This is a genomic window from Streptomyces sp. NPDC031132 (assembly GCF_055570595.1).
Window position 1 is genome coordinate 1 of record NZ_JBVIGX010000027.1, and the last position, 105,740, is coordinate 105,740.

Here is a 105,740-nt window from a genome sequence, read left to right on the forward strand (position 1 = left end):
CGCCCCGGGCCGTGCGTGCCGGGACGGGGTTCTTTCCCACCAGCCCCTGCGGGGGGCTGGACGGGCTTGGGGTGCGGCGCCGCCGCGCAAGCGGCCCCGGCTGCGCCGGGCTTCCGGGGGCTCTGCCCCCGCGCCCCCGCGCCTCAAACGCCGACGGGGCTGAGTTTGCCCCGCCGGGCCTTCGGGGCTCCGCCCCGGACCCCGCGGCTCAGACTCCGGCGGGGGCGGAGTTGCCGGCCCCGTTGGGTTGCCCGGCGGCGGTGAGCTCGGTCGGAGGCAAGGCCGTCTGCAGGCGGGTGCGTTCCGCTCGCAGGGCCTGGGGGCGGAGGCGGAGGATCTGGGTCAGGCCCAGGAGCTGTACCGCGAAGACCGACGAGAAGGCGATCCGGTAGTCGTCGGCGGTGGCGTCGAGCAGCAGGCCGACCGCCAGCAGGGTCGTCATCGACGCCAGGAAGCCGCCCATGTTGGTGATGCCCGACGCGGTGCCCTGGCGTTCCGCCGGGTTCGCCGGGCGGGCGAAGTCGAAGCCGATCATCGACGCCGGGCCGCACGTGCCCAGGACCACGCACAGCGTGACCAGGAGCCACATCGGGGCGCGGGGGGCGGGGTAGGCCAAGACCGAGGTCCACAGCACCGCCGTGAGAGCCACCGTGCCCAGCGCCAGGGGGATCCTGGCCGACTGGCGGCGGCCGATCAGCTGGCCGTAGAGGAGCCCGAAGCACATGTTCGAGGCCACCACCAGCGTCAGCAGCCCGGCCGCGGTGGTCCGCGCCAGCCCCTGGTCCTCGACCAGGAACGGCATCCCCCACAGCAGCAGGAACACCATCGCCGGGAACTGCGTCGTGAAGTGCACCCACAGGCCCAGCCGGGTCCCGGGTTCCTGCCAGGAGTCCCGGATCTGGCGGCGTACGAAGCCCCCGTCCCCGGACGGTGCCGACGGCGGCTCGTGGCCTTCCGGGTGGTCCTTGAGGAAGAGGACCAGAGGGATCAGGACCGCCACGCCCGCCACCGCACTGCCCGCGAACGCCGGGACCCAGCCGACCCCGTGCAGGACGGGCGCCAGCACCAGCGTGGAGACCAGGTTTCCGGCCATGCCGACCAGGCCCGCCAGCTGCGCCATCAGCGGGCCGCGCCGGGCCGGGAACCACCGGGTGCCCAGCCGCAGCACGGAGATGAAGGTCATCGCGTCGCCGCAGCCCAGCAGGGCGCGCGCCGCGAGGGCCATCCCGTACGAGGGGGCGAGCGCGAAGCCGATCTGGCCGGCCGTGAAGAGGACCGCGCCCAGTGTCAGCACCTTCTTGGTGCCGAGCCGGTCCACCAGCAGGCCGACGGGGATCTGCATGCCGGCGTAGACCAGGAGCTGGAGGAGGGAGAAGGTCGAGAGGGCGGAGGCGTTGACGTGGAAGCGGTCCGCCGCCTCCAGGCCGGCCACGCCCAGGCTGGTACGGAAGATCACCGCGACGAAGTAGACCGCGACGCCGATGGACCAGACCGCCACCGCAGTGCGGCCGCCCCGCGGATCACCGGTCATGACGGCCCGCCCCCGCGCCCCGCACCAGCGCCTCGACCCGGCCCACGTGGCCCCGTACGGCGGCGGCCGCGGTCTCCGCGTCCCCGGCGCGCAGCGCGGCCAGGATCTCCGCGTGCTCGGCCAGCGTCCGCTCCACGCGCTCGGGGTGCGCGTGCAGCAGGGCCACGCCCATCCGTAGCTGGCGGTCGCGGAGCTGGTCGTAGAGGCGGGAGAGGATCGCGTTCCCGGCGCTCTGCACGATCTCGGCGTGGAAGCCCCGGTCGGCTGCCATCATCGCGGCGAGGTCGCCCTCGGCGGCGTGCCGGCGCTGTTCGTCGAGCAGTTCGGCGAGCCGCTCCAGCAGGCCGGGCGGCGTCGGCACGGCCCGGCGGACGGTGAACTCCTCGACCAGCAGCCGGGTTTCGATCACGTCGGTGATCTCCTGCGCGGAAACCGGCAGCACCAGCGCGCCCTTCTTCGGGTACAGCTTCAGCAGCCCCTCGGTCTCCAGCCGCAGCAGCGCCTCGCGGACCGGCGTACGGGACACCCCGACGGCGTCGGCGAGTTCGCCCTCGGTGAGGAGGGTGCCGCCCTCGTAGCGGCGGTCCATCAGCACGGCCTGCTTGACGTGTCGGTAGACGCGTTCTGCGGCAGTGGCGGTGGGCGGGGCGGGGGGTGCGGCCGGCGACATGCGCACAGGATAGATACATGCGGAATGCACCGGTCGCCCCGTCCGGGATGTGGACCGCCGACCCGCCCGGCTGCATCGAAGGATGTACCCGGGCTTCGTCCACCCGCAGGACGTAAGGGGTCCCGCGCGCCGGGACGCTGAAGTCATGGCCCACACGACCCTCCTCGCCCCCACGGCGACCTCGACCCGGCTCCCGCTCCTCGACGTCCTGCGCGGCGCCGCCATCCTCGGCACGCTCATGACCAACGTCTGGATCTTCGCCTCCCCCGGTTCCGAGTGGGGCGTGCTCCAGGGCGGCCTGGACCTGCCCGATCTGGTCGCCGACCCGTCCGCCGCCCACATCGCCGAGAGCGTGTTCCGGTTCCTCGCCGACGGGAAGTTCCTGTCCCTCCTGACGATCCTCTTCGGGGTGGGCCTGGCCATCCAGTACGACTCCGCCGCGCGGCGCGGCGAGCCCTGGCCCGGGCGCTACCCGCGGCGGGCCGCGTTCCTCTTCCTGGAGGGGACCGTCCACTTCGTCCTGATCTTCGCCTGGGACGTGCTGATGGGGTACGCCGTCACCGCCCTGCTGGTGGCCTGGCTGCTGGCCCGCTCGGAGAGGGTGCGGCGGGTGGCGATGTGGACCGCGGGCGGGCTGCACCTGACCCTGATCGGCCTCGTGACGCTCGGGAACCTGGCGAAGCCGGAATCCGGGCCGCCGAAGTCCCCTGACCCGGCCGCGGTCCGGCTGTACGCCCACGGCGGCTACCTCGAGCAGATCGCGTTCCGGCTCGACCACGCCCTCGCGCTGCGCATCGAGCCCGTGTTCTCCTTCGGGCTGCTCGTCTTCCTCTTCCTCCTCGGAGTCCGGCTGCACCGCGCGGGCGCCTTCGCAGCGAGCGTCGAGGGACGCCGGATCCGGGTCCGGATGGCCGCCTGGGGCCTCGGGCTCGGGCTGCCGCTGGGCGCCGCCGCCGCGCTCGGGGGCCACGACTTCTTCGCCCTGGGCCGGTACGGCATCGCCCCGCTGATCGCCGTCGGGTACATCGGCCTGATCGGTTGCGCCCTCGACCGGTTCCGGGTCCCCGGGGCCGGCGCCCTCGGCTCCGTCGGGCGGACCGCCCTGTCCTGCTACGTCGGCCAGAACCTGCTCTGCATGCTGCTCTGCTACGGCATCGGGGTGGGCCTCGCCGACCGGCTGGGCGGGAGCGGGCCCTGGTGGGTGATGGGCCTGTGGGCGGCGGTGAGCCTCGTCCTGCTCGCCGGATCCCGGCTCTGGCTGCGCCGCTTCGACCGGGGCCCGCTGGAGGCCATGCAGCACTGGGCGCTCAGCTCCCGTGGGCCGCGCGGCTCCCGCCCGTGACCTCGACCTCCAGGACGAACTCGTCGTACGGGGCCTCCTGCGGGTAGGGCGGCCGGATCTGCGCGAAGCGGATCCGGGCCCGCCCGCCCGGGCAGCGGCCCTGGACGACGTACGTGCGCTCCAGCGGGGCGCCGGGGAGGACCTCCGCGGGCGGCGGCGGGGCCTCGCTCACCTCGCTCACGTCGCTCACGGAGACGGCGTCCGCATCCCCCGTGACCTGCCAGGTCCACACGTACCCGCGCGCCCCGCGTCCGGTGAGCCGCAGCTCGTACGACTCACCGGCGCCGAGGGCGACCCTGCGTACCTCCACCCGCGACGACCTCCCGGCTCAGGTGGGGCCGATCACCGGCCCCTCGTGCCAGCCCGCGCCGTCCCGCCAGTAGTGCTGCAGCTGCCGGTCCGTGCGCAGGACGATGACCTCCAGGTTGAACCCGAAACTGCCCTGGAGCATCCCGGTGACGGCGAGCGCGTCGTGGCCGAAGACGGCGCTTCGGGTCCAGGCGGAGCCGGAGGCGTTGCCGCGCCACCAGTGCTCGATGCGGCCGCCCGCCACGACCGCGCACAGCTCGTAGTTCCCGGCGGTGTCCTCGTCGGCCGCCCCGTATTGCGCCTCGATCAGGCAGGGCGCGGAGGTGGTCCCGCTGCCGAAGACCTCCCCGGGGCGCCAGGCGAACCCGTTCGGGTCGTCGCGCCACCACAGCTGCATGCGGCCGTCCGTACGGGTGGCGACGAGGTCGAGGTGGCGGCTGCGGGTCTGGACGAGGGCGGGCCCGAAGTGGGCGATGCCGGAGGCGAAGCGGCCGCCGTCGTTCCAGGTCCAGGGGGCGCCGTTGATCCGCCACCAGTGGCCCAGTCGTCCGTCGGCGGTACGGACGACCACCTCGAAGTTGCCCGGCTTGCCGTAGTCGCTCTGGATGAACGCCGGGGTCGAGCCGATCGCCGCGTCGCCCGGCCCGAAGGCGCCGCCGTCGCGCCACACGCCGGCGGACTGCTCGTAGTACCAGTGGCGCAGCCGGCCGCCGGTGGTCACGTGCAGGGATTCCATGTTCCGGTTGTAGGTGGTGCCGGTGAAGGCGGGCTGCCCGGAGGCGTCGTTCGCGTACGACTTGGCGCGGGCCCACGCGAAGGGGGCGTCCCCCTCGCGCCACCAGTGCTGGAGGCGGCCGCCGCCGGCGGTGGCGAGCATCTCGAAGTTGCGGTGGGCGCGGCCGTTGCCGCTCTCGTAGACGTTGCCGGTGTGCAGGCGGCGCTTGCTCCACGGGTCGATGTTGGTGCCGCGCAGGCCGCACTTGGCCCAGTGGTCGATCTTGACCTCGCCGTAGGCGATCCGCCCGTACCCGCCGACGTGGTAGCCCGGCCCCCAGGAGTTCTTGAACAGCCAGCAGCCGGCGGCGTCGTCGTAGCCGACGATCAGGACGCAGTGGCCGCCCGCGAGGCGGTCGCTGGTGCGGTGGTAGACGCCGGAGCCCAGGCCGAAGAAGTCGTCGTACACGTCGAAGCAGGCGGTCAGCGGGCCGACGGTGTCGAGCCAGACCTTCTGCTGCTCGACGTCGCCGAGGCGGACGTAGTCGGTGATCCGGACGGTGCGGCCGGACCGGTCCCAGCTGGGCGTGTACTCGGCCCGCCAGGCGTCGCGGCGGTCGGCGGGGACGGTGGAGGGGGGCGGGGAGTAGGGCCAGCAGTCCGGATCGGCGAGGCCGCCGTTGGTCTTGACCCAGTCGAGGGCGGTCTCGGGGTTGGAGCCCTGGCCGCAGGTGGACTTCAGACCGTCGTGGACGTCCCCCTCGGACCGCTCCGCCCAGACGTCGTGCTCGATGCGGGCCATGGACTCGACGAGGCCCGCGGCCCCGAAGGCCCAGCAGGAGCCGCACGGGTTCTGGTCCTTGACCTTGGTGATCCAGGGCCAGCCCCAGCGGGTCCGCCAGTCCACGGCGGCGGGGCGGGCTCCGGCGACGGGCCCGCCGTGCGTGTCGGGCAGCAGCCCGTGGGCGGCGCGGCGCCGGGTGAGGTGCGGATTGCCGCTCTCGTGCCCGACGAGCCCCCGCAGATCGACGGCACCCGCCTCCTCGGCGGGCGTGAGGTTCGTCCCGGGATCCAGGCCGAGGGAGGGCCGGGGCACGGCCTCCTCGTCGGCGAGGTGCTCGATGACGGACCAGCGCGCTCCGTGCTCCCTGAGCTGCGCGCGCAGCTCCCCCACCGTCTGTACGGAATCGGAATCGGAATCGGACTCGGGCTCGACAGACTGCTCCGGCATACCGGCCCCCCAGCTGCAACCGTTCGGATGCGAGGTCCGGGAGCGTCCATCCGGGCACGGGGCGCGTCAAGGGTGTCTGCAAGGTCGCGCAGTCGCACAGGGGGTCGTACGAGGTACGCGCGTCCGCCCCCGGTGTCGCAGGGACACCGGGGGCGGACGGGGGCGCGGCGCGGAGCTACTCGGCCGGGTCCGGGGCGGGGGCCGGGGCGGCCGCCTGCATGCCGGGCAGGCCCAGACCGGTGAACAGGGCGACCACGGTGGTGCCGAGGTCGTTCACGACGTCCGTGGCCTTGTCCTTGGCGTTGGTGGTGCAGCCGCAGGGGCCGGCCGCCTTGGCGACTTCGTCGACGGACGCCTTGAGGTGGTCGACCGCGGCGGCGACTTGGTCGAGGGGGGCACCGGCCTTGGCAGCCCGCGCGGAGACGGGGGCGACGGCGGGCAGGGGCGCCGGGAGCGCGGCCGGGAGGGTGACGGGCTTGGCGACCTGGGCGGGCGGCTTGGCGGCCTCGACGGGCTTCACGGCCTCGGCCGGGGGCTTCGCGGCCTCGACGGGCTTCACGGCCTGGGCGGGCGGCTTGGCGGCCTCGGCCGGGGGCTTGGCCGCCTCCACCGGCTTCATTGCGTCGGCCGGGGGCTTCGCGGCCTCGACCGGCTTGGCGGCCTCGACCGGAGGCTTCGCCGCCTCGACCGGCTTGGCGGCCTCGACCGGAGGCTTCGCGGCCTCCACCGGCTTGGCAGCCTCGACCGGGGGCTTCGCCGCCTCGGCGGGCGGCTTGGCGGCTTCCGCCGGAGGCTTCGCGGCCTCGGCCGGGGGCTTGGCCACCGCTGCCGGGGGCTTCGCCGCCTCGACCGGGGGCTTCGCCACCTCCGCCGGCGGCTTGGGCAGGACCGCCGGCTCCGCCGGGGTGTCGGCCGGAGGCTTGGCCGCGGCAGCCGGGGCGGCCGCCGCGAACGTCTGCTTCAGGCCCGCGAGCGCCGCGTCGATCTTCTGCTTGTGCGCGGCCAGGGTCGCCTCCGGGAGCTTCCCGTCCGGCGACTTCAGGACCTCCCCGAGGAAGTTGGTGACGGGCGTGATGAGCACGCCCGCGGAGCCCAGGGCCTGCACCTGCGCGCTCAGCGCCTCGGTACCCGGGATGGACTTCTTCGCCACGGGTGCCGACGGCTTGGCGGGGGCGTTGGCCGCCCCGGCCAGGCCGGGGGACGCGGACAGCAGCGTCACGCAGAGGGCGGCGGGGAGGGTGTAGCGGGTGATGCGGTGCAAGATTTCTCTCCTGTTCAGAGGCAGAGCGGTGACATGGGACGTGGGACACGGGACATGTCGGGGGCACGGGACTTGCCCCTGTCCACTCACGGCCACTCCGTCACATCCGGCAACCGGAGACCGGCGCACACACCCCGGTCAAACGCCCTGAATTCGGCGCGACCACGCCTGCGACCTGCACGGATCGCTTCACTCTTCAGCTGTGCTGCACCCTCGTGACACCCTCACCCTGAGTGATCACCACGGCTGTCCGACCCCCACCCCGGCCTGCCCCCTTGGTCAGGCCGGAGTGGAGGAGTGCACTGCCTGCCGGTCGGCGGCCCTCGGGCCGGGCTGACCGGTCCGGCCGGTCCGGTCGCCCCCGCGGGGTGGGCGGGCGGGCGCCAGCCCGTACAGCGCCAGGCCGATGGCCAGCAGGAACACCGCGCAGGCGGCCTCGAAGGCGAACGCGTACCCGCCCGTCGCGGCCGCGGGGTCCCCGGCGGCCAGCAGGGAGGCCGTCCGGGCGTCGGCGGCCGAGGTGATCAGGGCCAGGCTGATGGTCGGCCCGGCCAGGATGGCCGTGTTGACCACCGCCCCGGCCAGGGCGGACTGCTCCTCCGGGACCCCGCTGACGGCCCCCGGCACCGCGGCGGACATCAGCGTGCCGATACCGGCCGACAGGATGACCAGGCCCACGAGGACGCACGGCGTCGAGCCCGTACGCAGCCCCACGCCGCCGATCAGGAAGAGGCCGGCGGCGATGACCGCCAGTCCCCCCACCGCCACCGCGCGGATGCCGAGGCGGGCGACGATCCGGCCCGCGACGAAGCCGACGCCGAGCAGCATCGCGCTGTACGGGATGAAGGCCAGCGCGTTCTGCAGCGCCGAATAGCCGCGTACCTGCTGGAAGTAGAGGGCCAGCAGGAAGGCGGTGCTCGCGCCGATCGCCGGGCCGAGCAACGCGCAGACCAGCGCGGTGGCGCGGTAGCGCGAGGCCAGGAAGCCGGGCGGCAGCAGGGGTGCGCGGACGCGCTGCTGGGCGGCGGCGAACACGGCGAGCAGGACCGTGCCGAGCGCGAGCGGGGCGAGGACCTGCGGCGCGGCCCAGCCGTGCGGGCCGACCATCACGAAGCCGTAGCCGAGGGTGGAGAGCGCGAGGGTGCCGAGCACCGCGCCGAGGAGGTCCACGGGGACCCGTACGGGCGGGGGCCCGGCCGGCAGCGACCGGGGGGTGAGGGCCAGTACGGCCGCGGCCGCGGCGGCGAGCAGTCCGAAGCTCCACCGCCAGTTCAGCCAGGCGACGAGGGCCCCGCTGAGCACGATGCCGACGGCGGCGCCGAGGCTGGCCAGCAGACCCCAGCGGGCCAGCGCGGTGGCCCTGGCCCTGCCCTCGGCGAAGACGACCCGCAGCAGGGCCATGGCGGCGGGGGCGGCGAGGGCGGCGCCGCAGCCCTGGAGGAAGCGGGCGCCGAGGACGGTGTGCGAGCTCGGGGCCAGCGCCGCGGCGAGGGAGGCGACGGCGAACAGGGCCGTGCCCCGGGTGAACAGGCGGCGCTGCCCGATCCGGTCGGTGAGGCGCCCGCCGAGCAGCAGCAGCCCGCTGAAGGCCAGGCCGTACGCGGCGCTGTCGATGATGAGGTCGACACGGCTCAGGCCCAGTTCCCGCTGCATGGCCGGACCGGCGGCGAACGTCACCGACACCGACGCGTTGAGCATCAGCTGCAGGGCGCCGAGGATCGCGAACCGCGCCCAGGTGTTCCGCGGAGGCGGGGCGGCCAGGGTCCCGCCGTGGGCCTGGGCATCGGCACGGGCCTTCACCCGGGCCTGCGCCTGGGCCTCTGGGGAGTCGTCCATGCCGCGAGTCTGGCAGCCGCCGTCAGCAGCGGGAGGCGCCGTAGGGCCAGTCCGTCAGGTCTGCCGTCGCCTCCGCCGTCGGGTGCCACCAGGTCTGCCGTCAGGACTCCTTGGGCAGCAACACCACGCGGCTGCCGTGCAGTTCGCCGTCCTCGATGCGCCGGTGCGTACGGGCCGCCTCCGACAGCGGGACCCGCTCGACGGAGCGGGCGCGCAGCTTGCCGCTCGCCAGCAGCCGGTTGATCGAACCGGCGGCCTCGGCGAGTTCGGCCGAAGTGGCGTGCGAGATCACGAAGCCGACGACGGAGCCGTCCTTCATGTAGAGCGGCCCGGCGGGCAGTACGGGCTGGGAGCGGGCGCCGGCGAGGAGCACGATCCGCCCGCGGGGGGCCAGGAGTTCGACGGCGGCGGCCAGGTCGTTCGTACCCGAGGTGTCGATGTGGACGTCGATGCCCTGTGGGCTGAACTCGCGTATGCGGGCGGGGAGTTCGGGGTCCTTGTAGTCGAGGACGGTCTCGGCGCCGAGCGCCCGGCAGTGCGCGGCGTCGCGCGCGGCGGCGGTGGCGACGACCCGGGCGCCGGCCTCGACGGCCATGACGATCAGGGCGCTGCCCACGTTCCCGGCGGCGCCGGCGACGAGGACGGTCTCGCCGGGGCGGACCCGGCCGTGGGTGAACAGGGCCAGGTACGCGGTGCCCGCGGGGTGCACGACCGCGACGGCCTCGGCTGCGTCCGTGGCGGCGGGCAGCCGGTAGAGGCGGTCGGCGGGGACCACGGCCTGTTCGGCGGCGGCGCCCTGGCGGCCGCCGTGGCCGAGGCTGTTGCACCAGACGCGGTCGCCGGGGGCGAAGCCCGCCGCGCCGGGGCCGGCCGAGACGACCGTACCCACCAGGTCGCGGCCGATCACGAAGGGGAACTCGACGGGGGTGCGGAACAGCCCGGACCGTACGAAGGTGTCCACCGGGTTGACGGACACCGCCTCCACCTCGACCAGGACGTCCGTCGGGCCGGGGGTCGGAGGGGCCACCTCGCCGTAGCGGATGTTCTCGGCGGGGCCCAGTTCTTCGATGAAAGCTGCACGCATGAGGCGATCCTCGCAAGGGCCCGCGGGGTTCGCGCACTGTGCCGCGAAGGCTTCGTCAACTCCCGGTGGCGGAGCCGGGAAAGGCCGAAGGGCCGCTACGGGGGGTGTGAGCGGCCCTTCGGAGAGGGGGGATCGAGCAGGAGCTGGCGACTCCGGCCGGTGGGGCGGATCAGCGTACGCAGGGGATCGGCGTACGGAGCGGATCGGCGTACGGATCAGAGGTGGGCGGCAGCTCAGAGGTTGGCGGCGGCGTTCGCGCGGGTCTCGCGGATCTTCGTGCCGAGCGCGGAGAGCAGCCCCTGGAGGATCTCGATGGTGGTCTCGTCGGCCAGGTTGCCGCCGTCGTCGAAGCGCTCCTGGGCGCGGAAGATCATGAGCTCGGGCTTGCCGACGACCTTGGAGTCCGTCCACAGGAACATCTGGCGCAGCGCGAGCTGGGCGCGCACGGTGCCGAAGTTGGTCTGCGCGGCGCCGGCGATCGCGATGGGCTTGCCGGTCAGGGAGGAGTTGAGGGCCGGGCGGCTCGCCCAGTCCAGGGCGTTCTTCAGGACACCGGGGATCCCGTAGTTGTACTCGGGGGTGGCGATGAAGATGCCGTCCGCCTCGGCGATGCGGCGCCGCAGGTCGGCCACGGCGACCGGGGCGGGCTCCACGTCGTGGTCGGTGTCGTAGGGCGGGATGTCGCGCAGGCCCTCGTAGATCTCGATCGCCAGATCACCGGGGGCGAACTTCTGGGCGGCGCGCACGAGGGCGCTGTTGTAGGAGGCGCCGCGCAGGCTGCCGGAGATGGCCAGGATCTTGAGCTCGGGCATGAACTGTCCTTCCGCAAAGGTGACATGCGCAGCGAATGCCGTATCCGGCATGCCCCTGCGAGTGAACGTCGGTGAATGAGCAGGAGTCTGTCCGCGCACGGGATGCACCGACAACGGCGGTGGGCGGTATCTGTCAGTTATCCGAGGGCGGGTCTCTCCGCAGGACTTGATCGGGGACGGGCCCTCCCGTATAACTGACCTCGAACTGAACTGAACTGTATGGTTCATTCACGAGGGAGAGAAGGCATCATGACCACGCACGTTTCCGCTGTCGAGACCACCGCCGTGACCACGTCGGCGACCCGCTCGGTGATCGACGTACTGCAGCCGGTCCACACCCTGGAGGGCGAGGGCTTTCCGGTCCGCCGACCCTTCCCCACGCCGCAGATCCCGCAGCTGGACCCCTTCCTGATGGTCGACCAGGTCGGCCCGGTGGACCTCGGTCCGGGCGAGCCCAAGGGCGCCCCCGACCACCCGCACCGCGGCTTCGAGACGATCGCGTACGTGATGGAGGGCGACATCGAGTACGCGGACTCCACCGGCAACCGCGGGGTCGTCCCGCCCGGGGCCGTGCAGTGGCTGACGGCGGGCGCGGGCGTGGTGCACTCCGCCCAGCCGACCGACGCCTTCCGCACGGCCGGGGGCATGCAGCACAACCTGCAGATCTGGGTGAACCTGCCGGCCGCCCGCAAGGGGCTGCGCCCGCGCACCCAGAACCACGGCGCTGCGCAGATCCCGGTGGTCCGGAACCTGGACGGCTCCTGGTTCAAGGTCATCGCGGGCTCGGCGCTCGGCGTGACCGGGCCCTTCGACACCCAGGTCCCGGTGACGGTCGTGCACGCGTCCATCGCCCCGGGCGCGAGCGCGGAACTCCCGGCGCCGGCGGGCCGCAACGCGGCGGTGTACGTCCTGTCCGGCAGCGGCAAGGTCGCCTCGAGCGAGGTGGCCGACGGCGAACTGGCCGTCCTCGGGGACGACGGCGACACGGTGCGCGTCGAAGGCGGCCCGGTCGGCGCCGACCTCCTCTTCCTGACGGGCGAGCCGATCGGCGAACCGGTCTTCCGTGCCGGCCCGTTCGTGATGAACACCCCGGAGGAGATCGACCAGGCCTTCGACGACTACGCGGCGGACCGGCTGGGCCGCTACGAGGACTGACCACCACGGGGGCGCCACCGATCCCGGGCGCCCCCGGTCGCCCGCCGCCCTCACCGCCCTGCCCTCGCCTACATCCTCCGCCGCCACACACCGGCCGCCCCGGCCACAGCCGCAGCAACCGCCACCGCCGGCATCACGTGGCTGGCCCTGCACTGAAGCAGCGCAGCCGGCGCAGTTGCCGGGTTCTCTCTGCCCGCTCGCCGTATGTCATGCGCGTCAGGTCCCGGTTGACCGTGCGCTCCAGGAAGACGATGTGGAGCAGCCCCCGGCGCTCCTCGAGCGTGCCCGCGCTTCGGACCGGACCCGAGCGGCCGTCGGCTCCGGCAGGTACTCGGTCCTGCCCGCGCCCGGACCACGCAGCCACCGGTCGCAGCGCTAGCCCGCGAAGAACGCCGTGATCGAGGCCAGTATGGCCAGAGCGGGCTGGGCGATGTCGGCCCCGGCGGAGAGCAGGGTGCGGAGTCGGTCAAGGCGGGTCAGGGCCGCCGGAGCGTCCGGTTCCGGGTCCGCGGCCTGGCGGGCCAGGGCATGGATGGCGGCCGCCGCCTCCTCCCGGTCGGGGTCGGGCACGTCGCGGCTCGTCAGGACGAGCTCGAGGAGCCGGGTGAGGTCGTCGCCTGCGGGCGTCGTGGCGTAGTTGTTCTGGAAGTCCCTGACGACGGTGTCCTGGGGACGGTTGATGAACGTGGTGTTCTCGCCCTGGAAATAGAAGTTCTCCGACATTCCTGCTCCTGAGATGACGACGACGTTGCCGGTCGCGGGGACGGCCGGGCGCAGGGCGGCCTTGATCGCGCCCTCGGCCCGCCGGACAGCGGCGAAGGCAGCCGCATCGGTCGCGCGCGGGGACAGGCCGTCCGCGGCCTCGACGGAACTCAGGACCCGGTTGATGCCGCCGAAGAGGTGCCGGAAGTAGGCCGTCGAGATCTGCTCGATCGAAAAGACGATCTTCTCGCCCTCGTGGACCGGGCCGTCGAGCGCGTGGAAGAACACCAGGCAGGGGAGGCGTTCGGGTTCGATACCGAGCTGGGAAGCAATCTCGTACGCACCCTGCGGATCGTACGGAGTCCACCGGAGCCAGCGGACCGCGTTCATGACCCTGTACAGCTCGGGCTCCATGTGGCGTCGCCAGAACTTCTTGGCCGCCGCCCGGCCGGCACGCCGCTCCACGGCGAAGACCCGGGTAGCGGGGCCGGACAGGACGTTCAGGTCGTCGAAGTGGGTCCGGACGTACGTGGCCAGCTCTGCGTCGGCCTCGGTGTAGAGCAGAACACCCCACAGGCGAGGGCCGCCGGCGGGCGCCACCGCCCGTTCCGCCAGCGGCAGCCAGCTGAGCAGCTCGTCCGCATTGGAAGGCGCGGCCAGGCTGTAGGCACCTTCGGCCGGATGCTCGATGGAGAGCACGATCAGGTCCCCGTCGGTCAGCTCCGCATTCCGCAGGGGTAGTGCGTCCGGCAGGCGTTCGTCCGTCGCCGCGTCGGTGAGCCAGGTGCCCAGGACCACGTTCCGGTCCGGCGACCGATCACCGTCGGAAGCGGTCTCCGGACGGGCGATCCCCGCGCGCCGAGCCTCGTCCAGGCAGCGGACCTTCAGGGTGCGGACGTCGATCGAGTCGGCGTCGGGAACGTCGATCGCCAGGACCTCCCCGTGGATGCGCCGGTCGAGCGCACGCCAGCGGTCAAGTCCCGCGTCGGCCTCGAAGTTCCGGAGTCTCACCCCCCACTCCAGAGTCCCCGCGGCCCCGCCGCTGTACGTCCCGTAGTCGACCGCCACCCAGTCCCCTTCGACGACCGCGACGTACAGCTGCATGCGACCCCACCCTCGCTCGGCGTCAATTCCCCACGGAAGGCTACGTGTTGGCCGCGTAGTGGTGGAGGAACATGTCCACTCCGCCCTGGATGAGGCGTTCCGCCAGGTCCTCGTCCAGGGCCGTGCCGTACGCGCCGTAGACCAGGTGGGGGGACAGGACCAGGCCGGAGAGCTGGAGGACGGCCAGTTCCATGTCCGGGATGCGCAGCAGGCCGCGGGCGTCGAGGCGGCCCAGGGCCGTGGCCAGGGCGGCGTGCTGACGGCCGGGGCCCTCCTCCTGCCAGGTGGTGCCGAGCTCCGGGAAGCGGTGGCGTTCGCCCGCGATCACGTTGCGCAGCGCCAGCACCTCCGGGGTGGTGAGGCCCGCGACCCAGGTGCGGCAGGCCTCCAGCAGATCGGTGCGGACGTCGTCCGACTCGGCCAGCCGGGCCTGGATCACCGACTGGGCCACCTCCAGCGCCTCGTCGAGCGTCTGCCCGATCACGGCGTTGAACAGGTTCTCCTTGCTGCCGAAGTGGTTGTAGATGGTGACCTTCGAGACGCCGGCCTCGGCGGCGAGCTGGTCCACCCCGGCTCCGAAGCCCTCGCGCAGGAACACCGTGCGGGCCGCCTCCAGGATGGCCTCGCGCTTGCGCGCTGCGCGCGCGCCGGTGGGAACGGGCTGCTGCTGGGCTTCGGTGGCGCTGATCCTTGCGGTCATGTCGGTCCCTATTCCTCGAAGGTGCGGGTCCAGTCTAGGACCCAACTGAACTGTACCGTTGCGTTCAGTTGAACTGAACTGTATGGTTCATCTAGCTGAGAGCGCCAAACACGGCGCCCGGCACCGCAGTTACTCACGACGGTTCGGCACAGGAGGCCACCCATGAGCGACACCCAGACCCCCCTCTTCCGGTCCCGGGCCCAGGTCCACGTCTCCGCCGCTCCGGCCGAGGTCTACGCCGTCGTCAGCGACCTGGCCCGGAGCGGCGAGTGGAGCCCGGAGTGCCTCGGCGGGGAGTGGACCGCCGGCGCCCCCGGCGCGGCCGGCTCGGTGTTCCGCGGCGAGAACGAGCGGAGCGAGGACGTCGTCTCCTGGGCGCCGGTGGTGCGCGGCAAGTGGACGACGTACGCCGAGGTCGTCGCCGCCGAGCCCGGCCGGACCTTCCAGTGGGCCATGCACAACAGCTCCGGCGAGAAGCAGGACAGCGTCTGGGGCTTCTCCATCGAGGCGGACGGCAAGGAGAGCCTCCTGGTCCACCACTTCCGGATGGGCTCCGCCACCGAGGGGATCCGCGGCATCACCGCCGAGATGGACGAGGAGCAGAAGCAGCAGTTCTTCGCCGAGTGGGGCGAGAAGGTGGCCGGCGACCTCGCCGCGACCCTCGAGCGCATCAAGGTCGTCATCGAGACGGAACTGCGCGCGACCGGCTCCTGAGCTTTCTCCCTCTTCCTCTCCTCGTCCGTAACTGATCGTCATTGCAACTTACTTGGGAAAGGTCAAGGCGATGATTCTGCAGCGCATCGGGAACAAGGGAATCCGGCTCGGAACGCTCTTCGAGCGGGCCGCGAGAAAGCACCCGTCGAACGTCGTGATCCTCGATCACGACCTGGACATAGCCCCGGCCCTGGGGCGCCGGGCGACCGTGGCCGAGGTCGCGGACCTGATCGACGACATGGCCTCGAGGCTCTGGGCCGCCGACGTACGGCCCGGCCGCCGGGTCGTCGTCTACAAGTCCGACGGCTTCGACATCACCCTGCTGGCCTGCGCCGTGGCCCGCATCGGCGCCGTCCCGGTGCTGCTGTCGCCGAAGCTCGACGGCGAGACCGTCGCCGAACTCGTACGCCGCACCGACCAGCCCTACCTGCTCACCGACCAGAAGAAGCTGGAGACGGAGCTGCCCGGCTCGGTCTTCCAGGAGGCCGGGCAGGTCCTGCTCACCTCCGGCAGCTACCGGAACGCCACCGAGCTCGCCTCGCTCGCCGGGGTCCCCCGGGTCCCCGCCGTGACGATGCCGCCCGAGCACCCCACCCTGATCACGCACACCTCCGGCACCACCGGCACCCCCAAGCTCGCCGTCCACACCGGCGCCACCCTCGAGGCGCGCTACCGCCCGCAGGCCGCGATCACCAAGCCCCTCATACCGGGCCGCGAGACCATCGCCATGCACGTCTCCTTCGTCCACTCGCGGCTCATCACCGCCCTCGCCATCTCCCTCTTCCGCGGCTTCCCGATCCTCGTCCTCGCCGACTCCGACCCCAAGCAGGCCGCCGACCTCTTCGCCCAGTTGCGCCCCGGCATCCTGGAGGCCCACCCCAACTCCTTCATGGAGTGGGAGGAGATGGCCGACGACCCCCGCCGGCCGCTGGCCAACGTCAAGCTCTTCAGCAGCACCTTCGACGCCATCCACCCGCGCACCGTGCAGCGGCTGCTGGGGGCGACGAAGCGCAAGGCCCCGGTCTTCGGCCAGCTGTACGGGCAGAGCGAGATCGGCCCGGCCGTCGCCCGCTCCTTCTCCAAGCGCCGCGGGCTCGACGCCGACGGCCGCTGCGTGGGCATGCCCTTCCCCGGCATGACGGACGTCCGCGTCGTCAGCCGCAACGGACTGCCGCCCTCCGAGACCAACCCGGGCTTCATCGAGGTCAAGAGCGACGGCCGGATCGTCACCTACCTCGGCGAGCAGGAACGTTACGACAAGCAGGTCAACGACGGCTGGTGGCGGATGGGCGACGTCGGCTACCGCACCAAGTGGGGCTGCGTGCACCTGCTCGACCGCGAGGTCGACCTGATCGAAGGCTTCGGCTCCACCCTCGCCGCCGAGGACACCCTCTTCACCCGGCTGGACGAGCTCGCCGAGGTCATCATCATCCCCGACGAGAGCGGCCGCGCCGTCCCCGTCGTCTGCACCAAGGACGACAAGCCCCTCGACTCCGAGGCCTGGAAGGCCGCCGTCGCCGGACTGCCCCCGATGGCCGAGCCCGTCCAGTGGCGCCAGTCCGAACTGCCGCAGACCGCCACCACCAAGATCAAGCGGCTGGAGCTCGCCCGGCTGCTCACCGCCGGCGCCACCGCCGTCACCGCCGGCGCCACCGCCGTCACCGCAGGAGCCGCCGCCGGCGCCACCGCCGACCGCACCGAGGAGAACGTCTGATGTCGAAGCTCATCATCGTCGGCGGCGGAATCGGCGGGCTGGCCACCGCCCTCGCCACGGCCCGCCAAGGACACCGCGTCCTCGTCCTGGAACGCGCCCCCGAGTTCGCCGAGATCGGCGCCGGAATCCAGCTCGCGCCCAACGGCCTGCACGCCCTCGACCGCCTCGGCCTCGGAGACGCCGTCCGCGCCACCGCCGTACAGATGGACGAGCTCCGGTTCATGGACGGGGTCACCGGCCGGCACGTGGTCAGCATGGATCTGACCGAGCGCTACCGCGCACGGTTCGGCAACCCGTACGCCGTCGTCCACCGCGCCGAACTGCACACCAAGCTGCTCGAGGCCTGCCAGGCCGAGGACTCCATCGAACTGCGCAGCGCCGTCACCGCCATCGGGTACGAGCAGGACGAGACCGGCGCCTCCGTCCTCCTGGCGGACGGCGAGCGGATCACCGGCGACGCCCTGATCGGCGCCGACGGCATCCACTCCGCGATCCGCGCCCAGCTCGTCGGCGACGGCGCGCCCCGCAACTCCGGGATCACCGTCTACCGGGCGATCATCCCGATGGAGCAGGTCCCCGAGGAGCTGCGCCACCTCACCTCGGTGACCTGGTGGACCGGGCCCCACTGCCACTTCGTGCACTACCCGATCGCCGGCGGCAAGTACCTCAACCTCGCGGCCAGCAGCGACAACAACGCGGCCGAGACGCTCGCCGGGGTCCCCGCCTCCCCGGGCGACATCCGCCGCGAGTTCGCCGCCCTCGGCGAGGACGCACAGCGCCTGCTCGCCCTCGGCGAGGGCTGGAAGTCCTGGGTGCTGGTCGACCGGGACCCGGTCGACACCTGGACCGACGGCCGGGTCGCCCTGCTCGGCGACGCCGCCCACCCGATGCTCCACTACGTGGCGCAGGGTGCCTGCCAGGGCCTCGAGGACGCCGTGATCCTGGGCGACCTGCTCGACTGCGGAGCCGACGAACTCCCCGAGCGCTTCAAGAAGTTCAATGCCGAGCGGCGCGAGCGCACCGCCCGGATCCAGCTCCTCGCCCGGGAGAGCATCAAGCTCTGGCACACCTCCGGAGCCGCCGCCACGGCCCGCAACGACCAGCTGTCCTCGTACACCCCCGAGGAGCTCCACGACTACGTGGCCTGGATGCACGGCGCCCGCACCGTCGACGAGAACACCGCCCCGAACGGAGACCAGCGATGAACCGGAACCAGGGACAGCAGGGACAGAAGCAGGAGCAGGGGCGGGGGCGGCACCAGGTCGCCATCATCGGCGCCGGGCCGCGCGGCCTCTCCGTCCTGGAGCGCCTGTGCGCCAACGAGCGCAGGAACCCCCGGCACTCCGCGGTCACCGTCCACGTGGTCGACCCGTCGGCGCCGGGCGCCGGCCAGGTCTGGCGCTCCGACCAGTCCCAGCACCTGCTGATGAACACGGTCGCCTCCCAGATCACCATCTACACCGACGACAGCGTCCGCACCGAGGGCCCGATCGAGCCGGGCCCGAGCCTGTACGAGTGGGCCCAGGGCATCGCCGAGGCCGGCGCCGCAGACGGAGCCGCAGACGCCGACGCCGACCCCGACGGGGCGACCCTCGCCGAGGCCCGCCGGTTGGGCCCGAACACCTACCCCACCCGCGCCTTCTACGGGAGCTACCTGCGCGCCACCTTCGAGCGCGTCGTACGCAGCGCCCCCGCCCACGTCACCGTCGAGGTCCACCGCTCCCGGGCCGTGGCCATGGCCGACACGCACGGCACCACCGGCGGTCAGCAGGGCGTCCGCCTCGAGAACGGCACCCGGCTCAACGACTTGGACGCGATCGTGATGGCGCAGGGCCACGTACCGGCCCGGCTGACCCCCCGCGAGGCGAAGACCGCGAGCCTCGCCCGGATCCACCACCTCACGTACGTCACGCCCGCCAACCCGGCCGACCTGGACCTGAACGTCGTGGCGCCCGGTGAAAACGTCCTGCTGCGCGGCCTCGGCCTGAACTTCTTCGACCACATGGCGCTCTTCACCGCCGGCCGCGGCGGCACCTTCGTCCGCGCCGAGGACGGCCGCCTGGTCTACCGGCCCTCCGGCAACGAGCCCGTCCTGTACGCCAGTTCGCGGCGCGGCATCCCGTACCACGCCCGCGGCGAGAACGAGAAGGGCGCGTACGGCCGCTACCTGCCCCGCCTGCTGACCCCGCAGAAGATCGCCGAGATGCGCCGCCGCTCCGAGGACGGCGAGGGCATCAGCTTCTCCGCGGACCTGTGGCCGCTCATCTCCCGCGAGACGGAGAGCGTCTACTACGGCACGCTCCTGGAGAGCCGCGGCCGCGGCGCCGAACGCGAGGGCTTCACGAAGCGCTACCTCTCGCTGGAGTCGGCGCGGGACCGGGGCTCGCTGCTGGACGTCTACGACATCGAGGACGAGCAGCGCTGGGACTGGGAGAAGCTCTCCCGCCCCTACGGCGACCGCGAGTTCACCAGCCGCGAGGAGTTCCGGGACTGGCTGGTGGCGTACCTGGCCAAGGACGTCGCGGAGGCGAGGGCCGGAAACCTGAGCGGCCCGCTCAAGGCGGCCCTGGACGTGATGCGCGACCTGCGCAACGAGATCCGCCTCGCCGTCGACCACGGCGGCCTGGACGGCGACTCGCACCGCGACGACCTCGAAGGCTGGTACACGCCGCTCAACGCCTTCCTCTCCATCGGCCCGCCGGCCTCCCGCATCGAGGAGATGATCGCCCTCATCGACGCCGGGGTGCTCGTCCTGACCGGTCCGGGGACCGAGATCCGCGTCGACACCGCCGCCGGCGCCGGCGCGACGTTCATCGCCCAGTCGCGCACCGTCCCCGGCCCCGCGGTCCGCGCCACCGTCCTGATCGAGGCCCGGCTGCCCGAGCCCGACCTGCGGCGCACCGACGACCCGCTGCTGCGCCACCTGCTCGACACCGAGCAGTGCACCACGTACCGGATCGCCGGCGCCGACGGCAGCAGCTACGAGTCCGGCGGCCTCGCCGTCACCGAGCGCCCGTACCGGCTGCTCGACGCCCGCGGCCGGGCCCACCCGCGCCGGTTCGCGTACGGGGTGCCCACCGAGTCCGTGCACTGGGTCACCGCGGCCGGCATCCGCCCGGGCGTCGACTCGGTCACCCTCGGCGACTCCGACGCCATCGCCCGCTCCGTCCTGGCCCTCCCTGCGGGAAGCGTCGTCCCCAGCGGTGTCGCGCCGCTGCCGACCGAGACCGACCTGACCGGAGTCCTCGTATGAGCGCGACCGGTACGAGCACGGCCGGTACGAGCCGGGCAGCGCAGGACGCACTCACCGACGCGGGCCTGCTGTCGCCGGTACGGGCCGGCACCCCCGCCGAAGAGGCCGTGTCCGACCTGGCCTGGCTCCAGGCCATGCTCGACGCCGAGGCCGCCCTGGCCCGCGCCCAGGCCGGACTCGGCACCCTGCCCGGGGCCGCGGCCGAGGCCATCACGCGGGCGGCCCGGGCCGAGCACCTCGACCTGCGGGCCCTGGCCCTGGCCGCCCGGGAGACCGCGAACCCGGTGGTCGGGCTGGTGCAGGCGCTGACCCGGGTGGTCGCGGAGCAGGACACGCAGGGCATCGGAGCCGCCGAGTACGTGCACCGCGGCTCCACCAGCCAGGACATCTTCGACACCGGCGCCATGCTGGTGGCCGCCCGCACCCTCGAGCTGGTCCGGGCCGACCTGGCCCGCACCGCCGAGGCCCTCGGCCGGCTGGCCGGCGAGCACCGGGACACGGCGATGGCGGGCCGCACGCTGGCCTTGCAGGCCGTGCCCACCACCTTCGGGCTGAAGGCGGCCGGCTGGCGGCAGCTGGTCCTGGACGCCGACCGGCGCCTGGCCCGGGTGCAGGACGACGGGCTGCCGGTGTCGCTCGGCGGCGCGGCGGGCACGCTGGCCGGCTACCTCGAATACGCCCGGATCGACGGCGCGGACGGCGCGCTCGAGCCCGGCGCGTACCTGGACGACCTGGTCGGGGCCTTCGCCGCCGAGACCGGACTCGCCCGCCCCGCGCTTCCCTGGCACGTACTGCGCACCCCGGTCGCCGACCTCGCCGCCGCGCTCGCCTTCACCGCCGGAGCCCTCGGGAAGATCGCGATCGACGTGCAGAACCTGGCCCGGACCGAGGTCGCCGAGGTCGCCGAGCCCGCCGTGGCCGGCCGCGGCGGCTCCTCGGCCATGCCCCACAAGCGCAATCCGGTCCTGAGCACGCTGCTGCGCAGCGCCGCCCTCCAGGTCCCTGTCCTCGCCACCGGGCTCGTGCAGTGCCTGGTCTCGGAGGACGAGCGCTCGGCCGGGGCGTGGCACGCCGAATGGCAGCTGCTGCGCGAGTCCCTGCGGCTGGTCGGCGGCGCCGCCCACACCGCGGTGGAGCTCGCCGAGGGGCTGACCGCCCGGCCGGAGCGGATGCGGGCCAATCTGCTGCTGACCGGCAGTCAGGTCGTCTCCGAGCGGATCGCGGCCGTGCTCGCACCGGAGTTGGGCAAGGCGGCGGCGAAGCAGCTGCTGACCCGGGTCTCGGCCGCGGCCGAGGAGAGCGGTCGGCCCCTGTACGAACTGCTCGCCGAGGAGCCGGTGTTCAAGGGGAGCCGGAGCGCGGAGGAGCTGGCGCGGCTGTGCGATCCCGGTACGTACACCGGGGGCGCGGGACCGTTGGTGGACCGCGCGCTGGCCCGGCCGAACTGAAATCCGAAATCCCCGGATGGGCCATGGCGGTTAACTGAACTGAACTGTATAGTTCAAAGAGTCAGCCGCCGAACAGAAAGCCGAGAAGCCATGACGCCGCCCGCACGGCCCGCACGGCCGGCAACCCGACGCTGGATCGAGGACTGGGACCCCGAGAACGAGGAGTTCTGGCAGCGCTCCGGCATGCGGACCGCCCGCCGCAACCTGATCCTCTCCGTCCTCTCCGAGCACATCGGCTTCTCGGTGTGGAGCATGTGGTCCGTCCTGGTGCTCTTCATGTCACCCGCGATCGGCCTGGGCTTCACCCCCGCCCAGAAGTTCCTGCTCGTCGTCGTCCCCACGCTCGTCGGCGCCGCCCTCCGGCTCCCCTACAGCTACGCCGTGACCCGCTTCGGCGGCCGCAACTGGACCGTCTTCGCCTCGGGCGTCCTGCTCGTCCCCACCCTCGCCGCCCTGTACTTCGTGCAGCGCCCCGGCACCCCGCTGTGGGTGTTCCTGCTGATCGGCGCCGCCGGCGGGCTCGGCGGCGGCAACTTCGCCTCCTCGATGACCAACATCACCGCCCTCTTCCCGCAGCGCCTGCAGGGCTGGGCCCTCGGCATCAACGCGGGCGGCGGGAACCTCGGGGTCGCCGCGATCCAGCTGATCGGCCTGCTCGTCATCGCCACCGCGGGCAGCACCCACCCCGCGTACGTCATCGCCGTCTACCTCCCCCTCATCGTGGCGGCCTCGCTGCTCGCCGCCCTGAAGATGGACAACTTCGCGGCCGTGCGCAGCGCCCCCGGCGCCCAGCGCGAGGCCGCCCGCAACCCGCACACCTGGTGGATCTCGCTCCTCTACGTCGGCACCTTCGGCTCGTTCATCGGCTACGGCTTCGCCTTCGGGCTGGTGCTGCAGAGCCAGTTCGGTGCCACCCCGCTCGAGTCCGCCTCGTACACCTTCCTCGGGCCCCTGCTCGGCTCGCTGTTCCGGCCGGTGGGCGGGCTGCTGTCCGACCGGTGGGGCGGGGCCCGGGTCACGCTGCTGACGTTCTGCGCGATGGCGGCGGGCACCACGGTGCTGCTGCTGGCCTCGGCGCAGGGCTCGTACGGGCTGTTCGTCGCCGGCTTCACCGTCCTGTTCGTACTGACCGGCACGGGCAACGGCTCGACGTACAAGATGATCCCGGCCGTCTTCGCCCGGCAGGCGGAGGAGGAGGTCACCTCCGGCCACGACGCGAGCGCCGCCTTCGCCCGGGCCCGCAGGCTGTCGGGTGCGGTCATCTGCATCGCGGGCGCGGTGGGCGCGCTCGGCGGGGTCGGGGTCAACCTGGTCTTCCGCAGCGCGTACAGCGGCCCCGGCGGGTCCGGCGAGCCCGCCTTCGTCGCCTTCCTCGGCTTCTACCTGGTGTGCATCCTGGTCACCTGGGCGGTCTACCTGCGCAGGCGGCCGGCCGGCGAGAGCGCGCCGGAGCGCGTGCGGAGCGGGGCCTCCCGTGTCTGAGACGACCGTGTCCTCCGAAACCACCGCATCCTCCGAAGCCGTCACGCACTGCCCGTACTGCGCACTGCAGTGCGGTACGCGGCTCACGCGCGCGGCAGGCCGTACGACCGTCGAGCCGACGCAGTTCCCGGTGAACCAGGGCGGGTTGTGCCAGAAGGGCTGGACGGCCCCCGCGCTGCTGGACACCCCGGGGCGGCTCACGCGGCCCCTGGTGCGCGGCGCGGACGGCGTGCTCGCCCCCGCCACCTGGGAGGCCGCGCTCGACACGATCGCCGCCCGGCTGGGCGAGATCCGCGCCGCACACGGGCCCGACGCGGTCGGCGTGTTCGGCGGAGGCGGGCTCACCAACGAAAAGGCCTACCAGCTGGGCAAGTTCGCCCGGGTCGCGCTGGGCACCAGCCAGATCGACTACAACGGCCGGTTCTGCATGTCCTCGGCGGCGGCCGCCGGCTCCGCGGCCTTCGGACTGGACCGCGGCCTGCCGTTCCCCGTCACCGACCTCGGCGGCGCGGACGTGATCCTGCTCGCCGGGGCCAACCCGGCCGAGACCATGCCGCCGCTGATGCGCCACCTGAACCGGGCGGCGCTGATCGTCATCGACCCGCGCCGCACCCCGACCGCCGAGGGCGCGGCCCTGCACCTCCAGCCGACGCCCGGCACCGATCTCGCGCTCGCCCTGGGCCTGTTCCACCTCGCCGTCGTCGAGGGGCACGCCGACCGGGGCTACCTGAACAAGCGGACCACCGGCTTCGACGCCGCCTGGGCGCGGGCCGCCGCGTGGTGGCCCGAGCGGGTGGAGCGGGTCACCGGGGTCCCGGTCGCCGACATGCACGAGGCGGTCCGGCTGCTGGCCGGCGCGGAGCGGGCGTACGTACTGACCGGGCGCGGCGCCGAGCAGCACAGCAAGGGCACCGACACGGTCGCCGCGTTCATCAACCTCGCCCTCACCCTCGGCCTGCCCGGCCGCGAGGGCAGCGGCTACGGCTGCCTGACCGGCCAGGGCAACGGCCAGGGCGGGCGCGAGCACGGCCAGAAGGCCGACCAGCTGCCCGGCTCCCGCATGCTGACCGACCCCGCCGCGCGCGCCCACGTCGCCGCGGTGTGGGGAGTGGAACCCGACGCGCTGCCGGGCCCCGGGCGCAGTGCGTACGAACTCCTCGACGCGCTCGGCACGGAGGGCGGGCCGCGCGCCCTGCTCGTCTTCGGTTCGAACCCGGTGGTCTCCGCGCCGCACGCGGCCCGGATCGGGGAGCGGCTGAAGTCCCTGGACCTGCTGGTCGTGGCCGACTTCGTACCGTCCGAGACCGCGCAGCTGGCGGACGTCGTCCTCCCCGTGACCCAATGGGCCGAGGAGGAGGGCACGATGACCAACCTCGAGGGCCGGGTGCTGCGCAGGCGGCGGCTGCTGTCCCCGCCCGGCGAGGCACGCAGCGACCTGGACGTGCTGCACGGCCTCGCGGTCCGGCTCGGCCAGCCCGCGGACCGCTTCGCGACCGCGCCGCGCGAGGTGTTCGAGGAGCTGCGGCGGGCCTCGCAGGGCGGGCGCGCCGACTACTCGGGCATCAGCTACGAGCGGCTCGACGCGGGCGAGGCGCTGTACTGGCCGTGCCCGCAGACCCCCGAGGGCGCGGCGGCGCACCCCGGCACCCCGCGCCTGTTCCTCGACGCCTTCGCCCACCCGGACGGGCTGGCCCGCTTCGCCGAGGTCGAGCACCGCGACGGCGCCGAGACGCCCGACGCCGCGTTCCCGCTGTACGCCACGACCGGGCGGGTGCTCGCCCAGTACCAGTCGGGTGCGCAGACCCGCCGGGTCCCGGAGCTGGCCGCGGCCGCGCCGGAGGCGTTCGTGGAGGTGCACCCCGACACGGCCGGGCGCTGCGGGCTGGCCGACGGCGGCTGGGCCCGGGTGAGTTCGGCGCGCGGCAGCACGCTGGCCCGGGTCCGGCTGGTCCCCTCGCTGCGGACGGACACGGTGTTCCTGCCGTTCCACTTCGCCGGGGCGGGCCGGGCCAACCTGATCACCAGTGCGGCGCTCGACCCGCGCAGCAAGATGCCGGAGTTCAAGGTGTGCGCCGTACGGATCGAGCCGGCCGGGGCGGGGTCGTGAACGCGGGCGAGGTGCTGGTGGTCGGCGGCGGCCCGGCCGCGCAGCGGTTCGCGGAGCGGCTGCACCACCACGGGCACCGGGGCGGCGTGACCGTGCTCGGCGCCGAGCCGCAGGCCCCGTACCAGCGGGCGCTGCTGGGCTCCGTCCTGGACGGGACGCTGCCGACCCCCGCCCTCGCCCTGCCCGCCCTGCCCGCGGGCATCCGCCTGCACACCGGGGTCACCGTGACCCGGATCGACCGCGCGCGCCGGCTCGCGCATGCCGACGACGGCTCCGTGCACCGCTACGACACGCTGGTCCTGGCGACCGGGTCCCGCCCCGCCGTCCCCCGGATCCCCGGGCTGCCGGCCGAGGGTGCGACGGCCCTGCGGACCCTCGCCGATGCCGAGCGGTGCGCCGCGGCGCCCCCGGGGGCCGCCGTCGTCCTCGGCGGCGGGCTGCTCGGGGTCGAGGCCGCCGCCGCGCTGCGCCGGGCCGGGCACGAGGTGGCCCTCGTCCACCGCGGGCCGCACCCCCTGCACCGGCAGCTGGACGCCGCCGCGGGCGCGCTGCTCACCCGGCGCCTGGAGGACCTCGGGGTCGACGTCCATGCGGGCCGCACGGCGGCCGCGTACTGCCCCGGCAAGCTCACCCTCGACGACGGTCTGGTGCTCGCGGCCGACACCCTGCTGCTGTGCACCGGCACGGTCCCCGAGACCGGGCTCGCCCGCCGGGCCGGACTGACCGTCCGCACCGGCGTGGTCGTCGACGGGCTGCTGCGCACCGACGACCCGCGCATCCACGCCATCGGCGACTGCGCCGAGCACCCGGAGGACATCGCCGGGCACCTCGAACCCGCGTGGGCGCAGGCGGAGTCGCTGGCCCGGCAGCTCACCGGCGCCGCCCCGGCGTACGGCGGCACCCGGCAGATCACCCGGCTGCGGGTGCCCGGCGCCGACCTGGTCGCCCTGGGCCGGGGCGGGCCGGACGCCGAGGGCGCGGAGGTGGTCGCGTTCAGCGATCCGGCGCGCGGCCGGTACGCCCGCCTCACCCTGCACGGGCAGCGGATCACCGGGGCGGTCCTGCTGGGGCTGCCGCGGGCCATCGCCGCCGTGAGCCGGCTGTACGAGCTCGACCTGCCGGTGCCGGCCGGGCGGCTGGAGCTCCTGCTCGGCATCGCACCGGCCGCGCCGGGGGCGGACGAGCTCCCCGGCGACGCGGTGGTCTGCCGCTGTAACAACGTCACGAAGCACACCGTCACCGAGGCCTGCCGGGCCGGCGCCGCCGACCTGGCGCAGATCGCCGCGACCACCCGCGCCACCACCGGCTGCGGAGGCTGCACGGACGTCGTCCGCGCCCTGTGTGCAGCCGTACGGCCCGAAGGGGGCAGCACGTCATGACCCGTGCCGCTCGAACCCTCGTAGTCGCCGGGCACGGCATGGCCGGGCACCGGCTCGTCGCCGAGCTGCGGGACCTCGACACCGCCGGGGCCTGGCGGGTCGTGGTGCTCGGAGAGGAGCCGCATCCCGCCTACGACCGGGTCGCGCTGTCCTCGTACCTCGACGGCCGCAGCGCGGCGGACCTCGCGCTGGCCGGGCCCGGGTTCCTGGACGACCCGCTGCTGGAGCTGCGGCTGAGCACCGGCGTGGCCGCCGTGGACCGGGCGGCGCGCACCGTGACCACCACCGCCGGCGACGTGGTCCCGTACGACGCGCTCGTCCTGGCCACCGGCTCGCGGCCGTTCGTGCCGCCCGTGCCGGGCCGCGACCTGCCCGGGTGCTTCGGCTACCGCTCGCTCGGCGACCTCGACGCGATCCGCGCCGCCGCCGTACCGGGCCGCCCCGGCCTGGTGATCGGCGGCGGGCTGCTCGGCCTGGAGGCCGCGAACGCGCTGCGGCTGCTCGGCATGGAGCCGCACGTGGTGGAACTCGCCCCGCGGCTGATGCCGTTGCAGGTGGACGCGGCAGGCGGCGGTGTCCTCGGGCGGCGCGTGGCGCAGCGCGGGCTGCGGATCCACTGCGGTGTGGCGACGGCGGCGCTCGAGGCGGGCCCGGTCGGCCGGGTGGCCTCGGTGGTGCTGGCCGACGGAAGCTCCCTCGAGGCGGACGTCGTGGTGTTCTCGGCGGGGGTGCGGCCGCGGGACGAGCTCGCGGGCCCGGCGGGTCTGGCCACGGGCGAGCGCGGCGGGTTCCTGGTCGACGAGCTGTGCCGGACGCGGGACGAGCGGATCTGGGCGATCGGCGAGTGCGCGGCCGTGTCGGGCCGCTGCCACGGGCTGGCCGCACCGGGCTACCGGATGGCGGCCTCCGTCGCCCGGCAGCTGCTGGGCCTGGGCGGGGAGCCGTTCGGCGAGGCGGACCTGTCCACCCGGCTGAAGCTGCTCGGCGTGGACGTGGCGAGCTTCGGCGACGCCCATGCGGCCGCCGAGGGCGCGGTGGAGCTGAGCCGGCTGGACGAGGCGGCGGGTACGTACGCGAAGCTCGTGCTGGACGCGGACTGCCGGACCCTGCTCGGAGGCATCCTCGTCGGTGACGCCCGCGCGTACGGCGAGCTGCGCCCGTACGTGGGCCTGGGCCTGCCCGCGGCCGGCCACCGGCTGCTGGCCGGGGCCGCCTGAGGACGGCGGGACCCCGTACGCAGGACGCCGCCCTTCGGGGCCCGGGGACCCGAAGGGCGGCGCAGGGCACGGCCGGTGGGGGCGCCGGTGGGGACGGCGCGGCCGTGCGGTGGAGCGGAACCGCGGTCAGGCGGTCAGGCGGTCGGAGGTCGGGGGCACGACGGCCAGAGGTCAGACCGTCTCGAGGGTGCGACCCTCGGAGTCCGACGGGCCGGTGTCCCGGACGGCGGCCTCGGCCGCCGCGGCCTTCGCCGCCTTCGCCTTCCGGGAACTGGAGAAGCGGCGCGTGATCGGCGCCTCCACCCAGGCGTACAGCGCCCAGGACAGCAGCACCGCGGCGACGATCTGGGCGGCGATCAGGGCGATGCCGACGGGCGTCGAGTAGAGCTGGTCGCCGAGCAGTTCCCGGGAGTACGCGAGGACGATGTAGTGGAGCAGGTAGAAGGCGAAGGAGATCTCGCCGAGCCAGATCATGAACCGGTTGTTGAACGGCGTCGGCTTGTTCTCCGCGTCGCGCGTGGCGACGGCCGCGATCAGCAGCACGATCGGGACGAGGGTGACCGAGCGCTGCGCGTACAGGTGCTCCACGTTCATGGCGACCGCGTAGCTCACGGCCAGCAGCAGCGCCGACCAGGTCGTGCCGATGTTGTGCCAGCGGCCCGCCATCACGGCGCGGGCGACCAGGATGCCGAGGGCGAAGTCGAGCAGCCGGACGGGCGGCAGGACGTACGCGAACCAGTACTGCACGGTCGAGGTGCCGTCGGCGCCGGGCATCTGCATGCCGCCGCCCGGGATGACCGCGTAGGTCAGCGTCGGGGTGAGGCAGATGGCGGCGACGACGCCGGCTATCCACCACTTCAGGCGCGCGGGGTCGATCTTCCTGATCAGCAGGAACAGCAGCGGGAAGGCGAGGTAGAAGATCGCCTCGGCGCCGAGCGACCAGCTGGGCGGGTCCACGCTGAAGTTGGTGGCGAAGTCCGGCACCCACACCTGCACCATGAGCAGGTTGACCACGGCCTGCCAGGGCTTCGTCATGACCGCCGCGAACGTGAGCAGCGCGAGCGCCCAGGTGATCACGTAGTTCGGGTAGATCTTGACGAAGCGGCGGCGCCAGAAGGCCCGCATCGTGTCCCGGTCGCGGGCCGACCAGGTCAGGACGAAGCCGCTGAGCACGAAGAAGAAGGTGACGCCGAGCGCTCCGGCCTGCGAGGCGTACTTGGCGAAGGCGTCGTTCGCCGCGTCGTCCTCGAAGAGCCGGATCCACGGCACCCCGAGGGAGGCGTGGAAGAAGAAGACCAGGAGGGCCGCGGGGAAGCGGAGTCCGGTCAGCGAGGGGAGCCGTGGCGGTCTCACAGGTCTGGAACCGACCGTTCCATTCATGGACATGACAAATACGCTCCTTCGTGGGTGACGGGATGGCTGGGTGACGGGAAGAGAGGGAAGGCGGGAGACCTGTACCTGCGCGGCGGTGTGCCGTGCGTGAACGGGTCCGGGCCGAGGCCCGGACCCGTCAGGTGCGTCAGTCGCGGATGACGGTCTTGGTCCGCATCAGGAACTCGCCGAGGTAGCCGTCGTGCGGAACGCCCGGCCGGATCCAGTACGTCGGGTGGTCGCCCAGGTAGACGTTGCTGATGGTGGGCTCCTGGAGCAGCGCGTCGATCAGCGCCTCGTCCTCGGTGAACGCGGTCAGCACCAGCGAGTTGCGCAGCGGCCCGATCCCGTCGGCGGGCGACCACGGGGCCACCCACACGCAGGGGAAGGGCAGTTCGATGCCGGCCTGCTCGGCGTCCGGCCGCTCCAGCTGGTGCACGGCCGGGCGCAGTACGGCGCTTCCGTCGCCGAGCTCCTCCACGATGCCGTCGCCGCCGAGGTGCGCGGTGGTCCCGGCCGCCTTGGCGAGCAGGAACTTCTCGATGGCGCGCGCCCCCTCCACCGGCTGCACCGCGAGGACGGCCTTCGCGTCCTCCGGGGGCAGGCTGGGGATCGTGGCGAGGCGCTCGGCGATGGCCTGAGCGAGCGGCGCCGGGTCGCCGTCGACCAGCACGGTGGTGGCGTTGATGCAGGCCACACCGCCCTGGTGGCTGATGGAGTCCACGATGGTGTCGAGGTGGTCGCGCCAGTCGACACCGGCCGGGACCAGCATCTTGGAGCGGCCGGGGCCCTGCGGCAGCACGTTGGTGCCCGCGTACTTGCGCACGACGTCGTCGCCGCCGTACACGAGGCCGTAGTCGGCGCTGCGCAGGATCTCGTCCGCCGCCTCGTAGTCCGTGGGCAGCAGCACGACCTGGTCGTTGCCGAAGCCCGCGGCCCGCAGCGCCGAGATCAGCCGGTGCGGGGTGAACGGCTCGCGGCGCGAGGGCCGTACGGCCACGCGGTAGCCGAGGGCGAGGGCCTCGACCCACAGCGAGTGCGGGCCGGGGTGGTTGCCGGCGGCGTGCACGGCGAACACGTCGCCGCGCCGGGTCCACACGGCGCTGCCCGTACGGGTCTCCCCGGCGCGCCAGTCGTCCACCGCGCCGGTGGGCCGGGCCTGGTACGCGGCGAACCGGGACTGCTCGGTCGCCTCGATGATGGCGGCGGTCGCGGCCTGCACGACGCCGATGGGCACGCCGGAGACCCGGGCGACCGTGTGCTCGTACTCGGCGAACGACAGCCCGTCGATCGTCTCCTCGGCGAAGATCTTGCCGGCGCGGGCCAGCGCCGCCGTCCGCTCGTCGGCCGGCAGCGAGTCGGCCTTGCGCAGGGCGTCCATCGCACGGGTCACGAACAGCTTCGGGACCAGGCTGAGTTCGGCGACCGGAGCCCCCGTCACATCGGTGACGGTCATGCGCTTGCGGGCGCGGAAGGGTCCGGCGGGCCCGAGCGCGTCCAGCGTGATCGGACCGGCGCTCCCGGCGCTCATTAATAGACCCCTTCGATGACGGTCTCGTTGTCGAACTCCTGGACCGGCGCGATGTCCGCCACGGAGTCCCCGAGCTGCCAGATGCCCTCGGGGCCGGGCACGCGGGTCGCGTAGTCGCGCTCGAGGTTGTTCGGCATGAACAGGCTCTTGCTGATGTGGTGCATGACGACCTGGCCGCGCTCGCCGTACGGGACGGTCGCGCGGGTCTCGGGGTCGACCACGTCGAAGATCATGTGGGGGGAGAACGGGTCGTAGATGCACGGGTCGTCGTCGGAAAGGCCCGGGCGCTCGCTGGCGTTGCCGAGGATCATCGTCGAGCCGTAGCCGCTGTACAGGTGGGCCTTGGGGAAGACCTCGGTGCGGTACAGGTAGCGGGTGTCGGCGTCCATCTGGGTGCCGACCCAGTTGATCGCCTTGACCTTCTCGTCGATCAGCTTGGCCAGGTCGTCTCGGCGGGCGAGGCGCTCCAGGACCGGGGGCGTGCACATCAGGACGCCGATGTCCTGGGTCTGCAGCAGGAACGCGACCTGGTCGACGATGTGCTCGGCGTACGCGCCCGCCTCGGCGCCCTTGCCGTCGGATATCAGCTTCTTGACCCAGCGCGGGTCGAGGTCGACCGTGAAGGCGAGGCCGCCGCGGAAGGCGGTCTGCCGCTTGATCACGTCACCGACCATGTGGGGCCCGGTCGGGGCCACGACCAGCCAGTTCACGTCCTGGGGGACGCCGTGGCGGTCCAGCTGGGCGCTGCTCCAGGCGAGCAGCCGGTCCAGCCACTCGCGGAGCAGGACGATGCGCTTGGGGGCGCCGGTGGTGCCGCCGCTCTCGTAGACGCCCACGACCTCGGGCTTCTCGCCGTAACCGCGGGGTATCAGGTCCTCGGCCCGTACGTGGCGCAGTTCGTTGGCGAGGTTGGGGAACTTGCCGAGGTCGGCGAATCCGCCGATGTCGGTCAGCGGATCGAATCCGAGAGTTCCTGCGCGTTCCAGCCAGAACGGCGAACCCGTTTCCGGGGAGAAATGCCACCGCAGGGCGGCGCGCAGGAATTCGTCGGGGTCCGGCTGGGTGTCGAGTGGAAATTCCAGCAAGGGATCAACGATGGACACAATGCTCCTTCCGGATACGGAGTAACGCCGTACTCTTCGCATCGTGCTCCCCGCCGCGGCAGCCGGTCCACGGCATTCGGATGAGTCCGTCAACTGTCTGTGTCAGGTCAGCTGGATCCCGACGGTCCGGTTCACGCCACCGACTTCGGGAGTTCGTCGAGCAGCATTCCGAAGTGGGTGCGGTAGGCGGCCAGGATCTGCTCGTCGCCCTCCAGCTGCTCGGTCGTGCGCTCCCCGCCCTCGACCCTGACCAGGCGCTTCCCCTTGAGCGTGACCCGGCCGTCCACGAGCGGCAGCGAGCAGAACAGCTCCTGGAGGAACGGCGAGTCGGGGCTGGTGCGCCACCACCACAGGGTGGGCCCGAAGTCCTCGAGGCGGCAGGGGCGGTCGTCGATCCGGTAGAGCGGGTTGCCCTCCAGGGAGACGTCGAAGCCGCCGGCCCCGGCGGGCGCGACCCGGTACTCCCCGTTCGGGTCCCGCTGCACGTCAGTGGTGGCGAAGCGGAGCGGGTGGCGGCTGTTGCGGCCGAACCCGGCGTCGACCAGCCAGGGCTCGTCCAGGGTCACCCGCAGCGCGAGATGGCACATCGCCGGCCCCAGCCCGTCCGGCCGGTAGACCCGGCCCGGCAGGACCTCGACCTGGTACCCGAGGGCGTCGAGCAGGACCGCGAAGGCCGTGTTCACCTCGTAGCAGCCGCCGCCGCGGCGCTGCCGCACGATCTTGTCGACGACCTGCTCGCCGAGGTGGATCTCGCGGTCGAGGTGGTAGTCGATGTTTTCGAAGGGCACCGAGAGGACATGCCGCTCCTGAAGGTGGCGCAGCCCCTCGAGATCGGCTTTCTCCGGCCTTTTCGCGCCGATCCGCCCGAGGTATTCGGCCACTCCTGCGTCGTCCAGCATCGCATTCTCCTTGACGATTCGAACCCGGCAGCGTACGCCGAATGAAAATACACGGCCACCCGTCGTTGCCGAATCGATCTGACGGACAACCCGGTACCTGACACAGTGCCGTTCCGCTTGTTGCGGGGTTCTCGCGCGGTTACCAGCATCGGATGGTCCGGAGTCATCCGACGCGGCACATTCGGTTCGAATGGGCACCGTGGAGTCGGCGTGACTGACCGCCCGCCGATGACGATGGAGAACCCACGGCAATGGCCACCTCAGCCGCCCACCGCCCTTCGCCAGAAAACGATGCCGAAGCCGGATCCGTGCTCGCGCACACCAGCGCCGGCATGATCGCCGGGGAGCGCTGCGGACGGCTGTCCGTCTTCCGCGGCATCCCGTACGCCGCGCCGCCGGTCGGTGGCCTGCGTTTCGCCTCGCCGCGGCCGGCCGTCCCGTGGAGCGGGGTGCGCGACGCCACGGCGTTCGCCCCCGAGTCGCTCCAGCCGATCATCCCCGGCAGCGCCGAGGACTCCCTGTACGCCAACGTCTGGACGCCGGCCGCGCCCCCGGCGGTTGCCCCGGGCGGCGCCACCGCCTCCGCAGAGGACGCCGACGCCGAGGGCGCCAGACCCGTGCTGGTCTACATCCACGGCGGTGGCTGGATGGTCGGCGGCGGGAGCCTGCCCGTCTACGACGGCGCCCGCCTGGCCGACCGCGGCGACCTCGTCGTCGTCACCTTCAACTACCGCCTCGGCGCGCTCGGCTTCGGCCTGCACGAGGAGTTCACCGACCCGGACACCGGCGACTTCGCCAACTGGGGCCTGCAGGACCAGGTGGCGCTGCTGCGCTGGGTCCACGAGAACGCGGCGGCCTTCGGCGGCGACCCCTCCAACATCACCGTCGCCGGCACCTCCGCCGGCGGGGCGAGCACCTGGCAGCTCGCGCTCCTGCCGGAGCTGCGCGGCATCATCCGCCGCATCGTCCCGATCAGCGCCTGCCACGTGTGGGAGCCGTCCACCTCGCTGTCCCCCGCCGACTCCCGCCGGGCGTACGAGGCGGTCGCGCGCCGGCTCGGCACGACGGTGCCGGGCCTGCGGGAGGTCCCCGCGGCCGCCCTGATGGGCGCCTGGGAGGAGGTGTTCGGCGGGCTGCCCGGCGAGCGCGAGGTCGGCAGCGGCCGCGAGTTCCGCGGCCCGGTCGTCGACGGCCGCTGGATGAGCGCCTTCGACTACGAGCTGCCCACCCCCGACGTGCCGGTCCTGGCGGTCCACGCCCGGACCGAGGGCTCGTTCTACACCGGCCCCTGCCCCCCGCAGCCCACGCCCACCCCGCCGCCCGCCGACGCGGCCGAGCTCCGCGAAGCCGTGCGCGGCGTTCTGGAGAAGGGGATGGACAAGGCCCCGTACGAGCTGGCCGACGCCTGCATAGCCGCCTACCGCGAGGCCGCCGAGGCCGACGGGCTCCCGCTGGACCCGCTGTCGCTGTGGACGGAGATCTGGGGCGACGCGCTGTTCCGCTACCAGATCATGCGGCTGTCCGAGCGGCACGCCCGGCACGGCCGGTCGCCGCAGTACGTCATGGAGTTCGCCCACCCCGTACGGCCGCCGCACCGCGGCACCCCGCACGAGGCGACCTCGCCGTTCCTGTTCGGCACGTACGGCGACCCGGCGGCCGTCTCCGCCACCTATCCGGTGCCGGAGACCATGCCGCTGTTCCACGACGGACCGCACGAGCGCGCCGTCTCCGAGACCTTCATGGACCTGGTGGCCGCGTTCGCCCGCGACGGCGTGCCCACCGGCCCCGGCAGCCCCGCATGGCCGGTCTTCGATCCCGAGCAGCCCAGCACGCTGGTCCTCGGCGGTGAGCAGGTCGCGGAGATCGCCACCACGTCGAAGCTGCGGCAGCTGCGCTTCTGGGACGAGTCCGGCTGGGTCCCGCGCACCTGACCTGCCCCGAGGCCGACCTGCCGGCATCCGGCGGCGCGGCCCCCGCCCCCAGAGACACGAAAAATGAGGTTCTTGTCATGGCAACACTCGAAACACCCGCCGAGACCGCCGCACCGGCGCAGGCGCCGGAACCCACCTCCCTGAAGAGCTGGCTGGCCGTCGTCTCCGTCGCCGTCGGCATCTTCACCCTCGTCACCGCCGAGCAGCTGCCCATCGGCCTGCTCACCTCGGTCGGCGGCGCCCTGCACGTCTCCGAGGGCACGGCCGGCCTCATGGTGACCGTGCCCGGCCTCGTCGCCGCGCTGTCCGCGCCGCTGATCCCGGTGATCGTCGGCCGCATGGACCGCCGCTTCCTGCTCGTCGGCCTGATGACCGTGATGGCGGCCGCCAACCTGGTCACCGTCCTCGCGCCCAACTTCGGGATCCTGCTCGCCTCGCGCGTCCTCGTCGGCATCACGATCGGCGGTTTCTGGGCCGTCGCCGGCGGTCTCGCCTTCCGGCTGGTGCAGCCGGCGGCGATCCCCCGGGCCACCGCGCTCATCTTCGGCGGCGTCGCCGCCGCCAACGTCCTCGGCGTGCCGACCGGCACCCTGATCGGCGGTCTCGCCGGCTGGCGCACCGCGTTCGCCACGCTCGGCGTCCTCGCCTTCGTGGTGCTCGTCGCCCTGCTGGTCCTGCTGCCCTCGCTGCCCGCCACCAAGCCCGTCAGCGTGGGCGAGCTGATCGGCCAGTTCGCCAACCGCGGCGTCCGCTCGGGCATCATCGCCACCGCCCTCATCGTCACCGGGCACCTCGCCGCGTACACGTACGTCAGCCCGATGCTCCAGCAGGTCTCCGGCATCGACGAGGACCTGATCAGCGTCCTGCTCCTGGGCTTCGGCGTCGCCGGCATCATCGGCAACTTCGTCGCCGGCGCGGCCGTCGCGAAGAACCTGGGCCGCACGATGGCCGTCATCATCGTCGCGCTGGCCGCCGCGATGCTCCTCTTCCCGCTGCTCGGCAAGAGCCAGGGCGGCGGCATCGCCCTGCTGGTCCTGTGGGGCCTGGCCTTCGGCGGGGTCTCCGTCAGCCTGCAGACCTGGATGCTCAAGTCCGCGCCCGACGCCATGGAGGCCGCCTCGGCCCTGTGGGTGTCGGTCTTCAACCTGGCCATCGCGCTCGGCGCGCTCGTCGGCGGTCTGATCGTCGACCAGGTAGAGCTGATCACCGTGGCCTGGCTGGGCGGCGTCGTGGTGCTGCTCACCGCGCTCACCCTCCCGAGCCTGCGCACCGCCGGCAAGGCCGCCGAGTGAGCACCCCGCCCGCGAAAGGAACGACCTCAGTGACCACCACCGCCGTGACCACCGACGACCTCGCCGCCCTCGCGTCCGAGCTGCGCGGGCCGCTGCTGCTGCCCGGCACCGACGCGTACCAGGACGAGGCGCTCGGCTTCAACCGGATCCTGCCGGACGCCCGGCCCGCCGCAGTGGTCCTCGCCGACGGCACCGCCGACATCCTCGCCTCGGTGCGCTTCGCCGCGCGCCACGGCATCGCGGTCGCGGTCCAGGCCACCGGGCACGGCGTCGCGCTGCCCGCCGACGGCGCCCTGCTGATCAACACCCGCAACCTGGACGGCGTACGGATCGACCCGCGCACCCGCACCGCCCGCATCGAGCCCGGCGTCCAGTGGAGCCGGGTCATCGAGGAGGCCGCCGCCTTCGGCCTGGCCCCGCTCAACGGCGCCTCCCCGGGCGTCGGCGTCGTCTCGTACACGCTCGGCGGCGGCCTCGGCCCGCTCGGCCGCTCGTACGGCTACTCCGCCGACCACGTGAAGAACATCGACCTGGTCACCGCGGACGGCGAGCTGCGGTTCGTGTCCCCCGAGGAGCACCCGGACCTGTTCTGGGCGCTGCGCGGCGGCAAGGGCAACTTCGGCGTGGTCACCTCCATCGAGATCGGCCTCTTCCCCGTCGCCCGGCTCTACGGCGGCGGACTGTTCCTCCCCGGCGAGCACATCGACGAGATCCTGCGCACCTGGCGCGACTGGACGCGCACCGTCCCCGACGCGATGCAGTCCTCGATCGCCGTGATGCGCTTCCCCGACATCGACGTACTCCCCGAGCCGGTCCGCGGCCGCTTCCTCGCGCACATCCGGATCGCCTACAACGGGCCCGTCGCGGAGGGCGAGGAACTGGTGCGCCCGCTGCGGGAGATCGCGCCGGCCGTCCTCGACACCGTCGCGGACATGCCGTACACCCGGGTCGCCGAGATCAACATGGACCCGACCGTCCCGTTCGTCTACTACGAACGCTCCACCCGGATCCGGGAGCTCGACGACGCGGCGGTCGACACCCTGCTGCCGCTGATCAAGGAGGGGGTGGACGCGGTCCGCCCCGGCATCGAACTGCGCCACCTCGGCGGGGCCCTGGGCCGGCAGCCCGAGCACCCCAACGCGCTGCCGCACCGCGAGACCGCGTACACGCTGTTCGCGGGCGCCCCCGTCTGGCCCGAACACATCCAGGACGTACGGGAGTTCCAGGAGCGGCTGATCGAGACGATGGAGCCCTGGCGCATCGGCGGCCCGTTCCTGAGCTTCATCAGCGCCCTGGAGAGTACGCCCGAGCACCTGCGCTCGGCGTACGACGAGGCGACGTACGCCCGGCTCGTCGCGGTCAAGGACGCGTACGACCCGCAGAACGTGTTCCGCGTGAACCACAACATCCCGCCGACCGGCTGGTCCCGATGACCGAGGAAAGGACGAAGACCATGCTCAGCGATGCGATGGTGGACGCGTACCTGGAGCGCATCGGCGCCCGACGGCCGGAGAAGGCCGACATCCACGCCCTGCGGCACCTCCAGGAGCGCCACGTGCTGTCGGTGCCCTTCGAGAACATCGACTACCACGTCGAAGGCGCCGAGCTCAGCCTCGAGCGGGAGTTCCTGTACGAGAAGATCGTCACCCGCCGCCGCGGCGGCGGCTGCTACGAGCTGAACCCGGCCTTCGGGCACCTCCTGGAGGCGCTCGGCTTCTCCGTGGAGATCCTCGCCGGCCAGGTCTTCCTCGGCGGGGAGTTCGGCGCCCCGCTGTGCCACCTGGCGCTGCGCGTGCGCCTGGAGGACCGGGACTGGCTGATCGACGTGGGCTTCGGCAAGAACAGCAGGTTCCCGCTGGACGCCGCCTCGGCGGAGGTCCAGAAGGACCCGCACGGCGATTACCAGGTGACCCGGCCCGAGGAGGGCTTCCTCCAGGTCCACTTGAACGGGGAGATCCAGTACCGGCTCGACGAGCGCCCGGTGCGGATCGAGGACTTCTACCCGACCCTGTGGTGGTACCGCACGGCGCCCGATTCGGTGTTCCTGCACAACCTCATCTGCTCGATCCAGAACGAGGCCGGCCGGGTCACCGTCAACGGCCGCGAGCTGACGCGTACGGACGAGAACGGCACCGTGAGGGTGGAGCTGGCGGACGACGCCGCCCTGCGCGCCGTGTACGAGGAGGACTTCGGCCTGGTCGTCGACCCGGCCACCATGCCCCGGCAGCCGGACGTCGACCCGGCCGTCCGCATCGTCATGCAGATCGACTGATTTCCCCTTTTCCGTTATCAGACCCCTGCGCCGCACGTTTTCGCGTGCGGCGCAGGGGCTTTTGCGTCGACCTGACGGATCGGCAGCTGGTCCATACCTCCCAGGAATTCGGCGGGCCATCATAGGAATTGCAGGAATACTCATCCATTCCATGGGAGACAATCACATGCGCAAGAGCACCCGTATCAAGGTCGCCGTTTTCGCGGGCGTCGCCGCGCTCGCCACCGCGACGGCCGTCACGGGCTCCGCGAACGCCGCGGTCGAGGGCGGCAGCGGCTGCTACACCCTGCCGGGCAGCTGGAAGGTCGTCGACGACAACACCCACGAGATCTTCCTCGGCAGCTACTACGGCAGCGCCACCGCCACCTCCGGCGTCGTCAACTTCACCTCGCCGAACAACACCACGACCGCCTCGCACGGCGAGTGGCGCCAGACCGGTTGCGGCACCTACTCCGACACCGACGTCGCCTTCCTGATCGGCGCGGACGGCAAGGCCGCCTCCACCATCACCTTCAAGGCCAACATCTCGGTGACGGGCAAGAACACCGCGAACTTCGACTTCGCCTTCACGATCAACAACCTGGACGGCTCGTTCGTCACCAGCGGCGCCTCCACCGGCAAGGCCACCCGCATCGCCGTCCAGCCCCGCTGACCCCGCACATCCCCCGCACACCCCCCTTGCACCGTGTTCCACCCCCCTCGGCGCCCCCCTCAGGCGTCCGCCGTACGGGCCCGGCTCCCCCCGCCGGGCCCGTACGGCTTTGTCGCGTACGGGCGCCTGCCCGGGCAACGGAACGGGGCCCGCGGTGCGCACGGCCGGGGTGCGCGCCACGGGCCCCGCAGGGTCCGTACAGGGGCTCAGGAAGACTCGGGGGCCGGCAGGGCGGCGACGACCACCGCGGCCTCCTCCTCGGTCAGCTCGATCCCGAACTGCTTGGCCAGCAGTTCGCGCACCTCCCCGTCCGCCACGTGCCGGACCTCGACGCTGCCGTCGGCCCGGGTGAGGGTGAGCTTGCGGTGGTTGAGGTTCAGCCGCCAGTCCTCCGCGATCCGCTCCAGGAAGACGCGGCCGGTGAACGGCGAGCTCGAGTGCGTGGAGATGAAGTAGTTCGCCACCACGCAGTCGATGTGGTGGTGCGCCTCGGTGGCGTACCAGTACAGGGGGAACCAGCCGTCCTCCCGCTTCAGCGAGAGCACCCACTCCTTGTCGGTGCCCTCCTCGCGGGCCAGCCGGTACACCCAGCCGCCCTGGTCGGAGACGATCCCGTCGGAGACGAGGATCGGCTCCAGCGGGCCCTCGTCGCCGAAGCCCACGTCGGCGAGGTACGTCTCGTCGCCCACGGCCACGCTCAGCATCAGGTGGGTCCGGGGCAGCGGCTTGGGCGCGTCCAGGAGCGGGCGCGCGTACAGCCGCGTGACCTCGTACCCGAGCCGCTCCAGCAGCACCGCGAAGAGCATGTTGTGCTCGTAGCAGTACCCGCCGCGCCGGCTGCGCAGGAGCTTGGACTGCATGACGTCCACGTCGAGGTCGATGCCCCGCCCCAGCAGGATGTCGAGGTTCTCGAACGGGATGGTCAGGGCGTGCGCCCGGTGCAGCCGGCGCAGGGTCTGCGCATCCGGCTCCAGCGGCCCGCTGATGCCCAGGCGGTCGAGGTACGCCTCGACGTCGAGGAGTTCGGCCTGCCACTGGGCGGCGCTGCAGAACGGCCTCATGCTCAGCCCTTCTTCTCGCTGTCGAGCATGGCCATGCCCTCGGCGTCGAAGCGCGTCCCGGCGACGTCCTCGGCGGGGACGGCCCGCTCGATCTCGGCGACGTCCTCGGCGGTCAGCTCGAGGGAGAGCGCGCCGAGCGCCTCGGTGAGCTGGTCGCGGCGGCGCGAACCGACGACGGGGACGATGTCGACGCCCTGTGCCATGGCCCAGCCGATCGCCAGCTGCGAGGTGGTGACGCCCTTCGCCTCGGCCACCTTGCCCAGGGCCGCGACCAGCTGCAGGTTGCGGTCGAGGTTCTCGCCGCTGAAGCGCGGGAAGTTGCTGCGGCCGTCGTCGGAGGCCGCGGCGCGCTGGTGGTTCCAGCGGCCGGACAGCAGACCGCGGGCGAGCACCCCGTACGCGGTGATCGCGGTGCCGAGCTCGCGCGCGGTCGGCAGGATCTCGTCCTCGATGGAGCGTGAGAGCAGCGAGTACTCGATCTGGAGGTCAGAGATGGGGTGCACGGCGGAGGCCCGGCGCAGGGTCTCCGCGCCGATCTCGGACAGGCCGATGTGCCGGACGTGGCCGGCCTCCACCATCTCCTTGATGGCGCCGATGGTCTCCTCGATCGGCACCGCCGGGTCGAGGCGCGCCGGGCGGTAGACGTCCACGTAGTCCGTGCCGAGCCGCTGCAGGGTCTGCGCGAGGGAGTTCTTCACGGCCTCGGGACGGCAGTCGACGCCGAGGATGCCGCCGGACGGGTCGCGCAGGACGCCGAACTTGACGCTGAGGGTGAGCTGCTCGCGGTCGTGGCTCTGCAGCACCTCGCGCAGGAGGAGCTCGTTGTGGCCGCTGCCGTAGAAGTCGCCGGTGTCGAGGAGGGTGATCCCGGCGTCGATGGCGGCGTGCGCGGTGGCGACTCCCTCGGCCCGGTCGGCAGGGCCGTAGAAGTCGGACATGGACATCAGGCCGAGGCCGAGAGCGGAAACCTCAGGGCCGGCCGAACCAAGTGATCGCAGCTGAGTCATATACCCCAGCATTGAGCAGGCGCCTTCGGCGCAAAAACCATTACGGGCCGGTCTGTCAGGTCGTGAATGGCCGAATATCGACGGGGATTCGGCTTTGCCAGTTGCGATCATTGAATGCATGACAGAAACGATGCGCACGGTCCGCCAGGACGTCCTGGGCGGCACCGAAGTACTGAACCTGACGGATTCCCCTCTCCCCATTCCCGGCCCTGCGGGAATTCTGGTAAAGACCCACGCCGCCGGCGTCAATCCGATCGACTGGAAGATCCGTGCATTCGGATTGTGGATGACCCCGCCCTTCGGCGTCGGCTGGGACGTCTCCGGCACCGTCGTGGCGGTCGCGGCGGGCGAGAACCGGTTCAAGGTCGGCGACGAGGTCTTCGGCCTCCCCTCCTTCCCCGACGAGGCCGCCGGGTACTCGGAGTACGTCGCCGCGCCCGCACGCCACTTCGCGCGCAAGCCGGGCAGCCTCGACCACGTCTCCTCGGCCGCCCTGCCGCTCGCCGGCTCGACCGCCTGGCAGGCCCTGGTCGACGGCGCGGACCTGCAGGCGGGCCAGCGGGTGCTGATCCACGCGGCGGCCGGCGGCGTCGGCCACCTGGCCGTCCAGATCGCCAAGTCCCGCGGTGCGTACGTCATCGGCACGGCCAGCGCGGCCAAGCACGAGCTGCTGCGCGAGCTGGGCGCCGACGAGCTGATCGACTACACGGCGCAGGACTTCACCGAGGCCGTCCAGGACGTGGACGTCGTACTCGACCTGGTCGGCGGCGAGTACGAGGACCGCTCCCTGCGCACCCTGCGCCCCGGCGGGCTCTACATCGGCGTGACGAACCCCCTCGGGATCGAGGAGATCACCGCGAAGGCGACCGCGGCGGGCGTCCGCGCCATCACGGTCAACGTGGCCCCCGACCACATGGTCCTGCAGGAACTGGCCACCCTCGTGGACACGGGCCGGCTGCGCCCCCTGATCGCGGAGACCTTCCCCCTCCAGGACGTGCGCAAGGCCCACGAGCTCGGCGAGTCCCGCCACACCACGGGCAAGATCGTCCTCAAGGTCTGACCCGGCCCGGACGGCGCCGCCGCACCGCCCCTGGCCGGCGGTGCGGCGGCAGCGGGGGCGGCGGTGACGAAAACAATCCGTCCGGCCACTTAAAGTGATCATGTGTTGTGGCTGACGATGGTCGGCATGACGGGATCTCCCTCGGCGGACTCCGGCGGCACGGACGACGACGCCAAGGCGCAACGGGCAGGCGTGCGGCAGGAGGCCACCGCCTCGGGCGACGCCCGGGTCTACCAGGCCGGCCGCGACCTGCGCATCCTCAGCATCCGCATCCCGCGCGCCATCCGGAACACGTTCCTCGTCCTCGTGGTCCTGGCGCTGCTCGGCGGCGGGTCGTGGGCGGTGGTGCGCTGGGTGCTGCCGGCCTACGCGCCGACCTACAAGACGCAGTTCCTCATGGACACGACCGCCGTCGCGGATTCCGGGGACGCGGACGCCGTGGCCGCCTCCCTCAGGACCGTGGTGGGCAACGCGGGCGACTCCGACGCCCTGGCCCTGCGCCGGTTCGGGGGCGAATGCGGTGCGGACGGCAACACGGCGCAGCTGGTGGACTTCGGCACCGACAACCGGCAGGACATCGTCCGGGCCGCACAGCAGGCCCCGGTGGGCGGCCGGGCCACCCTGCTGCGGGGCATCGTCCAGGCCGTGGACGACTTCTCCGGCACGTTCGCGTTCGGCGCGGGCCAGCGCGCCAAGCAGGTGAACCGCATCGTCGTCGTCACCCGGAACGGAAAGGACGCGTGCGACGAGGACACCGACTTCGTACGGCGGGAGATCGCGGACCGGATCCGCGCGGCCGGTCTGAAGATCGAGTTCCGGCTGATCGGCTACCAGGTCCCCGAGAACCAGAGCGAGAGCCTGAAGTCGATCGCCACCGCCGGCTCCAACCCGGCCGAGCCGGTCTTCGCGCACACCCGGGCCGACCTCGACGCGGCCTTGGCATGGTCGACCAACACCGAACCGCTCCTGCGCAACGCCACGAAGATCCTGGACGTCCTCAACCCGGCCGTGACCCGCATCAACACCGCCGTACAGGAGATCACCGACGGCCGGCTCGACGAGGCGGGGAAGAACCTCGACCGGGCCAGGGAACCGCACATCGGCACCGAGTTCGAAGACCTCGCCGGCCGGACGAAGACCCCCGAAGGGCGTGACATCAACGACCGGGCGGCAAAGGTGCGCGAGCAGCAGAAGACCGTGCTGGAGGCCGCCGACCGGCTACTGGAGGCCGCGCGCTCCAAGGCGCCGCTCGGCCCCCGCCACGAGGCCTTCGAGAAGGCCGCCACCGACTACAACACCCAGGCGGACGCGATGAACAAGGCACTCGCCACCCTGCGCGCCAAGGCCCCGGCGGCCCGGTGACGGCCCCGGCAGCGGCGCGGCCGCGCAGACGCTGGTCACGGGTCGTCCTGGTGGTTCTCACGGTGGCCGTGGTGGCCGTCGGGGCGGCCGTCGTGTACGTCGTACGGTCCACCCCGCAGTACCGCACCGCGTTCCTCCTCGACACCTCCGACCCCGGATCCCCGGCCGCGGGGCGGGACTTCGGCGCGCTCGCCGACGCGGTCGGCGCCGCGGGCGAGAACAGCGGGGACCGCGATGCGCTGTCCCTGCGCCGGTTCGGCGGCGCCTGCGGAGAACCGGGCAACACCCGGGAGCTGGTGGGCAGCGGGACCGGCAACGCGCAGCGGATCAGCGCGGCGGCGCACGCAGTGACCCCGGGCGGCCGGGCGACGCTGAACAGCGGGCTCCTGGCCGCGATCGACGACTTCTCGGGGCGCTTTCCGCCGCGCGGCAGCAAACGCAACCGGATCGTCGTCGTCACCACGCAGGGCACCGACGGCTGCGGCGGCGACCCGGCCGCGATGAACAAAGAGGTCCGCGACCGCATGGACGCCCTCGGCCTGCAGCTGGAGTTCCGGTTCGTCGGCTACCGCGTGCCGGCCGCGGAGCAGGAGGCCCTGACCCGGCTCGCCTCGGCGGTCAAGGCCGCCGTACCGCAGTTCCCGCAGGACGCCCCCGAGCTGAACGCCGTGCTCGAGAAACTCGTGATCCCCACGCTGCCCGAGGCGAAGCCGGTGGAGGTGCCCGCCCAGCAGGTCCCCGTCACCGCCTGCTCGCGGACCGGGCCGACCCCGGACCCGGCACCCGCGCTCCCGCCGACTTCGGTCCGTCTGCCGGGCCGGCTCACCGTGCCGACGGGCGCCCAGGTGTACGCGGTGGATCCGAAGACCTATCTGATGGCGCCGGCGGGCAGGACGTGCACGCTCGTCTTCTACGACTCCTCGGTGTACCGGCAGGTACACGTGGGTGACACCCCGCTCGACTTCGAGGGTTTCGGGGTGGGTCTGATGGAAGACGTGGTGACCGGGGTGGCCCTGGACTGCTCCGACTTCGGCAAGACCGCGCCCGAGTTGCTGAAGTACCTGGACGGGGACCCGGACGCCACGGAAAGCACGTGCAAGGCACAGGACACGGGAAAGACGGTGAACATCCCCACCGGCGTCCCCGGTCTCTACGCCGGAACCATCCGAGAGTCCGTGGGGACCGGCGTCAAGGGATACCTTCGCCTCCTGAATTTCCGCGGCGAACGCCCCATCACGAGCCGGCTCATCTGCCTGCTCCCCAAGGAGCAGGCAGACATCTGCACTGCCTCCCTCGTCTACTACTTCCTCCAGCAGACGGCCGGGACCGACATCTCCACCGCCGACCGCGACCGCGTCACCGCAGCCATCGAGGCCTACGTCAAGAGCCTGCCGTGAGGCGGTCGAAGTCGTACGCGCCGTGCAGCCAGGCCACCTTGTCGTACATGTCGTCGTCCGACAGGGAGGCCAGCATCGCGTTGCGCTCCACCCGCGCCTCACCCGCCGCGTGGTACAGCCGGCGCCCCATCTCCCGGGCCACCAGCTGCACCTGCGCGGTCCGCTCGCGCCGCGCCGCGTTGTACTTCTCCAGCCGCTGCTCGAAGTCGGCCGGGCAGCCGTCCAGCAGCCCGCTCAGCAGCACCGCGTCCTCGACGGCCTGGCAGGCGCCCTGCGCGGCGTACTGGAGCATCGGGTGCGCGGCGTCGCCCAGCAGCGCCACCCGGCCTTCGGTCCAGCGGTCGACCGGGTCGCGGTCGCACAGCACCCAGGACTTCCAGTCCCGGCCGAGCTCCAGCAGCCGCCGCGCGGCACCGGACAGTTCGGGGAAGGAGTTCACGACGTGGTCGTGCGCGGCCGGCAGGCCCGCCACGGCCTCCGTGGCGCCGTCGTCGCGGGTCGCGGCCAGGTTGAAGTGCTCGCCGCCCGCGATCGGGTAGTGGACGAAGTGCCACTTCGGGCCCGCCCACAGGGTGACGGTGTTCCACCGCAGCTCCTCGGGGACCTCCTCCATCGGGATCACCGAGCGGTAGATGGTGTGCCCGGAGACCCGCGGGGACCCGTCGCCGACCATCTGCTGCCGGATCGCGGAGTGCAGTCCGTCCGCGCCGATCAGCGCGTCGCCGGTGATGCGCCGGCCGTCGGCGAGGACGGCCGAGACCGCGCCCGCCTTCTGCTCGTACGCGACGACGTGGTGGCGGCCCAGCAGCTCGATGCCGGGGTGGCGGCGGGCGGCCTCCAGCAGCGGCAGGTACAGGTCGACGCGGTGGACGACGGCGTACGGGTTGCCGAACCGGCCCCGGTACTTCTCCTTGACCGGCATCGCGGCGACCTTCTCGCCGGTCGTGCCGTCCATGAAGCGCAGCTCGTCGATGAAGACGGCACGGTCGCGGACCTCCTGGCCCACGCCCAGCAGGTCGAGCGCGTGGAAGGCGTTCGGGCCGAGCTGGATGCCTGCACCGACCTCCGTGAAGACGTCCCTGCGCTCCAGGACCGTGACCTGGTGTCCGCGCTTCGCGAGTCCGAGCGCCGCGGCGAGGCCACCGATGCCACCGCCGGCGATGAGTATGTCGGCCATGGGGGTTCTCACATCCCTTTCGTTGTCAGTGACTTTGGGTGCCCGAGCGGTGGGCCGGGAAGAGCCGTCCCAGTTCGGCGTGGAAGCCGGGGAAGGTCTTGCCGACACAGGACGGGTCGTCGAGCGTGATGCCGGGGACGCGCAGGCCCAGTACCGAGAACGCCATGGCGATCCGGTGGTCCCGGCGGCAGGCGATCCGGGCGGCCGTGGGGCTGCCCGGGTGGACGGTGAGCCGGTCCGGTCCTGACTCGGTACGGATCCCGAGGGCCCGCAGGTTCTCCTCGACGGCGGCGATCCGGTCGGACTCCTTGAGCCGTGCGTGGCCGATGCCGTGGACGGTGATCGGCGCGTCCGCGAGCGGGGCCACTGCCGCCAGGGTCATGAAGGTGTCGGAGATGTCGCCCATGTCGACGGCGAACCCGCCGCGCAGTCGCCCGGTGCCGGTGACGGTGGTCGCCCCGTCGGCGATCTCCACCCGGGCGCCCGCCCGGCGCAGCACCTCCACGAAGCCCAGGTCGCCCTGGACGCTGCCGCGGCCGAGGCCGGGCACGGTGACGGTGGTGCCGGTGACGGCGGCCGCCGCGAAGAAGTACGAGGCGGTGGAGGCGTCGGGTTCGATGTCGAGCTCGGCGGCCCGGTAGCCGCCGGGCAGCACCTGGATCGCGCCGCCCTCGAACTCGTCGACGTACGCGCCGAAGTGGCGCATCAGCTCCTGGGTCATGGTGATGTACGGGCGGCTGACCAGCCCCTCGCCCCGTACGGTCAGCGGCTGCCGCATCAGCGGTCCCGCCATCAGCAGTCCGGTGAGGTACTGGCTGCTGAGCGAGGCGTCCACGGTCAACTCGCCGCCGGTCAGGCCCCGGGCGGCGACGGTCAGCGGCAGTCCGCCGACGGGCTCGGTGACCCGGGCGTCCGCGCCGAGCCGGCCCAGCGCCTCGGCGAGGGGCCGCAGCGGCCGGGCGCGCAGCTGGCCGGTGCCGTCGAAGGTGAACGTGCCGGCGCCGGTCGCCGCGAACGGCGGCAGGAACCGGGCCGCGGTGCCGGCGTCCTCGCACCACACCGCGCCGCCGCCGGCCGGGGCGCGCCCGCTGCCGGTGACCTTCCAGCCGTCGCCGCCCTCCACGACGGGGACGCCGAGGCCGGCGAGGGCCTCCCGGAAGGCCACCGTGTCCGCGCTGACCAGCGGGGCCCGCAGCAGCGAGACCCCGTCGGCCGCGGCGGCCAGCAGCAGCGCCCGGTTGGTGATGCTCTTCGAGCCCGGGACACGGGCGGTCAGCACGGCCGTGTTCACGCGCCCTCCCGGTGTCCGGCGCGGGCCAGCCCGGCCCGGGCGGTGGCGGCGACCCGGGCGGCGCTGAAGCCGTGCTGCCCGTGGAGCGCGGTGTACGGGCCCCGCGCGCCGCACTGGTCGAGCCGGACCGGGACGCCGGCCTCGCCGAGCAGCTCGTAGCAGCCGAGCGCGGAGCCGGCCGCCACGGACACCCGGGCCCGAACGCCGTCCGGCGGCTGGGGGCAGGGCATCGGCACCACGCGGGCGGCGATGCCCTGGCGGTGCAGGATGTCGCGGGCGTCGAGGGCGATGCCCATCTCGCTGCCGGTGGCGATCAGCACCACGTCGGGCGCGGCGCCCTCGGCGCAGGCCTCGGCCTCGGCCTCGGCCTCGACGCCGGCTTCGGCGACGACGCCCTCCCGCTTGGACCAGCCCGGCTCGCCCGGATCGTCGTAGGGACGGGGGAATCTCTGCATGCGACGGGCCACCGCTCTACTCGCTCGTCTTGCGGTCGAGCACGAGGTCGTGCCCGACGATGTACGCGGCCGCGTCGGAGCAGAGCCAGACCACGGTGTCGGCGATCTCCTCGACGCTGGCCCCCCGGCCCAGCGGGCAGGGGCTGATGGCGTTGATGCGGATCGACTGGGCGACGTACTCGCGGGCCGCGGTCCGGGTCAGGGCGCTGACGGCGGCCGTGGACGCGGCGTACGCGCCGAGGCCGGGGAGCATGCCCTGCGCGCCGATGTTGCTGGCCGTGTTGACGATGACCCCGCCGCCGGCGGTCCCCATGTGGGCGATCTCGTGCTTCATGGACAGCCAGACGCCGGTGAGGTTGGCCGTCAGGGTGTGGGCCCAGACCGTCTCGTCGATGTCCGCGACGGACTGGTGCGGGCCCAGTTCGGTGGTGTTGTTGAAGGCCACGTCCAGGGCGCCGTGCCGGCGCACGGTCTCGGCGACGACGTACGCGGCGCCGGCGTCCGCGCCGGCCGTCGTGTCCGACACGTCGGCGACCACGCTGTCGGCCTGCCCTCCCGCGTCGCGGATCAGCTTGACCGTTCCTTCGAGCGTCTCCGGATGGCGGCCCGAGACCACCACCAGTGCGCCGAGCCGGGCGAAGGCAACCGCCGCTGCCCGGCCGATGCCTTCGCCTCCTCCGGTGACGAGGACGACCTGGCCGTCGAACCGTTCAGACATCAGCGTTCTCCTGATTCTCCGCTTCGGATTTAACGGGAAGGCGCTCTGCGGAACGCCACCGACCAACCGTCACCCTGCAAGAAAGAACAGCCGGTGAGGCAGTGGACTTCTCTCATTCCGTCAGGTCCCGGGGGCAGGTGACGTAATGCTCCGCCCGGCTTTGACACCACTGTTCGCCGGACCGATGCTGCACGCCGACTGGCTTGCGGAAAGGAGAGAACAATGCTGACGCTTTCGTGGACCCGTCCGGTCGTCGGCGCAGCTCAGGGGGGGTGTCCGACCCCTACGCGGGAGAGTCTTTGGCAGGCGCTGCTGCACAAGGCGGAGTTTCCCACCGGCTATGTTCCGGCCATTACGGATTGCCGGATCAACGAACGGTACGCCGATGGATTTCTCCGGGAAATCCGGCGCGGGGGGCTGACCTTCCTGCAACGCGTCACTCCGCAGGAGAGCGCCGGGCGCATTACCTACCGGCATCTGGACGACACCGACATCGCCGAGATCCGCAATGAGATCGGAGAGGACGAGGACGGCCGGCTCACGCTCACCCTCAGCATCACCCTGACCGACCGCCCGGCGGCCGCGATCCTCGCGCAGAACACCTATCTGCGGGACCTGGACTGCGATTTCCACGGCACGCTGGACGCCATGACGGAGGTCCTGCGCCAGGTGATGACCGAGAGGGCGGACCAGCGGGCGTGACACCCACGCGTACGGCCCCTCACGCCCCCGGAGGGCCGTGAGGGGCCGTGCGCGCTCTCGTGCCTCACACCGTCCCGGGCAGCGTGTGGACGCCCTCGACCGTCGCCTCCACGTCGAACACCGTGTACTGCACCGGTGCCCGCCCGATCAGCTCGGCCGCCCGCGGGGCCAGCGGCTGCGCCGCCGCCTCCGCGGACTCCCACAGCAGCACCGCGCCCCAGCGCTCCGTCGCCGGGTCCGCGATCCAGAACTTCAGCCGCAGTCCCTCGACCGCGGCGAACCGGTCGACCGCCTCATCGCGCAGGTACTCCCGGAGCGACTCGATGCCGTGCCCCGAGCCCTTCAGGTCCCACCAGGCCACCGTCGCCTTCATGCTCATACGGACTGCTCCTGGAGCAGTCCGGACAGGGCCTCGCCGACGATGCGGATGCCGTCCTCCGTGAGCACCGACTCGGCGTGGAACTGCATCGAGCGGAAGCCGGGCCCGCGCAGCGCGTGCACCTCCCGGGTCCCCGGCTCCCGGCACACCTCGACCATGCCGATCCCGGGCACCTCGACGGTGTCCGAGGCGCTCTGCGCGGCGAAGGTGTTGTAGAAGCCGACCCGCTCGCGCCGCCCGAACAGCTCGATCTCCCGCTGCACGCCCTGGTTGGGCTGCTCCCGGCGCTTCAGCGCGAAGCCCAGCTTCGTGCTGAGCACCTGGTGGCTGAGGCAGACCGCGAGGAACGGCCGCCCCTCCGTGAGGAGGGTGTCCACCGCGGACCGCAGGTGCGCGATCTTCGGGTCGTCCACCTCCCGCGGGTCGCCCGGCCCCGGCCCCATCACGACCAGGTCGTACGGGGAGAAGCTGTACGGCTCGTCGAAGCGGCGGACCGTGACGTCGGCCTCCATGGCCCGCAGCTGGTGTTCGATCATCGCGGTGAAGGTGTCCTCCGCGTCGACCACCAGCACCTTGCGGCCCATGAGCAGCGGGACCGGCCGGGCCCGGGAGGCGTCGTCGTCCAGCCAGAACCCGGCGATCGTCGCATTGCGCCGACTCAGGGCCGCCCGTACCTCCGGGTGGTCGCCGAAGCGGCGCGGTCCCGCCGGCTCGAACATCGCGAGCAGGCCGGCCGCCTTCGCGCGGGTCTCGGCGACCTCGGACAGCGGATCCGAGTGGCGCACGAGGGTGGCGCCGACGCCGATGCGCATCCGGCCGGCGCCGTCGATGTCGGCGGTGCGGATCAGGATCGCCGAGTCCAGCGTCCGCTCGCTGTTCTCGTCCTGGCCCATCAGGGCCAGGACGCCGCTGTAGTAGCCGCGGCCCTGGGGCTCGTACTTCTTGATGACCCGGCCCGCGCTCTCCAGCGGGGACCCGGTGACCGTCGGCGCGAAGAGGGTCTCGTGGAGGATCTCGCGGGGGTCGCGGGAGGTGCGGCCCTCGATGAAGTACTCGGTGTGGGCGAGGCGGGCCATCTCCTTGAGGTACGGACCGACGACCCGGCCGCCCGAGGCGCAGATCCGGGCCATCATCTTGAGTTCCTCGTCGACGACCATGTACAGCTCGTCGGCCTCCTTGCGGTCGGCGAGGAAGTCCATGACGCCGGGCAGTTCGGGTCCCGACTCGGGGAACCGGTACGTGCCGCTGATCGGGTTCATCACGGCCCGGCCGCCGGAGAGGCTGACGTGCCGCTCGGGCGAGGCACCGATGAGGGTGCGCTCGCCGGTGTGCACGATGAACGTCCAGTACGCGCCGGTCTCCCGCTCCAGCAGGCGGCGGAAGAAGCGCAGCGCCGCGCCGGTGGAGTACTCGCTGATGTCGGCCACGAAGGACCGCTTCATCACGAAGTTGGCGCCCGCGCCGGTGCCGATCTCGTCCGCGATGACGCGGCGAACCGTTTCGGCGTACGTGTCGTCGTCGATGTCGAAGTCGCCGCCCGTGGCGAGGTGGACGGGGGCGTCGGGGATCCCCGCCAGGACGGCGGCGAGCGGTACCTGCGCCTGCTCCTCGATCACCATGGCGAGCAGCGGGGTGCCGTCGTCGGGCGCCTCGAAGCCCCGCTCGGCGAGCTGCCGGTACGGGACCAGGGTGAGCACGTCCTGGCGGGCGCCGGCGCCCGCCTCGACGTCCCGGAGCGGGACGTCGGCGAGCGTGGCCGCCTCGGCGAACTCGCCGAGGAAGAGGTCGAGGTGCCCGGTGACGGTGGTCTCCGGACGGTGGATCAGCGCGAAGGCCGGCGGCCGGCCCGTCAGGATCCGGCCCAGCAGGTCTCCCGTCATGCGGATTCCCCTCCCGCTCCCGCATAGGCGGCCACCCGGTCCGGGAGGGCCGTCAGGAGCTCCTTGGTGGTGGTCAGGCGGGCGCAGCGGCCGGCGGCGTACTCGAGCGCCATCCGGTGCTCCTCCCAGCTGAAGTCGGCGACGGCGTCGGCGACCAGGAAGGGCTGGATGTCGTTGGTGAACGCGTCCACCGCGGTCACCAGGACGCCCACGTGCGCGTACACACCGCACAGGATCAGCTGGTCGCGGCCCTGTGCGCGCATCCGCTCCAGCAGATCGGTCTTGAAGAAGGCGCTGTAGCGCCACTTGGTGAGCATCCAGTCGCCGGCGGCGGGCGCCACCGGGTCCACGACCTGGCGGTGCTCCGGGCTGGGCTGCATGCCCGGGCCCCAGAAGTCCCGGAGCAGCCCGCGCTCCTCGGGGGTCATGCCGCCCGGCTGCGCGGTGTACGCGACCGGGATGCCGAGCTCGGCGGCGCGCACGCGCAGCGCGCCCGCGTTGCGGGACAGGTCCACGAGGGGCTGCTCGCCCTCGGGGAAGGGGGCCAGGAAGTACTTCTGCAGGTCGTGCACCAGCAGGACGGCGCGGTCCGGATCGATCTCCCAGTCGACGCCGGAGGCGGGCAGGTCGGCCGCCGACGGCATCGGATAGGGGTTGATCGCAGGTATGCCTGCCATGCGTTTCTCCCTCTCGTTCTTAGGCACCGAGCGCCGCACCGCCGTCGACGGTGAGGTCGTGCATCGTGATGTGGGCGGCCTTGTCGGAGAGCAGGAAGACCACCGCCTCGGCGACGTCCTCGGGACGCGCCAGCTTGCCCAGCGGGATCCCGACGCGGTACGCGTCCGGAACCCCGTCGATGGAGGCCCGCGCGCTGCTCTCGTCCTGCCACATGGAGTTGAGCATCGGGGTGTCCGTGGAGCCCGGTGCCACGAGGTTCGCGCGGATGCCGAACTTGGCGACCTCCAGCCCCAGGCACTTGGTGAACATCGTCGCGGCGGCCTTGGAGGCGGCGTACGCGGACATCTCGGTGCGGGCGGTGCCGGCGGCGTTGGAGGCGATCGTGACGATCGCGCCCCGGCGGCGCGGCACCATGCGGTTGACGACGGCCCGGGAGACGAAGAAGACGCCCGTGGTGTTGACCGCGAACGTCGTGCTCCACTCCTGGTCGGTCAGGGTGCGCGCCTCGGCGAGCCGCAGCACGCCGGCGGCGTTGACGAGGAAGTCGAGCGGACCGACGAGCGCCTCGACGTCGTCGACCAGCGATTCGACGTCGGCGCTGGAGGTGACGTCGGCCGGGAACGGATCGACCCGGCCGCCCTCCTCGGCGACGGACTTGGCGACGTCGCGCAGGCGGTGGGCGTCCCGGTCGACCGCGGCCACCCGGACGCCCCGGGAGGCCAGGGCGCGGACAATGGCCTCGCCGATGCCGCCGGCCGCTCCGGTGACCAGAGCGATCTTTCCTTCCATGATGGAGAAACCCCCTCTTTTTCTTCGGCCTCAGCCGCGCCAGGCCGAGACGACCTCGACGGCCTGGTCGACATTGAGGCGCGGGTCGCAGAACGAGGTGTACTTCTCGCCCAGTTCGTCGACGTGGTATTTGTCGGAGACGCATTCGTGGACCAGGTCAGGGGTCGTTTCCAGGTGGAGCCCGGCCGCAACTCCGCCGTTGTCGACGACGGCCTTCTGGAATTCCTCGACCTCGCGTACGACCGTTTCCACATAACGGGTCTTGACGCCGCCGGGCAGGCTGACGGTATTCCCGTGCATCGGGTCGCACAGCCACAGCACCGGGTGCCCGGCGTCGTGCACAGCGCGGACCAGCTCCGGCAGTTTCTCGGCGGCCGTGCCCTGGCCCATCCGGGAGATCAGCGTGAGCCGGCCGGGCTCCTTCTGCGGGTCGAGCCTCCCGCACAGCTCCACCAGCTCGGCCGGGGTCATCTTCGGACCGACCTTGGTGGCGATCGGGTTGGCGATGGTCGCGAAGAGCTCGATGTGGGCGCCGTCCAGCTCGCGGGTGCGCTCGCCGACCCACGGCCAGTGCGTCGAGGTCAGCAGCACCGAGCCGTCCGGCTGGGTGCGCAGCATCGGGCCCTCGTAGTCCAGCAGCAGTGCCTCGTGACTGGTCCACACCGGGGCCTCGGCCGCGGAGGGGCGCCCCTCGCCGTGCCAGCCGAGCCAGCCCATGGCCCCGGCGGCGGCCCGGTAGCCGGCGACCAGGCGCCGCGGGTCGGGCCTGCGCAGCTCGGGGTCCGGCTCCGGGCTGTTGACCATGTGGCCGCGGTAGACCGGCAGCTCGATGCCGCCGACGGTCTCGGTCGGCCGGGAGCGGGGCTTGCCGAACTGGCCGGCCAGCCGGCCGACCCGGACGACGGGCTTGAGCGAGCGCGTCTTCATGACACCGGCCAGCACGTCGAGGAGCGCCGCCTTGCGCGCCACATAGCCGGGAGTGCACTCCGCGGGGTCCTCCGCGCAGTCCCCGCCCTGGATGACCTGCACCTCGCCCCGCGCGGCCGCGGCGAGCAGGACGCGAAGGTCTTCGACGTCCTGCGGACGGACGAGTGCGGGCGACTCGGCGAGTTCGGCCCTGGCGTTCACCAGGGCGTCTTCATCCGGCCAAACGGGCTGTTGGCCCGCGGGCAATGATTTCCAGCGTGCAACACCGTGCATGCGGCACCTCCCAGTGCTGTACCTGCCGTGACATCAGATGCAGCCAGAAGTCTGTGAAACAGGTATTCGGGGGAACCACAAGAGATTCGCCACTACGTCAGGTGGGGCCGTATTCGGTCAGGTTGAAAGGAAGACGCCTGAATAAACCTGACGCAGTACCCCGGGGTCGGCCCGGGGCGGCCCTCGCACCCTTTAAGGTCCGCACACGTGAGGGAACACGGGACCTCGAAGGTCCGGTACTTGACACACCAACAACGGTTCAGTTCATACGGATGTCATGACGTTCTAAGGTCGTGTTCGTGGTTAGTCAAGGAGCTGGAGCGCTGCTGAAGCAACTGGTGTCCGAGGGGGTTTCGCCGTGGCTGAGCACACAGGATCCCGGGGAGTTCGACGCCGGAGCCCGGTATCCCACCCTGGGCGCCCACTTCCACAACGCCCTCGCGCCCGCGGGCAGCAGCCTGGCCCAGCTCCGGCGCGCCTGCGATCTCCTGCTGCCCGTGTACGAGATCAGCAAGGGTGCGGTGGGCCAGGTCTCCGTGCCCGTCCCCCCGCACCGCGCCCATGACGCGAAGGCGCTCGGCGAGGCCGCCCGCGCGGTGCACCGGGCGGTGGACCGCCCCAACGCGCTCGTCCGCATCCCCATGACCCCGGCCGGTCCCCGGGTGCTGTCCGCCTGCCTCGCCGACGGGATCGGGGTGCACGCCTCGATGGTCTTCTCGGCCGAGCGGTACGCCGAGGTGCTCGACGGCTACCTCGACGGGCTGGAGCGGTCCCTGTCCTGCGGCCGGCCGCTGGGCGCCGCCCCGATGGTGGCCTCCTTCCCGGTGGGCCCGTTCGACGCGGCGGTCGAGGCCCGGCTGGACGAGCTCCGGGTCGGCCCCCGGCACGAGGTGCGCGGCGCCGCAGGACTGGCCGTGGCCCGCACGATGTACCGGTTGCGCGAGGAACGGCTGTCCGGGGACTGGTGGCGGGTGCTCCGGGCCAACGGCGCCCCGCAGCCACGGCTGCTGTGGGGTACCGGCGCGGACGGCGGCGTGGGCGCCCTGGTGGGCTGGAACACCGCGCTCGCCCTGTCCGTGGACACCCTCGAGGCCGCGGCCCGGAAGCCGGAGCTGACCGGTGACACCCTGCTCAACGCCGACGCGGAGGCCGCCTGCGCCCTCCGGGCCCTGGAGCGGCTCGGCGTACCCGCCCGTCAGGTCGCCGCCGTGCTGGAGACGGAGGAGCTCACCCGCCTCCAGCACGACTGGGGGGTCAGGACGGGATCCGGGCTCGCCGCCTCTCCGGGAAGCGGGTATTCGTCAGCGCCAGCAGCGGAGCCGACTTGACGGCCGTCTCCTCGTACTCGGCGGCCGGATCGGACAGGGCCACCACGGCCCCGCCGACCCCGTACCGGACGCGGTCGGCGGTGACCGTGGCGGTACGGATCACGATGCTCAGGTCCGCGGCGCCGGACAGCGAGAAGTAGCCGATGGCCCCCGAGTACACCCCCCGCGGACCCGCCTCCAGCCGGTCGATGATCTGCATCGTGCGGATCTTGGGTGCCCCGGTCATCGACCCGCCCGGGAAGGCGGCCCGTACGCAGTCCACGGCCGACAGCTCCGGCCGCAGGCGCGCCCGTACGGTGCTCACCAGCTGGTGGACGGTGGCGTACGTCTCGACCCGGAACAGCTCCTCGGCCTCGACCGAGCCCGGTACGGCGCAGCGGCCGAGGTCGTTGCGGACCAGGTCGACGATCATCAGGTTCTCGGAGCGGTCCTTCTCGTCGGTCATCAGGTCCGCGATCAGCTCCGCCTCCTCCTGCGGGGTGCCGCCGCGCGGCCGGGTGCCCTTGATGGGCGAGGACTCGACGAGCCCGTCGCGGGAGACCCGCAGGAACCGCTCGGGCGAGGTGCTGAGCACGGAGAGCTCGCCGAACTGGAGCAGCGCGGCGAACGGCGCCGGGCTGGTGCGGCGCAGGGTGCGGTACGCGGCCCAGGGGTCGAGGCGGGCTTCGGCCTCGGCCATGTTGGTGAGGCAGACCTCGTACGTCTCGCCGGCGGCGATCTCCTCCAGGCAGGAGTCGATGAGGTCCAGATAGGCCCCGCGGTCGTGGCGCAGCCGGATCTCCCCGCTCGGGGCGGTCGGCCGGGGGGCCGGCAGGCTCAGGCCCGCGAGCTGGGCGAGCCGCTCCGCCGTGCCGATCAGCCAGGCGTCGGCCGCGGCGGCGGACTCCTCGGCGGTCCCCTCCACCAGGGCCAGCAGGTGGGTGGTGTGCGCGACGTGGTCGAAGACCAGGGCGCGGTCGGCGAAGACCATCGTGGCGTCGGCCACCGGCGAGCGGTGCACGAGGTCGCCGCCGCATTCGGCCTTGAGCTCGTATCCGAGGTAGCCGACCCAGCCGAGTGCGAAGTCGAAGGGCAGCTCGGGGAGTTCGGTGTGCAGCGAGCGCAGGTCGCGGTCGACCCACTCCAGGAAGGGTGCGGCGACCAGCTCGCTCGCGCCGCCCGCCGACTCGACGGTGACGCACCCGCTCCACACGTCGGCCGTGGCGACCCGGGCGAGCGGCCCGGTGGCATCGCCCATGACCGAGAACCGGCCGCGGTCGCCGCCGGGCAGGCTGCTGTCCAGCCAGTAGGCGTGGTCGTTGCCGCGGAAGAGCTGGTCGTAGACGGTCTCGGGGGACCAGCGGGTGGGCAGCTCGCGCGTGACCAGCCGCAGCCGGCGGACCGGGAGCTCGGCGGCGGGCGCGGGAGCGGGGTCGGTGGCGGCGGCGGTGGCGGCGGCAGGCCGGCGGGTCGCCGTCGCGTGGTCCGCCCGGTGCGCGCGGGTCAGATCGGCGAAGTTTGCAAGCAGCTCGATCCCGTACTGACTGCAAATCGATTCGGGGTGGAACTGCACCCCCCACATCGGCCGCGTCTGGTGGCGCAGCCCCATCAGGACGCCGTCCGGCGTCCACGCGGTGGCCTCGAGCTCGGCCGGCAGGTCCGTCACGGCGAGCGAGTGGTAGCGGACCACCTCCATCGGGGAGGGCAGCCCGGCGAACAGGCCCGTGCCGTCGTGCAGGACGGGTGAGGTGCGGCCGTGCCGGGGCTCCGGCGCGCGGGCGACCGTGGCGCCGTGCACGTGCCCGATCCCCTGGTGGCCGAGGCAGATGCCCAGCAGCGGGAGCGGCGAGCGCTCGACGATCTCGGCGCAGATGCCGAAGTCGGCCGCCCTGCGCGGGGTGCCGGGTCCGGGCGAGACCACGACGTTGTCGAACGCTCCGAGTTCTGTGAGCTTCCAGTGCGGGTCGTCATTTCGAACGACTTCCGGCTCCCGACCATTCACCTCGGTCAGATAGTGGAAGAGGTTATAGGTAAACGAGTCGTAGTTGTCGACGAGCAGCGTGCGCATGATGAATATCCCCCCCGTCTGAATCAGGCCGAGATTGGCTTGATTTCGAGCAGCATGTGCTCGACCATGTCCTCTCCGTACTCCCCCTCGCGGACCCGTCGGCTCGCCACGGTCGACAGCTCCCGACCGCTTCCGTCCGCCATCTCGTGCAGTGCCGCCAGGTCGCCGCGGTCGCTGAAGTGCAGCAGGACGCGGCCGCCCGGGGTGGTCCAGTGCACCGCCTGCTCCAGATACCGGCGGTGCGCCTGGTATCCGGTGTCCACGTATGCCCGCTCGTGCACCGACTTGTACTCGTAACTCTCGGGCCCCATCACGTAGTTGGAGCTCCAGAAGACGACGTCGAACCGCTCGCTCTCGCGCAGCCCGGAGAACAGGTCGCTGTGCAGCGCCTGCAGGCGGCCCGCCACCCCGTGCCGCTCCGCGTTGACGGAGGCGTTCTCCACGGCGGAGGGGCTGATGTCGGCCGCCACGACCCGGTCGTATCCGGCCAGTGCGGCGGTCACGGCGATCACGCCGGTGCCGCACCCTATCTCCAGGAACGAACCGCAACGCGGGCCGGACGCAAGCGTGTTGAGGCCGAGCAGTTCGAGGGCCACACCCGTCGAAGGGGAGTAGACGGGGGCGAAGACCTCGTCGAAGAGGTCCCACTCACGGTCGCCGAGCGTGAACACCCGCGGCCGGTCCTGCCGGGTCAACGACAGCCGGCTGCGGAGCAGCGACCGCTCGTAGCTCTGGAGCTGAGACAGCTGTGACACCTGAGACATGCGAACTCCCCCAAGGAAACATCAGGCTGTTGGTGGTGCCGATGGTGGTGCCGATGGTGCTGGCGACACCGGAACGCTCGGTGAGCAGCCTGCCCTTGAGTCAGCCTCGACCAGAAGGTGTTCACGTGACAGCATCGCTCATGGACCGTGGTGACCCGATCACCCTCCGCGTCGCTGACCTGGATCGCTTCTCGAGTGTTTCTTGACCGGTTCTTGCCCCAAGAGATACTTTCAGGCAGGCCAGGGATTGCTTGCACTCGGTTGGTGCAATCGTGAACGGCTTTTATGGGGGTCGGGGGAGAAGTCGTGGTTGACCACGCTTACGAAATGCTGGAACTGCTGAACAGAGAGGCGCCTGCGGCTGCCTTCGACGACGTGGTCCGCAAAGCCCGTGAGTCCGGCCTGTCCGGGGCCGCCCTCGCCCAGCTGACCAGGGCCAGAGACCAGAGTCTCGGCATCCGGGCACTCTTCGTACGACGCCAGCAGCGCGAGGCCGGCCTCGCCGCCCTCGTGGACACCGCGCGCGACCTGACCCTGCCGTACGACCTCGACGAGCTGCTGAAGGTGATCACCCGCCGGGCCCGGCTGCTGCTCGGGCTCGACATGGCCTGGGTCAGCTTCGACGACCTCGACGCGCAGTGTTCCAGGGTGCGTTCGGCCGACGGCCACGCCTCTGCGCTCACCATCGGCTTCGCCATCCCGCTGACCGGCGGGGGCGTCGGCAAGCGCGCCGCGGACGGGTCGGCCCCGTTCTGGTCGTCCGATTACATGAACGACAAAACCTTCCAGCACAGCCCCGTCATCGACGAGGTGGTGCAGGCCGAGGGCCTGCACGCCGTCATGGCCGTCCCGCTGCGGCACGCCGGAACCACCCTGGGCGCCCTGTACGTGGCGGACCGGCACATCCGGCACTTCACCCCGGACGAGGTGTCGCTGATGAGTTCGCTCGCCGACCTCGCCACCGTTGCGATCGAAAAGGCCAGGCTGCTGGAGCAGACCCGGTACGAGGTCGTGGAGCTGGAGCAGGACACCTCCCGCGCCCTGGACTCCTCCACCACCGCCCGCCAGCTCCGCGAGACGCACGGCCGCCTGCTCGACCTGGTGCTCCAGGGCGGCGGCCTCGGCAACCTGGCCGCCGAGGCGGTCAAGGGCTTAGAGGGCACGCTGCTCGTGCGGGACGCGGCCGGCCGCAACCTCGCCTGCCCCGGCGGCGAGCCCCCCGAGCTGGACGAGTCCGAGATCCGCACCGTCCTGCTCGACGCGCACACCGACCGGCAGCCGCGCAGCACGGGCGACGGGGTGTGGGTCGCCTCGGTCGCCGCGGGCGACGAAATGCTGGGCACGCTCATCCTGGTCTGCGACGAGCCGGCCACCGACCGCCAGATCCAGCTCCTGGCGCTCACCGCCCAGGTCACCGCCGTGGTGCTGCTGATGGAGCAGGGCATGGCCGCCGCCGAGGGCCACATGCGGGACGAGTTCTTCCACGACCTGCTGCGGGGCACCACGCTGTCCCCGGTGCAGATCGCGGAGCAGAGCCGCCGTCTCGCGCTCGACCTCGACGAACCCCACGTCATCGTGATCGCCCGGCCCGAGGGCGGAGTTCAGGGCCGCGTGCTCGCCTGGGCCGCCTCGTACGCCAACCGCCACCACGGCCTCAAGAGCGTGGACGGCGACATCGTGGTGCTGCTGCTGCCGGGCACGCAGGCCGGGGCCATCGCCCGTACGGCCTCCAAGGAGCTCTCCGAGGTGCTCGGCAAGCCCGTCACGGCCGGCTCCGCCGGTCCCGTCGAGGATCCGGCCGGGATCGTCCACCTGTACCAGGAGGCCCGCCGGGTCCTGGACGCGGTCGCGGCGCTCACCGGCCCCGGCAGCACGGCGTCCCCCGAGGAGCTGGGCTTCCTCGGCGTCCTGCTCTCCGAGAAGCCGAACATCGCCGGGTTCATCAACGACACCATCGGTCCCGTCCTCGACTACGACGACCAGCAGTACACCGAGCTGATCCGCACCATGGAGGCGTACTTCGCCTCGGCCAACAGCCCCTCCAGGGCGGCCGAGTCCCTGCACGTCCACCCGAACACGGTCTCGCGCAGGCTGGAGCGGATCACCGAGATCCTGGGCGAGGACTGGCAGAAGCCGACCCAGGCCCTCCAGGTGCAGCTGGCCCTCCAGCTCCAGCGGACCCGGCAGGCGCTGAACAAGGGCCCCCGCGGCGACCAGCCCCGGCAGACCATCGGCTGACATCGACTGACATCGGCCGGCGGCCGGCGGGCGGCGGGCGCCTACCGGTCGCCGGCCCCCTGCGTGAGCACCCGTACCGCGTGCGCGGCGGAGGCGAGGGTGGTGTGCCGGTGCCAGCCGCCGAAGGAGCGGCCGCCGAAGTCGGTGAGCCCGACCTTCCGCGACACGTTCGCGAAGTCCGCCTCCACGTTCTGAGCCCGCTTCGCCAGCCGCAGCAGCCCGCCGACAGGCGCCTGCGTCATGTCGGTGACCCAGCACTGCTCGGGCCAGCCACGCGGATCGCTCCACTCGCCGAACAGCAGCAGCGGCCGGGGCGCCTGCGGCAGCTCCACCCGTACGCCGACCACCAGCGTGGTGCGCTGCTGGAGGGTCATCGGGTCCAGCCACGTCACCGGGCGGCGTAAGGTGCCGGCCATCAACAGCAGCTGGTGCGCGGCGAGTTCGCGGTTGCCGCTGCTCGGCAGAATCGGGTCCACGCAGCGGACCCGCATCGACCCGCGGGCCGAGGCCACGAAGTGCGTCCCGGCCGGGCCGAACCGGCGGGCCACCGCGGCCGGATCGACGTCGGGCAGGTCGAACACCACGGGGCGGCGGATCTGCCCGACCCAGTCGCGCAGCTCCTCGACGGCTCCGGCGGCGCATTCGAGCGGGCTGGTCGCCAGTTCCGACTCGTGGACGTTGGGGGAGAGGGGGCCGACGCTGTCGCGCCACTTCTGGGTGAGCGCGAGCCGCCAGTTCACCGGGCAGCTGTGCTCCTCGCCCACGGACCAGACCCCGAACGCCACCTGGCTGTTGACCATCTGGCCCCGCTCGGGCACGAACCGGCGGGCCACCCCGACCGACTCCGTGCCGGCCTTGGAGATCACCACCGGCTGGACGACCCAGGCGCGGGGGCGCAGCGCCCGCTCGAGGTACCGGGCGAGTGCGGCCCGTACCGGACCCCAGTCCCAGGTGGACGAGACGACGAAGTGGTGCAGGCTCTGCTCGGCCGCCCGGTCGCCGACGTGCGCCGCGATGTTGCGTATCGACTTGCGCCCCTCGGCCTTCAGGAGACCGCGCAGGTACACCTCCCCCTTGCGCCGCTGGTCACTGCGCGGCAGCGAGGCGAACAGCTCGGCGCAGAGCTCGGCGACGACCAGGTCCGGTACGAACCGGCTGCTCAGGGTCTCCAGGCGTTCGAGACTCGGTGCGCTCATGACGGATCCATCCCTTCCCCCGACGTTCTCTCCAGCCCCTCAACCCTGCGGTCGGAGGAGCCGGAAGAACCAGGTGAACCCGTCACACACATTCGGCCCGCCGTGCGCAGCGGACCATCAGCCCGAAAGGACCAGGCGAACCCGAATCACCGTCTGCTGCAGCGCACCACAACCCTTTGGCCAGGGCAGCAACGATTCGCAGAGCCGTGGAGGACTGCTGGAGCCGAGGTGGACCACCCACCCCACCCGCACCACGCCCCGGGCATACGCCCCCGAGGGTGCCCGCCCCACCACGCCACGGCCCGCGCATGGTGACCGGCCCACCACGGCGCCGCTCAGATCACAGCGTGCCCGCGAAGGAGGCCCAGGCCAGGTCGGTGATCTCGACGACCGGCCCGTCGACCCGCTTGCTGTCCCGGACGGCGACGGTCCCGGCCACGTTCGTGGCCACCTCGACGCAGTCGGAGTCGGTCGTGACGCTGCTGTAGCTGGCCTTCACGAACTCAAAGTGGGTCATGTGCCCGCATACCCCTTGCTGATGGCGTCGATCAGGTTCAGGGAGTCGTGCGGTGAGAGGCTCATCCGTGACACGCGGTCAAACGCCCGGGCGTATGCCTCGTTGCCGTCCGCACCCTCCACCCACAATGTAGTCGCGATCCCCTCCGAGTAGCCGACGTCCAGTGCTCCGGGGTCAGCGAACGACACGATGTTGAACGCACTTGCGACGGCATGGTGCGCACCCACCCTGAACGGCAGCACCTGCACGTGGATGTTGGGCCGCTTGGCCATGTCCAGCAGGTGGTTCAGCTGCCCGCTCATCACATCGGGACCGCCGATCTGCTGGCGCAGAGCGGCCTCCCAGACCACCGCGTGGAACTCCAGCGGCTTGTCGTCCCAGAGGCGCGACTGCCGCTTGATCCTGGAGGTCACCAAGACCTCGATCTCGTCCGGATGCGTCCACGAGTCGGAGCTGACGCCCAGTGCACGGATGTAGTCGGCGGTCTGGAGCAAACCGGGGATCAGAGCGAGCTGCCAGGTACGGATGCGGACGGCGACGTCCTCCATCGCCACGTACTCGGCCAGGGTGCCCATCGTGGGGATGTGCCGCCACCAACCTTTGGCCTTGCGGCGCTCGCGGTCCAGTCGGGCCAGGTCCAGCAGCCCGCTCACGGCCTGCGCGTCCGTCACGCCGTAGAACTCGCACAGCACGCGGATGTCCGGGTCCCGCATCGGCACCCAGCCGCTCTCCATCTTCACGATCTTCGTCGCCGTGGCGCTGATCTCTCGGGCCGCCTGCAACTGGGTCTTGCCCGCCGCCGTGCGCAGCCTGTTCAGCTCGCCACCCAGCCTGCGCCCCAGCACCGTCGACACCCGGCTGCCCTGGCCTTCTCGCATCCCCTGGTTCACCGGCCCAGTTTCGCGCCCCTGCCGAGCACAAGTCGACCCTGTAATCCATCTGGGGAAGATATTCCCCGAACCACTTGCTCCCTCATCTCCATCGCTCCTACCGTCGGTGACGAACTGCTCACTGACCAAGCCCAGTTGGCGGAAGTGCACCGTGCCGCCCGCACGGCGGAGCCACCGCCCATCGGAGGTGCACGTACAGATGGACGAGCCGACGCGATGCGACGTACGGAACTACCCGCCCCGACAGGACTCGGTGCCCGCGGCCCGGCGGCGAGCCGCGTGGCTGGCGGTGGCGTGGGGGCTGCCCCAGCTGGCTTCGGACGCGGCGCTGGTGACCAGCGAGCTCACCACCAACGCGCTGCTGCACGGCTCGCTGCGGGACCGGTACCTACGGGTCGAGGTCCAGCTCACGGGAGCAGTGCTCCGCATCGCGGTCACCGATCCGAAAGGCGAGCGGCGGCCCGAACCGCGAGCGGCGGCCGACGACGAGCAGTACGGGAGGGGGTTGCAGATCGTGGGCGCCGTCGCGGAGCGGTGGGGGGACGCCGAGCGGGTCATCGGCAAGACGGTATGGGCCGAGCTGGGCGTCGGAGGGCCCCGTTAGGGTTGGCCCGTATGGGGACCTGGATCGCGCCGAGCGCCATCGAGAGAGAGCTGTACGAGGCCAAGGGCGCCGGCGAGTGGGGCCGGTACCTCGACGTACTCGCCCGCTCCGAGCTGTTCCTCGCCCAGCCCCGTACCCAGATCGACGCCGAGCCCACCCAGGCCCGCTTCTACCCGGTCGGCCCCACCCTCCCCGTCTACACCCGCGGGATGCTGCCCGTCCCCACTGCCGAGACCGTCTTCGTACGCCAGAGCCTGGCCTGGTTCGCGAACGCCTGGGACCACCGCGACCCGCCGTACCTCGCCGTGAATCCCGGCAGCCCCGCCGAGGCCTACCTCACCACCGGCCCGGCCGACCTCGCCCGCTGGCGCGCCCACTGGGACGCCGCGACCACCTGGGGCCTGGCTCCCGGCGCCGTACACGCCCTGCACACCGGCGGTCCGCTGCACGGGCCCGTGGCCCGCGGTCTCGCAGTGGGCGCCCATCTGGCCGTGAGCAACGGGGAGTTCTGGAACGCACTCGCCTACCACGGCAGCGGCTACACCCGCGAGCGCGAACGCCTCCGCAAGTCCTGGGGCATCACCACCCGCGAGGACTGGCTCGACGTCCTGCACCGCATGCTGAACGCCGAGATCGTCAGCCCCGTCTGGGAGTTCGCCCTGCGCATCCGCCGGATCCTCGCCTCCGACTTCGCCGGGCCCGTCGACGTCGAGCACTGGCGGCACGCCGCGGAGGCCAGCCTGCGCCGCAATGCCGAACGGGCCGCCGAACCGCAGCTCACCCCCGACGGCGTCACGGTCGCGCAGCCGCGCCCCACCGCGGAGGTCGAGGGCGAGATCGCCGGCGTACAGCGCCTCATCGGACGCATCGCCCGGTACGAACAGCGCTTCCGGGCCGACGGACTGCTCCCCGAAGGGGGATACGTCCGGTCCGTCGAGGGCTGGGACATCGGCCGGGCCTCCCAGATGGCCCGCTGGGGCCTCGGCACCCGCTACGGCACGCTGGAGGAGACGGAGCGCGCGGTGCTCCGCGCGGGGGAGGCGGCCGCCGACACCTACCGCTCCTGGGCGGAGTTCTCCGCCGGGTACTTGCTGGGCCGGTGCCTGCACTTCGACGAGGAGGAGTTCGGGGAGTGGTACACCGGCTCCCTCGCCACCCACCTGACCCTGACCACCGAACCGTCGAGCCCTTGGCTCAACATCCCCTGGAGCTAGGGCGCTTCACCCTTCGGCGGTGTGGCCGAGTCGCCGACGGACGGCTTCTCCTCGGCCATTTCCTTGAGTTCCGCGAAGGGCTTCTGCTGCATCGAACTGCGCACGTGTTCCAGGCCGTACCGTTCAATGGCCTTCTTGTTTCGATTGGGATCGCTGCTGTCGAAACCCACCTTCTCGCCCGGCGGCTCCACGACTGCGTAAATGTACGGCCGTTCCTTCTTGTTCACGTACCACAGAGTTATCCGTTGGCGACCTCGAGTCGCATTGAGGATCTCGTTGCTGTTCGAGATGTCGGCCTGGTATCTCATGTACGTCTGGTTCTTGCCCTCCGGCCCTTGAGGATCTTGATCCTTGCCTTCCCTCTTGAGAGCTTCCAAACTCTTCCCAGAGCGCTCGTAGTCGCCGACGATGGTCATTCTGTCTTTCCTGACGGCGTACATCTCGGCCTGGACCTTGACTTGCTCGTATTCGACATCGACAGGGTCCTCGACCTCGACGACCTCGTCCTCCGAGAATTCCTCCCCCGGATACAACAGCCACCCCGGCGGCCTGATGAACTCGCCATCCTTGATCAATTCGAAGGCCCGCTTCTCAGCGGCGGGGAAGCCGTGGACCCAGTAGATGCTGCCGAGGACATAGACGGGAATCTGACCGGAGTTCTTCACGGACAGATGGACCGGCAGGTACATCTTCGACCGGTCCTCGTTCAGACTCGGCTTCCCGAAGGACGCGGTACTGTTCACGATCGGAGATGTCGCATAGGGAACATATATCTGCGTATACGTCACATTGGGGATGGCGAGAAGGCTGGAGACGACCGCCCCGGCCACGATGCGCCTTGGATTGGGAACCAGCTTCCACACCCGATCTCGGACGAGTATGCACAGAGCCCCCACCGACAACAGCGTGAAAATAACCCAAAGCAGCACGTAATGCGTGTACGATCCGCCGTCGATCACCTGCATGAGGAGCATGAGCAAGCCGACGGCAATGGATACAGAGGCACCGAGCAGGACGGTCATCCCGGAATAGGAAGATTTTCGCTCGTGCCAATAGTCGAAGGCAGCCACTGCGGCAATTATTTCCAGCCCGGCCGCAAGAAGGAAGATGACCCCCGTGACGCGTCCGGAATAGGTGAGGGCGTTGAAGGTGTCCCTCATGCCGATCATGACGAGCATGCACGCAGTCGCAAGCAGACCGACCACCATCAGAGTGCCGACGATGCGTCGATACCACGGGCGATCCGGCCAGTCGGTGCAGTCCGCGCCGATCCAACGGATTGTGTACCCGGATTCCAGACCAGCTCCGCGTATGAGCCTGCGCAGGGCCCCCATCGAGCGGACCGGGCCCGCGGAATGGTCGTTGATGGTGACATGGCGCCAGCCAAGTTCATCCGGTCCACCTACGGCTACCACGGGTGTGTTCGCCATGACACCAGTTTGCCGCCGCTTGCCGATGAACGCTCCTGGAGTGCGCCCGCACTCCATCGGAGTAACGTCATGAATGTCCCATGGTCCGTCCTCACAGGAGATCCCCATGCGCAGACGACTTCTCGGGCTCATCGCCACCGCCGTCCTGACCGTACTTGGCGTCATCGGCCCTGCCGCGCAAGCTGCCGTATCCGATGTCGACGTGGAGACGTGCACGAAGGGTGGAGGAACATCGGAGTACGAGTCCGCGACCGGCCTGTGGACCTGCATCGACGGCAAGTACAACGGCCAACCCATCAAGTGACGTGCTCGCGCCGGCCCCGACTTCGCCCAGTCGCACCGCATTGCTGTACTGACGTCGAGGCATCCAACTAGCCTCGCCCGCATGACGATTGAGTTGAACGAGACCGTACGCGGCTTACTGGACTCCCCGCACCCCGCCGTGCTCTCCACCCTCAACCCCGATGGCAGTCCCCAGAGTTCGGTGGTCTGGGTGGCCCGGGACGGGGCCGATCTGCTGGTGTCCACCGAGCAGGGCCGCCGCAAGGAGCGGAACATCGCGCGGGACGGGCGCGTCGGGCTGACCGTGTTCGACACGGCCAACCCCTTCCTCTACGTCGAGATCCGCGGCACGGCCACCCTCGCCGAGGACGCGGGCCGCGCGGTCGCCGGCCGCATCGCCGAGGAGTACCTGGGGCCGGAAGGCGGCAAGGAGTTCACCGAGGCCCTGTCCGAAAGCGTCCGCGTCGTCGTGCGCATCACCCCGACCAAGGTGCTCGGCAACGCCACCAAGGCCGGCTAGGGGGTGTCGTCTAAGTAGCGTCGTCCGCCCGTGAGGGCGGGGCCGGTGGGGTCTGGTGCGTGTGATCGCAAGGCGGAGGAGGGAGGCGACGCTCGCGTCGTCGACCGACGACAACGCGGCGAGCGCGCGTGCCGGGCCCCGCCGGCCGGACGGGACTTTGACGACACCCCCTAGGGGAGCAGCGCCCGGACCTCCGACCAGGCGTCCACCGCCTCCGCGAGGGGGTCGCCGGACGGGAGGTGGGGGCGGGCGAGGGCCAGCCAGGGCAGCAGGAGCTTGATGCGCCGCAGGTGCTGGATGCGGGGTCGCGGCAGGTCCCGCCAGGTGCGGGCCTCCGCGGCCGCCTCCGCCGGGTGCAGGTCGATCACGGCCAGCGCGTCCCGGCACAGGGCCGCCGGGTCGCCGCCCCGGCCCGGGCCGAACTGCCGGAGCAGGTAGCCCCGTACGGCGGCCACCTCGACCGCGCGGTCCAGCTCGTGCGACCCCGCCCACTCCGCCTTGCGGTGCGTCGCGGCCAGCGCCACCCGGCCCCAGCGCAGCCGGGTCTCCTCGGGCAGCCGGTCCCCCTGCATCCGGCCCACGGCCAGCGTCCGCAGCGTCAGCGGATGCGGCTCGTCCTGCAGCGGCGGGTCGGTGGCCAGCCAGGCCTCGATGTCCTCGAGCGCGTGCCCGCCGGGCGGGACCGCGGTCAGCACCTGCCCCGGGGTGAGCAGTGCGACCAGGGCGCCCGTGAGGTGGACCGTGGCCACGTGGCCCGCGTCGAAGAAGGCCACGGAGCGCCCGTACCGCTCGATCCGCCGCAGGCCGACCCGCAGTTCCCCGGCGGCGTAGACCTGTCCGGCGCGTGCGACCCCGCCGAGGCAGCGGACCACGCACACGCCGCCCGTGACGTCGGCCTCCTCGACGGAGTACACCTGCAACTCGGCGATGGCCACCCCGGCCCCCCTTCCCCGGGCGGGAGGCTACCGCCTGCCGGCGCCGCAGCGCCCCCCTACGCCTCCTCCGCCGCCTGGGCCTCCAGGACCAGGCGGATCTCCGTGACCTCGTAGCCGGCGCGGTCGAACGCGGCGGCCATGGGGGCGTTGACGGTGTCCGTGGTCGCGGTGATGCGCTCGGCACCCGCGGCCGCGTGGAAGCGGGTGATCTCCGCCAGGACCTCGTCGATCAGGCCCCGGCCGCGCTGCTCCGGTACGACGCCCAGGTAGCCGACGTTGCGGTGGTACGGGGTCGCGGAGGGGATGGCCATGCCCGCGAGGGTGCCGTCCGGGAGGTCGGCCAGGCGCCACCAGGAGCGCTCGCCGGGGCAGTCGAGGTAGAACTCGACGTCCTCGCGGGCCAGCTGCTCGGCGTCCATCGAGCGCAGTTCGTTCTGCGTGTGCAGATCCAGGCTGCCGGCCGAGAGGCGGACGAAGGCCTCGAGGAACTCCTCGTCCGTGCCCTCGCGGAACACCAGGCGGCCGGTGGGCTCCGCGGTCCCGGCGGCCGGGGTCCACTCGTAGCGCAGGCGCTCGATCTCCCGGGTCAGACCCGCCTCGTACGCGGCCTTCCGGCGCCAGGCGACGGCCTCGACCAGGTCGGGGCGGGTCCGCCAGTCGCCGGGCAGCGAGACGTTGTAGAGCGGGAGGTTCCCGAAGGCCTCGTGGCCGGCGGCCAGCAGGGCCGCGGCGACGCCCGCCGGGTCGGCGACCGCATCCCGTACCTGGAGGCAGTCGAGCGCGACGGGCCGCTCGCTGTCGGCGCGGCCCCACCACAGCGCGCGGGCCAGGATCTCGCCGTTCTCGTCCTCGGCGTACCAGATCCACTCGGGGCGGAACCGGTTCTCGGCGAGCTCCTCGCGGATCTTGTCGGCGGAGAGGGCTTCGACGGGCCCGTCGGCCGGGTAGGCGACGGCGCGGTCGATGTCGGTGGGGTCTTCGAGGGCAGCGCGGAATCTCATACCGGTGATCATCGCCCGGCATCTGGTGTCCGACCAGGGTTTTCCCACGCCGAAGCCCCCCTCGCGGTGCGGTGGCGAGGGGGGCTTCGGGTACCGGATCAGGATCGGACTACGACCAGGTGACGAGCCTGCGCGGGTGCTCCAGGACGGCCGCGATGTCCGCCAGGAAACGGGAGCCGAGCTCGCCGTCGATGAGCCGGTGGTCGAACGACAGCGCCAGCGTCGTGACGTGGCGCGCCTTCACCTTGCCCTTGTGGACCCACGGCTGGAGCTTGATCGCGCCGACCGCGAGGATCGCGGACTCGCCGGGGTTCAGGATGGGCGTACCGGTGTCGACGCCGAAGACGCCGACGTTGGTGATGGTGATGGTGCCGTTCTGCATGTCCGCCGGGGAGGTCTTGCCGTCGCGGGCCGTGGTGACCAGCTCGGACAGGGCCGTCGACAGCTCGGGCAGCGTCTTGGCGTGCGCGTCCTTGATGTTCGGGACGATCAGGCCGCGCGGGGTCGCCGCGGCGATGCCCAGGTTGACGTAGTGCTTGAGCACGATCTCCTGGGCCGCCTCGTCCCAGGACGCGTTGACGTCCGGGTTGCGGCGGACGGCCACGAGGACGGCCTTGGCGATCAGGAGCAGCGGGTTGATCCGCAGACCGGCGAGGTCCGGGTCGTCCTTGAGCTCCTGGACCAGCTTCATCGTGCGGGTCACGTCGAAGGTGATGAACTCGGTGACGTGCGGCGCGGTGAAGGCGGAGCCGACCATGGCCTGCGCGGTGACCTTGCGGACGCCCTTGACCGGGATCCGGGTCTCGCGGGCCGACGCCTCACCGGAAACCGGTGCGGGCACCGCGGCCTGGGCCTGGGCGGGCACGGCCGCAGCGGCCGGAGCCTGCGCGACCGCGGCCTGCGGGGCGATCGCAGCCGCGGCGGCGGCGTGCACGTCCTCACGGGTCACGACCCCGCCCTCGCCGGTGGGCACCACGGAGGCCAGGTCGATCCCGAGGTCCTTGGCGAGCTTGCGCACCGGCGGCTTCGCCAGCGGGCGCTCCCCGCCGGCGTGGCCGTCGCCGTTCAGCCCGGCGGCCGCAGCGGCGGTGCCGTTCTGCGCGGCGGCGGGCGCGGCGGCCGCGACGGGCGCCGCTGCCGTGACGGGCGCGCCGGGCGCCGCCTTGCGCGGGCGGCGCTTCGTGGAGGCCTCGGAGACGCCGTAGCCCACCAGGACGGGCTGACGGGCCGCGGCGACCGGAGCCTCGGCGGGAGCCGCGGCCGCAGCCGGGGCGGCAACCTCGGCGGCCGCGGCCGGGGCCTCGGCCTCGGCCGGACCCGTCTGCACGGAGATGATCACCTGGCCGACGTCGACCGTGGTGCCCTCCTCGAAGAGCAGCGCGTGCACGACCCCGTCGAACGGGATCGGCAGCTCCACGGCCGCCTTCGCCGTCTCGACCTCGCACACGACCTGGCCGTCGGTGACGGTGTCACCCGGCTGGACGTACCACTTGAGGATCTCGGCCTCGGTGAGGCCCTCGCCCACGTCGGGCATCTTGAATTCGCGGATGGTCATGAACGTGGCTCCTCAGTACGCCAGCGAGCGGTCGACGGCGTCGAGCACCCTGTCCAGGCCCGGCAGGTACTCGTCCTCCAGGCGGGCCGGCGGGTACGGAGCGTGGAAACCGCCCACGCGCAGCACCGGAGCCTCCAGGTGGTAGAAGCACCGCTCCGTGATGCGGGCGGCGATCTCCGCGCCCGTGCCCAGGAACACCGGGGCCTCGTGGACGACCACGAGCCGGCGGGTCTTCTCCACGGAGGCCTGCAGCCCGTCGAAGTCGATCGGGGACATCGAGCGCAGGTCCACGACCTCCACCGACTTGCCCTCCTCGGCCGCCGCGGCCGCCGCCTCCAGGCAGACCTTCACCATCGGGCCGTAGGCGGCCAGGGTGATGTCGGAGCCCTCGCGCGTCACGCGCGCCTTGTGCAGCTCGCCGGGGATGGCGTCGGTGTCGACCTCGCCCTTGTCCCAGTAGCGCCGCTTCGGCTCGAAGAAGATCACCGGGTCGTCGCTGAGGATCGCCTGCTGGAGCATCCAGTACGCGTCGCTCGCGTTCGAAGGCGAGACCACCTTCAGGCCCGGGACGTGCGCGAATAGCGTCTCGGGGGACTCCGAGTGGTGCTCCACCGCGCCGATGCCGCCCGCGTACGGGATGCGGACGACGACCGGCATCTTGACCTTGCCCAGCGCCCGCGCGTGCATCTTCGCGAGCTGCGTGACGATCTGGTCGTACGCGGGGAAGACGAACCCGTCGAACTGGATCTCCACCACGGGGCGGTAGCCGCGCAGCGCCAGGCCGATCGCCGTGCCGACGATGCCGGACTCGGCGAGCGGGGTGTCGATGACCCGCTCCTCGCCGAAGTCCTTCTGCAGTCCGTCGGTGATCCGGAAGACACCGCCCAGCTTGCCGACGTCCTCGCCCATGATCAGGACCTTCGGGTCCGTCTCCAGGGCCTTGCGCAGGGACTCGTTGAGCGCCTTCGCGATCGACATCTTCTCGACAGCCATCAGTGACCCTCCTCGGCCGACTCGAAGGAAGCGAGGTAGGCGGCGAACTGGGCGCGCTCCTCGTCGACGAGCGCGTGCCCGTCCGCATAGACGTTCTCGAAGATCGCCATGGTGTCCGGGTCGGGCATGGCGCGTACGACCTCGCGCACCCGCTTGCCCAGCGTCTCGCTCTCGGCCTCCAGGGACTCGAAGAACGCCTCGTCGGCACCACCGCTGGCCAGCAGGTACGTCTTCAGGCGCAGGATCGGGTCCTTCGCCTCCCAGGCCTGCGTCTCCTCGTCCCGGCGGTACTTCGTCGGGTCGTCGGAGGTGGTGTGCGCACCCATGCGGTACGTGAACGCCTCGACCAGCGTCGGGCCCTCGCCGCGGCGCGCCCGCTCCAGCGCCCAGCGGGTGACCGCCAGGCAGGCCAGGACGTCGTTGCCGTCGACGCGGACGCCCGGGAAGCCGAAGCCCTGGGCGCGCTGGTACAGCGGCACGCGCATCTGGCGCTCGGTCGGCTCGGAGATCGCCCACTGGTTGTTCTGGCAGAAGAACACCACGGGGGAGTTGTAGACGGCCGAGAACGTGAACGCCTCGGCGACGTCGCCCTGGCTGGACGCGCCGTCGCCGAAGTAGGCGATGACCGCGGAGTCCGCGCCGTCCTTGGCCACACCCATCGCGTAACCGGTCGCGTGCAGCGTCTGCGAGCCGATGACGATCGTGTACAGGTGGAAGTTGTTGGTGTTCGGGTCCCAGCCGCCGTGGTTCACGCCGCGGAACATGCCGAGCAGGTTCGTCGGGTCGACGCCGCGGCACCAGGCCACACCGTGCTCGCGGTACGTCGGGAACACGTAGTCGTCGTCGCGCAGCGCGCGGCCGGAGCCGATCTGCGCGGCTTCCTGGCCGAGCAGCGAGGCCCACAGACCCAGCTCGCCCTGACGCTGCAGGGCCGTCGCCTCGCCGTCGAAACGGCGGGTCAGGACCATGTCGCGGTAGAGCCCGCGCAGGTCCTCGGTGGTGATGTCCTCGACGAAGGACAGGAACTCCGCAGCGTCGGGATTGTCTGCGGCGCTGACCCGTTCCCCCTCGGGCGTCAGCAGCTGTACGAGCTGGGGCTCGGCGTTCTGCCCGGTGGCGGCAGCCTTGGCAGCGGGGGCCTTGGCGGCGCTCGCAGCGCCTGCCGCCCGCTTGGTGCCGCTGCTGCGTCGCGGCTTGCGCGCGGCAGTGCTCTCCACGGTCACGTGTTGCTCCTCCGTCGGTCCGGCTCCCGGGTTCTCCGGGGTCCAGTGCGGCTCACCCGGATCCGTACCAGCGCACGGGGTGGGTGCGCGTCGTGTGCGGATTCGAGCGTGACAGGTGCCCCGGCAAGTGCCCTGCGCAATGCACGTTACCCAGTGCGCCGCATATCTGCGAAACCCCACTTGACCTGCGTTTTTGCTTGGATTTCCAAGTAAATCCGCGGTGCGGGGAACAATCACTGGTCACAGCCTTGCAGGGGGCCGGAACAACGGCACGTTATCCCGGGTAACGACGTCAGGGAAGGGGTGAGTGTGTGAAACTGAGTTCGTGCGCGAAGACGGAAAAATCAAGGTATTCCTCCTGGACGACCACGAAGTGGTACGTCGCGGTGTCCATGAGCTCCTTTCGGTCGAAGAGGACATCGAGATCGTCGGCGAGGCCGGTACCGCCGCGGACGCCTTGGTCCGGATCCCCGCCACCCGGCCCGACGTGGCCGTCCTCGACGTGCGCCTGCCGGACGGCAGCGGGGTGGAGGTCTGCCGCGAGGTCCGGTCCCAGGACGAGGACATCAAGTGCCTGATGCTGACCTCGTTCGCCGACGACGAGGCACTGTTCGACGCGATCATGGCCGGGGCCTCGGGCTACGTGCTCAAGGCGATCCGCGGCAATGAGCTGCTGAGCGCCGTACGGGACGTCGCGGCCGGCAAGTCGCTGCTGGACCCGGTCGCCACCGCGCGCGTGCTGGAGCGGCTGCGCGACGGCAAGCACGGCAAGGGCGACGACCGCCTGGCCAACCTCACCGAGCAGGAGCGCAAGATCCTCGACCTGATCGGCGAGGGCCTGACCAACCGCGTCATCGGCGAGCGCCTGCACCTGGCCGAGAAGACCATCAAGAACTACGTCTCCAGCCTGCTGTCCAAGCTGGGCATGGAGCGCCGCTCCCAGGCCGCCGCGTACGTGGCCCGGCTGCAGGCCGAGAAGCGCGCCTGACCCGCGGCCCGTTCGCCTGACCCGCGGCCCGTTCGCCTGACCCTCGGCCGTTCAATCGGGACCAACGTCCCCGGTCGTCGGGGCGGCTTCCTCTTTTCCGGCGGGGCATCCGTACCGGAGAGTGGACGCATGTCACCGGAGGAACTCCACGCCATCGAACTGCTGCGGCGGGTGCCGTACGGCAGGGTGGCCACCAGCATGCGCGCGCTCCCCTTCCTCGCCCTCGCCCGCCACGTCGTGGTGGACGGCGAGGTCGTCCTGAGAATGCACGCCGGCTTCGGCTACCACCAGGCCTGCAACGGCAGCGTGGTGGCCTACGGCGCCGACAACTTCAATTCCCGGGACCCCCGGCTGTGGTCCGTGCAGTTCACCGGAACGGCCGAGATCGTCGAGCCGACCACCCGTGAACTCGAGTTGTTCGGCCCGGTCCCGCATTTCGTGGACGGCACGGTCTTCGACCCCGTCTACATGCGCATCCAGCCGCAGTTCGTCACCGTGCACTCGCTGGCCGGGAATCCGGACCGGGAGTTCCAGCATGCCCTCTGAGCTGCGCATTCACCGATCAACGGGGACGGGCCCGGCGGAATCGAATTCCGCCGGGCCCGTTCACCCGTAGTGCCTAAGGTTCGTCAACCGGATTCGGCGGGTCCACCGGCGGACTCACGCTCTTCGTCGGCAGCGGCGACTTCGACGGCGACTTCGACGGACTGCTCGACGCCGACGTCGACGGGCTGGTCGAAGGCGACGTGGAAGGGGTCGTGCTCGGCGTGTACTTGCTGCGGCTCGGCGTCGGCGAGTACTCCTCCGACGGGCGCGAGGACGGCGTCTCGTGCGACGGCGTGCTCTGCTGCGCGGACGGGGTCTGCTGGCTGCTCGAGGAACTCTGGACGGTGGACGGAACGCCGTCGTCCTTGTTCTTGTCCGACACGGAGTTGACGGCGTACGCCACGCCGCCCGCGATCGCGACGATCGCCAGCACCGCGAACAGCCACAGCTTCCACCGGCTGCTGCCGCGGTCGTCGTAGCCGTCGTAGTCGCGGCCGCCCGGTCCACCGCCGTGGCCGTGGTTGTCGTACCCGCCCCCGCCGGGGAAGGCCGAGCCGTCGTCCGGGTTCAGCGGCGGCACCATCGGCTGCTGGAACTGCGAGGTCGCGGCGTGCGCCGGGTAATTCTGCTGGCCGCCGGTCTGGCCCGTCGGCATCGCCGTGGTCTGGGCCGCGCCGCCGCGCCCGTGCGGCAGGGCCATGGTGACCGGGCCGGTGTTCCAGGTGCCCGTGTTCGGACCCTGGTCGTGCAGCATCTGCAGCGCGTACTGGACCAGCCCGCGCATCTCCTCGGCGCTCTGGAACCGGTCGTCCGGGTCCTTGGCCAGGGAGCGCATGACGAGCCCGTCGAGCTCCTGCGGGATGTGGTGGCCCTCCGGCAGCTGCGAGGGCGGGACCGGCGCGTCCTGCACGTGCTGGTAGACCACCGACAGCGGGGTCTCGCCGGTGAACGGGGGCCGCAGCGCGAGCAGTTCGTACAGCAGACAGCCGGTCGCGTACAGGTCGGAGCGGTGGTCCACCGCCTTGCCGAGGGCCTGCTCGGGCGAGAGGTACTGCGGGGTGCCCATGACCATGCCGGTCTGGGTCATCGTCGACTGGGCGCCGTGCAGGGCGCGCGCGATGCCGAAGTCCATCACCTTGACCGCGCCGGTCTCGGTGATGATGACGTTGGCGGGCTTGATGTCACGGTGCACGATGCCGTGCTGGTGCGAGTACGCGAGCGCTTCGAGGACGCCCGAGGTGATGATGAGCGCCTGCTCCGGGCCCGGGGCCTCGGCGCTGATCAGCAGGTCGCGGATGGTGCGGCCCTCGACCAGCTCCATCACGATGTACGGGACGGTGTTCGGGCCGACCTTGTCCTCGCCGGAGTCGTACACGGCGACGACGGCGTGGTGGTTGAGCCCGGCGACCGACTGCGCCTCCCGCGTGAAGCGGGCCTTGGAGACGGGGTCCTCGGCGAGGTCGGCGCGCAGCAGCTTCACGGCGACGGTCCGGCCCAGCCGGACGTCCTCGGCGGCGAACACCTCCGCCATGCCGCCACGGCCCAGGCGGTGGGTGAGCCGGTACCGGCCGTCGCCGACCAGGCCGCCGGCGCCCCAGTGCTCAGGACCATCGGCCATCCCGGCGCCGTTTCCCTCGGGTTCGGGTGCCATCAGTCCTCGCCGTCGTCTCTCTCGGCCGCCGCTCAGCGGTAGGTCCTTTTCGGGTGCTCCGATGAACGCTACAGCCTCGGAACAGGTCGCCGTTCGGACAATGGCGCGCCGTGGCCCCGTGGTCACGGAACGGGCACCCGGCTTGACGTGTGCTTGCCCTCCGGCAGACTGGGCCCGACATGCGCTCAGCCAGACGCGTAGGGACACATCCCGAGGGGAAGCAACAGTCATGAGCCAGGACGGCACTCAGGGCCAGTACGCGGGCGGCTCTCTGGCCGGTGGCCGTTACCAGCTAAGGGACTTGCTGGGTGCGGGCGGCATGGCGTCCGTCTACTTGGCGTACGACTCGGCGCTCGACCGGCAGGTCGCCATCAAGACCCTGCACAGCGATCTCGGCCGTGAACAGTCGTTCCGCGAGCGCTTCCGCCGTGAAGCACAGGCTGTTGCGAAACTGTCGCACACGAACATCGTCTCAGTCTTCGATACGGGCGAAGGCGAAGTGACGTTCGGCAACCCCGGGGCCGGCGACGCCGCGGTGATGCCGTACATCGTGATGGAGTACGTGGAGGGCCAGCCGCTCGGCTCGGTGCTCGAGACGGACGTCCGCCAGTACGGGGCGATGCCGGCCGACAAGGCGCTGAAGGTGACGGCCGACGTGCTGGCCGCGCTGGAGGTCAGCCACGAGATGGGCCTGGTCCACCGCGACATCAAGCCCGGCAACGTGATGATGACCAAGCGCGGCATCGTCAAGGTGATGGACTTCGGCATCGCCCGGGCCATGCAGTCGGGGGTCACCTCGATGACGCAGACCGGCATGGTCGTCGGCACCCCGCAGTACCTGTCGCCGGAGCAGGCGCTGGGGCGCGGCGTGGACGCCCGCTCCGACCTGTACTCGGTCGGCATCATGCTCTTCCAGCTGCTGACGGGCCGCATCCCCTTCGACGCGGACTCGCCGCTGGCCATCGCGTACGCGCACGTACAGGAGGAGCCGGTCGCCCCGTCCTCCATCAACCGCTCCATCACCCCGGCGATGGACGCGCTGGTGGCGCGCGCCCTGAAGAAGAACCCGAACGAGCGCTTCCCCACGGCCGCCGCCATGCGCGACGAGGTCGCGCGGGTGCTGTCGGCCGGCCAGGCCGGTGCCCCGGTCATCGTGCCGGGCTCGCACGCGGGCGCCAGCGGGGCGGGCGTGAGCTCGGCCGTGTTCCCGCCGGTGGACTCCGGTTTCCAGGCGCCGCCGGCCCATTCGGTGCAGCACCCGTACGCGCCGACCCCGGCGCCTTCCCCGTACGCACCGCAGACCCCGCCGCCGGTGGCGCAGCCGCACGGGCAGGGCGGGTACGCGTACCCGCCCCAGCAGCAGCCGGTCTCGCACCAGCAGCAGTACGCGCCGCAGACCCCGCCGCCGTTCACCATCTCCCCTGCGGCCAACGCGGCCCCGGCCGGCGGGGGATCCGGGAGCGGCGACAAGCGGAACATGCCGGTGATCGTCGGCGCGATCGTGGTGGCGCTGCTGGCCGTCGGCGGTCTGATCGCGGCGATCTCGTTGAACGGCGACGGGGACAAGGACAAGGGTGGCGACACTGCCGCGTCTCCCGGTGCCTCCACGTCCGCCTCGGCCAAGGCCGGCTTCAAGGGTCCGGACATCTCGCGCACGATCGAGTCGTCCAAGTGCAAGGAGCCGAGCAAGCACTACAGCGACGCCACCAAGTACACCGCGCCCGACCTGCGCTACAAGAACCTGCTCTCGGTCAAGGAGTGCATCCAGGCCTCCGGCGGCAAGTACAAGATCGTCGAGAAGGACGAGGCCGTGTACGGCAAGGACACGGTGCTCGACCAGAACCCGCGGCCCGGCGAGAAGATCGACAAGGAAGGCACGGAGTACACGCTGACCGTGTCGACCGGCAATCCGGAGTAGCCGGGGCAATACGGAGTAACGGGACGGCATCCCGGGCGACCCTGACAGGGCGCCCGGGATGCCCGTTTTGCCCCACCGTGTCAACCTGAGCAGAACATCTCGGCGCTCGGGACGGGAGGGGCTCCCCGTGACTCAACGCCTCCGCGCACAGCGCTGGCTGGCCGGGGCCGCAGTGGCCGCCGCCGCGCTGTCCCCCGCCGCCCCCGCCGCGTCCGCGTCGTCCGCCGCCGCCTCGTCCCCCGCAGGGCTCGCCCCGGCCGTACGCCCGCTCGCGCCGGCCGCTCCGGACTCCTCGGCCCGGGCTCCCGGCAGGGCCCCGAAGGCCGATCCGGACGACACCGCCGACACGGCCGACACCGGCGACGGCACCGACACCGCCGGCACCGACCCGGTGGCCGACGTACCCCACGAGGCGTACGAGGAGCTCGCCGGCAGCGCCGCGGGGGTCGGGCGGGAGCGGCCCGGGCGTCCGGCGGCCGAGCCCGCGAACCCGGACACCGTGCTGGCCGCCCGTCCCCTCCCGGTGCGCCCGCACCACCGGCCGGCCGGACAGAAGCCGGTGCCCCCGGTGCCGCCGGTCCCGCCGAGCCCGCCGCCCGCGGTCACCGCGCTCGGCACCGGGCCGAACGAGCGCGCCGCCGATCTGGCCGCGCACATACTGCCGCTCGGCACCGGATTCGCCCTGATGGGGCTGGGTCTGGGCTATCTGGGGATGCGGCTGCGCAAGGGCCTGTGACGGCGTTCGCTCCCCGCCCCGAGGGGGAGGGAGGGGCGCCGGTCCCCCTTCCGGCCTACGTCGGAGGATGGTTGCGCGGGCCTGCATACTCGGTATACATACTGAGTATGTCGATCCGCCACGGCCTTCTCGCCCTGCTGGAAAGGGGTCCTCGGTACGGCTCTCAGCTGCGCACCGAGTTCGAATCCCGCACCGGCTCCACCTGGCCGCTCAACGTCGGGCAGGTGTACACCACCCTCGCCCGGCTGGAACGCGACGGCCTCGTCGCACCCGGCGGCGAGGACACCGCCGGCCACACCCTCTACGCCATCACCGATACCGGACGCGCCGAACTGCACCAGTGGTACGAGCGCCCCGTCGACCGCACCAACCCGCCCCGCGACGAGCTGTCCATCAAGCTCGCCATGGCCGTGGGCGCCCCCGGCGTGGACATCCGCGCCGTCATCCAGGCCCAGCGGCACGCCACGATCAAGGCGATGCAGGACTACACCCGGCTCAAGGCGCAGGCGCTCGCCGCGATCGACAGCGGGAAGTCCCGCGAACGCGACGACGTGGCCTGGCTGCTGGTCCTGGAACAGCTGATCTTCCAGACCGAGGCCGAAGCCCGCTGGCTCGACCACTCGGAATCACGGCTCGTGCGGCTCTCCCTGCCGGCCGACCGGAGAGCCGAGCCCGACCCGCCGCAGGCCGCCGCAACCGACGGCGCTGCCGTCTCCGCACCCCAGCCCCGCGCCTCCCGCACGCCGCGGAGCTGAGGCCACCACCGTCCCAGGGGGGACCTCCCATGCCTGACCAGCAGTCCGCGCCCCACATACAGCCCGTACCGCCCGCCCAGCCCGCACGGTCCGCCCAGCCCGTGCTGCAGCTCGACAAGCTCACCCGCACGCACGGCAGCGGCGCCACCGAGGTGCACGCCCTGCGCGGGATCGACCTGGCCGTGTACCCCGGTGAACTCGTCGCCGTCATGGGCCCCTCCGGCTCCGGCAAGTCCACGCTGCTCACCCTGGCCGGCGGCCTCGACACGCCCACCAGCGGCCACGTGATCGTCGAGGGCACCGACATCACCACCGCGAGCCGCAAGCAGCTGGCCGCGCTGCGCCGCCGCAGCATCGGGTACGTCTTCCAGGACTACAACCTGATCCCCGCCCTCACCGCAGCCGAGAACGTGGCCCTGCCGCGCGAACTCGACGGGACCTCCGCCCGCAAGGCCCGCGTCTCGGCCCTGGCCGCCCTGGAGGAGATGGGCCTCGGGCAGCTCGCCGACCGCTTCCCCGACGAGATGTCCGGCGGCCAGCAGCAGCGCGTGGCCATCGCCCGCGCCCTCGTCGGCGACCGCCGCCTGGTCCTCGCGGACGAGCCCACCGGCGCCCTCGACTCCGAGACCGGCGAATCCGTCCTCGCCCTGCTGCGTTCGCGCTGCGACGCGGGCGCCGCCGGAATCCTCGTCACCCACGAACCGCGGTTCGCCGCCTGGGCGGACCGCGTGGTCTTCCTGCGCGACGGCAGCGTCGTCGACGAGACCCTGCGCAGCCAGGCCGACTCGCTGCTCTCGGGGCAGGCGGCCGGCCGGTGAAGTCCACGTACCACGCATGGATCGCGGCGATCCGGATCGCCCGCCGCGACGCCTGGCGGGCCAAGGGCCGCAGCGCCCTCGTCCTCGCCATGATCGCCCTGCCGATCGTCGGCGTGAGCGCCGCGGACCTCACCACCCGCAGCGCCCAGCTCTCCCCCGAGCAGACGGTGTCCCGCCAGATCGGTGCGGCGGACGCCCGGCTGAGCGATTCGGACCTGAGCGGGCCCGTCTACCAGGACGTCGAAGGCAAGAACTCGATGCCCGTCGGCGGCTACGACAAGTACGTCCCCGGCGGGGAGTCGAATCCGAACCTGCTGACCTCGGTGATCCCGGCGGGTGCCCAGTCCCTCAAGGACAGCACGGCGCACGCCAAGATCCGCACCCGGTACGGCCTGATGGAAGCCGATCTGCGGGAGATCGACGCGGCCAGCCCGCTGGTCAAGGGCATGATCGAGATGAAGCGCGGGCGGCTGCCACAGGAAGCGGGCGAGGTCGTCGCCACGACCGCCTTCCTGGAGGAGTCCGGGTTCTTCGTGGGCTCCGAGTTCCGCGCGCGCGGCTCGGACGCCTGGTACCGGATCGTGGGCGCGTACGAGCTGCCGTCCGAGCTCAAGAAGACGGAGGTCCTCGCCCCGCCCGGCACCCTGCTGGCTCCGCTCGACAAGGCCTTCCAGGCCGCCGGGGTCCCCGGGGTCGTCGCCAACGACTCCTACCTGGTCAAGGTCGGCGGCGACGGTTTCACGTGGAACATGGTCAAGGAGCTCAACGCGAAGAGCGTGCAGGTCGTCTCCCGCGCCGTGCACCTCGACCCGCCGGCCGAATCCGAGGTGCCGTACATCACCCAGCAGAAGGAGCTGGGCTACTACTACGCGGACAACGGGCTCCCGGTCACCGAACTGGCCGTCCTGGCCACCGTCGTCGGCCTCGCGATGCTGGAGATCTGCCTGCTGGCCGGACCCGCCTTCGCGGTCGGCGCCCGGCGCTCGCGCCGCCAGCTCGGCCTGGTCGGCGCCAACGGCGGCGACCGGCGCCACATCCGGGCCATCGTGCTCTCCGGCGGCCTCGTCATCGGCGCCGCGGCCGCCGTCTGCGGAACGGTCCTCGGCGTCGCCCTCACGCTGGGGCTGCGGCCGGTGCTGGAGGAGTACCTCGGCGCCCGCTTCGGCGGATTCACGTTCCGCCCGCTGGAAATCCTCGGCATCGCCCTGCTCGCCGTCGTGACCGGCCTGCTGGCCGCGGTCGCCCCGGCCGTCACCGCCTCCCGGCAGACCGTGCTGGCCTCGCTGACCGGCCGTCGGGGGGTCCGCCGGGCCAACCGGGTGCTGCCCGTTCTCGGCCTGATCGCCCTCGCCACCGGCGCCGCGATCGCCCTGTACGGCACGGCCTCCGCGATGGGCGCCACCGTCGTCGCGGGCGGCAGCGCCATCGCCGAGCTGGGCATCGTCGCCCTCACCCCGGTGCTGGTCGGCCTGTTCGGGCGGCTCGGGCGCTGGCTGCCGCTGTCGCCGCGGCTCGCACTGCGCGACGCCGTACGCAACCGGGGCCGTACGGCCCCCGCCGTGGCCGCCGTCCTGGCCGCCGTCGCCGGCACCGTCGCGGTGGCCACGTACCAGCACAGCATGGAGCTGCAGGCCCGCCACGAGTACGTCGCCCAACTCCCGGACGGGGTGGGAATGGTGGCCGTCCGTGAGCTGGGCCGCAGCAAGGACATGGGCGCCGTCCGCGAGGCGGTGACGCAGGAACTCCCGCTGGCGGTACGGGCGGACGTGGACTACATCTCGTACGGCAAGCCCGGCTGTGAGAAGTTCACCGGCCGCGAAGGCTGCGGCCGGGCCGACATCATCCAGCCCAAGGAGCAGCGCTGCCCGCTCTACGAGGCGAAGGGCGGTGCCGACTCGTTCGGGGAGGCGGAGAAGAAGGCGCTGCGCAAGGACCCGCGATGCACGTACAAGCGCCACTCCGCGCAGTTCGTCGTGGTCGTCGCCGACGAGAAGCTGCTGACGGCGCTCGCTGTCACCGATCCGGGCGCGGTCGCCGCCCTGAAGGAGGGCAAGGGCGTCTCCTTCGACAAGCGCAACGTCAAGGACGGCAAGGTCACCGTCCGCCTGATCGACAACAAGAACGACGTCTTCGAGCCGGGGGTCGATCCGAAGGGGGAGGACAAGGTCTTCGCCGTCCACCAGGCGCCCGACACCGTCGAGGGGTACGGCCTGGAGCTCGTCCTGCCGCCCGCCGCGGCCAAGAGCGCCGGGCTGACCACCCTGCCGTTCGCCTCCTACTTCACCCTGGACGGCACGGCCACCAGCCGGCAGAAGCAGCGGGTGGCCGGGAAGATCGACCAGATCGGCGTGGAGGCCCCCGTCACCATCGAGGCCGGCTACCAGGCCGATGCCGACATCACGATGCTGGCCCTCACCGTCTTCGCGGGCCTGGTCACCATCGGCGCGGCCGGCATCGCCACCGGACTCGCACAGGCCGATGCCGAGGCCGATCTGAAGACCCTGGCGGCGGTCGGCGCACCGCCACGGGTGCGGCGCACGCTCAGCGGCTTCCAGTGCGGGGTCGTGGCCCTGATGGGCGTGGTCCTGGGCTCGGCGGCGGGCATCCTGCCGGCGGTCGGCCTGCGGCTCGTCCAGCGGCGGGAGACCGAACACCTCATGGAGATGGCCGGCGACGCGAACGACGTGCTGTACGTGCCGATCGCGGTGCCGTGGGAGACCCTCGGCGGGCTGCTCGTCGTGGTCCCGCTGGGCGCGGCCCTGCTGGCGGCCCTGGTCACCAAGTCCAGCGGCGCCATGGCCCGGCGCGCGGCGGGCTGACGGTCACCGTGCGTTCACGCCCCCGTACAGGGTGGATCACGCCCGTACGGGGGCACACCGTGTGAGTACGAAGGTGTGCGAGAGAATGACGGCATGGAGATGCCGAGGAGTGAACGGTCGCAGGACAGCCCCCCGCACGGCCTGATCGTGGGACAGGACGGGATGCCGGTCGGCGGCGCCGATGACGAGTCGCGCGAGGTCCCGGTGACGGAGATGGTCGAACAGCCCGCCAAGGTCATGCGGATCGGCAGCATGATCAAGCAACTTCTGGAAGAGGTCCGCGCCGCACCTCTGGACGAGGCCAGCCGGGTCCGTCTGAAGGACATCCATGCCGCGTCCGTGAAGGAGCTGGAGGACGGTCTGGCTCCTGAGCTCGTGGAGGAACTGGAGCGCCTGTCGCTCCCGTTCACGGAGGAGGCGATCCCCTCCGAGGCGGAACTGCGCATTGCGCAGGCCCAGTTGGTGGGCTGGCTGGAAGGCCTGTTCCACGGCATCCAGACGGCCCTGTTCGCGCAGCAGATGGCGGCGCGGGCCCAGCTGGAACAGATGCGCCGCGCCCTCCCCCCGGGCGCCCCGACGGACGAGGAAGACGCCCACGGCGCCATCCGCTCGGGCCCGTACCTGTAAACAACGGCGATGGCGGGGCTTCCGGGCCCCGCCTCTGTCGTTCCCGGCCTCGCCTCTCTCGTTCCCGGCCCCCGCCTCTGTCGTTCCCGGCCCCGCCGCATCGTCCGGCCCCGGTAAGTGCTGCTCCCCCCAGGGGACATGGCCCGCGCATACTCATGGGTATGACCTACGACGCGATCGTCCTGGCCGGCGGCGCCGCAAGACGACTGGGCGGCGCGGACAAACCCGGCCTGCACATCGGTGGCCGCGCCCTCCTGGACCGCGTGCTGGACGCCTGCACGGACGCCGCCACCACCGTCGTCGTCGGCGGCCGCCGCCCCACCTCCCGCCCGGTCCGCTGGACCCGTGAGGACCCGCCCGGCGCCGGCCCCGTCGCCGCCCTGGACGCCGGCCTGCGCCTGACCACCGCCGACCTGGTCCTCGTCCTCTCCGCCGACCTCCCGTTCCTCGACCGGGCCACGGTCCAGGCCCTCCTGGACTCCGCCGGAGGCGACGGCGCCCTCCTGCGCGACCCCACCGGCCGCGACCAGCCGCTCGTCGCGGCCTACCGCGCCGAACCCCTGCGCCGCGAGATCGCCCTCCTGGCGACCGAACACGGCGGCCTCTCCGGGCTCCCCCTGCGCGCCCTCACCGCCGAGCTGGACCTGGCCAAGGTGACGGACACTGCGCCACTCGCCTCCTTCGACTGCGACACCTGGGACGATCTCGCAGCCGCCCGCGCCAGGATCAGGGAGCATGGAAGCGTGCTGGACCAATGGATCACCGCCGTCAAGACCGAGCTGGGCATCGACCTCGCCGTCGACACCAAGACCCTGCTCGACCTCGCCCGCGACGCCGCGCACGGTGTCGCCAGGCCCGCCGCCCCCCTGACCACCTTCCTGGTCGGCTACGCGGCCGCCCAGGCCGAAGCCACCGGCACCGACCCCGCCACCGCCGTCGCCGAGGCCTCCCGCAAGGCAGCCGACCTGGCCCTGCGCTGGGCCGCCGAAGCCGAGGCCGAGGCTGAACAGAACGGCTCAGGATGACCCCCACCGACGCCGACCACGCCCTGCGGGCCCTCGACGAGGCCCTGGCCCTGGTCAGCCGCGACCCCCGGCCCGGAGCGACCGGAGCCCACCGCGCCGCCGCCTGGCCGCAAGCCCGGGACGCCGCGGCCCGCGCCGCCTCCGGCATCCGGCCCCGCACCCACCGGGTCCCCCTCGCCGACGCGCTCGGCGAGGTGCTGGCCCAGTCCCTCGAGGCCCTCACCGATCTGCCGTCCTTCGACACCTCCGCCATGGACGGCTGGGCCGTCGCCGGGCCCGGCCCCTGGACCGTCCGCCCCGGCGGCGGGGTGCTGGCCGGCTCCGACCGCCCCGAGCCGCTGGCCGACGGCGAGGCGGTACGGATCGCCACCGGCGCCCGGATCCCTGCCGACACCACCGCCGTGATCCGCAGCGAGCACTCCCGCGAGTCCGGCACCCAGCTGCACGCCGACCGGGCCGTCCTCACCGGCCAGGACATCCGCCCGCGGGGCCAGGAGTGCCGCTCCGGCGATCTGCTGCTGCCCGCCGGCTCCCTCGTCACCCCGGCCGTGCTGGGCCTCGCGGCAGCCGCCGGGTACGACGAACTCACCACCCGGCCCCGGCCCCGCGTCGAGATCCTGGTGCTCGGCGACGAACTCCTCACCGAAGGCCGCCCGCACGACGGCCTGATCCGGGACGCCCTCAGTCCCATGCTCGGCCCCTGGCTCACCCGGCTCGGCGCCGAGGTCACCTCGACCCGGCAGCTGGGTGACGACCCCGAGGGCGCCAAGGCCCTGTTGGACGCCATCACGTGCTCCGACGCCGACCTGGTCCTCACCACCGGCGGGACCGCCTCCGGCCCCGTCGACCACGTCCACCCCGTCCTGCGCGAGGCAGGCGCCGAGCTGCTGGTCGACGGGGTCGCGGTGCGCCCCGGACACCCCATGCTGCTGGCCCGGCTCGGCGACAGGGCCTCCGGCCAGGACGCGGTGCGCCACCTGGTCGGCCTGCCCGGCAATCCGCTCGCCGCCGTCTCCGGGCTGCTGACCCTCGCCGAACCGCTGCTGCGCGCCCTCGCAGGCCGCCGCCAGCGCCCCCGGTACACGGTCCCGGTGCAGGGCGACGTACCCGGCCACCCGTACGACACCCGGCTCGTGCCCGTCCTGCTGACCGACGAGCACGCCGTACCGCTGCGCTACAACGGCCCGGCGATGCTGCGCGGCGTGGCCGCCGCCGACGGGCTGGCCGTCGTACCGCCCCACGGGGCGAAGGACGGGCAGGACCTCGAGATCCTGGATCTGCCGTGGGTCTCGGGAGGATGTTTCACGTGAAACTCCACGGCCAGGACGCGATGGCCCGTGGCGCCGACGAGAAGCTCGTCTCCCGGCGCATCAAACTGCCCAAGCGCGTCGTGGAGAAGCCGCTCCGGCAGGTCGGCAAACGCCTGTTGATGGCCCTGTTCGTGCTGTTCCTGACGGTCCTGATCGTGTGGCTCGACCGCGCGGGGTACCACGACAACGCCAACGAACAGGTCGACCTGCTCGACTGCGTCTACTACGCCACGGTGACCCTGTCGACGACCGGCTACGGCGACATCGTCCCGTACAGCGACAGCGCGCGGCTGACCAACATCCTGCTGATCACGCCCCTGCGCGTGCTCTTCCTGATCATCCTGGTCGGCACCACCCTGGAGGTCCTGACCGAGAAGACCCGCGAAGAATGGCGGCTGAGCCGCTGGAGGAAGAACTTGCGTGAGCACACGGTCGTCGTCGGGTTCGGCACCAAGGGCCGCTCTGCCCTGCAGACGCTGCTGGCCACGGGCCTGCGGAAGGAGCAGGTCGTCATCGTGGACCCGAGCGCCAAGGTGATCGACACGGCCAACGCGGAGGGGTTCACCGGAGTCGTCGGCGACGCCACCCGCTCCGACGTACTGCTCCGCGCCGAGCTGCAGAAAGCCCGTCAGATCGTCATCGCCACACAACGGGACGACACCGCCGTGCTGGTCACGCTGACGGCTCGACAGATGAACCGCGGCGCGAAGATCGTCGCGGCGGTCCGCGAGGAGGAGAACGCGCCGCTGCTGCGCCAGTCGGGTGCGGACGCGGTCATCACGAGCGCGAGCGCGGCCGGCCGGCTGCTGGGACTCTCGGTGCTGAGCCCCAGCGCGGGCACGGTGATGGAGGACCTGATCCAGCAGGGCAGCGGGCTGGACCTGATCGAACGGCCCGTCAGGAAGGCCGAGGTCGGCAAGGGCGTACGGGAGACGGAGGACCTGGTGGTGAGCGTGCTGCGCGGCCACCGGCTGCTCGCGTACGACGACGCGCACGCGAGCCCGCTCCAGCTGACGGACCGTCTCATCACCATCGTGCGCGCGGCGCCGCTCGGCTCGCCGCCGATGACGATGGGACCGGCCGACTAGGCCGTCTCTTTCGGATCTTGCCGACGCGCCGCCGGGGTGGCGTACCCTCCGGGCCATGCATGCGATCACCATCGAACAGCCCGGCGGCCCCGAGGCCCTCGTCTGGGCCGAGGTACCCGATCCGGTGGCCGGCGAGGGCGAGGTCCTCGTCGACGTCGCGGCGAGCGCCGTGAACCGCGCCGACATCCTCCAGCGCCAGGGGTTCTACGATCCCCCGCCCGGCGCCTCCCGCTACCCCGGCCTGGAGTGCTCCGGGCGGATCGCCGCCGTCGGGCCGGGGGTGTCCGGCTGGGCGGTGGGCGACGAGGTGTGCGCGCTGCTCGGCGGCGGCGGGTACGCGGAGCGGGTCGCCGTCCCGGCGGGCCAGCTGCTGCCGGTCCCGGCCGGCGTGGACCTGGTGACGGCGGCCGCGCTGCCCGAGGTGGTCTGCACCGTGTGGTCGAACGTGTTCATGGTGGCCCAGCTGCGCCCTGCCGAGACGGTGCTGGTGCACGGCGGCTCCAGCGGCATCGGCACGATGGCGATCCAGCTGGCGAAGGCCGTCGGCGCGACGGTGGCGGTGACGGCGGGCGGCCCGGAGAAGCTGGCCCGCTGCAAGGAGCTGGGCGCGGACATCCTGATCGACTACCGCGAGCAGGACTTCGTGGCGGAGCTGCGGGCCGCGACGGGCGGCGCCGGCGCGGACGTGATCCTGGACATCATGGGCGCGAAGTACCTGGCGCGGAACCTGGACGCCCTGGCCGTGAACGGCCGGCTCGCGGTGATCGGGCTCCAGGGCGGGGTGAAGGCCGAGCTCAACCTGGGCGCGCTGCTGGCGAAGCGGGCGGCGATCACGGCCACGTCCCTGCGGGCGCGGCCGGCGGCGGAGAAGGCGGCCATCGTCGCGGCCGTACGGGAGCACGTGTGGCCCTTGGTGGCCGCGGGCCGGGTCCGCCCGGTGGTGCACGCCACGTACTCGATGGCGGACGCCACCGAGGCCCACCGCACGATGGAATCGAGCACGCACGTGGGCAAGCTGCTCCTGACCACCTGACCGCCCGTTTCCCGCTGCGCGGGGCCTTCTTCCCGCCCCGCCCTTCTTCCCGTTCACCGGGCTCTGCCCGGGCCGGCGCGCCTCACACGCCGGTCGGGGCTGGAACGGCGCTGCGCGCCGTCCAGCCCCGACCGGGGAAAAGTCCAGCCCCGCAGGGCCCCGTCACAGCGAACGCAACAGCACCGCCGGCGACTCCACGCAGTCGGCCACGTACCGCAGGAAGCCACCCGCCGTGCCGCCATCGCACACCCGGTGGTCGAACGTCAGCGACAGCTGGACGACCTGCCGGACCGCCAGCTCGCCCCGGTGCACCCACGGCTTCGCCACGATCCGCCCCACCCCGAGCATCGCCGCCTCCGGGTGGTTGATGATCGGCGTGGAACCGTCCACACCGAACACCCCGTAGTTGTTCAGGGTGAACGTCCCGCCCGTCAGGTCCGCCGGTGCCAGCTTCCCGGCCCGGGCGACCTCGGTGAGGCGGGCGAACTCCGCCGACAGGGACTCGGCGTCGCGCGACTGCGCGTCCCGGACCACCGGGACCACCAGCCCGCGCTCCGTCTGCGCCGCGAAGCCCAGGTGCACGGACGGCAGCCGTACGATCTCGTTCGCCGCCAGGTCGACGGTCGAGTTGAGCTCCGGGTACTTCGCCAGCGCGGCCGTGCAGATCCGGGCCAGCAGCGCGAGCACCGAGATCTTCGGCCCGCCCGCGGCGTTCATCGCCGCCCGCGCCGCCATCAGCTCGGTCGCATCGGCGTCGACCCAGCACGTGGCGTCCGGGATCTCCCGGCGGCTGCGCGACAGCTTCTCGGCCACCACGCCCCGCAGGCCCTTCAGCGGAATCCGCTCACCGCTCACCGCGGCCGCCACGGGGGCGGAAGCAGGCACGGCCACCGGTTCCGGCGCCCGGCGCGCCGCCTCGACGTCCGCACGCAGGATCAGGCCCTCGGGCCCGGACCCGCGCAACGCGCGCAGGTCGATCCCGTGGTCCCGCGCCAGCTTGCGCACCAGCGGCGAGATCACGGCGACGGGACCGGTCACGAGGGCCGCGGGAGCGGGCGCAACGGCAGCGGGTGCGGGAGCAGCGGCGGCAGCCGGCGCTGCGGAGCCAGGTCGCACCCGCCTCCGACGCGCCGTGCGCGAGTGGTCGGTCCCGTAGCCGACCAGGACGTTGCCCGAGCCGGAGTCCTCGGGCTCCACCGCCTCGTCCGCGCCCGCACCCACCGCCACCGTGATCAGCGGTGCTCCGACGGGGAGTTCCGTGCCCTCCTCCCCGAACCTGGCGGTGACCACACCGCCGTAGGGGCACGGCACCTCCACCATCGCCTTGGCCGTCTCGACCTCGACCACCGGCTGGTCGACGGCGACGACGTCGCCCACCGCCACCAGCCAGCGGACGATCTCGGCCTCGGTCAGTCCCTCCCCGAGATCGGGGAGCTTGAACTCCATTACCTGCGGCATCAGTTCTCCCACTGCAGGCGGGCCACGGTGTCCAGGATCCGGTCCACACCGGGCAGGTGGTGCTTCTCGAGCATCGGCGGCGGGTACGGGATGTCGAAGCCCGTCACCCGCAGCACCGGCGCCTCCAGGTGGTGGAAGCACTTCTCCTGGATGCGGGCGACGAGCTCGGCGCCCGGTCCGCCGAAGCCGTTGGCCTCGTGGACCACCACCGCGCGCCCGGTGCGGCGTACGGACGCCACGACCGTGTCCTCGTCGAACGGGACGAGCGAGCGCAGGTCCACGACCTCCAGGTCCCAGCCCTCCTCGCGCGCCGCCTCGGCCGCCTCCAGGCACACCGGCAGCGAGGGCCCGTACGTGATCAGCGTGGCGCTCGTGCCGGTACGCCGGACGAGTGCCTTCCCGATCCCCGGCACGGCCGCCGGCGTCTCGGGGTTCCACTGGGCCTTCGACCAGTACAGCCGCTTCGGCTCCAGGAAGACCACCGGGTCGTCGCTCGCGATCGACGCGCGCAGCAGCCCGTACGCGTCCTCGACGGTCGCCGGGGTCACCACGTGCAGGCCGGGAGTGGCCACGTAGTACGCCTCGGAGGAGTCGCTGTGGTGCTCGACCCCGCCGATCCCGCCGCCGTACGGCACCCGGATGGTGATCGGCAGCGGCATCGCGCCGCGCGTGCGGTTGCGCATCTTCGCCACGTGCGAGATCAGCTGCTCGAACGCCGGGTACGCGAACGCGTCGAACTGCATCTCCACGACCGGCCGCAGCCCGTACATGGCCATGCCCACAGCGGCGCCCAGGATCCCGGCCTCCGCGAGCGGGGTGTCCGTACAGCGGTCCTCGCCGAACTCCTTCGCGAGGCCGTCCGTGATCCGGAAGACCCCGCCCAGCGTCCCGACGTCCTCGCCCATGACGTGGACCGTCGGGTCCTCCGCCATCGCGTCGCGCATGGCCCGTCCCAGGGCCTGCGCCATCGTCGCCGGCTTCACGGCCACCGTGGTCACGACTGCTCCTCCGCGTCGAGCTCGGCGCGCAGCATCTCCGCCTGCTCGCGGAGCCGGCCGGTCTGCTCCGCGTAGACGTTTTCGAACAGGTCCATCGGGTCGAGCACGGGCTCGGCATTCATCCGCTCGCGCAGCGTCGCGGCCATCGCCTCGGCTGCGTCCTTAGCCTCCTGGATGCCCGCCTCGTCCAGCAGCCCGCGCGCGGTCAGCTCGCGCTCCAGCAGCTGCACCGGGTCGTGCGCCTTCCAGGCCTCGACCTCGGCGTCACCGCGGTAGCGGGTCGCGTCGTCGGCGTTCGTGTGGGCCTCGATGCGGTACGTGACCGCCTCGATCAGCGTCGGTCCGCCGCCGGCCCGGGCCCGCCGGACCGCCTCGGACAGCACCTCGTGCACGGCGGCGATGTCGTTGCCGTCGACGAGGCGGCCGGGCATCCCGTACCCGACGGCCTTGTGGGCCAGGGTGGGGGCGGCGGTCTGCTTGGCCAGCGGGACGGATATGGCGAAGCCGTTGTTCTGGACGAGGAAGACCACCGGGGCCTGCCAGACGGCCGCGAAGTTCAGCGCCTCGTGGAAATCGCCCTCGCTGGTGCCGCCGTCGCCCACCAGGGCGAGGGCGACCACGTCGTCGCCGCGCAGCCGCGCCGCGTGCGCCAGGCCGACCGCGTGCGGCAGCTGGGTGGCGAGCGGGGTGCTCAGCGGGGCGATCCGGTGCTCGCGCGGGTCGTAGCCGGTGTGCCAGTCGCCGCGCAGCAGGGTCAGCGCCTGGACGGGGTCGAGTCCGCGCGCCACGGCCGCGAGGGTGTCGCGGTAGCTCGGGAAGAGCCAGTCCTGCTCCTCGAGGACCAGCGCGGCCGCGATCTCGCAGGCCTCCTGGCCGACCGTGGAGGGGTACACCGCGAGCCGGCCCTGCCGGGTGAGGGCGGTGGCCTGGGCGTTGTAGCGGCGGCCGCGCACCAGCTCCGCGTAGCAGCGCCGCATCAGCTCGGGGTCGAGCTTCTCGGCGGCCGGCGTGCCCAGCACCCGGTACGGCTCGGGGTCCGGGAGCAGCGGGGCGGCATCCGTACGGGGCCTCCAGGCGGGCGGCGGGGTGGATCGGTAGGACGCACCGGCACCGGGCAGCTCTTGGACCGTCATGGCGGCGTACACCTCCTCGTGGGAAGCGGGCAGGGGCGACTCGGATGTGAGGCGCCTCACCAACCGATTGTTCGGTCGATGGCGCAATTTGGCTACAGGCGGCTCCAGGCTGTGGACAAAGTGGCGCCGGGGCCCTGGGATGGGTGCAGGACGTCCAGGAGAGGGAGGCAGTGGGCAATGCCGGATGAACAAATGGCCGCAGCGGGTTCCGCACCGGTCCCACCGGGCGGTGCACCTTCCGCCCCGCAGGCCCCGCCCCGCGCCCTGGATCCCATCGACCGTTCGATCATGCGCCTGCTCCAGGCGGACGGCCGCGCGTCGATACGGTCGGTGGCCGAGCAGGTCCACGTGTCGCGCGCGAACGCCTACGCCCGGATCAACCGGCTGATCGACGACGGGGTGATCCGCGGGTTCACGGCCCGCGTCAACCACGAAAGGGCAGGCCAGGGCGCCTCCGCGTACATCACCCTGAAGATCGTCCAGAACTCCTGGCGCACGGTCCGCGAGAAGCTCCGCGAGCTCCCCGGCGCGGCGCACATCGCCCTGGTCAGCGGCGATTTCGATGTCCTGCTCCTGGTCCACACGCCGGACAACCGCACCCTGCGCGAGCTGGTGCTGACCCGCCTCCAGTCCATTCCGGAGGTCCTCTCGACGCGCACGCTGCTGGTCTTCGAGGAGACCGACCTGCTCGACACCGGCCCGCACGGCGGCCCGGGCATCTCCGAGGAGTAGGGGTACGGAACGGGAAGCGCCCCGGGAAGGGCCTGGAGGGCCGTTCCCGGGGCGCCGGAGCTCGCACGGACCAGGTTCAACGGATCGTGGCGGGTCTCACCGACCGCGTATGGTCCGCAGCCCGTCCAGCGCCATGTGGACGACCGCGTCGGCCAGTTGGTCCGCGGTGGTGCCGGGGTGCGGGCGGTACCACTCCACCAGGGAGTTCACCATGCCGAACAGCAGGCGGGTGGCCAGCCGGATGTCCACGTCCGCCCGCAGGTCCCCGTCGGCCGCGGCGGCCTTGAGGAGCTCCGCGACCTGGTGGTCGAACTCGCGGCGGCGCTCCAGGGCCCAGCGCTCGGTGCGGGTGTTGCCCCGCACGCGCAGCAGCAGCGTCACGTACGGGAGCTCGGCGACCAGGACCTCGACCGTGCGCCGCGTGACGTACTCCACCCGCTCGACCGCCCGGCCGCGCACGGCGCCCGGCTCCTCCAGGACGGCGAAGAGCCCGTCGAGCGCGCGGCTGACGGCCCGGCGCAGGAGCTCCTCCTTGCCCGCCACGTGGTGGTAGATCGAAGACTTCGAGATGCCCGCCGCCTTGGAGAGGTGCTCCATGGAGGTGCCGTCGTAGCCCCGCTCGTTGAAGACCTGGACGGCGACCGACAGGAGGGTCTCGGGGGTGTACGTGTCCCGCCTGGCGGTGGTCATTCGGCATCCTCCGCGTAGCCGAGCTTGAACAGCGCCAGCGAGGGCGCGTAGCGGCCTCCGGGACAGCGCTCGTCGAGGTGGTGCAGCAGGTCGTACGCCCAGTCGCGGCCGAGCCGCTCGTGCCATTCGGACGGGCCCAGCGGGTAGTTCACGCCGAGCCGCATCGCCGTGTCGATGTCCTCGGCGGTGGCCGCGCCGCGCGCGACGGCGTCGGCGGTCAGGTCGATCAGCATCGCGACCGTGCGCGCCACGATCATGCCGGGCACGTCGCCGATGACGGAGACCTTCTTGCCGAGCTTCTGGAACAGGCCGATCGCCTCGGAGAGGGTCCGCTCGCTGGTGTCCGCGCCGGCGGACAGCGCGATCCGGGTGGCGCCGCGGTAGTCGAGGGCGAGGTCGAAGTAGACGACGTCGGCGAACTCGATCGAGGTCTTGCCGTCCGCGAGCACTAGCTGGCCCTCGCCGGGCAGCTGGATGTACGGGCCCCCGTGCTCGGTGGAGGTGACCGCGATCCCGGCCTCCTCCAGCAGCTCGACGAGCCCGGCGGCGGGACCGAGGTCGCCGACCACGGCGACCTTCTCCGGGGCGTCCTCGGGACCGGCGGTGTGCGGGGCCGGAGCCTGGACGTCCGGGCCGTACGGGAACCAGCCGTGCCCCGACTTGCGGCCCAGGCGGCCCGACTGGACCAGCCGGCGCTGTGCGAGGGAGGGGGTGAACTTGGGGCTCCGGAAGAAGGACTCCCACACGGAGCGGGTGACGGCCTCGTTGACGTCCTGTCCGATCAGGTCGGTCAGCTGGAACGGGCCCATCTTGAAGCCGCCGCACTCGCGGAGCACGGCGTCGATCGTCGCCGGGTCGGCGCCCTGCTCCTCGTACACCGCGAAGGCCTCGGCGTAGAAGGGGCGGGCGATCCGGTTGACGATGAATCCGGGGGTGTCCGCGCAGCGGACCGGCGTCTTCCCCCAGCCCAGCACGGTGCGGTACGCGCGCTCGGCGGCGGCCGGGTCGGTCGCGAAACCGCTGACCACCTCGACGAGCGGGAGCAGCGGGGCCGGGTTGAAGAAGTGCAGGCCGAGGAAGCGGCCGGGGTGCGCGAGGCCGGCGGCGAGCTCGGTGACGGAGAGGGAGGAGGTGTTCGTGGCCAGCAGCGCGTCCGGGGCGACCACCTCTTCGAGTGCTGCGAAGAGCGCGCGCTTGACGGTGGCGTCCTCGACGACGGCTTCGATGACGAGCGCGCAACCGGCGAGGTCGGCGAGGGCGGAGGCCGCATCGATCCGGCCGATCGCGTCCTCGGCCTCGGTGGGATCGAGGCGGCCCTTCGCGGCCATGCGGTCGACGCGGTCCTGGACGATGCCGACGCCGCCGGCGGCGAGCTCGGCGTTGATGTCGTAGATCAGCACCCGGTGACCTGCGAGAAGGGCGACCTGGGCGATGCCCTGCCCCATGGTGCCGGCGCCGACGACCGCCACAGTGCGGGACCGCTCGATTGCTGTCATGTCCTGATCCTCCCGCACCGGGTTATCCACAGGCCTGCCGGGCCCTCTTGTCCCGACCGATCGTTCGGTTACTCTAACTCCAGTCTGCTCTTCTTCACCCGCCCCTGCCTGATCTCAGTCTGCGACCCAGCCTGATCTTGCCCGGCTCAACGAGGAGTTGGTCCCTGATGGCCGCCGAGCTCACCGTCCCCCAGCTGTCCGACAAGCACCGGTCCACCCTGGACCAGGCCCTGGCGGCCATCCGCAGCCGCGCCTACTGGTCCCCGCATCCGGAGCACCCCAAGGCCTACGGAGAGACCGCCCCGGCCGACGGGCTGGCCGCCTTCGAGGCCGTCCGCGGCACCCGCTTCGACCTGGGCCAGCCCGGCACGGACGGCTGGGCGGGCGCCGAGGTGTCCCCCTTCGGCCCCGAGCTGGGCGTCGAGTACCCGCACGTCGACCCCGACGTGCTGCTGCCCGCGATGAAGGCCGGCATGGGCGCCTGGCGGGACGCCGGTCCCGAGGTGCGCGCCCTGGTCTGCATCGAGATCCTGGCCCGGATCGGCGCGCGCACGCACGAGTTCGCGCACGCGGTCATGCACACCAGCGGCCAGGCCTTCATGATGGCGTTCCAGGCGGGCGGCCCGCACGCACAGGACCGCGGCCTGGAGGCGGTGGCTTACGCGTACGAGGAGCAGACCCGCGTCCCGGGCCAGGCCGACTGGTCGAAGCCGCAGGGCAAGAGGGACCCGCTGGAGCTCGGCAAGACCTTCACGGCCGTCCCGCGCGGCATCTCCCTGATGATCGGCTGCAACACCTTCCCGACGTGGAACGGCTACCCGGGCCTGTTCGCCTCCCTGGCCACGGGCAACGCGGTGCTGGTCAAGCCGCACCCGCGCGCCGTGCTCCCGCTGGCGCTGACCGTGAAGGTCGCCCGCGAGGTCCTCGCCGAGGCGGGCTTCGACCCGAACCTGGTGGCGCTGGCCGTGGAGCGCCCGGGCGAGGGCATCGCCAAGACCCTGGCCGTCCGCCCCGAGATCAAGCTGATCGACTACACCGGCTCGACCGAGTTCGGCGACTGGCTGGAGACCAACGCCCGCCAGGCGCAGGTCTACACGGAGAAGGCCGGCGTCAACACGGTCGTCGTCGACTCGACCTCCGACTACAAGGGGATGCTGTCCAACTTGGCGTTCTCGCTCTCCCTGTACAGCGGCCAGATGTGCACCACCCCGCAGAACCTGCTGATCCCCCGGGACGGCATCGAGACGGACGCCGGCCACAAGTCGTACGACGAGGTCGTCGCCGACCTCGCGGCCTCGGTCGGCGGCCTGCTGGGCGACGACGCCCGGGCCAACGCGCTGCTCGGCGCCCTGGTCAACCCGGACGTCAAGGCCCGCCTCGAGGCCGCGACCGGCCTCGGCGAGGTGGCGCTGGCCTCGCGCGAGGTGGTCAACCCCGAGTTCCCGGACGCCGTCGTCCGCACGCCGGTGATGGTCAAGCTGGACGGGGCCAAGCCCGACGACTCGGCCCCGTACCTCTCGGAGTGCTTCGGCCCGGTCTCCTTCGCGGTCGCCGTGGACTCCACGGCGGACGCCCTGGACCTCCTGCGCCGCACGGTGCGGGAGAAGGGCGCGATGACGGTCGGCGCGTACACGACGTCCGCGGACACCGAGCGGGCCATCGAGGAGGTCTGCCTCGAGGAGTCGGCGCAGCTGTCGCTGAACCTGACGGGCGGGGTCTACGTCAACCAGACCGCGGCCTTCTCGGACTTCCACGGCTCGGGCGGCAACCCGGCGGCGAACGCGGCCCTGTGCGACGGAGCGTTCGTCTCGAACCGCTTCCGCATGGTGGAGATCCGCCGCCAGGCCTAGGCCTCGCGGGGCCCGCCCCAGTGGAAGAGCGTCATGGCCACGCTCGTGGCCAGGTTGTAGCTGGACACCTGCGGCCGCATCGGCAGGGACACCAGATGATCGGCGCGGTCCCGCAGCTCGGGTGAGATGCCGTGCCGCTCCGAGCCGAAGGCGAGCAGGGCGTCGTCCGGGAGGGTGAGGGCACGGATGTCCTCGCCCTCCGGGTCGAGCGCGTACAGCGGCCCGGCGGGCAGGGTGTCGATCTCCACCCGGTCCACGGTGGTGGCGTAGTGCAGCCCGGCCCCGGCCCGGACCACGTTCGGGTGCCAGGGGTCGAGGTCGCCGCGGGTCACCACGCCGGTGGCACCGAAGCCTGCGGCGAGCCGGACCACGGCGCCGACGTTGCCGAGGTTGCGGGGGTTGTCGAGTACGACGACGGGCGCGGTCCTGGGCTGCCGCTCCAGCCGGGCCCGCCCTTCGGCCCGGTCGGGCCGCACCGCAAGCGCCGCGACCCCGGTGGGATGGACGCGGGGCAGCAGCGTCCGCAGCTCGGCCCTGCGCACCAGCCGCCCGACCTCGCCCGCCACGTCCGGAGCCAGCTCGTCGGCGAGCGCCCGTACGCCATCGGGATCATCGGCCGCGACCATCTGCACATCGGCGCCGAACCGCAGGGCGTGCTTCAGCGCGTGGAACCCGTCGAGGAGTACGAGATCCCTCCGCTCGGCGGCCTCCCGCCACTGCCGTGCGGTCTCGTCGGGGCTCCCGTGCTGCTCAGTCATACCGCCGATGATTCCAGCCCCGCCGGCGTTCGAGGCGCGGGGGCCCGGGGGCAACGGCGCCGCACCCGGACGGGGGTCCGTGGCATGCCCCGGGAAACGGAGAAGGGCGGGGCGGGGGAAGCCCGCGCAGCGGAACCCGCACGCGCAGGCCCGTCAGCCCGGTCAGCGCGGGCCGGTCAGCGCACGCCGGCACTCGGCTCCGCCGGCGCGACAGCCGGCCCGGCCTCCGCCGCAACCGGCGCAGTCCGCGCCGGCCCCACCAGGCCGGAGGCCCTGGCCCCCAGCCAGACCAGGAACCCCGTCGGCAGGAAGACCGCATCGGCGGCGATCATCGCCAACGAAAAGAAGGGCAACCCCAGCAGCACCGCGATCCCGGCATGCTCCAGCATCATCGCCGCCAGCAGCACGTTCTTGATCCGCCGGTTGAACACCGTGAACGGGAACGCGACCTGCACCGCCACCGTCCCGTACGACAGCAGCATCACGAGCGTCCCGCTCCCCGCCACCACCGAGGACAGCCCCGGCCACGGCGTGAAGTAGTCCAGCCCGAGCGGGTAGTAGAGGGCGGTCCCGTCCTGCCACCGCGACCCCTGGATCTTGTACCAGCCGGCCGTCGCGTAGATCAGGCAGACCTCCGCCATGATCACCAGCAGCCCCGCGTTGTGCACCAGGTTCGCCAGGACGTCGAGGACCGCCCGCCCCTCGCCCTCCGGCTCGTACCGGTCGACCATCCACCACACCGCGCAGACCACCCACAGCGCCGCGAAGGCCGCCAGCCAGCCGTAGCCGAACCGCGCCGCCACCGCCCCGTACGCGAACAGCGCGCCCAGCACGCCCCACAGCACGGGCCCGGCCGCCCCCGCCGAGGCCGACCCCCTCAGCCGCGCGCGCCGGGCGTCCAGCGACCACACCTGTGCGCACCGTGTCAGCACCAGGTACATCGCCATCAGGTGGATGACGTTGTCCCCGCCGTCGCCCATGAACACGCTGCGGTTCTGCAGCGACAGCACCCCGGCCATGAACACCACGGACATCGCGCGCGTCCGCCAGCCCAGCATCAGCAGCACGCTCGACAGCACCGACACCGCGTAGACGATCTCGAACCACAGCGTCGAGTCCGACCACATCAGCACCGTGAAGGCGTGGTTCGAGTCGATCAGCCGCTCGGCCAGCGCGAAGCTCCAGGGCCCGTCCGGCCCGTACAGCTCGTGCCGGTTCGGGAACTCCCTCAGCAGGAAGAACAGCCAGGTCGCGGAGAAGCCGATGCGGACGACGGCGCTCTGGTAGGGGCCCAGCGCCCGCCCGGTGACCTGTGCGACCGCGCGGCCGGCGGCGGCGCGCGCCCGCCTCACACCGTCCACCACGGCAGCTCCCGGTAGTAGGTCTCGGTGTCGGCCTTCTCGTCGCTCCACGGCGGCGCCGCCACCGCGCGGGTCGCCGAGCGCAGCTGGATCCGTACGATCTCGCCCCGCAGGCCGGTCCCGTCGGCCGCGAGCCGGCTCAGCGCGATCCGGCGCAGGTACTGCTCGGACAGCTCCCCGCGCTCGCCGATCGGCTTGTTGTCCTCGTCGTGCGAGCCGGTGAAGAAGTCCCAGGCCCGGCGCAGCTCGTTCTGCCGGGTGTGGCTGGGCAACAGGCTGTGCCGGATGGCCGCGCCGTCCTCGGCCGACAGGTCGCGCCAGCCGACGGGGACCAGCTCGCCGCCGAGGGAGGAGCGGACCTCGGCCCGTACCTCCACCGCGATGTTCTGCTGGAGCGGGTTGGGGGCGAAGAGCTTCCAGTTCTGCTCGAACTCGGGGTAGATCCAGTCGTCGACCGTCTGCGCGTGCTGCCTGCTCACCGTGTTGGACGGGGCGACGTGCAGGAAGACCAGCGCCAGGTGCCCGCAGGCGGCGAGGCCCACGGCCGCCAGGGCGAGGGCCGCGACGACGCGGTACGGGGCGGAGAGGCCGGCGATCCCGGGCGCCCGGGGCGCCACCGGACCGGGCGGTGCTCCAGCCGGCGGCTCGGCCGAAGGTTCGGCCACCGGATCGACCGGCGGGCGGGCCGCGGGAACAGCCGGGCGATCGACCAGTGGAACGACCGGCGGAACGGCCGTCGGATCGGCCGTCGGAACGGCCTCTTCCGCGGGCTCGCGCTCGTTCGAATCCATCCCGCCCCGATCGTCCGGCGTCCACAGGGTTGACCTCAGAGGTTGACACCCTACGGGCCGCCGACCCACCATTGAAGAGTACGAACCGAACGATCGGTCGGTCGGGCGGTCAACAATCTCTGGCAGGGGGCCGGGATGGTGGCAGTGACCCCGGAAACGGGGCAGGACTCAGGCCTCGGGGCTGACCTCGGGGCACAGCTCGCGGCGGCCTTCGACGCCGCCGTGGCGGCCGACGAGCGCGTCGAGCCGCGCGACTGGATGCCCGAGGCGTACCGCGCCTCGCTCGTCCGCCAGATGGCCCAGCACGCCCACTCCGAGATCATCGGCATGCAGCCCGAGGCCAACTGGATCACCCGCGCGCCCTCGCTGCGCCGCAAGGCGATCCTGATGGCCAAGGTCCAGGACGAGGCCGGGCACGGCCTCTACCTGTACAGCGCCGCCGAAACCCTCGGCACCAGCCGCGACGAGCTGCTCGACAAGCTGCACTCCGGCAAGCAGAAGTACTCCTCGATCTTCAACTACCCCACCCTGACCTGGGCCGATGTCGGCGCGATCGGCTGGCTCGTGGACGGCGCGGCGATCACCAACCAGGTGCCGATCTGCCGCTGCTCGTACGGGCCGTACGCCCGCGCGATGGTCCGGATCTGCAAGGAGGAGTCCTTCCACCAGCGCCAGGGCTTCGAGCTCCTCATGGCCCTCTCCAAGGGCACGGAGGCGCAGCACGCGATGGCGCAGGACGCCGTGAACCGGTGGTGGTGGCCCTCGCTGATGATGTTCGGCCCGCCGGACGACGAGTCGGCGCACTCCGCGCAGTCCATGGCGTGGCGGATCAAGCGGCACTCCAACGACGAGCTGCGCCAGCGCTTCGTGGACATCGCCGTTCCGCAGGCCGAGGCCCTGGGCCTGACCCTGCCCGACCCGGACCTGAAGTGGAACGAGGAGCGCGGGCACCACGACTTCGGTGCGATCGACTGGGCCGAGTTCTGGGACGTGCTCAAGGGCAACGGCCCGTGCAACGAAGAGCGGATCGGCCAGCGGCGCCGGGCCCACGAGGAAGGCGCCTGGGTCCGCGAGGCGGCCGCGGCGTACGCGGAGAAGCACACCGCCCGGACCGAGCACACGGCAGTACAGAGCACGGCAACGAACGAGGAGGCAGGGGTATGACGCAGAACTGGCCACTGTGGGAGGTGTTCGTCCGCTCGCGCCGCGGCCTCTCGCACACGCACGCGGGCAGCCTGCACGCGCCCGACGCGGAGATGGCCCTGCGCAATGCCCGCGACCTCTACACGCGGCGCGGCGAGGGCATCTCGATCTGGGTGGTGCCCTCCACCGAGATCACCGCGTCCTCGCCGGACGAGCGGGACCCGTTCTTCGCCCCGTCGGCCGACAAGCCGTACCGTCACCCGACCTTCTACGAGATCCCCGAGGGGGTGCACCACCTGTGACCAGCACCGATGCCGTTCAGTCCGCTGCCGTCCAGCCCGATCTCGTCCGGTCGGCAGCCCTCGCGCTGGGGGACGACGCCCTGATCCTCTCCCACCGCCTCGGCGAGTGGGCGGGTCACGCCCCCGTCCTGGAGGAGGAGGTCGCCCTCGCGAACATCGCGCTCGACCTGCTCGGCCAGGCCCGTGTCCTGCTGTCCCTGGCAGGCGACGAGGACGAGCTGGCCTTCCTGCGCGAGGAGCGGTCCTTCCGCAACCTCCAGCTGGTCGAGCAGCCGAACGGGGACTTCGCCCACACCATCGCCCGCCAGCTCTACTTCTCCTTCCACCAGCACGAGCTGTACGCGGAACTGGCGGTCGGCGACGGCCCGTTCGCCCCGCTGGCGGCCAAGGCCGTCAAGGAGACCGCGTACCACCGCGACCACGCCGAGCAGTGGACCCTGCGGCTCGGCGACGGCACGCAGGAGAGCAAGGCGCGCATGCAGGCCGCCCTGGACGCGCTGTGGAAGTTCACCGGCGAGATGTTCCAGCCGGTGGACGGCATCGACGGCGTGGACTGGGCCGCCCTGGAAGGCCGCTGGCTGGCCGCCGTGGGCGGCGTGGTGGAGCAGGCGGGGCTCGCGCTCCCCGAGGGGCCGCGCACCGGCGCCTGGGTGGCCGGCGCAGGCCGCCAGGGCCTGCACACCGAGTCGTTCGGCAGGCTGCTCGCCGAGATGCAGCACCTGCACCGCAGCCATCCGGGGGCGTCATGGTGACGGACACGCCCCGCGCCCCGGCCCCGACGGGCGGGCCGGAGGCCCCCGAGGCCCTGACCCGCCTGGAGGCGGAGCTGGCCGAGCTCGCCGGCTCGGTGCCCGACCCCGAGCTGCCCGTACTCACCCTCGCCGAGCTCGGCGTGATGCGCGGCGTACGGATGCACGAGGACGGCCACGTCGAGGTCACCCTCACCCCGACCTACACCGGCTGCCCCGCCATCGAGGCCATGTCCGCCGACATCGAGCGGGTCCTGACCGGCCACGGCATCCCGGACGTGCAGGTGCGCACCGTCCTGGCCCCGGCCTGGTCGACCGACGACATCAGCGCCGAGGGCCGGCGCAAGCTGGCCGAGTTCGGCATCGCCCCGCCGCGGCCGCACGCGGCCGGCGGGCCGGTCCCGGTCACGCTCTCGGTCCGCTGCCCGAACTGCGGATCCACCGACACCGAACTGCTCAGCCGGTTCTCCTCCACCGCATGCAAGGCGCTGCGCCGCTGCACCGCCTGCCGTGAACCGTTCGACCACTTCAAGGAGCTGTAGATGGCCGCGTCCACGCCGTCGCCCACGTCGGGCTCCGGGCGCCCCGCGCGCCACGGCGCCTTCCACCCGCTGACGGTGGCGGCGGTCGACCGGCTCACCGACGACTCCGTGGCGCTGACCCTGCGCGTCCCCGAGGAGCTGCGCGGCGAGTACCTGCACGCCCCCGGCCAGCACCTCACGCTGCGCCGCAGCACCCCCGAGGGTGAAGAGATCCGCCGTACGTACTCGATCTGCTCCCCGGCCCCGGCCCTCGCGGGCCCCGGCCCGGCGGCGCTGCGGGTGGGCGTGCGGCTGGTGGAGGGCGGCGAGTTCTCCACGTTCGCGCACAAGGAGATCGCCGCCGGCGACGTGCTGGACGTGATGGTCCCGGCCGGGCGGTTCGTCCTGGAGCCGACCGCTGCCCCGGCCGCCGGGCACTACGCGGCGATCGTCGGCGGCAGCGGGATCACCCCGGTGCTGTCGATCGCCGCCTCGCTGCTGGCGGCGCGGCCCGACGCCCGGTTCTGCCTGGTCCGCAGCGACCGTACGGCGGCGTCGACGATGTTCCTGGACGAGGTCGCCGACCTCAAGGACCGCTTCCCGGACCGCTTCCAGCTGGTGACGGTCCTGTCCCGGGAGGAGCAGGAGGCCGGGCTGCCGTCCGGCCGCCTCGACGAGGAGCGGCTGAAGGCCCTGCTGCCCGCGCTGCTGCCGGTCGCGGACGTGACGGGCTGGTTCCTGTGCGGCCCGTACGGGCTGGTCGTGGGCGCGGAGCGGGCGCTGGGCACGCTCGGCGTCGTCCGGACCCGGATCCACGAGGAGATCTTCCACGTCGAGGACACGGCACCGCCGGCCCCGGCCGCGGTCCCGGCCCACGTACGGGTCACGGCCCGGCTCGACGGACGTTCCGGGACCTGGCCGGTCCGCGACGGGGAGTCCCTGCTGGACGCCGTGCTGCGCAACCGCGCGGACGCCCCGTACGCCTGCAAGGGCGGGGTCTGCGGCACCTGCCGGGCGTTCCTGGTCACGGGCGAGGTCCGGATGGACCGGAACTTCGCACTGGAGGCGGAGGAGACGGAGGCCGGGTTCGTGCTGGCCTGCCAGTCGCACGCGGTGACCGAGGAAGTGGAGATCGACTTCGACCGCTGAGGCGGGCTTCCTCCCCTGTGCATTTTCCACCGGGTGCTCTATCTTGACGCACCGTCAGGTCCGGACCGGGCCTGACGGATCCGGTGCGCGCGGGAGGACAGGCAGTGGACTTCACCTTCACCGAGGAGCAGCAGGCCGCCGTCGAGGCGGCGAAGGCCGTCTTCGCGGACGTCGCCCCGGACGGCGTGCCCAGCCCCGCGCTGACCCCGGGGGCCGTCGCCGAGGACTTCGACCGGCCGCTGTGGGCCAAGCTCGCCGCGTCCGACCTGCTGAGCCTGGTCCTCGCCGAGGAGCACGGCGGGGCGGGCCTCGACGCGATCGCCCTGTGCCTGGTGCTGCGCGAGGCGGCGAGGGTGCTGGCCCGGGTTCCGCTGCTGGAGCACTGCGCCACCGCCATGGCCGTCCAGGCCCACGGCAGCCCCGAACTGGCCGCCGCCCTGCTGCCCGATGCCGGGCGGGGCATGCTCGTCCTCACCGCCGCCGCCCACGGGCGCAGCGGCCACGATCCCGCAGAACTCTCCGTCACCGCCCGCCGCGAGGGCGCGCAGTGGACCCTCGACGGGGTCCAGACGGCCGTCCCGTGGGCGCACGGCGCCGACTGGATCGCCGTACCGGCCCACACCGGCGAGGGCGAGGCCGTCCTCGCGCTCGTCCCGCGCGCCGCCGAGGGCCTCACCCTGGCCGGCCAGGTCTCCACCACCGGGGAACGGCTCGCCGAACTCGCCCTGGACGGCGTACGGGTGCCCGCGAGCCATCTGATCGACAACCCGGGAGCCTGGGAACGGCTCCGCCAGCTCCTCGCCACCGGAACGTGCGCCCTGGCGCTCGGACTCGGCGAGGGCGTCCTCACCATGACCAGCCAATACACCAGCAAGCGCGAGCAGTTCGGCTTCCCGGTGGCCACGTTCCAGGCCGTGGCCGTCCAGGCCGCCGACCGCTACATCGATCTGCGAGCCATGGAGGTCACCCTCTGGCAGGCCGCGTGGCGGCTCGACGCGGCGACGGGCGGAGCCGGCGGCCCGCTGCCGAGCGCCGGGGACGTCGCCGTGGCGAAGATCTGGGCCTCGGAGGGGGTACGCCGGGTCGTGCAGACGGCGCAGCACCTGCACGGCGGCTTCGGCGCCGACACCGACTACCCGCTGCACCGCTATCACGCGTGGGCGAAGCAGCTGGAGCTTCAGCTGGGCCCGGCCGCCGCGCACGAGGAGGCGCTGGGCGACCTGCTGGCCGCCCACGCCCTCGCCTGACGGCCGGAGCCCGGCCTTCTAGAGCACGAAGGCCGGGTTCCCGCTGTCGGTCACCATCGGGCGCCCGGCGCCGTCCCAGGCCTGCATGCCGCCGTCGATGTTCACGGCGTCGAGGCCCTGGCGCACCAGGTACTGGGTGACCTGCGCGGAGCGCCCGCCGACCCGGCACATCACGTGTACGCGGCGGCCGTCCTCGACCGCCTCCGTCAGCTCACCGAAGCGGGCCACGAAGTCGCTCATCGGGATGTGCAGAGCGCCTTCCACGTGTCCGGCAGCCCATTCGTCGTCCTCACGGACGTCGAGGACAAAGCCTTCGGAGGGCACCGCGGCGGCGTCCACCGAGGGAAGCGGTCCGAAGTTCATACGTCGCCTTCTCTCATCGCAGATCTGACTCCCAACCTATCCAAACTCCGCGAGCTCCGACTCCCGCTCGGAGACCTGCGCCAGCAGCTGCTCCGCGATCTCCTCCAGCAGCCGGTCCGGATCGTCCGGCGCCATCCGCAGCATCGACCCGATCGCGCTGTCCTCCAGCTCCCGCGCCACCACCGACAGCAGCTCCTTGCGCCGCGCCAGCCACTCCAGCCGGGCGTAGAGCTCCTCGCTCTCGTTGAGCTGCCGCACGGCCTCCGGCACGGGACCCGCCGCCCACTCCTCGGCCAGCTCGCGCAGCGCCTGCTCCTCGCCCCTCGCGTACGCCGCATTGACGCGCACGATGAAGGCGTCGCGCCGCTCCCGCTCGGCCTCGTCCCGGGCGAGATCCGGGTGCGCCTGGCGGACCAGCTCGCGGTAGAGCCGGCGTACCTCCTCCGTCGGCCGCACACGCTCCGGGGGCCGGACCGGGCGGTCGGTGAGCATCGCGGACGCGTCGTCGGAGATGCCCTCCGAACCCATCCAGTCGTGGAACAGCTCGTCCACGCCCGGCATCGGCATCACCAGCGAGCGGGCTTCCCGGGCCCGTCGCAGATCCTCGGCATCGCCGCTGCGCGCCGCCTTCGCCTCGGCGATCAGCGCATCCAGCTCGTCGAGCCTCGAGTACATCGGGCCGAGCTTCTGGTGGTGCAGGCGGGAGAAGTTCTCCACCTCCACCCGGAAGGTCTCCACGGCGATCTCGAACTCGATCAGCGCCTGCTCGGCGGCCCGCACGGCCCGTTCCAGGCGCGCCTCGGGACGCTCGTCGCCGGTCTCTTCAGTCTGCTGCTCGCTCACCCGGCCACCCTAAGGCCGGTCGACCCGGGTCGATGTTTCACGGAAGGAACCGACCCAGGAAGGTGGCCAAGGGGCGTGGGTCCGACGGGAAACACATCCGCACCAGCCCTAGACCCAGCTTCCCCCGCAATTT

93 protein-coding genes are annotated in these 105,740 nt (G+C 72.3%); 46 read left to right on the top strand and 47 right to left on the bottom strand.

Going from position 1 to position 105,740, the window contains the following annotated elements; translation table 11 throughout:
* Positions 1 to 208 precede the first annotated feature (208 nt).
* Both ACZ49B_RS29500 and ACZ49B_RS29505 read right to left on the bottom strand, forming a co-directional pair.
* A complete protein-coding gene (locus tag ACZ49B_RS29500) occupies positions 209 to 1,531 on the bottom strand; it encodes an MFS transporter (protein ID WP_468311654.1) in 1,323 nt (440 codons plus the stop codon).
* Positions 1,521 to 2,201 (bottom strand): GntR family transcriptional regulator, encoded by a 681-nt coding sequence (locus ACZ49B_RS29505; protein ID WP_468311656.1) that lies wholly within the window; start codon positions 2,199 to 2,201, stop codon positions 1,521 to 1,523. Before ACZ49B_RS29505 ends, ACZ49B_RS29500 begins: the two co-directional genes overlap by 11 nt.
* A 145-nt stretch (positions 2,202 to 2,346) precedes the next feature.
* On the opposite strand from ACZ49B_RS29505, the gene ACZ49B_RS29510 reads away from it, so the two are divergent.
* Complete coding sequence (locus tag ACZ49B_RS29510) at positions 2,347 to 3,543, top strand: DUF418 domain-containing protein (protein WP_468311658.1); 1,197 nt, start codon at positions 2,347 to 2,349, stop codon at positions 3,541 to 3,543.
* On the opposite strand, the gene ACZ49B_RS29515 is transcribed toward ACZ49B_RS29510, so the two are convergent.
* The 6 genes from ACZ49B_RS29515 to ACZ49B_RS29540 form a co-directional block, all read right to left on the bottom strand.
* Positions 3,509 to 3,853 carry a protease inhibitor I42 family protein gene (locus ACZ49B_RS29515; RefSeq protein WP_468311660.1) on the bottom strand — a complete coding sequence of 115 codons (345 nt, stop codon included), beginning with the start codon at positions 3,851 to 3,853 and terminating at the stop codon, positions 3,509 to 3,511. The two genes, ACZ49B_RS29510 and ACZ49B_RS29515, sit on opposite strands and share 35 nt — an antisense overlap.
* 18 nt (positions 3,854 to 3,871) lie before the next feature.
* Positions 3,872 to 5,797 carry a C1 family peptidase gene (locus ACZ49B_RS29520; RefSeq protein ID WP_468311661.1) on the bottom strand — a complete coding sequence of 642 codons (1,926 nt, stop codon included), beginning with the start codon at positions 5,795 to 5,797 and terminating at the stop codon, positions 3,872 to 3,874.
* Positions 5,798 to 5,972: 175 nt separating this feature from the next.
* The gene (locus ACZ49B_RS29525; RefSeq protein WP_468311663.1) at positions 5,973 to 7,058 is read right to left on the bottom strand and encodes a hypothetical protein; all 1,086 of its coding nucleotides are present in this window, start codon (positions 7,056 to 7,058) and stop codon (positions 5,973 to 5,975) included.
* Positions 7,059 to 7,337: 279 nt separating this feature from the next.
* Positions 7,338 to 8,894 carry an MFS transporter gene (locus ACZ49B_RS29530; protein WP_468311665.1) on the bottom strand — a complete coding sequence of 519 codons (1,557 nt, stop codon included), beginning with the start codon at positions 8,892 to 8,894 and terminating at the stop codon, positions 7,338 to 7,340.
* A gap of 100 nt (positions 8,895 to 8,994) precedes the next feature.
* The gene (locus ACZ49B_RS29535; protein ID WP_468311667.1) at positions 8,995 to 9,978 is read right to left on the bottom strand and encodes an NADPH:quinone reductase; all 984 of its coding nucleotides are present in this window, start codon (positions 9,976 to 9,978) and stop codon (positions 8,995 to 8,997) included.
* Between the two features lie 233 nt (positions 9,979 to 10,211).
* A complete protein-coding gene (locus ACZ49B_RS29540; protein ID WP_468311669.1) occupies positions 10,212 to 10,790 on the bottom strand; it encodes an NADPH-dependent FMN reductase in 579 nt (192 codons plus the stop codon).
* A 249-nt stretch (positions 10,791 to 11,039) separates the two neighbouring features.
* On the opposite strand from ACZ49B_RS29540, the gene ACZ49B_RS29545 reads away from it, so the two are divergent.
* Complete coding sequence (locus tag ACZ49B_RS29545; protein ID WP_468311670.1) at positions 11,040 to 11,945, top strand: pirin family protein; 906 nt, start codon at positions 11,040 to 11,042, stop codon at positions 11,943 to 11,945.
* A 375-nt stretch (positions 11,946 to 12,320) separates the two neighbouring features.
* Here the strand turns inward: ACZ49B_RS29545 and ACZ49B_RS29550 are convergent, their stop codons facing one another.
* Together ACZ49B_RS29550 and ACZ49B_RS29555 are read right to left on the bottom strand one after the other, a co-directional pair.
* Positions 12,321 to 13,751, bottom strand: coding sequence for a hypothetical protein (locus ACZ49B_RS29550; RefSeq protein ID WP_468311671.1), 1,431 nt, complete (start codon positions 13,749 to 13,751; stop codon positions 12,321 to 12,323).
* Between the two features lie 40 nt (positions 13,752 to 13,791).
* Positions 13,792 to 14,451, bottom strand: coding sequence for a TetR/AcrR family transcriptional regulator (locus tag ACZ49B_RS29555; protein ID WP_468311673.1), 660 nt, complete (start codon positions 14,449 to 14,451; stop codon positions 13,792 to 13,794).
* Positions 14,452 to 14,613: 162 nt separating this feature from the next.
* Between ACZ49B_RS29555 and ACZ49B_RS29560 the strand changes: the two genes are divergently transcribed.
* The 9 genes from ACZ49B_RS29560 (at position 14,614) to ACZ49B_RS29600 (ending at position 27,765) form a co-directional block, all read left to right on the top strand.
* Entirely contained in the window at positions 14,614 to 15,165 is a 552-nt protein-coding gene (locus ACZ49B_RS29560; protein WP_468311674.1) for an SRPBCC family protein, read from the top strand.
* 70 nt (positions 15,166 to 15,235) lie between these two features.
* On the top strand, positions 15,236 to 16,879 hold the full coding sequence (locus tag ACZ49B_RS29565; RefSeq protein WP_468311676.1) for a class I adenylate-forming enzyme family protein: 1,644 nt from the start codon (positions 15,236 to 15,238) through the stop codon (positions 16,877 to 16,879).
* Complete coding sequence (locus tag ACZ49B_RS29570) at positions 16,879 to 18,084, top strand: FAD-dependent oxidoreductase (protein ID WP_468311677.1); 1,206 nt, start codon at positions 16,879 to 16,881, stop codon at positions 18,082 to 18,084. Before ACZ49B_RS29565 ends, ACZ49B_RS29570 begins: the two co-directional genes overlap by 1 nt.
* The gene (locus ACZ49B_RS29575; protein ID WP_468311679.1) at positions 18,081 to 20,132 is read left to right on the top strand and encodes an FAD/NAD(P)-binding protein; all 2,052 of its coding nucleotides are present in this window, start codon (positions 18,081 to 18,083) and stop codon (positions 20,130 to 20,132) included. Before ACZ49B_RS29570 ends, ACZ49B_RS29575 begins: the two co-directional genes overlap by 4 nt.
* Positions 20,129 to 21,580 carry a nitrosuccinate lyase gene (locus ACZ49B_RS29580; RefSeq protein ID WP_468311681.1) on the top strand — a complete coding sequence of 484 codons (1,452 nt, stop codon included), beginning with the start codon at positions 20,129 to 20,131 and terminating at the stop codon, positions 21,578 to 21,580. The genes ACZ49B_RS29575 and ACZ49B_RS29580 overlap by 4 nt, the downstream gene beginning before the upstream one ends.
* 90 nt (positions 21,581 to 21,670) lie before the next feature.
* Complete coding sequence (locus ACZ49B_RS29585; protein WP_468311683.1) at positions 21,671 to 23,062, top strand: MFS transporter; 1,392 nt, start codon at positions 21,671 to 21,673, stop codon at positions 23,060 to 23,062.
* Positions 23,055 to 25,169: a molybdopterin oxidoreductase family protein gene (locus ACZ49B_RS29590; RefSeq protein WP_468311685.1), complete on the top strand. Its 2,115-nt coding sequence runs from the start codon at positions 23,055 to 23,057 to the stop codon at positions 25,167 to 25,169. The genes ACZ49B_RS29585 and ACZ49B_RS29590 overlap by 8 nt, the downstream gene beginning before the upstream one ends.
* Positions 25,166 to 26,548 carry an FAD-dependent oxidoreductase gene (locus tag ACZ49B_RS29595; RefSeq protein WP_468311687.1) on the top strand — a complete coding sequence of 461 codons (1,383 nt, stop codon included), beginning with the start codon at positions 25,166 to 25,168 and terminating at the stop codon, positions 26,546 to 26,548. The genes ACZ49B_RS29590 and ACZ49B_RS29595 overlap by 4 nt, the downstream gene beginning before the upstream one ends.
* Entirely contained in the window at positions 26,545 to 27,765 is a 1,221-nt protein-coding gene (locus ACZ49B_RS29600; RefSeq protein WP_468311688.1) for an FAD-dependent oxidoreductase, read from the top strand. Before ACZ49B_RS29595 ends, ACZ49B_RS29600 begins: the two co-directional genes overlap by 4 nt.
* 171 nt (positions 27,766 to 27,936) lie before the next feature.
* Here the strand turns inward: ACZ49B_RS29600 and ACZ49B_RS29605 are convergent, their stop codons facing one another.
* The 4 genes from ACZ49B_RS29605 to ACZ49B_RS29620 form a co-directional block, all read right to left on the bottom strand.
* Entirely contained in the window at positions 27,937 to 29,151 is a 1,215-nt protein-coding gene (locus ACZ49B_RS29605; protein ID WP_468311689.1) for an acyltransferase family protein, read from the bottom strand.
* Between the two features lie 133 nt (positions 29,152 to 29,284).
* Complete coding sequence (locus tag ACZ49B_RS29610; RefSeq protein ID WP_468311690.1) at positions 29,285 to 30,667, bottom strand: aldehyde dehydrogenase family protein; 1,383 nt, start codon at positions 30,665 to 30,667, stop codon at positions 29,285 to 29,287.
* Positions 30,667 to 31,770, bottom strand: coding sequence for a phenylacetate--CoA ligase family protein (locus ACZ49B_RS29615; protein WP_468311692.1), 1,104 nt, complete (start codon positions 31,768 to 31,770; stop codon positions 30,667 to 30,669). The genes ACZ49B_RS29610 and ACZ49B_RS29615 overlap by 1 nt, the downstream gene beginning before the upstream one ends.
* 131 nt (positions 31,771 to 31,901) lie before the next feature.
* Complete coding sequence (locus ACZ49B_RS29620; protein WP_468311694.1) at positions 31,902 to 32,669, bottom strand: arylamine N-acetyltransferase family protein; 768 nt, start codon at positions 32,667 to 32,669, stop codon at positions 31,902 to 31,904.
* A 251-nt stretch (positions 32,670 to 32,920) separates the two neighbouring features.
* On the opposite strand from ACZ49B_RS29620, the gene ACZ49B_RS29625 reads away from it, so the two are divergent.
* From ACZ49B_RS29625 to ACZ49B_RS29645, 5 genes are all read left to right on the top strand, one after another.
* A complete protein-coding gene (locus tag ACZ49B_RS29625) occupies positions 32,921 to 34,600 on the top strand; it encodes a carboxylesterase family protein (protein ID WP_468311695.1) in 1,680 nt (559 codons plus the stop codon).
* A gap of 77 nt (positions 34,601 to 34,677) precedes the next feature.
* Complete coding sequence (locus ACZ49B_RS29630; RefSeq protein ID WP_468311697.1) at positions 34,678 to 35,892, top strand: MFS transporter; 1,215 nt, start codon at positions 34,678 to 34,680, stop codon at positions 35,890 to 35,892.
* A gap of 29 nt (positions 35,893 to 35,921) precedes the next feature.
* Positions 35,922 to 37,325 (top strand): FAD-binding oxidoreductase, encoded by a 1,404-nt coding sequence (locus ACZ49B_RS29635; protein ID WP_468311699.1) that lies wholly within the window; start codon positions 35,922 to 35,924, stop codon positions 37,323 to 37,325.
* Positions 37,322 to 38,164 (top strand): arylamine N-acetyltransferase family protein, encoded by an 843-nt coding sequence (locus ACZ49B_RS29640; RefSeq protein WP_468311700.1) that lies wholly within the window; start codon positions 37,322 to 37,324, stop codon positions 38,162 to 38,164. The genes ACZ49B_RS29635 and ACZ49B_RS29640 overlap by 4 nt, the downstream gene beginning before the upstream one ends.
* A 166-nt stretch (positions 38,165 to 38,330) precedes the next feature.
* Positions 38,331 to 38,816, top strand: a complete 486-nt coding sequence (locus ACZ49B_RS29645; RefSeq protein WP_468311701.1) for a hypothetical protein — start codon at positions 38,331 to 38,333, stop codon at positions 38,814 to 38,816.
* A gap of 206 nt (positions 38,817 to 39,022) precedes the next feature.
* Here ACZ49B_RS29645 and ACZ49B_RS29650 read toward each other — a convergent pair whose 3' ends face one another.
* Entirely contained in the window at positions 39,023 to 39,877 is an 855-nt protein-coding gene (locus ACZ49B_RS29650) for an arylamine N-acetyltransferase family protein (RefSeq protein ID WP_468311703.1), read from the bottom strand.
* Between the two features lie 2 nt (positions 39,878 to 39,879).
* On the bottom strand, positions 39,880 to 40,884 hold the full coding sequence (locus ACZ49B_RS29655) for an aldo/keto reductase (protein WP_468311704.1): 1,005 nt from the start codon (positions 40,882 to 40,884) through the stop codon (positions 39,880 to 39,882).
* A gap of 118 nt (positions 40,885 to 41,002) precedes the next feature.
* On the opposite strand from ACZ49B_RS29655, the gene ACZ49B_RS29660 reads away from it, so the two are divergent.
* From ACZ49B_RS29660 to ACZ49B_RS29670, 3 genes are all read left to right on the top strand, one after another.
* On the top strand, positions 41,003 to 41,944 hold the full coding sequence (locus tag ACZ49B_RS29660) for an NADP-dependent oxidoreductase (RefSeq protein WP_030302438.1): 942 nt from the start codon (positions 41,003 to 41,005) through the stop codon (positions 41,942 to 41,944).
* A gap of 126 nt (positions 41,945 to 42,070) precedes the next feature.
* The gene (locus tag ACZ49B_RS29665; protein WP_468311706.1) at positions 42,071 to 43,306 is read left to right on the top strand and encodes a hypothetical protein; all 1,236 of its coding nucleotides are present in this window, start codon (positions 42,071 to 42,073) and stop codon (positions 43,304 to 43,306) included.
* Positions 43,307 to 43,356: 50 nt separating this feature from the next.
* Entirely contained in the window at positions 43,357 to 44,703 is a 1,347-nt protein-coding gene (locus ACZ49B_RS29670; RefSeq protein ID WP_468311708.1) for a vWA domain-containing protein, read from the top strand.
* On the opposite strand, the gene ACZ49B_RS29675 is transcribed toward ACZ49B_RS29670, so the two are convergent.
* Genes ACZ49B_RS29675 through ACZ49B_RS29690 form a run of 4 tightly spaced genes read right to left on the bottom strand, consistent with a single transcriptional unit; the run spans position 44,687 to position 48,344 of the window.
* Positions 44,687 to 45,880: a 3-hydroxybenzoate 6-monooxygenase gene (locus ACZ49B_RS29675; protein ID WP_468311710.1), complete on the bottom strand. Its 1,194-nt coding sequence runs from the start codon at positions 45,878 to 45,880 to the stop codon at positions 44,687 to 44,689. The two genes, ACZ49B_RS29670 and ACZ49B_RS29675, sit on opposite strands and share 17 nt — an antisense overlap.
* Before the next feature lie 25 nt (positions 45,881 to 45,905).
* Positions 45,906 to 47,171, bottom strand: a complete 1,266-nt coding sequence (gene aroA, locus ACZ49B_RS29680; protein WP_468311712.1) for a 3-phosphoshikimate 1-carboxyvinyltransferase — start codon at positions 47,169 to 47,171, stop codon at positions 45,906 to 45,908.
* The gene (locus ACZ49B_RS29685; RefSeq protein ID WP_468311713.1) at positions 47,168 to 47,626 is read right to left on the bottom strand and encodes a transketolase-like TK C-terminal-containing protein; all 459 of its coding nucleotides are present in this window, start codon (positions 47,624 to 47,626) and stop codon (positions 47,168 to 47,170) included. The genes aroA and ACZ49B_RS29685 overlap by 4 nt, the downstream gene beginning before the upstream one ends.
* Before the next feature lie 16 nt (positions 47,627 to 47,642).
* A complete protein-coding gene (locus ACZ49B_RS29690) occupies positions 47,643 to 48,344 on the bottom strand; it encodes an SDR family oxidoreductase (protein ID WP_468311715.1) in 702 nt (233 codons plus the stop codon).
* A 222-nt stretch (positions 48,345 to 48,566) separates the two neighbouring features.
* Here ACZ49B_RS29690 and ACZ49B_RS29695 point away from each other — a divergent pair, with 222 nt between their 5' ends.
* On the top strand, positions 48,567 to 49,046 hold the full coding sequence (locus ACZ49B_RS29695; RefSeq protein ID WP_468311717.1) for an AtaL-like protein: 480 nt from the start codon (positions 48,567 to 48,569) through the stop codon (positions 49,044 to 49,046).
* Between the two features lie 64 nt (positions 49,047 to 49,110).
* Here the strand turns inward: ACZ49B_RS29695 and ACZ49B_RS29700 are convergent, their stop codons facing one another.
* From ACZ49B_RS29700 to ACZ49B_RS29720, 5 genes are read right to left on the bottom strand one after another with little or no spacing between them, the layout of a single operon-like run.
* Complete coding sequence (locus ACZ49B_RS29700) at positions 49,111 to 49,419, bottom strand: hypothetical protein (RefSeq protein ID WP_468311803.1); 309 nt, start codon at positions 49,417 to 49,419, stop codon at positions 49,111 to 49,113.
* A 2-nt stretch (positions 49,420 to 49,421) separates the two neighbouring features.
* Positions 49,422 to 51,305: an anthranilate synthase family protein gene (locus ACZ49B_RS29705; RefSeq protein ID WP_468311718.1), complete on the bottom strand. Its 1,884-nt coding sequence runs from the start codon at positions 51,303 to 51,305 to the stop codon at positions 49,422 to 49,424.
* Positions 51,302 to 51,982, bottom strand: coding sequence for an isochorismatase family protein (locus ACZ49B_RS29710; protein WP_468311720.1), 681 nt, complete (start codon positions 51,980 to 51,982; stop codon positions 51,302 to 51,304). The genes ACZ49B_RS29705 and ACZ49B_RS29710 overlap by 4 nt, the downstream gene beginning before the upstream one ends.
* A gap of 19 nt (positions 51,983 to 52,001) precedes the next feature.
* Positions 52,002 to 52,772 carry a 2,3-dihydro-2,3-dihydroxybenzoate dehydrogenase gene (locus ACZ49B_RS29715; protein WP_053787078.1) on the bottom strand — a complete coding sequence of 257 codons (771 nt, stop codon included), beginning with the start codon at positions 52,770 to 52,772 and terminating at the stop codon, positions 52,002 to 52,004.
* Between the two features lie 30 nt (positions 52,773 to 52,802).
* On the bottom strand, positions 52,803 to 53,972 hold the full coding sequence (locus ACZ49B_RS29720) for a 3-deoxy-7-phosphoheptulonate synthase (protein WP_468311722.1): 1,170 nt from the start codon (positions 53,970 to 53,972) through the stop codon (positions 52,803 to 52,805).
* Between the two features lie 299 nt (positions 53,973 to 54,271).
* On the opposite strand from ACZ49B_RS29720, the gene ACZ49B_RS29725 reads away from it, so the two are divergent.
* Positions 54,272 to 55,300: a transaldolase family protein gene (locus ACZ49B_RS29725; protein ID WP_468311725.1), complete on the top strand. Its 1,029-nt coding sequence runs from the start codon at positions 54,272 to 54,274 to the stop codon at positions 55,298 to 55,300.
* On the opposite strand, the gene pabB is transcribed toward ACZ49B_RS29725, so the two are convergent.
* Together pabB and ACZ49B_RS29735 are read right to left on the bottom strand one after the other, a co-directional pair.
* A complete protein-coding gene (pabB, locus tag ACZ49B_RS29730) occupies positions 55,227 to 57,347 on the bottom strand; it encodes an aminodeoxychorismate synthase component I (protein WP_468311727.1) in 2,121 nt (706 codons plus the stop codon). The two genes, ACZ49B_RS29725 and pabB, sit on opposite strands and share 74 nt — an antisense overlap.
* 23 nt (positions 57,348 to 57,370) lie before the next feature.
* A complete protein-coding gene (locus tag ACZ49B_RS29735; RefSeq protein ID WP_468311729.1) occupies positions 57,371 to 58,111 on the bottom strand; it encodes a methyltransferase domain-containing protein in 741 nt (246 codons plus the stop codon).
* Positions 58,112 to 58,417: 306 nt separating this feature from the next.
* Here ACZ49B_RS29735 and ACZ49B_RS29740 point away from each other — a divergent pair, with 306 nt between their 5' ends.
* Entirely contained in the window at positions 58,418 to 60,349 is a 1,932-nt protein-coding gene (locus ACZ49B_RS29740) for a helix-turn-helix domain-containing protein (RefSeq protein ID WP_468311731.1), read from the top strand.
* Between the two features lie 41 nt (positions 60,350 to 60,390).
* Here ACZ49B_RS29740 and ACZ49B_RS29745 read toward each other — a convergent pair whose 3' ends face one another.
* The 3 genes from ACZ49B_RS29745 to ACZ49B_RS29755 all read right to left on the bottom strand — a co-directional run bounded on the left by ACZ49B_RS29745 (position 60,391) and on the right by ACZ49B_RS29755 (position 62,940).
* A complete protein-coding gene (locus ACZ49B_RS29745; RefSeq protein WP_468311733.1) occupies positions 60,391 to 61,545 on the bottom strand; it encodes an IS701 family transposase in 1,155 nt (384 codons plus the stop codon).
* A gap of 340 nt (positions 61,546 to 61,885) precedes the next feature.
* Complete coding sequence (locus ACZ49B_RS29750; RefSeq protein WP_468311734.1) at positions 61,886 to 62,062, bottom strand: DUF397 domain-containing protein; 177 nt, start codon at positions 62,060 to 62,062, stop codon at positions 61,886 to 61,888.
* Positions 62,059 to 62,940, bottom strand: a complete 882-nt coding sequence (locus tag ACZ49B_RS29755; protein WP_468311805.1) for a helix-turn-helix domain-containing protein — start codon at positions 62,938 to 62,940, stop codon at positions 62,059 to 62,061. Before ACZ49B_RS29755 ends, ACZ49B_RS29750 begins: the two co-directional genes overlap by 4 nt.
* Positions 62,941 to 63,151: 211 nt before the next feature.
* Between ACZ49B_RS29755 and ACZ49B_RS29760 the strand changes: the two genes are divergently transcribed.
* Positions 63,152 to 63,556 (top strand): ATP-binding protein, encoded by a 405-nt coding sequence (locus ACZ49B_RS29760; RefSeq protein WP_468311735.1) that lies wholly within the window; start codon positions 63,152 to 63,154, stop codon positions 63,554 to 63,556.
* A gap of 11 nt (positions 63,557 to 63,567) precedes the next feature.
* On the top strand, positions 63,568 to 64,770 hold the full coding sequence (locus ACZ49B_RS29765) for a DUF1266 domain-containing protein (RefSeq protein ID WP_468311737.1): 1,203 nt from the start codon (positions 63,568 to 63,570) through the stop codon (positions 64,768 to 64,770).
* Here the strand turns inward: ACZ49B_RS29765 and ACZ49B_RS29770 are convergent.
* Positions 64,767 to 66,200, bottom strand: coding sequence for a hypothetical protein (locus ACZ49B_RS29770; RefSeq protein ID WP_468311738.1), 1,434 nt, complete (start codon positions 66,198 to 66,200; stop codon positions 64,767 to 64,769). The two genes, ACZ49B_RS29765 and ACZ49B_RS29770, sit on opposite strands and share 4 nt — an antisense overlap.
* Before the next feature lie 106 nt (positions 66,201 to 66,306).
* Here ACZ49B_RS29770 and ACZ49B_RS29775 point away from each other — a divergent pair, with 106 nt between their 5' ends.
* Together ACZ49B_RS29775 and ACZ49B_RS29780 are read left to right on the top strand one after the other, a co-directional pair.
* Entirely contained in the window at positions 66,307 to 66,504 is a 198-nt protein-coding gene (locus ACZ49B_RS29775; protein WP_468311740.1) for a hypothetical protein, read from the top strand.
* Between the two features lie 81 nt (positions 66,505 to 66,585).
* Positions 66,586 to 67,002 carry a PPOX class F420-dependent oxidoreductase gene (locus tag ACZ49B_RS29780; RefSeq protein ID WP_468311741.1) on the top strand — a complete coding sequence of 139 codons (417 nt, stop codon included), beginning with the start codon at positions 66,586 to 66,588 and terminating at the stop codon, positions 67,000 to 67,002.
* 170 nt (positions 67,003 to 67,172) lie between these two features.
* On the opposite strand, the gene ACZ49B_RS29785 is transcribed toward ACZ49B_RS29780, so the two are convergent.
* From ACZ49B_RS29785 to pdhA (ACZ49B_RS29805), 5 genes are all read right to left on the bottom strand, one after another.
* Complete coding sequence (locus ACZ49B_RS29785; protein ID WP_468311743.1) at positions 67,173 to 67,937, bottom strand: hypothetical protein; 765 nt, start codon at positions 67,935 to 67,937, stop codon at positions 67,173 to 67,175.
* A gap of 56 nt (positions 67,938 to 67,993) precedes the next feature.
* The gene (locus tag ACZ49B_RS29790; protein ID WP_468311745.1) at positions 67,994 to 68,938 is read right to left on the bottom strand and encodes a GNAT family N-acetyltransferase; all 945 of its coding nucleotides are present in this window, start codon (positions 68,936 to 68,938) and stop codon (positions 67,994 to 67,996) included.
* A gap of 109 nt (positions 68,939 to 69,047) precedes the next feature.
* Positions 69,048 to 70,493, bottom strand: a complete 1,446-nt coding sequence (locus tag ACZ49B_RS29795; protein ID WP_468311747.1) for a dihydrolipoamide acetyltransferase family protein — start codon at positions 70,491 to 70,493, stop codon at positions 69,048 to 69,050.
* A 12-nt stretch (positions 70,494 to 70,505) separates the two neighbouring features.
* Positions 70,506 to 71,486: an alpha-ketoacid dehydrogenase subunit beta gene (locus ACZ49B_RS29800; protein WP_468311749.1), complete on the bottom strand. Its 981-nt coding sequence runs from the start codon at positions 71,484 to 71,486 to the stop codon at positions 70,506 to 70,508.
* Positions 71,486 to 72,709, bottom strand: a complete 1,224-nt coding sequence (gene pdhA / locus ACZ49B_RS29805) for a pyruvate dehydrogenase (acetyl-transferring) E1 component subunit alpha (RefSeq protein WP_468311751.1) — start codon at positions 72,707 to 72,709, stop codon at positions 71,486 to 71,488. Before pdhA (ACZ49B_RS29805) ends, ACZ49B_RS29800 begins: the two co-directional genes overlap by 1 nt.
* Positions 72,710 to 73,034: 325 nt before the next feature.
* On the opposite strand from pdhA (ACZ49B_RS29805), the gene ACZ49B_RS29810 reads away from it, so the two are divergent.
* Complete coding sequence (locus ACZ49B_RS29810; protein ID WP_468311753.1) at positions 73,035 to 73,697, top strand: response regulator; 663 nt, start codon at positions 73,035 to 73,037, stop codon at positions 73,695 to 73,697.
* 129 nt (positions 73,698 to 73,826) lie between these two features.
* Positions 73,827 to 74,243, top strand: coding sequence for a pyridoxamine 5'-phosphate oxidase family protein (locus tag ACZ49B_RS29815; RefSeq protein ID WP_468311755.1), 417 nt, complete (start codon positions 73,827 to 73,829; stop codon positions 74,241 to 74,243).
* Between the two features lie 73 nt (positions 74,244 to 74,316).
* On the opposite strand, the gene ACZ49B_RS29820 is transcribed toward ACZ49B_RS29815, so the two are convergent.
* On the bottom strand, positions 74,317 to 75,894 hold the full coding sequence (locus ACZ49B_RS29820; RefSeq protein ID WP_468311757.1) for a protein kinase domain-containing protein: 1,578 nt from the start codon (positions 75,892 to 75,894) through the stop codon (positions 74,317 to 74,319).
* A gap of 229 nt (positions 75,895 to 76,123) precedes the next feature.
* Here ACZ49B_RS29820 and ACZ49B_RS29825 point away from each other — a divergent pair, with 229 nt between their 5' ends.
* The 10 genes from ACZ49B_RS29825 (at position 76,124) to ACZ49B_RS29870 (ending at position 88,023) form a co-directional block, all read left to right on the top strand.
* Positions 76,124 to 77,812, top strand: coding sequence for a protein kinase domain-containing protein (locus tag ACZ49B_RS29825; RefSeq protein ID WP_468311759.1), 1,689 nt, complete (start codon positions 76,124 to 76,126; stop codon positions 77,810 to 77,812).
* 127 nt (positions 77,813 to 77,939) lie between these two features.
* Positions 77,940 to 78,548 carry a hypothetical protein gene (locus ACZ49B_RS29830; protein ID WP_468311761.1) on the top strand — a complete coding sequence of 203 codons (609 nt, stop codon included), beginning with the start codon at positions 77,940 to 77,942 and terminating at the stop codon, positions 78,546 to 78,548.
* 107 nt (positions 78,549 to 78,655) lie between these two features.
* The gene (locus tag ACZ49B_RS29835) at positions 78,656 to 79,303 is read left to right on the top strand and encodes a PadR family transcriptional regulator (RefSeq protein ID WP_468311763.1); all 648 of its coding nucleotides are present in this window, start codon (positions 78,656 to 78,658) and stop codon (positions 79,301 to 79,303) included.
* A 29-nt stretch (positions 79,304 to 79,332) separates the two neighbouring features.
* Entirely contained in the window at positions 79,333 to 80,121 is a 789-nt protein-coding gene (locus ACZ49B_RS29840; RefSeq protein WP_468311765.1) for an ABC transporter ATP-binding protein, read from the top strand.
* Positions 80,118 to 82,940 (top strand): FtsX-like permease family protein, encoded by a 2,823-nt coding sequence (locus tag ACZ49B_RS29845; RefSeq protein WP_468311767.1) that lies wholly within the window; start codon positions 80,118 to 80,120, stop codon positions 82,938 to 82,940. The genes ACZ49B_RS29840 and ACZ49B_RS29845 overlap by 4 nt, the downstream gene beginning before the upstream one ends.
* Before the next feature lie 93 nt (positions 82,941 to 83,033).
* The gene (locus ACZ49B_RS29850) at positions 83,034 to 83,567 is read left to right on the top strand and encodes a bacterial proteasome activator family protein (RefSeq protein ID WP_030292759.1); all 534 of its coding nucleotides are present in this window, start codon (positions 83,034 to 83,036) and stop codon (positions 83,565 to 83,567) included.
* 161 nt (positions 83,568 to 83,728) lie between these two features.
* Entirely contained in the window at positions 83,729 to 84,592 is an 864-nt protein-coding gene (locus ACZ49B_RS29855) for an NTP transferase domain-containing protein (RefSeq protein WP_468311770.1), read from the top strand.
* Positions 84,589 to 85,902: a molybdopterin molybdotransferase MoeA gene (locus tag ACZ49B_RS29860; RefSeq protein ID WP_468311771.1), complete on the top strand. Its 1,314-nt coding sequence runs from the start codon at positions 84,589 to 84,591 to the stop codon at positions 85,900 to 85,902. Before ACZ49B_RS29855 ends, ACZ49B_RS29860 begins: the two co-directional genes overlap by 4 nt.
* On the top strand, positions 85,890 to 86,990 hold the full coding sequence (locus ACZ49B_RS29865) for a potassium channel family protein (protein WP_468311773.1): 1,101 nt from the start codon (positions 85,890 to 85,892) through the stop codon (positions 86,988 to 86,990). Before ACZ49B_RS29860 ends, ACZ49B_RS29865 begins: the two co-directional genes overlap by 13 nt.
* 55 nt (positions 86,991 to 87,045) lie before the next feature.
* Positions 87,046 to 88,023 carry an NAD(P)H-quinone oxidoreductase gene (locus tag ACZ49B_RS29870; protein ID WP_468311776.1) on the top strand — a complete coding sequence of 326 codons (978 nt, stop codon included), beginning with the start codon at positions 87,046 to 87,048 and terminating at the stop codon, positions 88,021 to 88,023.
* Positions 88,024 to 88,185: 162 nt separating this feature from the next.
* Here the strand turns inward: ACZ49B_RS29870 and ACZ49B_RS29875 are convergent, their stop codons facing one another.
* Genes ACZ49B_RS29875 through pdhA (ACZ49B_RS29885) form a run of 3 tightly spaced genes read right to left on the bottom strand, consistent with a single transcriptional unit; the run spans position 88,186 to position 91,612 of the window.
* Positions 88,186 to 89,481: a dihydrolipoamide acetyltransferase family protein gene (locus ACZ49B_RS29875; RefSeq protein WP_468311778.1), complete on the bottom strand. Its 1,296-nt coding sequence runs from the start codon at positions 89,479 to 89,481 to the stop codon at positions 88,186 to 88,188.
* A complete protein-coding gene (locus tag ACZ49B_RS29880) occupies positions 89,481 to 90,479 on the bottom strand; it encodes an alpha-ketoacid dehydrogenase subunit beta (RefSeq protein ID WP_030292747.1) in 999 nt (332 codons plus the stop codon). The genes ACZ49B_RS29875 and ACZ49B_RS29880 overlap by 1 nt, the downstream gene beginning before the upstream one ends.
* A complete protein-coding gene (gene pdhA / locus ACZ49B_RS29885; protein ID WP_468311807.1) occupies positions 90,476 to 91,612 on the bottom strand; it encodes a pyruvate dehydrogenase (acetyl-transferring) E1 component subunit alpha in 1,137 nt (378 codons plus the stop codon). Before pdhA (ACZ49B_RS29885) ends, ACZ49B_RS29880 begins: the two co-directional genes overlap by 4 nt.
* Before the next feature lie 177 nt (positions 91,613 to 91,789).
* On the opposite strand from pdhA (ACZ49B_RS29885), the gene ACZ49B_RS29890 reads away from it, so the two are divergent.
* Positions 91,790 to 92,344: an Lrp/AsnC family transcriptional regulator gene (locus ACZ49B_RS29890; protein WP_468311780.1), complete on the top strand. Its 555-nt coding sequence runs from the start codon at positions 91,790 to 91,792 to the stop codon at positions 92,342 to 92,344.
* Positions 92,345 to 92,440: 96 nt separating this feature from the next.
* On the opposite strand, the gene ACZ49B_RS29895 is transcribed toward ACZ49B_RS29890, so the two are convergent.
* Complete coding sequence (locus ACZ49B_RS29895; RefSeq protein ID WP_327362209.1) at positions 92,441 to 93,034, bottom strand: TetR/AcrR family transcriptional regulator; 594 nt, start codon at positions 93,032 to 93,034, stop codon at positions 92,441 to 92,443.
* Entirely contained in the window at positions 93,031 to 94,530 is a 1,500-nt protein-coding gene (locus ACZ49B_RS29900) for a 3-hydroxyacyl-CoA dehydrogenase (RefSeq protein WP_468311782.1), read from the bottom strand. The genes ACZ49B_RS29895 and ACZ49B_RS29900 overlap by 4 nt, the downstream gene beginning before the upstream one ends.
* 167 nt (positions 94,531 to 94,697) lie before the next feature.
* Between ACZ49B_RS29900 and paaN the strand changes: the two genes are divergently transcribed.
* Positions 94,698 to 96,380 carry a phenylacetic acid degradation protein PaaN gene (paaN, locus tag ACZ49B_RS29905; protein WP_468311783.1) on the top strand — a complete coding sequence of 561 codons (1,683 nt, stop codon included), beginning with the start codon at positions 94,698 to 94,700 and terminating at the stop codon, positions 96,378 to 96,380.
* Here the strand turns inward: paaN and ACZ49B_RS29910 are convergent.
* From ACZ49B_RS29910 to ACZ49B_RS29920, 3 genes are all read right to left on the bottom strand, one after another.
* Positions 96,377 to 97,138 carry a TrmH family RNA methyltransferase gene (locus ACZ49B_RS29910; RefSeq protein WP_468311784.1) on the bottom strand — a complete coding sequence of 254 codons (762 nt, stop codon included), beginning with the start codon at positions 97,136 to 97,138 and terminating at the stop codon, positions 96,377 to 96,379. The genes paaN and ACZ49B_RS29910 overlap by 4 nt on opposite strands.
* 176 nt (positions 97,139 to 97,314) lie before the next feature.
* On the bottom strand, positions 97,315 to 98,499 hold the full coding sequence (locus tag ACZ49B_RS29915) for an HTTM domain-containing protein (protein WP_468311786.1): 1,185 nt from the start codon (positions 98,497 to 98,499) through the stop codon (positions 97,315 to 97,317).
* Positions 98,487 to 99,290, bottom strand: a complete 804-nt coding sequence (locus ACZ49B_RS29920) for a DUF5819 family protein (protein WP_468311788.1) — start codon at positions 99,288 to 99,290, stop codon at positions 98,487 to 98,489. Before ACZ49B_RS29920 ends, ACZ49B_RS29915 begins: the two co-directional genes overlap by 13 nt.
* 135 nt (positions 99,291 to 99,425) lie before the next feature.
* Here ACZ49B_RS29920 and paaA point away from each other — a divergent pair, with 135 nt between their 5' ends.
* The 6 genes from paaA to ACZ49B_RS29950 all read left to right on the top strand — a co-directional run bounded on the left by paaA (position 99,426) and on the right by ACZ49B_RS29950 (position 104,401).
* Positions 99,426 to 100,454: a 1,2-phenylacetyl-CoA epoxidase subunit PaaA gene (paaA, locus tag ACZ49B_RS29925; RefSeq protein ID WP_468311790.1), complete on the top strand. Its 1,029-nt coding sequence runs from the start codon at positions 99,426 to 99,428 to the stop codon at positions 100,452 to 100,454.
* Entirely contained in the window at positions 100,451 to 100,735 is a 285-nt protein-coding gene (gene paaB / locus ACZ49B_RS29930) for a 1,2-phenylacetyl-CoA epoxidase subunit PaaB (RefSeq protein ID WP_030292728.1), read from the top strand. The genes paaA and paaB overlap by 4 nt, the downstream gene beginning before the upstream one ends.
* Positions 100,732 to 101,487, top strand: coding sequence for a 1,2-phenylacetyl-CoA epoxidase subunit PaaC (gene paaC, locus ACZ49B_RS29935; RefSeq protein WP_468311792.1), 756 nt, complete (start codon positions 100,732 to 100,734; stop codon positions 101,485 to 101,487). The genes paaB and paaC overlap by 4 nt, the downstream gene beginning before the upstream one ends.
* Positions 101,481 to 102,026, top strand: a complete 546-nt coding sequence (gene paaD, locus ACZ49B_RS29940; RefSeq protein WP_468311794.1) for a 1,2-phenylacetyl-CoA epoxidase subunit PaaD — start codon at positions 101,481 to 101,483, stop codon at positions 102,024 to 102,026. The genes paaC and paaD overlap by 7 nt, the downstream gene beginning before the upstream one ends.
* Entirely contained in the window at positions 102,027 to 103,154 is a 1,128-nt protein-coding gene (locus ACZ49B_RS29945) for a 2Fe-2S iron-sulfur cluster-binding protein (RefSeq protein ID WP_468311795.1), read from the top strand.
* A gap of 104 nt (positions 103,155 to 103,258) precedes the next feature.
* The gene (locus ACZ49B_RS29950; protein ID WP_468311797.1) at positions 103,259 to 104,401 is read left to right on the top strand and encodes an acyl-CoA dehydrogenase family protein; all 1,143 of its coding nucleotides are present in this window, start codon (positions 103,259 to 103,261) and stop codon (positions 104,399 to 104,401) included.
* 18 nt (positions 104,402 to 104,419) lie between these two features.
* On the opposite strand, the gene ACZ49B_RS29955 is transcribed toward ACZ49B_RS29950, so the two are convergent.
* Together ACZ49B_RS29955 and ACZ49B_RS29960 are read right to left on the bottom strand one after the other, a co-directional pair.
* Positions 104,420 to 104,764 carry a rhodanese-like domain-containing protein gene (locus ACZ49B_RS29955; protein ID WP_468311799.1) on the bottom strand — a complete coding sequence of 115 codons (345 nt, stop codon included), beginning with the start codon at positions 104,762 to 104,764 and terminating at the stop codon, positions 104,420 to 104,422.
* Positions 104,765 to 104,800: 36 nt separating this feature from the next.
* Positions 104,801 to 105,607: a J domain-containing protein gene (locus tag ACZ49B_RS29960; RefSeq protein WP_468311801.1), complete on the bottom strand. Its 807-nt coding sequence runs from the start codon at positions 105,605 to 105,607 to the stop codon at positions 104,801 to 104,803.
* Between the last annotated feature and the right edge of the window lie 133 nt (positions 105,608 to 105,740).

Excerpts from the sequence above, each read along its gene's own strand:
- ACZ49B_RS29500 (WP_468311654.1), bottom strand. The coding sequence starts at position 1,531 with ATGACCGGTGATCCGCGGGGCGGCCGCACTGCGGTGGCGGTCTGGTCC.
- ACZ49B_RS29505 (WP_468311656.1), bottom strand. The coding sequence starts at position 2,201 with ATGTCGCCGGCCGCACCCCCCGCCCCGCCCACCGCCACTGCCGCAGAA.
- ACZ49B_RS29510 (WP_468311658.1), top strand. The coding sequence starts at position 2,347 with ATGGCCCACACGACCCTCCTCGCCCCCACGGCGACCTCGACCCGGCTC.
- ACZ49B_RS29520 (WP_468311661.1), bottom strand. The coding sequence starts at position 5,797 with ATGCCGGAGCAGTCTGTCGAGCCCGAGTCCGATTCCGATTCCGATTCC.
- ACZ49B_RS29530 (WP_468311665.1), bottom strand. The coding sequence starts at position 8,894 with ATGGACGACTCCCCAGAGGCCCAGGCGCAGGCCCGGGTGAAGGCCCGT.
- ACZ49B_RS29535 (WP_468311667.1), bottom strand. The coding sequence starts at position 9,978 with ATGCGTGCAGCTTTCATCGAAGAACTGGGCCCCGCCGAGAACATCCGC.
- ACZ49B_RS29540 (WP_468311669.1), bottom strand. The coding sequence starts at position 10,790 with ATGCCCGAGCTCAAGATCCTGGCCATCTCCGGCAGCCTGCGCGGCGCC.
- ACZ49B_RS29545 (WP_468311670.1), top strand. The coding sequence starts at position 11,040 with ATGACCACGCACGTTTCCGCTGTCGAGACCACCGCCGTGACCACGTCG.
- ACZ49B_RS29550 (WP_468311671.1), bottom strand. The coding sequence starts at position 13,751 with ATGCAGCTGTACGTCGCGGTCGTCGAAGGGGACTGGGTGGCGGTCGAC.
- ACZ49B_RS29555 (WP_468311673.1), bottom strand. The coding sequence starts at position 14,451 with ATGACCGCAAGGATCAGCGCCACCGAAGCCCAGCAGCAGCCCGTTCCC.
- ACZ49B_RS29560 (WP_468311674.1), top strand. The coding sequence starts at position 14,614 with ATGAGCGACACCCAGACCCCCCTCTTCCGGTCCCGGGCCCAGGTCCAC.
- ACZ49B_RS29565 (WP_468311676.1), top strand. The coding sequence starts at position 15,236 with ATGATTCTGCAGCGCATCGGGAACAAGGGAATCCGGCTCGGAACGCTC.
- ACZ49B_RS29570 (WP_468311677.1), top strand. The coding sequence starts at position 16,879 with ATGTCGAAGCTCATCATCGTCGGCGGCGGAATCGGCGGGCTGGCCACC.
- ACZ49B_RS29575 (WP_468311679.1), top strand. The coding sequence starts at position 18,081 with ATGAACCGGAACCAGGGACAGCAGGGACAGAAGCAGGAGCAGGGGCGG.
- ACZ49B_RS29580 (WP_468311681.1), top strand. The coding sequence starts at position 20,129 with ATGAGCGCGACCGGTACGAGCACGGCCGGTACGAGCCGGGCAGCGCAG.
- ACZ49B_RS29585 (WP_468311683.1), top strand. The coding sequence starts at position 21,671 with ATGACGCCGCCCGCACGGCCCGCACGGCCGGCAACCCGACGCTGGATC.
- ACZ49B_RS29600 (WP_468311688.1), top strand. The coding sequence starts at position 26,545 with ATGACCCGTGCCGCTCGAACCCTCGTAGTCGCCGGGCACGGCATGGCC.
- ACZ49B_RS29605 (WP_468311689.1), bottom strand. The coding sequence starts at position 29,151 with ATGTCCATGAATGGAACGGTCGGTTCCAGACCTGTGAGACCGCCACGG.
- ACZ49B_RS29610 (WP_468311690.1), bottom strand. The coding sequence starts at position 30,667 with ATGAGCGCCGGGAGCGCCGGTCCGATCACGCTGGACGCGCTCGGGCCC.
- ACZ49B_RS29620 (WP_468311694.1), bottom strand. The coding sequence starts at position 32,669 with ATGCTGGACGACGCAGGAGTGGCCGAATACCTCGGGCGGATCGGCGCG.
- ACZ49B_RS29625 (WP_468311695.1), top strand. The coding sequence starts at position 32,921 with ATGGCCACCTCAGCCGCCCACCGCCCTTCGCCAGAAAACGATGCCGAA.
- ACZ49B_RS29630 (WP_468311697.1), top strand. The coding sequence starts at position 34,678 with ATGGCAACACTCGAAACACCCGCCGAGACCGCCGCACCGGCGCAGGCG.
- ACZ49B_RS29640 (WP_468311700.1), top strand. The coding sequence starts at position 37,322 with ATGACCGAGGAAAGGACGAAGACCATGCTCAGCGATGCGATGGTGGAC.
- ACZ49B_RS29645 (WP_468311701.1), top strand. The coding sequence starts at position 38,331 with ATGCGCAAGAGCACCCGTATCAAGGTCGCCGTTTTCGCGGGCGTCGCC.
- ACZ49B_RS29650 (WP_468311703.1), bottom strand. The coding sequence starts at position 39,877 with ATGAGGCCGTTCTGCAGCGCCGCCCAGTGGCAGGCCGAACTCCTCGAC.
- ACZ49B_RS29655 (WP_468311704.1), bottom strand. The coding sequence starts at position 40,884 with ATGACTCAGCTGCGATCACTTGGTTCGGCCGGCCCTGAGGTTTCCGCT.
- ACZ49B_RS29660 (WP_030302438.1), top strand. The coding sequence starts at position 41,003 with ATGACAGAAACGATGCGCACGGTCCGCCAGGACGTCCTGGGCGGCACC.
- ACZ49B_RS29665 (WP_468311706.1), top strand. The coding sequence starts at position 42,071 with ATGACGGGATCTCCCTCGGCGGACTCCGGCGGCACGGACGACGACGCC.
- ACZ49B_RS29675 (WP_468311710.1), bottom strand. The coding sequence starts at position 45,880 with ATGGCCGACATACTCATCGCCGGCGGTGGCATCGGTGGCCTCGCCGCG.
- ACZ49B_RS29685 (WP_468311713.1), bottom strand. The coding sequence starts at position 47,626 with ATGCAGAGATTCCCCCGTCCCTACGACGATCCGGGCGAGCCGGGCTGG.
- ACZ49B_RS29690 (WP_468311715.1), bottom strand. The coding sequence starts at position 48,344 with ATGTCTGAACGGTTCGACGGCCAGGTCGTCCTCGTCACCGGAGGAGGC.
- ACZ49B_RS29695 (WP_468311717.1), top strand. The coding sequence starts at position 48,567 with ATGCTGACGCTTTCGTGGACCCGTCCGGTCGTCGGCGCAGCTCAGGGG.
- ACZ49B_RS29700 (WP_468311803.1), bottom strand. The coding sequence starts at position 49,419 with ATGAAGGCGACGGTGGCCTGGTGGGACCTGAAGGGCTCGGGGCACGGC.
- ACZ49B_RS29705 (WP_468311718.1), bottom strand. The coding sequence starts at position 51,305 with ATGACGGGAGACCTGCTGGGCCGGATCCTGACGGGCCGGCCGCCGGCC.
- ACZ49B_RS29710 (WP_468311720.1), bottom strand. The coding sequence starts at position 51,982 with ATGGCAGGCATACCTGCGATCAACCCCTATCCGATGCCGTCGGCGGCC.
- ACZ49B_RS29715 (WP_053787078.1), bottom strand. The coding sequence starts at position 52,772 with ATGGAAGGAAAGATCGCTCTGGTCACCGGAGCGGCCGGCGGCATCGGC.
- ACZ49B_RS29720 (WP_468311722.1), bottom strand. The coding sequence starts at position 53,972 with ATGCACGGTGTTGCACGCTGGAAATCATTGCCCGCGGGCCAACAGCCC.
- pabB (WP_468311727.1), bottom strand. The coding sequence starts at position 57,347 with ATGCGCACGCTGCTCGTCGACAACTACGACTCGTTTACCTATAACCTC.
- ACZ49B_RS29735 (WP_468311729.1), bottom strand. The coding sequence starts at position 58,111 with ATGTCTCAGGTGTCACAGCTGTCTCAGCTCCAGAGCTACGAGCGGTCG.
- ACZ49B_RS29745 (WP_468311733.1), bottom strand. The coding sequence starts at position 61,545 with ATGAGCGCACCGAGTCTCGAACGCCTGGAGACCCTGAGCAGCCGGTTC.
- ACZ49B_RS29750 (WP_468311734.1), bottom strand. The coding sequence starts at position 62,062 with ATGACCCACTTTGAGTTCGTGAAGGCCAGCTACAGCAGCGTCACGACC.
- ACZ49B_RS29755 (WP_468311805.1), bottom strand. The coding sequence starts at position 62,940 with ATGCGAGAAGGCCAGGGCAGCCGGGTGTCGACGGTGCTGGGGCGCAGG.
- ACZ49B_RS29760 (WP_468311735.1), top strand. The coding sequence starts at position 63,152 with ATGGACGAGCCGACGCGATGCGACGTACGGAACTACCCGCCCCGACAG.
- ACZ49B_RS29765 (WP_468311737.1), top strand. The coding sequence starts at position 63,568 with ATGGGGACCTGGATCGCGCCGAGCGCCATCGAGAGAGAGCTGTACGAG.
- ACZ49B_RS29770 (WP_468311738.1), bottom strand. The coding sequence starts at position 66,200 with ATGGCGAACACACCCGTGGTAGCCGTAGGTGGACCGGATGAACTTGGC.
- ACZ49B_RS29775 (WP_468311740.1), top strand. The coding sequence starts at position 66,307 with ATGCGCAGACGACTTCTCGGGCTCATCGCCACCGCCGTCCTGACCGTA.
- ACZ49B_RS29780 (WP_468311741.1), top strand. The coding sequence starts at position 66,586 with ATGACGATTGAGTTGAACGAGACCGTACGCGGCTTACTGGACTCCCCG.
- ACZ49B_RS29790 (WP_468311745.1), bottom strand. The coding sequence starts at position 68,938 with ATGAGATTCCGCGCTGCCCTCGAAGACCCCACCGACATCGACCGCGCC.
- ACZ49B_RS29795 (WP_468311747.1), bottom strand. The coding sequence starts at position 70,493 with ATGACCATCCGCGAATTCAAGATGCCCGACGTGGGCGAGGGCCTCACC.
- ACZ49B_RS29800 (WP_468311749.1), bottom strand. The coding sequence starts at position 71,486 with ATGGCTGTCGAGAAGATGTCGATCGCGAAGGCGCTCAACGAGTCCCTG.
- ACZ49B_RS29815 (WP_468311755.1), top strand. The coding sequence starts at position 73,827 with ATGTCACCGGAGGAACTCCACGCCATCGAACTGCTGCGGCGGGTGCCG.
- ACZ49B_RS29820 (WP_468311757.1), bottom strand. The coding sequence starts at position 75,894 with ATGGCACCCGAACCCGAGGGAAACGGCGCCGGGATGGCCGATGGTCCT.
- ACZ49B_RS29825 (WP_468311759.1), top strand. The coding sequence starts at position 76,124 with ATGAGCCAGGACGGCACTCAGGGCCAGTACGCGGGCGGCTCTCTGGCC.
- ACZ49B_RS29835 (WP_468311763.1), top strand. The coding sequence starts at position 78,656 with ATGTCGATCCGCCACGGCCTTCTCGCCCTGCTGGAAAGGGGTCCTCGG.
- ACZ49B_RS29840 (WP_468311765.1), top strand. The coding sequence starts at position 79,333 with ATGCCTGACCAGCAGTCCGCGCCCCACATACAGCCCGTACCGCCCGCC.
- ACZ49B_RS29850 (WP_030292759.1), top strand. The coding sequence starts at position 83,034 with ATGGAGATGCCGAGGAGTGAACGGTCGCAGGACAGCCCCCCGCACGGC.
- ACZ49B_RS29855 (WP_468311770.1), top strand. The coding sequence starts at position 83,729 with ATGACCTACGACGCGATCGTCCTGGCCGGCGGCGCCGCAAGACGACTG.
- ACZ49B_RS29860 (WP_468311771.1), top strand. The coding sequence starts at position 84,589 with ATGACCCCCACCGACGCCGACCACGCCCTGCGGGCCCTCGACGAGGCC.
- ACZ49B_RS29865 (WP_468311773.1), top strand. The coding sequence starts at position 85,890 with ATGTTTCACGTGAAACTCCACGGCCAGGACGCGATGGCCCGTGGCGCC.
- ACZ49B_RS29870 (WP_468311776.1), top strand. The coding sequence starts at position 87,046 with ATGCATGCGATCACCATCGAACAGCCCGGCGGCCCCGAGGCCCTCGTC.
- ACZ49B_RS29875 (WP_468311778.1), bottom strand. The coding sequence starts at position 89,481 with ATGCCGCAGGTAATGGAGTTCAAGCTCCCCGATCTCGGGGAGGGACTG.
- pdhA (WP_468311807.1), bottom strand. The coding sequence starts at position 91,612 with ATGACGGTCCAAGAGCTGCCCGGTGCCGGTGCGTCCTACCGATCCACC.
- ACZ49B_RS29890 (WP_468311780.1), top strand. The coding sequence starts at position 91,790 with ATGCCGGATGAACAAATGGCCGCAGCGGGTTCCGCACCGGTCCCACCG.
- ACZ49B_RS29895 (WP_327362209.1), bottom strand. The coding sequence starts at position 93,034 with ATGACCACCGCCAGGCGGGACACGTACACCCCCGAGACCCTCCTGTCG.
- ACZ49B_RS29900 (WP_468311782.1), bottom strand. The coding sequence starts at position 94,530 with ATGACAGCAATCGAGCGGTCCCGCACTGTGGCGGTCGTCGGCGCCGGC.
- paaN (WP_468311783.1), top strand. The coding sequence starts at position 94,698 with ATGGCCGCCGAGCTCACCGTCCCCCAGCTGTCCGACAAGCACCGGTCC.
- ACZ49B_RS29910 (WP_468311784.1), bottom strand. The coding sequence starts at position 97,138 with ATGACTGAGCAGCACGGGAGCCCCGACGAGACCGCACGGCAGTGGCGG.
- ACZ49B_RS29920 (WP_468311788.1), bottom strand. The coding sequence starts at position 99,290 with ATGGATTCGAACGAGCGCGAGCCCGCGGAAGAGGCCGTTCCGACGGCC.
- paaA (WP_468311790.1), top strand. The coding sequence starts at position 99,426 with ATGGTGGCAGTGACCCCGGAAACGGGGCAGGACTCAGGCCTCGGGGCT.
- paaB (WP_030292728.1), top strand. The coding sequence starts at position 100,451 with ATGACGCAGAACTGGCCACTGTGGGAGGTGTTCGTCCGCTCGCGCCGC.
- paaD (WP_468311794.1), top strand. The coding sequence starts at position 101,481 with ATGGTGACGGACACGCCCCGCGCCCCGGCCCCGACGGGCGGGCCGGAG.
- ACZ49B_RS29945 (WP_468311795.1), top strand. The coding sequence starts at position 102,027 with ATGGCCGCGTCCACGCCGTCGCCCACGTCGGGCTCCGGGCGCCCCGCG.
- ACZ49B_RS29955 (WP_468311799.1), bottom strand. The coding sequence starts at position 104,764 with ATGAACTTCGGACCGCTTCCCTCGGTGGACGCCGCCGCGGTGCCCTCC.